106 protein-coding genes, 1 tRNA gene, 1 other RNA gene and 1 pseudogene (1 of these 109 running past the window's edge) are annotated in these 110,723 nt (G+C 66.6%); 63 read left to right on the top strand and 46 right to left on the bottom strand.

What is annotated here, in order from left to right; translation table 11 throughout:
• The 7 genes in view from cpaB to MH112_RS08635 are tightly spaced (at most 9 nt apart) and all read left to right on the top strand, a layout consistent with a single transcriptional unit that may run on beyond the window.
• On the top strand, positions 1–306 hold the end of the coding sequence (gene cpaB / locus MH112_RS08665; RefSeq protein ID WP_296566559.1) for a Flp pilus assembly protein CpaB. 567 nt of this gene lie to the left of the window's left edge; only the last 306 of its 873 coding nucleotides appear in the window; its start codon lies off the left edge, out of view; the stop codon is at positions 304–306.
• The gene (locus MH112_RS08660; RefSeq protein WP_296566557.1) at positions 303–1,865 is read left to right on the top strand and encodes a type II and III secretion system protein family protein; all 1,563 of its coding nucleotides are present in this window, start codon (positions 303–305) and stop codon (positions 1,863–1,865) included. Before cpaB ends, MH112_RS08660 begins: the two co-directional genes overlap by 4 nt.
• An 8-nt stretch (positions 1,866–1,873) precedes the next feature.
• Positions 1,874–2,560, top strand: a complete 687-nt coding sequence (locus MH112_RS08655; protein ID WP_296566554.1) for a CpaD family pilus assembly protein — start codon at positions 1,874–1,876, stop codon at positions 2,558–2,560.
• 7 nt (positions 2,561–2,567) lie between these two features.
• Positions 2,568–4,037, top strand: coding sequence for a CpaE family protein (locus MH112_RS08650; protein ID WP_296566750.1), 1,470 nt, complete (start codon positions 2,568–2,570; stop codon positions 4,035–4,037).
• Between the two features lie 2 nt (positions 4,038–4,039).
• A complete protein-coding gene (locus MH112_RS08645; protein ID WP_296566553.1) occupies positions 4,040–5,593 on the top strand; it encodes a CpaF family protein in 1,554 nt (517 codons plus the stop codon).
• Positions 5,590–6,576, top strand: coding sequence for a type II secretion system F family protein (locus tag MH112_RS08640; RefSeq protein ID WP_296566550.1), 987 nt, complete (start codon positions 5,590–5,592; stop codon positions 6,574–6,576). Before MH112_RS08645 ends, MH112_RS08640 begins: the two co-directional genes overlap by 4 nt.
• 9 nt (positions 6,577–6,585) lie before the next feature.
• Positions 6,586–7,572, top strand: a complete 987-nt coding sequence (locus tag MH112_RS08635) for a type II secretion system F family protein (RefSeq protein ID WP_296566548.1) — start codon at positions 6,586–6,588, stop codon at positions 7,570–7,572.
• Between the two features lie 27 nt (positions 7,573–7,599).
• On the opposite strand, the gene MH112_RS08630 is transcribed toward MH112_RS08635, so the two are convergent.
• The gene (locus MH112_RS08630) at positions 7,600–8,442 is read right to left on the bottom strand and encodes a tetratricopeptide repeat protein (RefSeq protein ID WP_296566545.1); all 843 of its coding nucleotides are present in this window, start codon (positions 8,440–8,442) and stop codon (positions 7,600–7,602) included.
• 87 nt (positions 8,443–8,529) lie between these two features.
• Here MH112_RS08630 and MH112_RS08625 point away from each other — a divergent pair, with 87 nt between their 5' ends.
• Complete coding sequence (locus MH112_RS08625; RefSeq protein ID WP_296566543.1) at positions 8,530–9,906, top strand: leucyl aminopeptidase family protein; 1,377 nt, start codon at positions 8,530–8,532, stop codon at positions 9,904–9,906.
• On the top strand, positions 9,903–10,739 hold the full coding sequence (locus tag MH112_RS08620) for a C40 family peptidase (protein ID WP_296566539.1): 837 nt from the start codon (positions 9,903–9,905) through the stop codon (positions 10,737–10,739). The genes MH112_RS08625 and MH112_RS08620 overlap by 4 nt, the downstream gene beginning before the upstream one ends.
• Positions 10,740–10,818: 79 nt before the next feature.
• On the opposite strand, the gene MH112_RS08615 is transcribed toward MH112_RS08620, so the two are convergent.
• A complete protein-coding gene (locus MH112_RS08615; protein ID WP_296566537.1) occupies positions 10,819–11,478 on the bottom strand; it encodes a cytochrome c family protein in 660 nt (219 codons plus the stop codon).
• A 167-nt stretch (positions 11,479–11,645) separates the two neighbouring features.
• Here MH112_RS08615 and MH112_RS08610 point away from each other — a divergent pair, with 167 nt between their 5' ends.
• From MH112_RS08610 to MH112_RS08600, 3 genes are all read left to right on the top strand, one after another.
• Positions 11,646–12,395, top strand: a complete 750-nt coding sequence (locus tag MH112_RS08610; protein ID WP_296566534.1) for a 3-deoxy-manno-octulosonate cytidylyltransferase — start codon at positions 11,646–11,648, stop codon at positions 12,393–12,395.
• Positions 12,392–13,237, top strand: coding sequence for a prephenate dehydratase (locus tag MH112_RS08605; RefSeq protein ID WP_296566531.1), 846 nt, complete (start codon positions 12,392–12,394; stop codon positions 13,235–13,237). Before MH112_RS08610 ends, MH112_RS08605 begins: the two co-directional genes overlap by 4 nt.
• 87 nt (positions 13,238–13,324) lie before the next feature.
• Positions 13,325–14,389, top strand: a complete 1,065-nt coding sequence (locus tag MH112_RS08600) for an aromatic ring-hydroxylating dioxygenase subunit alpha (protein ID WP_296566529.1) — start codon at positions 13,325–13,327, stop codon at positions 14,387–14,389.
• Here the strand turns inward: MH112_RS08600 and nudC are convergent.
• Positions 14,386–15,321, bottom strand: coding sequence for an NAD(+) diphosphatase (gene nudC, locus MH112_RS08595; protein WP_296566527.1), 936 nt, complete (start codon positions 15,319–15,321; stop codon positions 14,386–14,388). The two genes, MH112_RS08600 and nudC, sit on opposite strands and share 4 nt — an antisense overlap.
• 60 nt (positions 15,322–15,381) lie before the next feature.
• Here nudC and ffs point away from each other — a divergent pair.
• The 6 genes from ffs (at position 15,382) to def (ending at position 20,113) form a co-directional block, all read left to right on the top strand.
• An RNA gene (gene ffs / locus MH112_RS08590) (signal recognition particle sRNA small type) lies at positions 15,382–15,480 on the top strand.
• 20 nt (positions 15,481–15,500) lie between these two features.
• Positions 15,501–17,282, top strand: coding sequence for a DNA polymerase III subunit gamma/tau (locus MH112_RS08585; RefSeq protein ID WP_296566520.1), 1,782 nt, complete (start codon positions 15,501–15,503; stop codon positions 17,280–17,282).
• Between the two features lie 5 nt (positions 17,283–17,287).
• Positions 17,288–17,614: a YbaB/EbfC family nucleoid-associated protein gene (locus MH112_RS08580; protein ID WP_296566518.1), complete on the top strand. Its 327-nt coding sequence runs from the start codon at positions 17,288–17,290 to the stop codon at positions 17,612–17,614.
• Positions 17,615–17,623: 9 nt separating this feature from the next.
• Positions 17,624–18,226, top strand: a complete 603-nt coding sequence (gene recR, locus MH112_RS08575) for a recombination mediator RecR (protein WP_296566517.1) — start codon at positions 17,624–17,626, stop codon at positions 18,224–18,226.
• Positions 18,227–18,268: 42 nt separating this feature from the next.
• The gene (gene rmuC / locus MH112_RS08570) at positions 18,269–19,546 is read left to right on the top strand and encodes a DNA recombination protein RmuC (protein WP_296566512.1); all 1,278 of its coding nucleotides are present in this window, start codon (positions 18,269–18,271) and stop codon (positions 19,544–19,546) included.
• Between the two features lie 57 nt (positions 19,547–19,603).
• Entirely contained in the window at positions 19,604–20,113 is a 510-nt protein-coding gene (def, locus tag MH112_RS08565) for a peptide deformylase (RefSeq protein WP_296566508.1), read from the top strand.
• A gap of 69 nt (positions 20,114–20,182) precedes the next feature.
• Here def and MH112_RS08560 read toward each other — a convergent pair whose 3' ends face one another.
• Positions 20,183–20,449, bottom strand: coding sequence for a hypothetical protein (locus MH112_RS08560; RefSeq protein WP_296566505.1), 267 nt, complete (start codon positions 20,447–20,449; stop codon positions 20,183–20,185).
• A 99-nt stretch (positions 20,450–20,548) separates the two neighbouring features.
• Here MH112_RS08560 and fmt point away from each other — a divergent pair, with 99 nt between their 5' ends.
• Together fmt and truA are read left to right on the top strand one after the other, a co-directional pair.
• Positions 20,549–21,475, top strand: coding sequence for a methionyl-tRNA formyltransferase (gene fmt, locus MH112_RS08555; protein ID WP_296566503.1), 927 nt, complete (start codon positions 20,549–20,551; stop codon positions 21,473–21,475).
• Positions 21,475–22,239, top strand: a complete 765-nt coding sequence (gene truA / locus MH112_RS08550) for a tRNA pseudouridine(38-40) synthase TruA (RefSeq protein WP_296566498.1) — start codon at positions 21,475–21,477, stop codon at positions 22,237–22,239. Before fmt ends, truA begins: the two co-directional genes overlap by 1 nt.
• On the opposite strand, the gene dapE is transcribed toward truA, so the two are convergent.
• The 4 genes from dapE to argB form a co-directional block, all read right to left on the bottom strand.
• On the bottom strand, positions 22,209–23,366 hold the full coding sequence (dapE, locus tag MH112_RS08545; protein WP_296566496.1) for a succinyl-diaminopimelate desuccinylase: 1,158 nt from the start codon (positions 23,364–23,366) through the stop codon (positions 22,209–22,211). The genes truA and dapE overlap by 31 nt on opposite strands.
• Before the next feature lie 62 nt (positions 23,367–23,428).
• On the bottom strand, positions 23,429–24,268 hold the full coding sequence (gene dapD / locus MH112_RS08540) for a 2,3,4,5-tetrahydropyridine-2,6-dicarboxylate N-succinyltransferase (RefSeq protein ID WP_296566493.1): 840 nt from the start codon (positions 24,266–24,268) through the stop codon (positions 23,429–23,431).
• Positions 24,265–24,930: a pyrimidine 5'-nucleotidase gene (locus MH112_RS08535; protein WP_296566492.1), complete on the bottom strand. Its 666-nt coding sequence runs from the start codon at positions 24,928–24,930 to the stop codon at positions 24,265–24,267. Before MH112_RS08535 ends, dapD begins: the two co-directional genes overlap by 4 nt.
• Entirely contained in the window at positions 24,927–25,841 is a 915-nt protein-coding gene (gene argB, locus MH112_RS08530) for an acetylglutamate kinase (RefSeq protein ID WP_296566490.1), read from the bottom strand. The genes MH112_RS08535 and argB overlap by 4 nt, the downstream gene beginning before the upstream one ends.
• Positions 25,842–26,029: 188 nt before the next feature.
• On the opposite strand from argB, the gene MH112_RS08525 reads away from it, so the two are divergent.
• Positions 26,030–27,319 (top strand): amidohydrolase family protein, encoded by a 1,290-nt coding sequence (locus tag MH112_RS08525; protein ID WP_296566487.1) that lies wholly within the window; start codon positions 26,030–26,032, stop codon positions 27,317–27,319.
• Between the two features lie 7 nt (positions 27,320–27,326).
• Here MH112_RS08525 and yihA read toward each other — a convergent pair whose 3' ends face one another.
• From yihA to MH112_RS08480, 9 genes and pseudogenes are all read right to left on the bottom strand, one after another.
• A complete protein-coding gene (gene yihA / locus MH112_RS08520; protein ID WP_296566746.1) occupies positions 27,327–27,929 on the bottom strand; it encodes a ribosome biogenesis GTP-binding protein YihA/YsxC in 603 nt (200 codons plus the stop codon).
• A gap of 47 nt (positions 27,930–27,976) precedes the next feature.
• Positions 27,977–29,779: a membrane protein insertase YidC gene (gene yidC, locus MH112_RS08515; protein ID WP_296566484.1), complete on the bottom strand. Its 1,803-nt coding sequence runs from the start codon at positions 29,777–29,779 to the stop codon at positions 27,977–27,979.
• A pseudogene (rnpA, locus tag MH112_RS08510) lies at positions 29,698–30,191 on the bottom strand (ribonuclease P protein component). Before rnpA ends, yidC begins: the two are co-directional and overlap by 82 nt.
• A gap of 36 nt (positions 30,192–30,227) precedes the next feature.
• Positions 30,228–30,362 carry a 50S ribosomal protein L34 gene (gene rpmH, locus MH112_RS08505; RefSeq protein WP_293317463.1) on the bottom strand — a complete coding sequence of 45 codons (135 nt, stop codon included), beginning with the start codon at positions 30,360–30,362 and terminating at the stop codon, positions 30,228–30,230.
• Between the two features lie 127 nt (positions 30,363–30,489).
• A complete protein-coding gene (locus MH112_RS08500) occupies positions 30,490–31,473 on the bottom strand; it encodes an NADPH:quinone oxidoreductase family protein (protein WP_296566477.1) in 984 nt (327 codons plus the stop codon).
• A gap of 16 nt (positions 31,474–31,489) precedes the next feature.
• The gene (locus tag MH112_RS08495) at positions 31,490–32,116 is read right to left on the bottom strand and encodes a TetR/AcrR family transcriptional regulator (protein WP_296566475.1); all 627 of its coding nucleotides are present in this window, start codon (positions 32,114–32,116) and stop codon (positions 31,490–31,492) included.
• 141 nt (positions 32,117–32,257) lie between these two features.
• Positions 32,258–32,659 carry a hypothetical protein gene (locus tag MH112_RS08490; RefSeq protein WP_296566471.1) on the bottom strand — a complete coding sequence of 134 codons (402 nt, stop codon included), beginning with the start codon at positions 32,657–32,659 and terminating at the stop codon, positions 32,258–32,260.
• 62 nt (positions 32,660–32,721) lie between these two features.
• On the bottom strand, positions 32,722–33,639 hold the full coding sequence (locus MH112_RS08485) for an SDR family oxidoreductase (protein WP_296566468.1): 918 nt from the start codon (positions 33,637–33,639) through the stop codon (positions 32,722–32,724).
• 167 nt (positions 33,640–33,806) lie between these two features.
• The gene (locus MH112_RS08480) at positions 33,807–35,753 is read right to left on the bottom strand and encodes a methyl-accepting chemotaxis protein (protein WP_296566466.1); all 1,947 of its coding nucleotides are present in this window, start codon (positions 35,751–35,753) and stop codon (positions 33,807–33,809) included.
• A 320-nt stretch (positions 35,754–36,073) separates the two neighbouring features.
• Here MH112_RS08480 and MH112_RS08475 point away from each other — a divergent pair, with 320 nt between their 5' ends.
• The 4 genes from MH112_RS08475 to MH112_RS08460 all read left to right on the top strand — a co-directional run bounded on the left by MH112_RS08475 (position 36,074) and on the right by MH112_RS08460 (position 42,444).
• Complete coding sequence (locus tag MH112_RS08475) at positions 36,074–36,343, top strand: hypothetical protein (protein ID WP_296566742.1); 270 nt, start codon at positions 36,074–36,076, stop codon at positions 36,341–36,343.
• A 398-nt stretch (positions 36,344–36,741) separates the two neighbouring features.
• Positions 36,742–38,160, top strand: coding sequence for a TolC family protein (locus MH112_RS08470; protein WP_296566465.1), 1,419 nt, complete (start codon positions 36,742–36,744; stop codon positions 38,158–38,160).
• A 10-nt stretch (positions 38,161–38,170) separates the two neighbouring features.
• Positions 38,171–39,331 (top strand): efflux RND transporter periplasmic adaptor subunit, encoded by a 1,161-nt coding sequence (locus tag MH112_RS08465; protein WP_365786680.1) that lies wholly within the window; start codon positions 38,171–38,173, stop codon positions 39,329–39,331.
• On the top strand, positions 39,328–42,444 hold the full coding sequence (locus MH112_RS08460; RefSeq protein WP_296566463.1) for an efflux RND transporter permease subunit: 3,117 nt from the start codon (positions 39,328–39,330) through the stop codon (positions 42,442–42,444). Before MH112_RS08465 ends, MH112_RS08460 begins: the two co-directional genes overlap by 4 nt.
• On the opposite strand, the gene MH112_RS08455 is transcribed toward MH112_RS08460, so the two are convergent.
• Positions 42,441–43,421 carry a threonine/serine dehydratase gene (locus MH112_RS08455; protein ID WP_296566460.1) on the bottom strand — a complete coding sequence of 327 codons (981 nt, stop codon included), beginning with the start codon at positions 43,419–43,421 and terminating at the stop codon, positions 42,441–42,443. The genes MH112_RS08460 and MH112_RS08455 overlap by 4 nt on opposite strands.
• Positions 43,418–43,831 carry a VOC family protein gene (locus MH112_RS08450; RefSeq protein ID WP_296566459.1) on the bottom strand — a complete coding sequence of 138 codons (414 nt, stop codon included), beginning with the start codon at positions 43,829–43,831 and terminating at the stop codon, positions 43,418–43,420. The genes MH112_RS08455 and MH112_RS08450 overlap by 4 nt, the downstream gene beginning before the upstream one ends.
• Before the next feature lie 111 nt (positions 43,832–43,942).
• On the opposite strand from MH112_RS08450, the gene MH112_RS08445 reads away from it, so the two are divergent.
• The 3 genes from MH112_RS08445 (at position 43,943) to MH112_RS08435 (ending at position 46,836) form a co-directional block, all read left to right on the top strand.
• On the top strand, positions 43,943–44,545 hold the full coding sequence (locus tag MH112_RS08445; protein WP_296566456.1) for an acyloxyacyl hydrolase: 603 nt from the start codon (positions 43,943–43,945) through the stop codon (positions 44,543–44,545).
• Positions 44,546–44,661: 116 nt separating this feature from the next.
• Complete coding sequence (locus MH112_RS08440; RefSeq protein WP_296566453.1) at positions 44,662–45,951, top strand: adenylosuccinate synthase; 1,290 nt, start codon at positions 44,662–44,664, stop codon at positions 45,949–45,951.
• Positions 45,952–46,020: 69 nt separating this feature from the next.
• Complete coding sequence (locus tag MH112_RS08435) at positions 46,021–46,836, top strand: response regulator (RefSeq protein ID WP_296566449.1); 816 nt, start codon at positions 46,021–46,023, stop codon at positions 46,834–46,836.
• A 15-nt stretch (positions 46,837–46,851) separates the two neighbouring features.
• Here the strand turns inward: MH112_RS08435 and MH112_RS08430 are convergent, their stop codons facing one another.
• From MH112_RS08430 to MH112_RS08420, 3 genes are all read right to left on the bottom strand, one after another.
• On the bottom strand, positions 46,852–47,223 hold the full coding sequence (locus tag MH112_RS08430; protein ID WP_296566446.1) for a limonene-1,2-epoxide hydrolase family protein: 372 nt from the start codon (positions 47,221–47,223) through the stop codon (positions 46,852–46,854).
• A 69-nt stretch (positions 47,224–47,292) separates the two neighbouring features.
• Positions 47,293–48,180, bottom strand: a complete 888-nt coding sequence (rpoH, locus tag MH112_RS08425) for an RNA polymerase sigma factor RpoH (protein WP_296566443.1) — start codon at positions 48,178–48,180, stop codon at positions 47,293–47,295.
• 214 nt (positions 48,181–48,394) lie between these two features.
• On the bottom strand, positions 48,395–49,402 hold the full coding sequence (locus MH112_RS08420; RefSeq protein ID WP_296566441.1) for an RluA family pseudouridine synthase: 1,008 nt from the start codon (positions 49,400–49,402) through the stop codon (positions 48,395–48,397).
• 217 nt (positions 49,403–49,619) lie between these two features.
• Between MH112_RS08420 and MH112_RS08415 the strand changes: the two genes are divergently transcribed.
• Positions 49,620–51,296, top strand: a complete 1,677-nt coding sequence (locus MH112_RS08415; protein ID WP_296566439.1) for an alkaline phosphatase D family protein — start codon at positions 49,620–49,622, stop codon at positions 51,294–51,296.
• Positions 51,297–51,379: 83 nt separating this feature from the next.
• Here the strand turns inward: MH112_RS08415 and hisI are convergent, their stop codons facing one another.
• Positions 51,380–51,778: a phosphoribosyl-AMP cyclohydrolase gene (gene hisI / locus MH112_RS08410; protein ID WP_296566436.1), complete on the bottom strand. Its 399-nt coding sequence runs from the start codon at positions 51,776–51,778 to the stop codon at positions 51,380–51,382.
• A 78-nt stretch (positions 51,779–51,856) separates the two neighbouring features.
• Between hisI and MH112_RS08405 the strand changes: the two genes are divergently transcribed.
• Entirely contained in the window at positions 51,857–52,918 is a 1,062-nt protein-coding gene (locus tag MH112_RS08405) for a serine hydrolase domain-containing protein (protein ID WP_296566434.1), read from the top strand.
• Positions 52,919–52,930: 12 nt separating this feature from the next.
• Complete coding sequence (locus MH112_RS08400) at positions 52,931–53,818, top strand: DUF817 domain-containing protein (RefSeq protein WP_296566432.1); 888 nt, start codon at positions 52,931–52,933, stop codon at positions 53,816–53,818.
• 23 nt (positions 53,819–53,841) lie between these two features.
• Here MH112_RS08400 and folE read toward each other — a convergent pair whose 3' ends face one another.
• A complete protein-coding gene (folE, locus tag MH112_RS08395) occupies positions 53,842–54,468 on the bottom strand; it encodes a GTP cyclohydrolase I FolE (RefSeq protein ID WP_296566431.1) in 627 nt (208 codons plus the stop codon).
• A 180-nt stretch (positions 54,469–54,648) separates the two neighbouring features.
• Between folE and cysS the strand changes: the two genes are divergently transcribed.
• Genes cysS through MH112_RS08365 form a run of 6 tightly spaced genes read left to right on the top strand, consistent with a single transcriptional unit; the run spans position 54,649 to position 60,339 of the window.
• Positions 54,649–56,049 (top strand): cysteine--tRNA ligase, encoded by a 1,401-nt coding sequence (cysS, locus tag MH112_RS08390; RefSeq protein WP_296566428.1) that lies wholly within the window; start codon positions 54,649–54,651, stop codon positions 56,047–56,049.
• Positions 56,050–56,085: 36 nt separating this feature from the next.
• A complete protein-coding gene (locus tag MH112_RS08385; protein WP_296566426.1) occupies positions 56,086–56,634 on the top strand; it encodes an SRPBCC domain-containing protein in 549 nt (182 codons plus the stop codon).
• A 17-nt stretch (positions 56,635–56,651) separates the two neighbouring features.
• Positions 56,652–57,101, top strand: coding sequence for an iron-sulfur cluster assembly scaffold protein (locus tag MH112_RS08380; protein WP_296566423.1), 450 nt, complete (start codon positions 56,652–56,654; stop codon positions 57,099–57,101).
• A gap of 54 nt (positions 57,102–57,155) precedes the next feature.
• Positions 57,156–57,428 carry a membrane protein insertion efficiency factor YidD gene (gene yidD, locus MH112_RS08375; RefSeq protein ID WP_296566420.1) on the top strand — a complete coding sequence of 91 codons (273 nt, stop codon included), beginning with the start codon at positions 57,156–57,158 and terminating at the stop codon, positions 57,426–57,428.
• Positions 57,425–59,401, top strand: coding sequence for a threonine--tRNA ligase (thrS, locus tag MH112_RS08370; protein WP_296566417.1), 1,977 nt, complete (start codon positions 57,425–57,427; stop codon positions 59,399–59,401). The genes yidD and thrS overlap by 4 nt, the downstream gene beginning before the upstream one ends.
• A complete protein-coding gene (locus MH112_RS08365) occupies positions 59,401–60,339 on the top strand; it encodes a glycosyltransferase family 2 protein (RefSeq protein WP_296566414.1) in 939 nt (312 codons plus the stop codon). The genes thrS and MH112_RS08365 overlap by 1 nt, the downstream gene beginning before the upstream one ends.
• Here MH112_RS08365 and MH112_RS08360 read toward each other — a convergent pair.
• Positions 60,336–61,244: a hydroxymethylglutaryl-CoA lyase gene (locus MH112_RS08360; protein WP_296566411.1), complete on the bottom strand. Its 909-nt coding sequence runs from the start codon at positions 61,242–61,244 to the stop codon at positions 60,336–60,338. The genes MH112_RS08365 and MH112_RS08360 overlap by 4 nt on opposite strands.
• Positions 61,241–62,938: a glycosyltransferase family 39 protein gene (locus MH112_RS08355; RefSeq protein WP_296566409.1), complete on the bottom strand. Its 1,698-nt coding sequence runs from the start codon at positions 62,936–62,938 to the stop codon at positions 61,241–61,243. Before MH112_RS08355 ends, MH112_RS08360 begins: the two co-directional genes overlap by 4 nt.
• 54 nt (positions 62,939–62,992) lie before the next feature.
• Between MH112_RS08355 and MH112_RS08350 the strand changes: the two genes are divergently transcribed.
• The 3 genes from MH112_RS08350 to MH112_RS08340 all read left to right on the top strand — a co-directional run bounded on the left by MH112_RS08350 (position 62,993) and on the right by MH112_RS08340 (position 64,730).
• Positions 62,993–63,718, top strand: a complete 726-nt coding sequence (locus MH112_RS08350; protein ID WP_296566407.1) for a glycosyltransferase family 2 protein — start codon at positions 62,993–62,995, stop codon at positions 63,716–63,718.
• A gap of 109 nt (positions 63,719–63,827) precedes the next feature.
• Entirely contained in the window at positions 63,828–64,256 is a 429-nt protein-coding gene (locus MH112_RS08345; RefSeq protein ID WP_296566404.1) for a hypothetical protein, read from the top strand.
• A gap of 165 nt (positions 64,257–64,421) precedes the next feature.
• Entirely contained in the window at positions 64,422–64,730 is a 309-nt protein-coding gene (locus MH112_RS08340) for a helix-turn-helix transcriptional regulator (RefSeq protein ID WP_296566392.1), read from the top strand.
• On the opposite strand, the gene MH112_RS08335 is transcribed toward MH112_RS08340, so the two are convergent.
• The 3 genes from MH112_RS08335 to phaR form a co-directional block, all read right to left on the bottom strand.
• On the bottom strand, positions 64,727–65,059 hold the full coding sequence (locus MH112_RS08335; RefSeq protein WP_296566388.1) for a hypothetical protein: 333 nt from the start codon (positions 65,057–65,059) through the stop codon (positions 64,727–64,729). The genes MH112_RS08340 and MH112_RS08335 overlap by 4 nt on opposite strands.
• 86 nt (positions 65,060–65,145) lie before the next feature.
• Positions 65,146–65,484 (bottom strand): hypothetical protein, encoded by a 339-nt coding sequence (locus MH112_RS08330; RefSeq protein WP_296566384.1) that lies wholly within the window; start codon positions 65,482–65,484, stop codon positions 65,146–65,148.
• Between the two features lie 33 nt (positions 65,485–65,517).
• Positions 65,518–66,135, bottom strand: a complete 618-nt coding sequence (phaR, locus tag MH112_RS08325; RefSeq protein ID WP_296566382.1) for a polyhydroxyalkanoate synthesis repressor PhaR — start codon at positions 66,133–66,135, stop codon at positions 65,518–65,520.
• A 171-nt stretch (positions 66,136–66,306) separates the two neighbouring features.
• On the opposite strand from phaR, the gene MH112_RS08320 reads away from it, so the two are divergent.
• The 3 genes from MH112_RS08320 to MH112_RS08310 all read left to right on the top strand — a co-directional run bounded on the left by MH112_RS08320 (position 66,307) and on the right by MH112_RS08310 (position 69,082).
• Entirely contained in the window at positions 66,307–67,482 is a 1,176-nt protein-coding gene (locus tag MH112_RS08320) for an acetyl-CoA C-acetyltransferase (protein WP_296566379.1), read from the top strand.
• A gap of 51 nt (positions 67,483–67,533) precedes the next feature.
• Complete coding sequence (gene phbB, locus MH112_RS08315) at positions 67,534–68,259, top strand: acetoacetyl-CoA reductase (protein ID WP_296566377.1); 726 nt, start codon at positions 67,534–67,536, stop codon at positions 68,257–68,259.
• A gap of 94 nt (positions 68,260–68,353) precedes the next feature.
• Positions 68,354–69,082, top strand: a complete 729-nt coding sequence (locus tag MH112_RS08310; protein WP_296566374.1) for a DUF4908 domain-containing protein — start codon at positions 68,354–68,356, stop codon at positions 69,080–69,082.
• Between the two features lie 9 nt (positions 69,083–69,091).
• Here MH112_RS08310 and gloB read toward each other — a convergent pair whose 3' ends face one another.
• Entirely contained in the window at positions 69,092–69,853 is a 762-nt protein-coding gene (gene gloB, locus MH112_RS08305) for a hydroxyacylglutathione hydrolase (RefSeq protein ID WP_296566372.1), read from the bottom strand.
• An 89-nt stretch (positions 69,854–69,942) separates the two neighbouring features.
• Between gloB and MH112_RS08300 the strand changes: the two genes are divergently transcribed.
• Both MH112_RS08300 and MH112_RS08295 read left to right on the top strand, forming a co-directional pair.
• Positions 69,943–70,716 (top strand): methyltransferase domain-containing protein, encoded by a 774-nt coding sequence (locus tag MH112_RS08300; protein ID WP_296566369.1) that lies wholly within the window; start codon positions 69,943–69,945, stop codon positions 70,714–70,716.
• A 117-nt stretch (positions 70,717–70,833) separates the two neighbouring features.
• Positions 70,834–71,178, top strand: coding sequence for a P-II family nitrogen regulator (locus tag MH112_RS08295; RefSeq protein WP_296566366.1), 345 nt, complete (start codon positions 70,834–70,836; stop codon positions 71,176–71,178).
• A gap of 28 nt (positions 71,179–71,206) precedes the next feature.
• Here the strand turns inward: MH112_RS08295 and MH112_RS08290 are convergent, their stop codons facing one another.
• Genes MH112_RS08290 through MH112_RS08280 form a run of 3 tightly spaced genes read right to left on the bottom strand, consistent with a single transcriptional unit; the run spans position 71,207 to position 73,777 of the window.
• On the bottom strand, positions 71,207–71,938 hold the full coding sequence (locus MH112_RS08290; protein ID WP_296566362.1) for a DUF4336 domain-containing protein: 732 nt from the start codon (positions 71,936–71,938) through the stop codon (positions 71,207–71,209).
• 22 nt (positions 71,939–71,960) lie between these two features.
• Positions 71,961–72,620 (bottom strand): methionine biosynthesis protein MetW, encoded by a 660-nt coding sequence (gene metW / locus MH112_RS08285; RefSeq protein ID WP_296566359.1) that lies wholly within the window; start codon positions 72,618–72,620, stop codon positions 71,961–71,963.
• Entirely contained in the window at positions 72,617–73,777 is a 1,161-nt protein-coding gene (locus tag MH112_RS08280; protein ID WP_296566356.1) for a homoserine O-acetyltransferase, read from the bottom strand. Before MH112_RS08280 ends, metW begins: the two co-directional genes overlap by 4 nt.
• A gap of 94 nt (positions 73,778–73,871) precedes the next feature.
• Between MH112_RS08280 and MH112_RS08275 the strand changes: the two genes are divergently transcribed.
• From MH112_RS08275 to MH112_RS08260, 4 genes are all read left to right on the top strand, one after another.
• Entirely contained in the window at positions 73,872–74,375 is a 504-nt protein-coding gene (locus MH112_RS08275) for a histidine phosphatase family protein (protein WP_296566353.1), read from the top strand.
• Positions 74,372–74,713, top strand: coding sequence for a DUF952 domain-containing protein (locus MH112_RS08270; protein WP_296566350.1), 342 nt, complete (start codon positions 74,372–74,374; stop codon positions 74,711–74,713). Before MH112_RS08275 ends, MH112_RS08270 begins: the two co-directional genes overlap by 4 nt.
• The gene (locus MH112_RS08265; protein ID WP_296566348.1) at positions 74,710–75,756 is read left to right on the top strand and encodes a quinone-dependent dihydroorotate dehydrogenase; all 1,047 of its coding nucleotides are present in this window, start codon (positions 74,710–74,712) and stop codon (positions 75,754–75,756) included. Before MH112_RS08270 ends, MH112_RS08265 begins: the two co-directional genes overlap by 4 nt.
• Positions 75,757–75,829: 73 nt before the next feature.
• Entirely contained in the window at positions 75,830–77,332 is a 1,503-nt protein-coding gene (locus tag MH112_RS08260; protein ID WP_296566345.1) for a HAMP domain-containing sensor histidine kinase, read from the top strand.
• On the opposite strand, the gene ggt is transcribed toward MH112_RS08260, so the two are convergent.
• Positions 77,329–79,104: a gamma-glutamyltransferase gene (gene ggt, locus MH112_RS08255; protein WP_296566343.1), complete on the bottom strand. Its 1,776-nt coding sequence runs from the start codon at positions 79,102–79,104 to the stop codon at positions 77,329–77,331. The two genes, MH112_RS08260 and ggt, sit on opposite strands and share 4 nt — an antisense overlap.
• A 74-nt stretch (positions 79,105–79,178) precedes the next feature.
• Between ggt and MH112_RS08250 the strand changes: the two genes are divergently transcribed.
• On the top strand, positions 79,179–80,207 hold the full coding sequence (locus MH112_RS08250) for a P1 family peptidase (RefSeq protein ID WP_296566341.1): 1,029 nt from the start codon (positions 79,179–79,181) through the stop codon (positions 80,205–80,207).
• A 105-nt stretch (positions 80,208–80,312) separates the two neighbouring features.
• A tRNA-Arg gene (locus tag MH112_RS08245) sits at positions 80,313–80,389 on the top strand.
• A 153-nt stretch (positions 80,390–80,542) separates the two neighbouring features.
• On the opposite strand, the gene MH112_RS08240 is transcribed toward MH112_RS08245, so the two are convergent.
• Complete coding sequence (locus tag MH112_RS08240; protein WP_296566339.1) at positions 80,543–81,649, bottom strand: AI-2E family transporter; 1,107 nt, start codon at positions 81,647–81,649, stop codon at positions 80,543–80,545.
• Positions 81,650–81,854: 205 nt separating this feature from the next.
• Positions 81,855–82,280 carry an Lrp/AsnC family transcriptional regulator gene (locus tag MH112_RS08235; protein WP_296566338.1) on the bottom strand — a complete coding sequence of 142 codons (426 nt, stop codon included), beginning with the start codon at positions 82,278–82,280 and terminating at the stop codon, positions 81,855–81,857.
• 124 nt (positions 82,281–82,404) lie between these two features.
• Here MH112_RS08235 and MH112_RS08230 point away from each other — a divergent pair, with 124 nt between their 5' ends.
• Together MH112_RS08230 and MH112_RS08225 are read left to right on the top strand one after the other, a co-directional pair.
• On the top strand, positions 82,405–83,505 hold the full coding sequence (locus MH112_RS08230; RefSeq protein WP_296566336.1) for a saccharopine dehydrogenase family protein: 1,101 nt from the start codon (positions 82,405–82,407) through the stop codon (positions 83,503–83,505).
• A 13-nt stretch (positions 83,506–83,518) separates the two neighbouring features.
• Positions 83,519–85,042, top strand: a complete 1,524-nt coding sequence (locus MH112_RS08225) for an aldehyde dehydrogenase family protein (RefSeq protein WP_296566334.1) — start codon at positions 83,519–83,521, stop codon at positions 85,040–85,042.
• 21 nt (positions 85,043–85,063) lie between these two features.
• On the opposite strand, the gene MH112_RS08220 is transcribed toward MH112_RS08225, so the two are convergent.
• The 4 genes from MH112_RS08220 to MH112_RS08205 are packed head-to-tail and all read right to left on the bottom strand — an operon-like array spanning position 85,064 to position 90,202.
• Positions 85,064–86,284, bottom strand: a complete 1,221-nt coding sequence (locus tag MH112_RS08220) for a glycosyltransferase family 4 protein (protein ID WP_296566330.1) — start codon at positions 86,282–86,284, stop codon at positions 85,064–85,066.
• Entirely contained in the window at positions 86,281–88,566 is a 2,286-nt protein-coding gene (locus tag MH112_RS08215; RefSeq protein ID WP_296566327.1) for a hypothetical protein, read from the bottom strand. The genes MH112_RS08220 and MH112_RS08215 overlap by 4 nt, the downstream gene beginning before the upstream one ends.
• Before the next feature lie 56 nt (positions 88,567–88,622).
• Positions 88,623–89,372: an ABC transporter ATP-binding protein gene (locus MH112_RS08210; RefSeq protein WP_296566324.1), complete on the bottom strand. Its 750-nt coding sequence runs from the start codon at positions 89,370–89,372 to the stop codon at positions 88,623–88,625.
• The gene (locus MH112_RS08205; protein ID WP_296566322.1) at positions 89,369–90,202 is read right to left on the bottom strand and encodes an ABC transporter permease; all 834 of its coding nucleotides are present in this window, start codon (positions 90,200–90,202) and stop codon (positions 89,369–89,371) included. Before MH112_RS08205 ends, MH112_RS08210 begins: the two co-directional genes overlap by 4 nt.
• Before the next feature lie 236 nt (positions 90,203–90,438).
• On the opposite strand from MH112_RS08205, the gene MH112_RS08200 reads away from it, so the two are divergent.
• A complete protein-coding gene (locus tag MH112_RS08200) occupies positions 90,439–91,545 on the top strand; it encodes a glycosyltransferase family 2 protein (protein WP_296566319.1) in 1,107 nt (368 codons plus the stop codon).
• The gene (locus MH112_RS08195; protein ID WP_296566316.1) at positions 91,542–91,910 is read left to right on the top strand and encodes an EamA family transporter; all 369 of its coding nucleotides are present in this window, start codon (positions 91,542–91,544) and stop codon (positions 91,908–91,910) included. The genes MH112_RS08200 and MH112_RS08195 overlap by 4 nt, the downstream gene beginning before the upstream one ends.
• Here MH112_RS08195 and MH112_RS08190 read toward each other — a convergent pair.
• Together MH112_RS08190 and MH112_RS08185 are read right to left on the bottom strand one after the other, a co-directional pair.
• On the bottom strand, positions 91,885–92,655 hold the full coding sequence (locus tag MH112_RS08190; protein ID WP_296566313.1) for a hypothetical protein: 771 nt from the start codon (positions 92,653–92,655) through the stop codon (positions 91,885–91,887). The genes MH112_RS08195 and MH112_RS08190 overlap by 26 nt on opposite strands.
• 1 nt (position 92,656) lies before the next feature.
• Positions 92,657–93,508, bottom strand: coding sequence for a GNAT family N-acetyltransferase (locus MH112_RS08185; protein ID WP_296566310.1), 852 nt, complete (start codon positions 93,506–93,508; stop codon positions 92,657–92,659).
• Between the two features lie 111 nt (positions 93,509–93,619).
• On the opposite strand from MH112_RS08185, the gene MH112_RS08180 reads away from it, so the two are divergent.
• On the top strand, positions 93,620–95,032 hold the full coding sequence (locus MH112_RS08180) for a hypothetical protein (RefSeq protein WP_296566307.1): 1,413 nt from the start codon (positions 93,620–93,622) through the stop codon (positions 95,030–95,032).
• 17 nt (positions 95,033–95,049) lie between these two features.
• A complete protein-coding gene (locus MH112_RS08175) occupies positions 95,050–95,790 on the top strand; it encodes a hypothetical protein (RefSeq protein ID WP_296566304.1) in 741 nt (246 codons plus the stop codon).
• A 12-nt stretch (positions 95,791–95,802) separates the two neighbouring features.
• Here MH112_RS08175 and MH112_RS08170 read toward each other — a convergent pair whose 3' ends face one another.
• Genes MH112_RS08170 through MH112_RS08160 form a run of 3 tightly spaced genes read right to left on the bottom strand, consistent with a single transcriptional unit; the run spans position 95,803 to position 101,239 of the window.
• Positions 95,803–96,936, bottom strand: coding sequence for a glycosyltransferase family 4 protein (locus MH112_RS08170; protein WP_296566301.1), 1,134 nt, complete (start codon positions 96,934–96,936; stop codon positions 95,803–95,805).
• A complete protein-coding gene (locus MH112_RS08165) occupies positions 96,933–100,124 on the bottom strand; it encodes a glycoside hydrolase family 99-like domain-containing protein (protein WP_296566299.1) in 3,192 nt (1,063 codons plus the stop codon). The genes MH112_RS08170 and MH112_RS08165 overlap by 4 nt, the downstream gene beginning before the upstream one ends.
• Before the next feature lie 23 nt (positions 100,125–100,147).
• Entirely contained in the window at positions 100,148–101,239 is a 1,092-nt protein-coding gene (locus MH112_RS08160; RefSeq protein ID WP_296566296.1) for a hypothetical protein, read from the bottom strand.
• 109 nt (positions 101,240–101,348) lie between these two features.
• On the opposite strand from MH112_RS08160, the gene MH112_RS08155 reads away from it, so the two are divergent.
• Genes MH112_RS08155 through MH112_RS08145 form a run of 3 tightly spaced genes read left to right on the top strand, consistent with a single transcriptional unit; the run spans position 101,349 to position 105,597 of the window.
• Positions 101,349–103,349, top strand: a complete 2,001-nt coding sequence (locus MH112_RS08155) for a hypothetical protein (protein ID WP_296566293.1) — start codon at positions 101,349–101,351, stop codon at positions 103,347–103,349.
• Entirely contained in the window at positions 103,346–104,392 is a 1,047-nt protein-coding gene (locus MH112_RS08150; protein WP_296566292.1) for a hypothetical protein, read from the top strand. Before MH112_RS08155 ends, MH112_RS08150 begins: the two co-directional genes overlap by 4 nt.
• Entirely contained in the window at positions 104,389–105,597 is a 1,209-nt protein-coding gene (locus tag MH112_RS08145; protein WP_296566289.1) for a hypothetical protein, read from the top strand. The genes MH112_RS08150 and MH112_RS08145 overlap by 4 nt, the downstream gene beginning before the upstream one ends.
• Positions 105,598–105,602: 5 nt before the next feature.
• Here MH112_RS08145 and MH112_RS08140 read toward each other — a convergent pair whose 3' ends face one another.
• Complete coding sequence (locus MH112_RS08140) at positions 105,603–106,376, bottom strand: DUF6270 domain-containing protein (protein WP_296566286.1); 774 nt, start codon at positions 106,374–106,376, stop codon at positions 105,603–105,605.
• Between the two features lie 153 nt (positions 106,377–106,529).
• Here MH112_RS08140 and MH112_RS08135 point away from each other — a divergent pair, with 153 nt between their 5' ends.
• The 3 genes from MH112_RS08135 to MH112_RS08125 form a co-directional block, all read left to right on the top strand.
• Positions 106,530–108,257 (top strand): type I secretion system permease/ATPase, encoded by a 1,728-nt coding sequence (locus MH112_RS08135; RefSeq protein ID WP_296566284.1) that lies wholly within the window; start codon positions 106,530–106,532, stop codon positions 108,255–108,257.
• On the top strand, positions 108,254–109,636 hold the full coding sequence (locus MH112_RS08130) for an HlyD family type I secretion periplasmic adaptor subunit (protein WP_296566282.1): 1,383 nt from the start codon (positions 108,254–108,256) through the stop codon (positions 109,634–109,636). The genes MH112_RS08135 and MH112_RS08130 overlap by 4 nt, the downstream gene beginning before the upstream one ends.
• Before the next feature lie 219 nt (positions 109,637–109,855).
• A partial coding sequence (locus MH112_RS08125; protein WP_296566279.1) for a calcium-binding protein occupies positions 109,856–110,723 on the top strand: 868 nt, incomplete at its 3' end.

Genomic DNA, 110,723 nt, shown 5'->3' with positions numbered 1-110,723 from the left:
GAGTCGGAAAGTGGGACCGGCGGTCGAACCACTGAGACCTTGATGCGCAATCTGCGGGTCCTGGCCGTCGATCAGAACACAGAACCGGCCCGCCGCACCAACACCCTGCTCGGGGCGGTCATCACCCTGGAAGCTCCGGCCGCCGATGTGGATGTCCTGGTTCGCGCCAAGGCCGAGGGTGAGATCATCCTGGTTTTGAGACCCTATACCGACCTCGGGGGGCCTGTGGGCCGCGGTGTCACAGCCGAACCTCAGACGGTCCGAATCTTCCGCGATGGCCAAGTGGCCGAGGTGTCCGTCCAATGAGGATCGCCGGCCTGATCATCCTCGCCGTGGCGAGTCTGCTGACAACCGCCGCCCAGGCGCAGAACCTGGCGGGGGGCCCGTCCGAGGCCCGGCCAGGGTCAACCATCCGGGTTGACCTGTCGGGGGGCGGCGCCACTCAGGCCCTGACCCTGCCGCGGGGCAAGTCGGCGATCATCGAACTGCCGGTGGACGCCCGCGACGTCCTGGTCACCAATCCCGAAGTCGCCGACGCTGTGCTGCGGTCCCCCCGGCGGATCTATGTGCTCGGGATGGCGGCCGGCCAGACCGATGCGGTCTTCTTCGACGGTGCCGGTCGACGGATTCTGTCCCTGGACATCCGAGTCGACCAGGATACCGGTGCGGTGGCCCAGACCATCAACCGCCTGCTGCCAGGTGCCCGGGTCCGGGTGGACGCCATGAATAACAGCCTGATCCTCTCCGGCGAGGTCATGAGCCTGTCGGACGCCGACAAGGCCGTGCAGATCGCCCGGGCGGCGGTGGCCGAGCCCGATCAGGTGCTCAACATGTTGTCCATCGCCGGCAAGGACCAGGTGATGCTCAAGGTGCGCATCATTGAGGTGCAGCGCAATGTCATCAAGCAGCTGGGCTTCAATGCCGAGGCCGTACTCAACCAGGTCGGCGAGCCTCAGTATATGTTCCGCAATGCCGCCAGCTATGCGGTCAATGGCGGTCTGGTGGGCGGTCTGACCGGTGGCTACAACCTTGATACCACCCGGCAGCCGATCATGCAGGGCCCCTGCGGCTGGCCCGATCAGCCGGACGCCCTCTGTGATTTCGTCCGCCGCGACGGGGGCAATTCCGATACCGCCACGATCAAGGAAGGTCTCGCCGGAGACCCTGGCCTCAACCAAGCCGAGGCCATGCTCGAGGCGTTCGAGCGGGTCGGTCTGGTCCGCACCCTGGCTGAGCCGAACCTGACGGCGGTCTCGGGCGAGGCGGCCAAGTTCCTGGCCGGCGGTGAGTTCCCGGTGCCGGTGGGCCAGGATGATACCGGCCGCATCACCATCGAATTCAAGCCCTTCGGTGTCGGCCTGGGCTTCACCCCTGTCGTGCTATCGGGGGGGCGCATTTCCCTGAAGATCTCCACCGAGGTCTCTGAGCTGACCAATGAGGGCGCCTTCACCCTGTCCAACGGGGCTGGCGCACCGCAGCTGGTGATCCCGGCCCTGGCGGTCCGCCGGGCCGAGACCATGGTCGAGTTGCCCTCGGGAGGGGCGATGATGATCGCCGGTCTGCTGCGCGAGCAGACCAAGCAGTCGATCGACTCTCTTCCGGGCATGATGAATCTGCCGGTGCTCGGCGGGCTGTTCCGCTCTCGGGACTATCTGATGGGTGAGAGCGAGCTGGTGGTCATCGTGACCCCCTACCTGGTTCAGCCGACCTCCCCAGATCGCCTTCAGACCCCGGCCGATGGCCTGCAAATCGCCAGTGATCCTGAGACCCTGCTGCTGGGCCGACTGAACCGCGCCTATCGGGCCAAGCCCCAGCCCCCCGGTGGCCCGTCCTATCAGGGCCCCTATGGCTATGTGATCGAATGAGCGCCGCCATGAACAATCCCGCGCGCCTAATCCTGCCTCTGGTTCTCATCGCTGGCCTGAGCGCCTGCGCCTCAGCCCCGCCAAGGGAGGGGGCCGTGGCCCAGCCTCGCACGCCATTGGAGCAGTTCCAGGCCCCGGTGACGGCTCAGGCTGATGAGGTTCGGCTGGCCATTCACGCCCAGGGGATATCTGGACCCCAGGCCGACGCCCTGGTCAGCCTGGTCCATGCCTGGCGGGCCCATGATGGCGGCCCTATCCGCCTGCAGTCCCCCGTCGGCGTGGCAGACTCCGGGGCCGCCTATCGCATGGGCGAAAGCGTCCGGGCATTTCTGGTGTCTCAAGGGGTACCCCACACCGACATTCAGCTGCTCGGCTATGAGGCCCAGGGTGCCGCAGGCGCGCCGATGGTGGTGGGCTATGATCGCTATGTGGCCCAGGTGCCGCGCTGCGGCCAGAGCTGGGAGAACCTCACCAGCACCGGCGCCAATCGCACCTCGGCGAATTTCGGCTGTTCAGTGACGGCCAATCTCGCCGCGCAGATCGCCAATCCAGCCGATCTTGTTCGGCCCAGAGATATGGACCCCTCGGACGCAGCGCGTCGCATGGAGGTTCTGGATAACTACCGCCGCGGGGAGCCGACCTCGACCCAGGCCGACGACCAGGCCCGGGGCGCTCTCTCGCAGGCGGTGAGGTAAGGTGCCGATGCGTTCGCAGGGGGGACATGATCCCTTTGACCTGGCCTTTGAGGCCGATGACGACTTTAGCGCGGCCCAGGATGACCCCTGGGGCAAGGCCGGTGACAGCGCCAGCCGTCGGGTGGCGCCCGATCCCTTTGACCTGCCAGATCCGCCGCCGCCTCGGGCCCGGACAGCCCCCGACCCCTATGTTGAGGAACCATTACGGACGCGGGCGGCTGTGAGCCCGCCGGAGGTCAGCCAAGGCCATGACACGATGGCACCGGCCGAAGCCGCCTCTGGTGACTCGAGCCTGCCGCGGATCACCATCCACGCCTTCACCGAACGTTCCCGCACAGCCGACGTGATCGAACACGCCGCCCGGGACCGCCGGATGGAGCGGGCGAGCGTCACCGTCCGTGAAGGCGGCCTGGCCGCCGCCGTCGCCGCCTATCAGAACCAGCCCACCCCGCCCCTGCTGGTGGTGGAGTGCGGGGAGAGCGCCGAGCGGCTGCTTGGCTATCTGGATCAGTTGGCGGAGGTCTGCGATCCGGGCTCGAAGGTGGTGGTAATTGGCGCGGCCAATGATATCGCCCTCTACCGCGAGCTCATGCGCCGGGGCGTCAGCGAGTATCTGGTCCCACCGTTCAAGCCCCTGCAGTTCGTCCGCTCATTGAGTGGCCTGTATGCCGATCCCAGCGCCCCGTTCGTGGGTCGCCAGATTGCGTTCTGCGGTGCCAAGGGCGGGGCGGGCGTCTCGACCATCGCCCACAATGTGGCCTTCGCCATAACCGAGCGGATGGCGGCCAATGCGGTGCTGGTGGACCTGGATCTGCCCTTCGGCACTGCGGGCCTGGATTTCAACCAGGACCCCCTGCAGGGTGTGGCCGACGCGCTGAAGGAGCCAGACCGTCTTGATCCGGTGCTGATGGACCGGATGATGGCCCGCTGCAGCGAGCGCTTGAGCCTGTTCACTGCCCCGGCGACCCTGGACCAGGACTATGACATCTCGCCGGAGGCCTTTGAGGAGGTCACCCAGAAGGTGAGAGCTGCCGCGCCCTTTGTGGTGCTCGACCTGCCCCATGTCTGGACCGCCTGGAAGCGCCGGCTGATTCTCTCGTCAGATGATCTGGTCATTGTCGCCCAGCCTGACCTGGCGTCCCTGCGCAACGCCAAGAACCTGGTCGACCTCGTCCGTCGGGCCAGGCCCAATGACGCCCCCCCGCGACTGGTGCTGAATCAGGTCGGAGTGCCGGGTCGGCCCGAAATCCCCGTCAAGGATTTTGGCGAGGCCCTGAACCTGACGCCAGCCCTGGTCCTGCCCTTCGAGCCCAAGCTGTTTGGCCAGGCGGCCAACAACGGCCAGATGCTGGCCGAGGTGGCACCTCGGTCCAAGACCGCCGAAGCGATCAACGACCTGGCCCAGCAGATCAGCCGCCGGGAGCCTCCGGCAGTCCAGAAGTCCTCATTGCTGGCCAGCCTCCTGCGGCGGAAGTAGCCATGTTCGGAAAGCGCGCCGCCGACGTAGACGAGGCCCCCCCCAAGGCCCCACAGGCTCCCCCTGCGGCGACCACCTATGCGCCGCCCCCTGAAAAGGCCGCCGCGCCCATCGCCACGCGCCCGCAGCGCTCTGAACCGTCAGATGCGCCAGTACCCGCCCGTGGCCGTAGCGATTTGCCTAAGGCCACCGCCCCGGCGGGCGGCCCCAAGGCCACCACCGCCTTTGAACAATTGCAGGCGGCCCAGGGTCCGGCACCCGCCACCCAGGTGGTGCGCGAGCAGTCGGACTACTACCACGCCACCAAGACGACGATCTTCAATGCCCTGATCAACACCATTGATCTGGCGCAGCTGGCCCAGCTGGATCTGAAGGCGGCGGCCGAGGAGATCCGTGACATCGTCGCCGAGCTGGTGGCGATCAAGAACGTCTCCATGTCGATCTCCGAGCAGGAGATGCTGGTTCAGGACATCATCAATGATGTGCTGGGCTACGGCCCCCTGGAGCCTCTGCTGGCCCGGGACGACATCGCCGACATCATGGTCAATGGGGCCTCGCGGGTGTTCATCGAGGTCGGGGGCAAGGTCCAGCTGACCAATGTCCGCTTCCGCGACAATTCCCAGCTGATGAATATCTGTCAGCGGATCGTCAGTCAGGTCGGCCGTCGGGTCGACGAAAGCTCGCCGATCTGTGACGCCCGCCTGCCCGATGGCAGCCGCGTCAATGTGATTGCGCCGCCCCTGGCCCTGGACGGCCCGACCCTGACCATCCGGAAATTCCGGAAAGACAAGCTGACCATGAAGGATCTGGTCAAATATGACTCCATTACCCCTGAGGGGGCCCGGGTTCTGGGGGTCATCGGTGCCTGTCGCTGCAACATCCTGATCTCCGGCGGTACGGGCTCGGGCAAGACCACGCTGCTGAACACCCTGACCGCCTTCATCGATCCCACCGAGCGGGTGGTGACCTGCGAGGACGCCGCTGAACTTCAGCTGCAGCAGCCCCATGTGGTGCGCCTGGAGACCCGCCCGCCCAACCTGGAAGGGCAGGGTCAGATCACCATGCGCGACCTGGTGAAAAACTGCCTGCGGATGCGCCCGGAACGGATCATCGTCGGCGAAGTCCGGGGGCCGGAGGCCTTCGACCTGCTGCAGGCCATGAACACCGGTCACGACGGATCCATGGGCACCTTGCATGCCAACAGCCCCCGAGAAGCGGTAGGCCGTCTGGAATCCATGATCACCATGGGGGGCTATGGCCTGCCGTCGCGGACCATCCGGGAAATGATCGTCGGCTCTATCGACGTGATCATCCAGGCCGCTCGCCTGCGGGACGGCTCACGGCGCATCACCCATGTCACCGAAGTACTCGGCCTGGAGGGCGATGTGATCATCACCCAGGACTTGCTGGTCTATGAGATCACCGGCGAGGACGCCGAGGGCCGGGTGGTCGGTCGCCACCGATCGACGGGCATCGCCAGACCCCGGTTCTGGGATCGGGCTCGATACTATGGCCTTGAGCGCGAGCTCGCTGAGGCCCTGGACGCCGCCGAATGAACCCGACCCTGGCGACTATCCTGGCGGCCGTGCTCGGCTTCCTGGCGATTGCGGGCTTCGGGTTCGCCCTCGCCGGTCCCTCTCCAGGTCAGGCCCGGGCGACCAAACGCACCCAGGCGATTCTGGGACGCGATACCCGAGAGGCCAAGACGCTGCGGGGGGCGGGCGGGGCTCCAGACCAGCGTCGCAAGCAGATCGCCGAGAGCCTGAAGGAGCAGGACCGGCAGCAACGTAAGGCGTCCCTGTCGTTGAAGGCGCGCCTGCAGCAGGCTGGTCTCGCCACCACTGTCCGTACCTTCTGGATCATTAGCGGTGCCCTGGGGGGCGTGGTCTTCCTCGTGACCCTGATGCTCGGCCAGCCTGCGATATTGGGCCTTGGACTCGGCTTCGCGGCGGGCGCTGGCCTGCCCAGGTGGGTGGTCGGCATGCTGGCGGCCCGCCGGATGAAGAAGTTCATCGAGGCGTTTCCTGACGCCATGGACATTATCGTCCGGGGCATCAAATCGGGCCTGCCGGTCAATGACAGCCTGAGGGTCATCGGCATGGAGGCGCCAGAGCCCCTGGCCGCTGAATTCCGCTATCTCACCGAGAACACCGGTATGGGGGTGGCGATCGATCAGGCCATCGACCGGATGTATGAACGCATGCCGGCCCAGGAGGTCCGCTTCTTCGGAATCGTCCTGTCCATCCAGCAGAAGTCCGGCGGCAATCTCGCCGAGGCGCTTGGCAACCTTTCCACGGTGATCCGCGCCCGCAAGCTGATGGGGGAGAAGATCAAGGCCCTTTCAGGTGAGGCGGTCGCCTCGGCCTTCATCATCGGCTCCTTGCCGCCGGCGGTGGTGGTGATGATCAGCCTCATGGCACCCGACTACATGGCCCCGCTGTTCGTCGATCCCCGCGGACATCTCATTCTGGCCGGCGGTGTGTTCCTGATGGGGCTCGGCATCTGGGTCATGCGGCGCATGATCAGCTTCAAGGTCTGAGGCGCGGGCATGGACCTGGCCACCCTTACCGACCCCATGAACATCCTCACCGTCTTGGTGGCGGTGCTTGTCTTTGCCACCCTGGTTACACTGGCGGTGCCCCTCATGCGGACCAACAGGCTGGAGGATCGGCTGAAGTCGGTCTCCAACCGCCGCGAGGAACTGCGTCGCAAGTCCCGCGAGGCGATCAACAAGAGCAAGGGCGGCTCCCTGCGCCAGACCGATGAAGGTCTCTACAAGCGGGTCGTGGAGCAGCTTCAGCTATCGCGCTTGCTGGAAGATCCCAAGGTCGTGGACAAGCTGGCCCAGGCTGGCTTCCGGGGCCCCCGTCCAGTCAGCACCTTCTATTTCTTCAGGTTCGTCCTGCCGTTCGCTTTCGCAGCAGCGGTGGCGTTCTATCTGTTTTTTATCGATGATTTCGGCCTCAGCGGAATGCACCGCTTTGCCGCCACCATGATCGGGCTGACCCTCGGCTATTACGCCCCCAACATCTACATCAGCAACATTGCCCAGAAGCGTCAGGAGTCCATTGTTCTGGCCTTCCCCGACGCCCTGGACCTTCTGCTGATCTGCGTCGAGTCAGGCATGTCCATCGAGGCGGCGATCCAGAAGGTCAGCCAGGAAATCGGCGGCACCTCGATCGAGCTGGCCGAAGAGATGACCCTTCTGACGGCTGAGCTGTCCTATCTGCCCGAGCGTCGTCAGGCCTATGAAGGCCTGTCACGGCGGACCAATCACCCCGGCATCAAGTCTGTGACCACGGCGATGATCCAGGCTGAACGCTATGGCACGCCCCTGGGGTCGGCCCTGCGGGTCATGGCCAAGGAGAACCGCGACCTGCGCCTGGCGGCCGCGGAAAAGAAGGCCGCTCAGCTGCCGGCCAAGCTCACCGTGCCCATGATCGTGTTTTTCCTGCCGGTGCTCTTCCTGGTCATCCTTGGTCCCGCCGTGCTGCGGGTCATGGACATGATGGCGACCGGCAACGGCCCTAGCTGAACCCGCCTAGGCTGTTCTGAAAGCTCTCTACTGGGCTGATCCCACAGAGCTCCACGACCGCCCCGAGCCGCCGCTTGCGCTGCCGGCCTGGCTGGCGCTGCGCAGGTAGGCGAGGTTGTTGGCCACCAGCTGGGGCGGCAAATCCTGGCGCGCCAAGGCCTCAGCCTCAGCCATGCGCCCTTGCAGCCCCAGGATGAGGGCCAGGTTCTGGCGGATCACCGCTCCGGCGCCGGGCAGAGCCGCCGCCTTGCGCAGGAGCCGTTCGGCCTCTTCGGCCTGGCCCCGCGTCGCCTGGAACATGGCCATATTGGAAAGCACAGACGGGTTATCAGGTGCCAGCTGCAGGGCTTGGCGGTGGGCCGCCAGGGCCTGATCATCACGCTGGGCCTGTTCAAACGCCATGGCCAGCAGGAAGGGCGCGCGCCAGTCTCCGGGGGCAAGCGACTGCGCCTGCTGGGCGGGGGCAACACCAAAGAAGCCTTCACCGCGGGCCAGATGGGCTCGGGTCAGTTCGAGCAACACCTCCACATTGTCAGGGGCCAGGACGGCCAATCGCTGGACGGTGGCAGCCGCCTCCGTCGCCTGGCCTAGCGCCCTCAAGGCGCGGGCCAGGCCGAGTCCCGCGTCCAGGTCTGTGGGGTCAAGATTGGCTTCCCGCGCCCAGAAGGCGGCGCGGGCCAGGGGGTCGAGTCCCGCCGCCAGGGCCCGGGCCTCCGGCGTCGCCTTCGGCGAGGCTGCGGCCGGTGGCGGCGGGGGTGGCTCAACCTTGGCCGTCTCTGGCTTGGCCCTGAAGCTGAAGGCCGTGGCGGGCGAAGTGCCGGCGAGGCTGAGTGCGAGGGCGGTTGCGGCGAGGACCGACATGCGACACATGACCAGGGTAGCCTCCTGAGGTTCCGGGTCACTCTGGGCCTGCCGCCTTAAAGGAAGCGTTAAGCATAACCAGAAGGGCCAGTCCCCATGTCCGACCTGATCCTGGACGCCGCCGAGGGCGTCATTGTCCCGGTTTACCTCCTGCGGGAGGCCGACCTTGATGCGGCGCTCGCCGAGCTCGGTGATCAGGGCCGGGGGCTTGCTGCTGTGCAGGACTTCAAGGGCAAGGCCGGGCAGATCCTGCTGGTGCCAGACGGGCGTGGCACCACCGAGCGGGTGCTGTTTGGCCTCGGACAGGGCCGCGCCTCGGCGGTCCGGGCCCTGGCCGCCAAGCTGCCCCGGGGAACCTATGAGATCGTCCGGTGTCCCGACGACATCAGCCCCGATGATGCGGCGCTGGCCTTCGCCCTGGGGAGCTACCGGTTCGACCGCTACAAGAAGAAACCGGACGATCGCCCCCGCCTGTTGGCGAGAACCGCCAATGTCGCCGCCGTGCGGGTCATGGCCCATGCCTGCGCCCTGGCCCGGGACATGATCAACACCCCGCCCAACGACATGGGCCCCCTTCAGATCGAGACCATCGCCCGGGAGATTGCCGAGCAGCATGGGGCGGGGATTACGGTCATTACGGGTGAGGGGCTCCTGGAGGCGAACTATCCGGCCGTCCACGCGGTAGGCCGCGCTGCGGCCCCGGGCCGTGAGCCCCGAATGATCGAACTGACCTGGGGACGGGAGAGCGATCCGCTGGTGGCCATCATCGGCAAGGGCGTGGTGTTCGACACCGGCGGGCTCGACATCAAGCCCTCGGCGGGCATGCGGTTGATGAAGAAGGACATGGGCGGCGCCGCCCACGCCCTGGCGCTGGCCCGGATGGTCATGGCGGCGGGCTTGCCGGTTCGACTGCTGGTCCTGGCCCCCACGGTGGAGAATGCCATTTCCGGGGACGCCATGCGGCCTGGCGACGTGATCGACTCCCGCAAGGGGCTGACCATCGAAGTGGGCAATACCGACGCCGAGGGGCGGCTGATCCTGGCCGACGCCCTGACCCGGGCTGCGGAGTTTTCGCCAGACCTGACCATCGATATGGCCACGCTGACCGGCGCGGCGCGGGTGGCCTTGGGGCCCCAACTGCCCCCCTTCATGACCGACGATGAGGGCCTGGCTGCGGCCCTTTCTGCGGCGGCTGAGGCGGTGGAGGACCCCCTGTGGCGCCTCCCGCTCTGGAAGGGCTATGTCGAAGCCCTCGACAGCGATGTGGCCGATCTGAAGAATGATCCAGACGGCTGGGCCCAGGCCGGGGCGGTGACGGCGGGTCTGTTTCTGCAGCGCTTTGCGCCGGAAGGGGCCTGGGTGCATCTGGACATCTTCGCCTGGAACCCCCGCGCCAAGCCCGGCGTCCCGTCGGGGGGGGAGGTCATGGCGATCCGGGCGTTGTTCCGCCTGTTGCAGGACCGCTACGCATGACCTTGGACCCGCGCCTGACCCTGGCTAGGCCTGATCTCGCGGCAAGCGGGCTTGAGGGTCTTGTGGCTGCCGCCCGCTATGCCCCAACCAAGGCGCGGGCCTGCCGCCTGGCGGCCACCGCGATCCGCACCGCGCCGGCTCAGGAGGCCGAGCAGGCCGACCAGCTTCTGTTCGGAGAAGTCTTCGACGTGCTGGAGGAGGCCCACGGTTTCGCCTGGGGCCAAGCCCGGCGGGATGGCTATGTGGGTTATGTGGCTCTGGAGGCGCTCGGTGAGCCCGCTGCCCCGACCCATCGGGTGCGTGCCCTGCGGACCTATGGTTTTCAGGCACCGAGCATCAAGGCGCCCGCCCTGGGGCCCTTCAGCCTGAACGCCTTGATCGCTGGGGTGGAGACCCAGGGCCGGTTTGTCCGCGATGTTGGCGGCGCGTGGTTTGTACAGGACCATCTGGCCCCCGTGGGTCTGGACTTCGCCCGGGATCCGGCCGCCGTGGCCGAGCGTCACTTGGAAACACCCTATCTTTGGGGGGGGCGTGAAAGCCTTGGGCTCGACTGTTCGGGCCTGGTCATGCAGGCGCTGCTGGCCTGTGGACGCACCTGTCCGCGAGACACCGACCAGCAGGAGCAGGCTTTCGTCCAGGCCGCTGATCCGCAGGCTTTGCGGCGGGGGGACCTGGTGTTCTGGCGCGGGCATGTGGCGATGATGCTGGACGCCCATCAGATCATCCATGCCAATGCCCACCATATGGCGGTCGCTATCGAGCCGTTGAACACGGCGATTGCTCGGATTGAGGCGGGAGGTTCCGGGGAGCCCACCGGTTACCGACGGCCCTGAGCCTCGGGTCCCGTGAGCCAAGGCGCACAAAAAAAGCCCGGCGTGAGCCGGGCTTTTCCGATCGTGGTCGAACCTGGCCTCAGGTCGCCGCGGGGGCAGCAGCGTCTGCCGGCGCCTCGGCCGGGGCTTCGCCTTCGGCGGCGGGGGCGGCTTCACCCTCCGCAGGCGCCTCGGCCTCAGCGGCAGGCGGGGCCGCCGGCGCAGGGGCCGGGAAGGGCAGCGAGCCGCCCATGGAATGCAGATAGGCCACCACGTTGATGAGCTCTTCTTCGCGCTTAAGGCCCACGAAGGTCATCTTGGTGCCGCTGATGTGACGCTGAGGCGCATTCAGGAACGCGCCCATCTCCTCGTGGGTCCACACGGGATTGGCCGCTGCATAATCCTTGAAGGCGTTTGAATAGGCATAGCCGGCGTGGACTGCGGGCGACAAACCGATGATCCCCCAGAGATTGGGGCCCGTGCCATTGGCACCCCCCTGGGCGATCGTATGGCAGCTGATGCACTTGGCGAAGGAGGCCTGCCCTGCCGCCACATCGGCGATGGGCAGCACGGTGCCCCAGTCGATAGGCGCTTCCTCGACCGCAGCGCCGCCCGTGTCTTCGGGAATCGCGATGGCATAGCCCGGGGTCTCGGGGGCATGGGGGGCGAAGACGACAGCGGAGGCTTCACGAAGGCCAACAACCGCCAAACCCGTCGCCAGCACTGCGCCGGCGACCTTGTTGAACGTAAGGTCGCTCATAGTCTTAGAATCGGCCCTTTCTCAGGCCGGTCGTCGAAACCGGCATACGCGCGGGAATCTCCCGCCCCTTATTGCGCCCGCGTCTCTTACACGCTACCGGCGCTCGTGCAACCGGCCAGATGGTCGCTCTCTCTGCAAGCGTCAATGACCACAGGCTCAACGAATTCATGACGCCCATCGTCCTCATCCCCGCCCGTATGGCCGCCACCCGGCTTCCGGGCAAACCCCTGGCCGATATCGAGGGCGTTCCGATGATCGTCCGGGTGCTGCGTCAGGCCCAGGCTGCCGGAATCGGTCCCGTGGCCGTGGCCGCAGGTGATCCCGAAATCGTTGCCGTCGTCGAGGCCGCCGGAGGGCAGGCGGTGCTGACCGATCCGGACCTGCCGTCGGGATCTGACCGCATCCTTCGGGCGTTGGAGACCCTCGACCCGCAAGGGCGTCACGACGTGGTGATCAATCTTCAGGGGGACATTCCTTTTGTCTCGCCCCAGGTGATCGCCGATTGCGCAAACCTGCTGGCCCTGGAGCCCGCCTGCGACATCTCCACCATCGTGGTGGCCGAAAGCGATGTCGCCGAGCGGTCCAACCCCGACATCCCCAAGGCCGTGCTGGCCATGCATCCAGAGGGGCGGCGGGGCCGGGCGCTCTATTTTACCCGCTCTGTGCTCTACGGGGATGGTCCGGTCTGGCTGCACCACGGGGTCTATGGCTATCGCCGCGCGGCCCTGAGCGCCTTTACCGCAGCCCCGCCCTCGCCTCTGGAACAGCGTGAACGGCTGGAACAGCTGCGCGCCCTGGAAATGGGCCTGAGCATTTGGGCCGCCGTGATCGACACAGCGCCCATCTCGGTGGACAACCCCGCCGATCTGGAACGCGCCCGGGCCCACGCCCGGGCCACGACTGAGGGACTTCGATGAGCCAGGGACGTATCGCCTTCCAAGGCGAGCTGGGCGCCAACAGCCACGAGGCCTGCGCCACCTATTTCCCCGGCCATGTTCCCGTGCCGCACGCCACCTTTGACGAGGCCTTCGAGGCCATCAAGACCGGCGACTGCCAGCTGGGCCTGATCCCGGTAGAGAACTCCATCGCCGGCCGGGTGGCTGACGTTCATCACCTGCTGCCCAGCTCTGGCCTGAAGATCATCGGCGAGAAGTTCAAGCCGATCCGTTTCCAGCTGATGGTCAATCCCGGCGTCACCCTGGACCAGGTGAAGACCGTCCAGTCCATGGCCATCGCCATCAGCCAGTGCCGCAGGACGGTCAAACGCCTGGGGCTAAAGGCTGAGACGGTGGGCGATACCGCCGGGGCCGCCCGCATGCTGGCCCAGAACCCCGATCCCACCCGGGCGGCGATCTCGCCGGCCCTGGCCGCTGAGATCTACGGGCTGGAGATTCTGCTGCGCGACATCGAGGACGAGCGGCACAACACCACCCGCTTTCTGGTCATGACGGCGGACCGGGAACCGGAACCGCCAGCCTTTACCAGCCCCTGCATCACCAGTTTCGTGTTCCGGGTCCGCAACCTGCCGGCCGCCCTCTACAAGGCCCTGGGCGGGTTTGCCACAAACGGCGTCAACATGACCAAGCTGGAAAGCTACATGGAGGACGGGGCCTGGACGGCGACCTTCTTCTACGCCGAGGTGGACGGTCGGCCCGAGGACCGGGGCCTGGCGCTCGCCCTTGAGGAACTGCAGTTCTTCTCCGAGCGGTTTGAGATCCTGGGGGTATATCCGGCCGATCCGTTCCGGGCACGGGCCTGAGGGTTGTGCTGATCTGGCCCCTGTGGCCAGACTTTCGCCGGTTGGGGGCGCTGAGGCCGTCTTGTCCCTGACAGCTGAGGGTCCGCCATGTCGCTCGACAACAATCCCTATGCGAAGGTCTCTGACCGCCCGGAGCGCGCCTTCGCCCTCCCAGGCCAGGCCTATGTCGATCAAGCCGTGTTCGCCGCCGAGCAGGCGCAGGTCTTCCAACAGGGCTGGGTGCCGGTTGCGCGGGTCAGCGATGTGGCTGCTCCAGGGGACTATCTCTCAGCGGACCTGTTCGGCGTTCCCCTTGTGGTCACCAATGTTGGCGGTGATCTCCATGTCCTGTCCCGGGTCTGCCGGCATCGGGGTCTGCCGGTGGTGGAGGGGCGAGGGTCCGCCAAGGCCCTGACCTGTCCCTATCACCTGTGGCGCTATGATCTGGACGGACGCCTCGCAGCCGCCCCCGGAATGGAGCGCTCTGCTGTCTTCGATCAGGCGTCCTGCGCCCTGCCGCGCCTGGCCAGTGAGGTCTGGGGCGGCTGGATCTTCGTCAATCTGGATGGTCAGGCTGCGCCCCTGGCACCCCAGCTGGGGGGGCTGGCCGATCGGCTCGAGGCGATTGCGCCCCATCGGTTGGTCACGGCCGATGTGCTGACCTTCGAGTCCCCCTGGAACTGGAAGGTGATGGTCGAGAACTTCCTGGAGTCCTACCACCACATCGGCCCCCATCGGGACACCCTGCAGCGGTCCAACCCCGGCCTGTCCACCTATGAGGGGCTGGGATCTTATCTTTTCACCGTGCTGGAAAATCCCCCCGCCGATGAGGCCCACGGGCCCTTCGTGGTGGCGGCCATCTTCCCGCTGACCCTGATGTTCTTCACCGAGGGCGAGACGCCCCTGGGGGTCTGGTACGAGCTCAGCGACCTGGCCGCTGATCGCTTCACCCTTCGCATCCACCTGCTCGCATCGCCGGATTTCGCGGCTGTCCCCGAATTCGTCGCCCATTATCGTGACCAGGTACGCGCCATCCATCTTGAGGATGTGCCCGCCTGCGAAGGCGTCCAGAAGGGAGTCGCCAGCCCGTTCTATCAGCCGGGGCCGCTGAGCCACCTGGAGCAGTCGCTCTGGCGCTTCCATCGGCACCTTCAGCAGGCGATGACGGCCTAGGCCTTGGTTCCTTCCTCGACCCAGGCCTTGAGCAGCTGGTGGGCGATGGCCAGGGGGCCAGGGGCGAAGACGCCCTCAATCTTGCCGGCCAAGAGGTCGCGGGCCTCATCGCGGGTGAACCAGCGGACCTCCGACAGTTCGGTCTGGTCGGGGGCGGCCTGGTCGTCCTCGACCTCGGCGATCAGGCCGATCATCAGCGAAGACGGATAGGGCCAGGGCTGGGTGGAGTGATAGCGCACGGAGACCGCCTTCAGGGCGGCTTCTTCGGCCAGCTCCCGGGCGCAGGCCTCCTCGATGCTTTCACCCGGCTCCACAAAGCCGGCGAGGGCCGAGAACATGCCCGGCGGCCAGGCCTCCTGGCGACCCATCATGCAGCGGTCCCCCAGGCAGGGCAGCATGATCACCACCGGATCGGTGCGGGGGAAGTGTTCGGCCTTGCAGACCGGGCACTGCCGCTTCCAGCCGGCGTCGACGACGACGCTGGGCTCGCCACAGGCCGCGCAGTGGCGATGGCGCCGGCGCCATTCGAACATCGACTTGGCGGTGGCGGCTATCGCGGCCTCACCTGCCGGCAGGCGCAGGGCCATGGCGCGCAGGTCCTCGAATGACCCCAGTCCCTGAAGCGTGCCCTCGGCGGGGTCGAGGCCACCCTCGATGTCCACGGCGAAGACGGCGGTCTTCTTCCATAGCCCCATGAACAGCAGCCGCTCGATTCCCCCTGCCAGCTCATCGGACATGGTGGCGGGCAGATAGGCCAGCTGGACGCCGCCGCCGGGCGACTTTTCCACCAGTGGCTTACCGTTCCAGAGAACGATGGTCAGGGAGTCGGGCGAGGTCTGCATCTCGCCAAGCCAGGCGGCGTCCCCCCGGCGCTCGCTGGCGCGGTCGAGGGGGTTGCCGGCGAAGGTGTTCTGAAAGGCTGTCAGGGGCATGAATCGGTTTCTATCTGCGCCCGAGCTTGCGCGCACCCCTTTCGATCGCGATATTGGAGTCGGAGATCGGCGACGGGCGCAGTCCTCGCCAACCCGGTCAGGTCCGGAAGGAAGCAGCCGTAACGAGTTTCGCTTCGGGTCGTCGTCCGGTCTCCACCCGCTTCCTCTCATAATCGCCCATGGCCGACGAAGACCTCACGCTCGATTCCGATCTGCCCGAGCGTGATCCGAATACGACGGACATGTTTGGGGACCCTGCGCCGGCTCCACCGCCTGCCGCGGTGGAGAGCGCGGCCTATACCGTCATCGCCCGGAAGTACCGGCCCCGGACCTTCGAGGATCTGTTTGGCCAGGAGGCGATGGTGCGCACCCTGCGCAACGCTTTCGCCTCAGGCCGCATCGCCCACGCCTTCATGCTCACCGGCGTCCGCGGGGTCGGCAAGACCACGACGGCGCGCCTGCTGGCCCGGGCCCTGAACTATGAGACCGACGCCATTCACGCCCCCACCCTGGACCTCTCCCAGGATGGCCGCCATTGCCGGGCCATCGTCGAAGGCCGCCACATGGATGTGCTGGAGCTGGACGCCGCCAGCCGCACAGGCGTGGGCGACATGCGCGAACTGCTGGATGGGGTCCGCTATGCCCCCGTCGAGGCGCGCTACAAGGTCTACATCATCGACGAGGTTCACATGCTCTCGACCGGGGCGTTCAACGCCCTGCTCAAGACGCTGGAGGAGCCGCCGCCCCACGCCAAGTTCATCTTCGCCACCACCGAAATCCGCAAAGTGCCCGTGACCATCCTGTCGCGGACTCAGCGCTTTGACCTGCGCCGGGTCGAGCCCGAGGTGATCGTCAAGAATCTGGAGATGATCTGTGCCGCCGAGGGGGCCCGGGTCGAGGCCGAGGGCCTGACCCTGATCGCAAGGGCGGCCGAGGGCTCCGTGCGGGACGCCCAGTCCATGCTCGACCAGGCCATCGTCCAGGCCGAGTCGGGCCAGACGGTGAGCGCGACCTCAATCCGCGACATGCTGGGCCTGGCCGACCGGGCGCAGACCATCTCCCTGTTCGAGCAGGTCATGAAGGGCGAGGCCGGCCCGGCCATCGAGACCTTCCGCGGGCTCTACGGCTATGGCGCTGATCCGGCCCAGGTCATGGGCGACCTGCTGGAGCACTGCCACTCCGCCTCGGTGGCCAAGGCCGTCGGCCCCCAGGCCCTGATCATGCCCAAGGAGCAGGCTGGACGCCTGACCGCCATCGGCGCCGCCCTGTCGGCCGGAACCTTGTCGCGGGTCTGGCAGATCCTGCTCCGGGCCCATGAGGAGGTGCGCCGCGCCCCTGATCCGGCGGCGGCTGTGGATATGGCTCTGATCCGCCTGGCCTATGCGGCCGACCTGCCTGGCCCTGAAGAGGCATTGAAGAAGCTGCAGGCTGGCGAGCCCCTGCCAGGGGGACCTGGTCCCTCCGCCGGCGGGGGCGGCGGTTCCAGCGGTGGTGCCAGCGCCGTAGCCCGGCAGATGGCCCAGCCTCAGCCCCAGGCCGCCCCAGAGATCACCTTGCGCCGGTTCGAGGACGTCGTCGCGCTGATCGAACAGAAGCGCGACATTTCCCTGCGCCTGGACGTGGAGCGGTTTGTCCGTCCCATCGCCTTCCGCCCGGGTGTCATTGAGTTTGAACCGGCACCGGGCTCGCCCAACACCCTGATCCAGCGTCTGGCGGGACGACTGAAGGAGTGGACCGGCCAGCCCTGGCTGATCGTCGCCCAGGGCGGCGGCGGTGCCGAGAGCCGCTGGGAGCAACAGAAGCGCGAGGAGCGCGAAGCCCGGGAGCGGATTGAGCAGGATCCCTTTATCCGTTCAGTTATGACGGCCTTCCCGGGTGCCGAGATCCTCAGCATCCGCGCCCAGGCCCAACCCGACGTCCAGCCGAGCGGCGAGGACGAGAGCGAAACCGAAGAGGACTAGAGCCCATGAAGGACCTTGGCGCCCTGATGAAGCAGGCCCAGGCCATGCAGCAGAAGTTGGCCGACGCCCAGGCCCGTCTGGCTGAGACCACGGTGGAGGGCACGTCTGGCGGGGGCATGGTCAAGCTGACTCTGCGCGGCTCGGGCGAACTGGCCGGCGTGGTCATGGATGAGAGCCTGCTGGCACCCGGCGAGGGCGAGGTGTTGTCGGATCTGATGGTGGCTGCCCATGCAGACGCCAAGCGCAAGCTCGACGCCATGCAGGCCGATGTTATGCGTGAGGCCGCTGGCCCCCTGGCCGGCATGGGCCTGCCTGGCATGCCTAAGTTCTGATCGCCCCCCTTGGCCGCCTCCTCCGGACCTGAGATCGAGCGGCTGATCACGCTGCTGGCCAAGCTGCCCGGCATGGGGCCGCGTTCGGCCAGGCGTGCGACGCTCGCCCTGCTCAAGCGCCGCGAACAGCTTCTGACGCCCCTGGCCCAGGCCCTGGCCGACGCTGCCGAGCGGGTGAAGACCTGCTCGACCTGCGGGGCCCTGGACACCCGCGATCCCTGCGCCGTCTGTGCCGATCCCGAACGGGAGGCCGGCATGATCTGCGTGGTGGAAGAGGTGGGCGCACTCTGGGCCATGGAGCGGGGCGGCGCCTTCCGTGGGCGCTACCACGTGATGGGCGGCCTGCTTTCAGCCCTCGACGGGGTCGGTCCAGACGCCCTGCGGGTGGGCTCCCTGTTGGCGCGGGCGGGGGCGCCGGAGGTGACCGAGGTGATCCTCGCCCTGCCAGCCACGGTGGATGGCCAGACCACAGCCCACTATCTCGCCGAACGGCTGGCACCCTGTGGCGTGAGCATCACCATGATCGCCCGCGGCGTTCCGGTGGGGGGCGAGCTCGACTGGCTGGACGACGGCACCATCGCCCAGGCCCTGCGGGCGCGCCGCCCGGCCTGAGCCCCCCTGGCCCAAGTCGCCGACTCCGGCTAAGAACGGACCATGAACCTGGATGCTTCCCTGATTGCGGTCGTGGTCTGCGCCGTCGTGGCCCTTGTCGGGTTTGCCTGGGCGATCATGGAGCGCCGCCGCGCCGACCGTCTGCAGGGTGAGTACTGGTCCCTGCGCGACCAGAGCGCCAATGCTGAGGCCGAGCTTCGCAGCTTCAGGGCCCAGTCCGAGGCACAGGCTGAAATCCTGCGCAACCAGGCTGCCCAGTCGGCCAATGTGGTGGCCGAGGCCCTGCTCAAGCGAACCGAGGAAACCTTCCGCAACCGCGAGCAACTGGCCCAGGCCAGGCTTGAGGCGCAGCTGAAGCCTGTGGCCGAAACCCTGGCGAAGTTTCAGGAACAGGTCACGGCGGTGGAAAAGACCCGGGCCGAAGAGACCGGCGGTCTCAAGGCGCAGATCGCCCAGCTCCTGACCGCCTCGACCGCCACCCAGGAAGAGGCGCGCAAACTCTCGGCCGCCCTGCGCCGGGGGGCGGGCGTCCAGGGCCGCTGGGGGGAGCAGACCCTGCGCAATGTGCTGGAGGCCGCGGGCCTGTCGCACCGCTACGACTTCGAAGAACAGGTGGCCACCGACTCCGACGAGGGTCGCCGCCGTCCCGATGTCACCGTGCGTCTGCCTGGGGGCGCCCTGTTTGTCATTGACGCCAAGTGCTCGCTCAATGCCTTCCTCGACGCCCAGGAGGCCACAGACGACGCTGTGCGCGAGGCCTGCTTTGTCCGCCATGCCCAGAGCGTGCGGGCCCATATGCAGAGCCTGTCGGCCAAGGCCTATTGGGATCAGTTTCCCGCCTCGCCGGACTTCGTGGCCATGTTCATTCCCGGCGACAGCTTCCTGGCCGCAGCCCTGGATCGGGCACCGGACCTGATGAGCGAGGCCATGGACCGCCGGGTTCTGGTGGTGACCCCCACCACCCTGTTCGCCCTGTGCAAGGCGGTGGTCTATGGCTGGCGGGTGGAAGAGCAGGCGGCCAACGCCCAGGAGATCTCCAAGCTCGGCCGGGAGCTTTACAAGCGGCTATCGGTCATGGGCGGACATGCTGCCGCCGTGGGCAAAAAGCTGGAAGAGGCGGTCGGAAAATACAACCAGATGGTCGGGTCCCTGGAGAGCCAAGTCCTGACCCAGGCCCGGCGCTTTGAGGACCTTAAGGTCGATCATGAGGGCCGCGACATTCCAGAGCTGACCCCCATTGAGACGGCCGTCCGCCCCCTGGCCAAGCTGGAGGCCGAGGCCCCGCCCCCGCGAATCCGGGCGGTGGGCGACGAGGGCTGATGTCAGGCGCAGCGGGCTGGTCTTGACGCTCGCCAGCCGGCCCCTTACCTCCGGGGAATGGCTATCCGCGAAATCCTGACGGTCCCAAATCCGATCCTGAAACAGGTCTCCCAGCCGGTCGAGGCCGTGGACGACGATCTGCGCGCCCTTATGGATGACATGTTGGAGACCATGTACGACGCGCCGGGCATCGGCCTGGCCGCGATCCAGATCGGTGTGCCCAAGCGGGTCATTGTCATGGACCTGGCTGGCCCAGATCAGCCGCGTGAGCCCCGATATTTCGTCAATCCTGAGATTCTCTGGTCGTCAGACGACACCGCCCCCTATGAGGAGGGCTGCCTGTCGGTTCCAGACATCTATGACGAGGTCGATCGCCCGGCCCAGGTCAAGCTGCGCTACCTCAACTATCAGGGCGATCTGGTGGAGGAGGACGCAGAGGGGCTGTTTGCCGTCTGCATCCAGCACGAGATGGACCACCTGCAGGGGGTGCTGTTCATCGACCATCTGTCGCGCCTGAAGCGCGACCGCGCCGTGGCCAAGGTCAAGAAGCAGATTCGCGCCGCCTGATCCCGGTCAAAGATCCCTGGGGGCGGCCCGCACCGCGAACCGCCCTCGGAGAGTCTCAGACGGGTCTGATCAGTTTTCCGCGTCGCTGGCGGCGTCGCTCAGGTCCTCGCCGGCCTTTTGCATGGCTGCACCGGCCTCCTGGGCCGCGCCCTCCACCATGGCGGCCGCGTCAGAGCCCGCCTCTTCTGCCGCGTCGGCCACGTCAGAGGCGGCCTGTGAGGCTTCAGCGGCTGCATCATCGACATTGGCTTCGACTTCGGCCTGTTCAGCTTCGGTGCAGGCCGCCAGGGCCAGGGCCGCGAGGGCGGCGGCCGTCATGGTCAGGGTCTTGCGCATTGGGGTTTCCTCTTTTCCTGAAGCCGCCAAAGAGCGATGCCGCAACACAGATCACTCCCCCGGCTTTGCGCACCCTACGGGGCGGGGTAAACGGCGTCCATGCGCCTGGCCTTTCTCGGAACCCCTGACTTCGCCGTCGTCGCCCTGGCCCGTCTGGTGGCGGCCGGCCACGATATCGTCTGTGTCTATTCCCAGCCCCCGGCCCCCCGGGGGCGCGGCCAGACTTTGAAGCCCTCTCCGGTCCATGCCTTCGCCCTGGACCATGGCCTGCAGGTTCGCACCCCGGCCTCCATGCGCGACCCTGATGAGATCGCCGCCTTTCGCGCCCTCAACCTCGATGCCGCCTGTGTGGTCGCCTATGGCCAGATACTGACCCGGGACGTGCTGGAGGCCCCGAGGCTCGGTGCCTTTAATCTGCATGGCTCGCTTCTGCCCCGCTGGCGGGGCGCTGCACCCATTCAGCGGGCCGTGATGGCCGGCGACGAGATCACCGGCATCCAGGTGATGCGCATGACCGAAGGTCTCGACGAGGGCCCGGTGCTGGCCACCGCCACGGTCAGGATTGGCCCCCGGGACACCGCTGGGGACATTCACGATCGGCTGGCGGAAGCCGGTGCCGCGCTGTTGGTAGACACCCTGCCGAAGATTGAAGCCGGGGTCGCCGTGGAGGTTCCCCAGGCTGAGGACGGCGTCACCTACGCCAAGAAGATTGGCCCCAAGGCGGCGCGTATCCGCTGGCCGCGGCCAGCCAGCCGCACCGATGGCCAGATCCGTGGCCTGTCACCGTTCCCGGGCGCCTGGTTCGAAGCCCCCAGCGACAAGGGCCCTGTGCGGGTCAAAGTGCTCGCCTGCGTCCGCGAGGAAGGCGTCGGGGGCCCAGGCGAGGTGCTGGACGATCGACTGCTGGTGGCCTGTGGGGAGGGCGCTGTCCGGCTCTTGCGGTTGCAGCGCGAAGGGCGCGGACCTCAGGACGCAGAGGAGTTCCTGCGCGGCTTTCCCCTGCCGGCCGGGACGACGCTCCTCTGATGCCGCGCTACAAGCTCATCGTCGAATATGATGGTCGACCCTATCGAGGCTTTCAGGCCCAGGCCGGACTGGCCTCGGTGCAGGGTGCCATCGAGGCTGCGGTGAAAGGGTTCTGTGGCCAGGATCTGCGGCTGCAGGCGGCTGGGCGCACCGACACCGGCGTCCACGCCATCGGCCAGGTGGTGCATGTGGACCTGGACAAGGCCTGGAAGGCCGAGGTGGTCCGCGACGCCCTCAATGCCCACCTTGTGCCCCAGCCTATCGCCATCCTCTCGGCCGAGCTCATGGAGGATCCCCGCTGGCATGCCCGGTTTTCAGCCACCGAGCGGCATTACATCTATCGCATTCTCAATCGTACGGCGCCGCCCGCCCTCGACTGGGGCCGGGTCTGGCATGTGAAGAAGCCGCTGGACGCTGAGGCCATGCATGCCGCCGCCCAGGTTCTGGTGGGCCATCATGACTTCACCACCTTCCGTGACCTGCAATGCCAGGCCAAATCGCCCATGAAGACCCTGGATGTGGCCCGGGTGTGCCGCGACGGCGAGGCGGTGGTGCTGGAGTTTGCGTCCCGTTCGTTTCTTCACCGACAGGTCCGGTCTATGACCGGCACCCTGGCCGAAGTGGGGCTGGGACGCTGGAGCGCCGCAGATGTGGGCGAGGCGCTGGCGGCGCGGGATCGCCGTGCGTGCGGCCCCGTGGCACCCGCCACCGGCCTCTATCTGGTCGGGGTCAGCTACGCAGCCGCGCCGAACCTGGCGAAATAGCGGGCGATCAGACGCTCATAGACGGCCTGCAGATCGCGAATCTCAGCAACAGGCGCGCGCTCATCGACCGCATGCATGGTCTTGCCGACCAGGCCGAGTTCTACCACCGGGCACAGGGCGCGAATGAAGCGTGCATCAGATGTACCGCCGGTGGTGGATAGCTCCGGATCACGGCCGGCCACGTCACGGACTGCGGCGGCGACCAGATCGGTGAAATCCCCAGGCGCGGTCAGGAAGGCCTCTCCGCTGATGGATGGGGTGACCCGCACGTTGCCGCCAAAGCCCTGACCCTGAGCCTGGGCCACGGCCTCGATCCAGGCGGCGAGGTCGGCGCCCGTATGGGTGGGATTGAAGCGAATGTTCACCCGCGCCCTGGCCTGGGCCGCAATCACATTGGTGGCGGCATTGCCCACATCGACGGTGGTGATCTCCAGATTGGACGGCTGGAAGCCTGTATAGCCCTCATCCAGCACATGGGCGTCCAGGGCGGCCAGGATGCGGACCAGGACCGGCACAGGATTGGCGGCCCTGTGGGGGTAGGCCACGTGCCCCTGGCGGCCCTCCACGAGGATCTCGGCATTGATCGAGCCCCGGCGACCGATCTTGATCATGTCGCCGAAGGTCTCAGCGCTGGTGGGTTCGCCCACCACGCAGTGATCGATGACTTCGCCCTCGGCCATGAGGGCTTCCACGACCTTTTTTGTGCCGTCGTGGGCGATCCCTTCCTCGTCGCCGGTGATCAGGAAGGACAAGGAGCCACGGACCTCCCCGCGGGCCAAGGCGGCGGCGGCGGCGGCGGCGAAGGCGGCCAGGGCGCTCTTCATGTCCACGGCGCCACGGCCGATCAGCACCCCGTCGACGATCTCTGCGGCGAAGGCGTCCTGGCTCCAGGCGTTCGCGTCGCCCACCGGCACCACATCGGTGTGGCCGGCAAAACACAGGTTCGGTCGGGCGCTGCCCCAGCGGGCATAGAGGTTTTCGATCTCACCAAACCGCATGCGGCGGCAGGTGAAGCCGAGCTTGTCGAGTTCGGCCTGCAACACGTCCATGGCCCCAGCGTCGGCGGGGGTCACCGAAGGACGGCGGATAAGGTCCTGGGTCAGGCGGACGGGATCGAGGCTGCTCATAGGTCAGCAGTTAGCCATCGTCGCGCCCTGTCGCAATGGCGTCCTGAGGCCCGCCTGCCCGATCAGTCGCGCAGGAGCTCGTTGACGCTGGTCTTCGACCGGGTTTGAGCGTCCACGGTCTTGACGATCACGGCGCAATAGAGCGACGGGCCGGTCCCGTGGGGATCGGGCAGGGAGCCTGGCACCACCACCGAATAGGCGGGCACCTCGCCGCGATAGGTCTGACCGGTCTTGCGGTCGACAATCTTGGTGGAGGCAGTGATGAAGACCCCCATGGACAGAACCGCGCCCTCGCGGACGATGACGCCCTCGGCCACCTCGGAACGGGCCCCGATGAAGCAGCCGTCCTCGACGATGGTGGGATTGGCCTGGAGGGGCTCCAGGACCCCGCCAATGCCGGCCCCGCCGGAAATGTGCACACCCTTGCCGATCTGGGCGCAGGACCCCACCGTGGCCCAGGTGTCGACCATGGTCCCCTCATCCACATAGGCGCCGATGTTCACGAAGGAGGGCATCAGCACCACATTCTTGCCGACATAGGCGCCGCGACGCACCACGGCGCCGGGGACGGCCCGGAAGCCGGCCTCCTGGAACTGCGGGGCGTCCCAGCCGTCGAACTTGGTCGGCACCTTGTCCCAATAGGGACCTGGGGGGCCGGCGTGCATGACGCTGTTGGGGTTCAGGCGGAAGGACAGCAGGATCGCCTGCTTGGCCCACTGGCGAACTTCCCACTGGCCATCGTCCCCCCGCTCGGCCACCCGCAGGCGGCCCTCATCGAGCAGGCGCAGGGTTTCATCCACTGCCGTGCGCACCGGCCCCTTGGTGGCGGTAGAGATCCCGTCCCGGGCCTCCCAGGCGGCTTCAATCTCGGTCTTCAGATCATCAAAGGTCAGGGCGGTCATGGGCGGGTCTCCCTCAGGCGTGCGGTCGCCAGGAACGGCGCCAGCTTTTCGGTGCGGTGGTGGATGAAGGGCGCAGGGGACGCCGCCGCGTGGGCGCCCACCAGTACAGTGGTCATGCCAAGGTCGGCCGCTGGCGCGAGATTACGCTCGGAATCCTCGAAAAAGGCCGTGGCCTGCGGGGTCATGCCATGGGCGTCCAGCATGGCCGTAAAGGCGCCGGGATCGGGCTTTGGCCGAAAGCCGAAGGACTCGATGTGAAACACATCGTCGAACAGATGATGCAGCCCCAGGTGCGACAGCACCCGCTCGGCATGGATGGCGTCGGCGTTGGTGAAGATCAGTCGGCGCCCCGGCAGGCGTTCCAGCGCTTCCAGCAGGTCGGCGTCGTGGGCCAGGACATGCAGGGACAGGTCGTGGAACAGGGCGTGAAAGTCGGCCGGGTCTACCCCGTGGTCGAGCATCAGCCCACGCAGGGTCAGGCCGTGTTCGGCCAGGTAGCGCTTCTGCAGGGCGTAGGCCTGGTCGGAGGGCAGTCCCGTGACCTTGGCCACAAAGGTCGTCATCCGGGTCTCGACCTCGCCCATGAACCCGGATTCGGCCGGGTAGAGGGTGTTGTCCAGGTCGAACAGCCAGGTGTCGATATGGGTGAGGTCGATGTTCATGCCGAGATCAGAGTGCCGGCACCGTGTTCGGAGAACAGCTCCACCAGCATGGCATGGGGACGCCGGCCGTCCAGGATCACCACGGCCTGCACCCCGGACTCCACCGCATTGATCGCGGTCTCCAGCTTGGGGATCATGCCGCCGGTGGCGACCCCTGAGGCAATGGCTTCCCGGGCTTCAGCGACGTTCATCTGCCGGATCAGCTGACCGTCGACGTCGAGCACGCCCTTCACGTCGGTGAGCAGCAGCATTCGCTTGGCCCGCAGGGCACCGGCCAGGGCCCCGGCCACGGTGTCAGCATTGATGTTATAGGTCTCGCCGTCCTTGGAGACCCCGATGGGGGCGATCACCGGGACATAGTCCTCATCGGCATAGATCAGGGCTTCGATCAGCTTCGGATCAACCTTGGTGGGCTCGCCGACGAAGCCGAGGTCCACGGCCTGCTCGATCTGGCTGTCGGGGTCCTTGCGGGTCCGCACGGCCTTTTCCACCGTGATCAGTCGGGCGTCCTTGCCCGACAGGCCGACCCCGCGGACATCGGCTTCTGCGCCGGCCAGGGTGATCCAGTTGGCGATTTCCTTGTTGATGGCACCTGACAGCACCATTTCGGCCACTTCCATGGTGGCGGAGTCGGTAACCCTCAGACCGTCCACGAAGCTCGACTTCACCCCGGCCTTGTCCAGCATCCGGGAGATCTGCGGTCCGCCCCCGTGCACCACCACCGGGTGCACCCCGAGCATTTTCAGCAGCACCGCATCGGCGGCGAACAGCTTGGCCACCGACTCCTCGCCCATGGCGTGGCCGCCGTATTTGATGACCACGGTTTCGCGGTCGTAATGCTGAATGAAGGGCAGGGCCTCGGCCAGCGTGCGGGCAGTGGCCCAGCCTTCCTCTTCGGGGGTGTCGGTCACGTGTCGGCGGCTCCCTGATCCTGGATCGCCCCGATAGCCGACAGCGGCGACCCTGTCACCCGGTGCCCACCGCTTCAGCGCCCACCAGATCGCCCCGGCAAGGCATGAATCTCGAATCGACGCCGGCCCGCCGCACGCTTATGCCCATCAGAGGGCCAATATGGGCTCGCGAGTCGGGGGACATGACCATGGACAAGAATCGTCTTCGCAACCGCCTCCTGGGTGCCGCGGCGCTCAGCTTCATCGCCTGTGCTGCGCAGGCGCAGACGGTGGTGGTCCGGGCCGCCCACCTGCTCGACCCGGTCACCGGGCGCATGCTGGCTGATCCCGTGGTGGTGATCACGGACGGAAAGGTGGTCCATGTGGGTTCCGGAACCCAGCCCTTGCCGACCCCGCCGGAGGTCGAACAGTTGGACCTGCCTGGGGTGACCCTGTTGCCTGGCCTGATCGACATGCATGTCCACCTGACCTCGAGCCCGGTCTATGGGGGCTACAGCTATCTGCAGTTTTCCGACGCCTTCTGGACGGCTGTGGGCGTCCGTAACGCCAAGGACACCCTGGAGGCCGGCTTCACCACGGTGCGGAACCTGGGCTCGGAATTCTACGGCGATGTCGGTCTGCGCGAGGCGGTCAGCGAGGGCCATATCCCTGGACCCCGGATCGTCTCGGCCGCCTATTCCTTTGGCGCCACAGGCGGCCACTGCGACTCCACCTTCTTCCCGCCGTCCATGGACGAAAAGAGCCCCTACGTGTCTGACGGCCCTGAGGCGGCCCGACGCAATGTGCGGACCCTGCGCAAGTACGGGGCTCAGGTGATCAAGATCTGCGCCACCGGTGGGGTGTTCTCCCGGGGTTCAGAGCCGGGTGCCCAACAGATGGCTATCGATGAGATCAAGGCGGTCACCGAAGCCGCCCAGATGGCCGGTATGAAGGTCGCCGCCCACGCCCATGGGGCACCCGGAATCCGGGCGGCTATTCTGGGGGGCGTCGACACCATCGAGCATGCCAGCCTGGTGGACGATGAGGGTATCCGCCTGGCCCGGGAGCACGGGGTCTGGTTCAGCATGGACATCTACAATACCGAGTACACCCAGTCCGAGGGGCGCAAGAACGGCGTGCTGGAGGACAATCTGCGCAAGGACCGCGACATCGCCGAGATCCAGCGGGAGAACTTCCGCAAGGCCCTCCGGGCCGGGGTGAAGATGGTCTATGGCACCGACGCCGGCGTCTTTCCCCATGGCCAGAACGGCCGCCAGTTCGCGGTCATGGTCAGGTACGGCGCCACCCCATTGCAGGCGATCCAGTCCGCAACGGTGAACGCTGCCGAGGCCCTGGGCCAGGCGGGCCAGGTGGGTGTCGTGGCGCCCGGTGCCTGGGGCGATATGGTGGGGGTGGTTGGCGACCCCCTGGCCGATGTCACCCTGCTGGAGGCCCCAGTGTTCGTGATGAAGGGCGGAGAGACCGTCAAGCGCCCCTGAGCCGGGGTCAGGGGGCGATGGCGCAGGCGGCCGCGATCTCGGCCCTCAGTTCGGCCATGCCGGCGCCGGTTTCCGAAGAGGTAGCCAGCACCCTGGGAAAGGCGGCCGGCCGCTTGGCGATGGCCGCCTCGGTCTGCTGGCGCACCGCCTCGACCGCAGCCGGCCGTAGCTTGTCAGCCTTGGTCAGCACGATCTGGTAGGACACTGCCGCCTTGTCGAAGGCGTCCATGGGCTCGCCGTCGACCTCTTTCAGCCCATGGCGGGCGTCGATCAGCAGATAGGCCCGCTTCAGGTTGGGTCGGCCCCGCAGGTAGTCCCGACCCAGGTTCTGGAATTTCTTGACCTCAGAGCGCGAGGCCCGGGCGAAGCCGTAGCCGGGCAGGTCCACCAGGCGCAGCCGTTCGTCCAGGACAAAGAAGTTGACCTCCCGGGTGCGGCCCGGGGCGTTGGAGGCCCTGGCCAGGTGCTTGTGACCCACCAGGGCGTTGATCAGGGACGACTTGCCCACATTGGAGCGACCGGCAAAGGCCACCTCCGGCAGGTCCGGTGCTGGCAGACCGTCCATGGCGACGGCCCCCATCATGAACTCTGCCTTGCGGGCGAACAGGATCCGGGCCGCCTCCAGGGCGTCTGCGTCGAAAAGGTCGTCGGTGTCGCTCACTCGGCGACCTTCTTGGTCTTGAACCGGGCGATCAGGCTGTCGATCGGGTTATCGACCTGGAATTTCCGCATGATCAGGTACTGCTGGCCGATGGTCAGCACGTTGTTCCAGATCCAGTAGATCAGCAGGCCGGCGGCGAACGGCGCCATGATGAAGGTGAACAAGATCGGCATCAGCTGGAAGATGCGTTGCTGAATGGGGTCGGTGGCCGGCGGGTTCATGGCGGTGGTCAGCCACATGGTGAACCCATAGAGCAGGGGCAGCACCCCCAGGTGCAGCGGCCCGTTCAGGAAGCCACCGATCATCGGGGTCAGGGCCGGATCCCAGGGAATGGCCCCGAACAGGTTGAAGATCGTCGTCGGATCCCGAGCCGAAAGGTCCTCGATCCAGCCATAGAAGGGCGCATGCCGCATCTCGATGGTGACGGTAAGCACCTTATAAAGGGCGTAGAAGACGGGAATCTGCAGCAGCATGGGCAGACAGCCGGTCAGGGGATTGATCTTCTCGGACTTGTAGAGGCCCAGGAGCTCCTGCTGCTGTTTCGCCGGGTCGTCCTTGTATTTGGCGCGCAGTTCCTCGATCTGAGGCTGCACCTTCTTCATCTTGGTCAGGGACTCGTAGCTCTTGTTGGCGAGCGGGAAGAAGACCAGCTTCACCACCACGGTCAGGGCCAGGATCGCCAGGCCCACATTGCCGACGTGCTTGTAGATGAAGTTCAGGAAGTCGAACAGCGGACGGGTCAGGAACCAGAAGTTGCCCCAGTCCACGGCGGAATCGAGCCGGGGGATATTCAGATCACGCTCATAGGCCCGCAGCACGGGAACGGTTTTGGCCCCGGCGAAGAAGCGGGTGGTCTCGCTGATCTGGCGACCTGCGGGAATGGTGCGCGGCTGGCCCACATAGTTGGCTTCGAAAATTTCCACTGGCCCGGCGCGGGTGACGCGGAACTCGCCCTTGAGCTGCTCATCCTGTTCGGGGATCAGGGCCGCGAGCCAGTACTTGTCGGTGATGCCCAGCCAGCCGCCCTTGGAGGTGACCTCGGGGCCCCCCTCCTTGGCCCACTTGTTGTATTTCACCAGGCGCAGCTCCTCGCCTAGCCAGCCGACAGCTCCCTCGTGAACGATCTGGTTTTTGCCCAGGTCGCTGGGGATGCCCTGGCGCTGCACCGAGCCATAGGGGGCGAGCGTCACAGGGCCAGCACCGGTATTGGCCACCGTGTCGGTGATGGTGAACATGTAACGCTCGTCCACCGCGATCTGACGGGTGAAGGTCAGGCCCTGGCCGTTAGCGTAACGCAAGGTGATCGGGGTGGTGGGCGTCAGGGTCTCACCATCCACCAGGGCCCAGCGGGTATCGGGGGTCGGTAGCCCCGGCAGATTGGCGCCGGTCCAGCCGAACTCGGCAAACCAGGCAAACTCCGCCCCCTCGGGGCGCAGAAGCTCCTCTGACTCAGCCCCGCGATCGACGCTGACCTTGTAGTTGTTCAGGAACAGATCATCGATCCGTGCGCCGCGCAGGGCGATGGAGCCGGTCAAGGACGGGGTCGCCACCTGAGCCCGGGCCGTGCTGGCCACCACGGTCTCCCGATCGGCCATCTGGGCAGGCGCACCGGGCAAGGCAGGGTCTCTGCCCACCGCGCCGGCTGCAGGGTCCGCAGGGGCTTCTGCCGCCGCCAGGCGGGCGGCCTCGGCCTGCTGGCGTCTGGCCGCCGGCTCGATCACCAGGAACTGATAGACCACCAGGACGATGATCGCGCTGACCACGAAGAGGATCGTGTTGCGGGTGTTGTCATTTTGCATGGAGTCAGCGCGCTCAGGGCGAAGGAGGGGTTGCGGTCGCAGACGGGCCCGCCTGCCGCTCGCTTTCGGCCGCGAGGCTTATCAGCGCGCTTTTCACATCGTCAAGCAAACGCGGCCAGGCTCGCACCGGCGCGCCGCTTCGGGCGATGAGAACATAGTCGAATCCAGGCTTGGCCAAGGTCGGCAAAAGGGCATGGGCGGCCGCCCGCATGCGCCGCTTGGCGCGGTTGCGAACGACGGCACCGCCGACCTTGCGGGTGGCAGTAAAGCCCACCCGGACCAGCGGGGCTTGGTCTTCACGGTTGCGGGCCTGGACGACCACAGCACCGCGGGCACACGAAAACGCCCGCGCAGCAGCCAGAAAGTCTGGTCGCTTACGCAGGCGTTCGATCTTGATAGGGGCGTCGGTCACGCCGACACCTCAATTTCTACCGCTCAGCTAAGGCCCTTAGGCGCTCAGACGCTTACGGCCCTTGGCGCGGCGGCGCTGAATGACCTTTTGGCCATTCTTGGTGGCCATGCGCGCGCGGTAGCCGTGACGGCGCTTACGCACGAGTCGCGACGGCTGATATGTCCGCTTCACGTTGTTGGCTCCAGGTCAGAAAAACGAGGCGCGGAGATACGCCAACCACCGGGCCCCGTCAACCGCTCCTCGGCCGAAAAGGTCAATCGGGCCTCAATTGGCCGGGGTTGGTCGACGGCGCGAGCCCTCAGAGATCGGGGCGGATGACGGCCTTGCCCACCACCTGGCGCAGGGCCAGGCTGTCGAAGGCGGCCCGCCAGTCAGCCAGGGGATATTCGGCGTGCACCCGGGGGGTAACCGCGCCGGACTCGGCCAGGGCCCAGATCGCCGCCTGGTTCTCGCGGCCCTTGTCGGGGAACTGGCGCCCATACTCGCCGGCGCGGACGCCCATCAGGGAGAAGCCCTTGATCAGCGCCATATTGACCGGCAGCACCGGCAACCGCCCGGACGTGAAGCCAATGGACAAGAGCCGGCCATCAAAGGCGATGCAGCGCACGCTCTCATCGAACACGTCGCCGCCCACAGGGTCATAGATGATGTCGGCGCCCTGGCCGCTGGTGATGGCCTTGACCGCCTCACGGAAGCCGCCGGTGACGTTCACCGTGGCCTCTGGACCATAGTCAGAGGCGACCATGGCCAGCTTCTCGTCGGAGGCCGAGGCGGCGATCACCCGCAGCCCCAGATGTCGGCCCAGATCCACCGCCGCCAGGCCGACGCCGCCGGCCGCCCCATGGACCAGAAGCCACTCACCAGGTTCGGCCCGGGCCCGGCGCACCAGGGAGACATAGGCGGTGAGATAGGCCGTGGCATAGCCCGCCGCCTGACTGAAGGAGAGCCGCTCAGGCTTGCGGCGTAGGCCAGCCGCCGGGGTGATGGCGAAATCCGAAAAGCCGCCGATGCGGGCGCCGCCGACCACGGGCTCGCCGATCTGAAAGCCCTCAACGCCCTCGCCCAGGGCGTCCACTTCGCCGGCGATCTCCATGCCGGGGATGAAGGGCAGGGGCGGCTTGTGCTGATATTCGCCCCGGGTCTGTAGCAGGTCGGGGAAATTGACCGCAGCAGCCCGGACGCGGACCCGGACCTCGCCGGGGCCCGGCGCAGGGGTCACGATCTCTTTGAGGACGCAGCCGCCATAGTCGGCGGCCAGGGCCTCAACCATCAGGGCACGCATCAAGGTCTGAGCCTGATCATTGAGAGGACTGGGCCTTGGGCAGACCCTTCAGGCCAGACAGAATCAGCGCAGTGGAAAAGGCCACGGCACCTTCCACGTCCACGGGCCTGCGCCGGAGCATCTGGTCGCCGACCTCGCGGGCAATGGCGATACAGGCACCGGCCAGATAGTCAGCGTCCGCCGCCGGTGCCCCGCCCCGGGCGATTTCATCGAGGATGGCGGCGCGCACCTCGCTGAACACCGCCTCCATTTCCGGGGTCTGGCCCCGCACCTGCAGATGATCCTCGGCCGGCTGGCGGTCGGCCCACTGCTGGTGCTCGTCGGCGAGAAAGCGGAAATAGGCCATCAGCGCGGCGCGGACAAAGCTGTCGAAGTCGGCGTTCTGGCTGCGCAGGGATTTCAGGATCGGGGCAAACCGCCGGGCCCCATCATCGGCCAGGGCGGCGAACACTTCTTCCTTGGATTTGAAGTAGTTGTAGAAGGTGCCGGCGGCGAGACCTGTCCGTCGGATGATGTCGCGGACGGTGCAGGGCTCATAGCCCATCTCACCGAACACCTCGCGGGCGGCGTCGAGAATGGCGGTCCTGTTCTGAACCTTGGTCTGGGCGCGCTTTCCCACGTTAAGAATGGCGACCTGTGACATGCGACTCCGTACGCGAAACTGACAGGCGTCATTCTAGGCCGAGGTACGCCCTGAAGCCAATGATCTGTGGGTAAGGTTGGCCAGAAGCATCGAAATTGAGCCCGTCGCCACCGATCTGGGCGTTGACCGCTGTCGGCGGTGTCAGGCGGCGGGTCCGGCAGCGCCAGGACCACAGCCCAGCCGGCACTGGCCCCAGACCTGGGCGCACTCGTCCGATCCATCTCCGGCCAGACAGAAGTAATAGCTCTGGGCGCAGGTGGTCCGGCAGGCCAGGGCGTCGGGGACCCTCGGGGTCGACATCAGCACCGGCCCCGCCAGGGGCCTTAGTCCAAGGTCGACCGGGGGTGATACCGCCGGGCTCTCGGCCCCCACCGGTGTTTCGCCAGCGGCCGACCCGGCGACTTGCCGGTTTTCCTCGGCGCCCCGCAGTCCCAGGGCGGCTGCCCCTGGCCGTTCCATGGATAGCCGCGCCTGAGCGCCCGCCACTGCGGGCACGGTAAGGGCTGTCAGCAGGGCTAGGGTGACGGCGAGGGTCGAGCGCATGGCCTGACCTTGGCCTGCAGCCATTAAGGCCTGATTAACCACGTTCCGACGCCCGACGGAGATCAGACTGTCCGTTGCGCGCGGTCCTTGGCGTTGGTGCTCTGGATCGCAACCCTGGCCGCCTGCCATTCCTCATCGCCCCAGGCACGCAGGCGCGAGAAGTTGCCCCCGGTGGCCTGCCAGGCCGCTCCATCAATGGCGATGGTCTGGCCGTTCACATAGGCTGACAGGGGATGCAGCAGATAGACCGCCAGATTGGCCAGCTCGCGCATGTCGCCGACCCGGCCCATGGGATTGCTGCTCATATCCCCATAGGCACTGCCGCTCTCCTCGGCCTGGCTGGGATTGAGCCGGGCGGTCATGCCCTCGGTGGGGAAGGGGCCTGGGGCGATGTTGTTGAAACGGATCCCGTAGGAGCCCCACTCCACCGCCAGCGACTGGCTCATGGCCGCAATGCCGGCCTTGGACATGGCCGAGGGCACGGTGAAGGGGCCACCGTTCCAGATCCAGGTGACGAGGATGGAGACGACGGACGCCTTGCGGCCCTCGGCGATCCAGCGCTTGCCGCACCCCTGAGTGACGAAGAAGGCCCCGCGGAAAACGATGTTGGAAATGGCGTCGAAGCCCCGGGGGGACAGATCCTCCGTCCGGCTGATGAAGTTGCCGGCTGCGTTATTGACCAGGCCGGTAAGCGCCCCGCCATCGGCCCAGATCGTATCGAGCATGGCCTCGATGGCTTCGGGCACGCGGATATCGCAGGCCAGGCCCACGCATTTGCCCCCGTGGGCGGCCATCAGTTCGGCGGCGGTGGCCTCTACCACCCCACCCCGACGCCCACAGATATAGACCTCGGCGCCCAGCATCAGGCAGGCCTCGGCCATCACCTTGCCCAGGCCCGTGCCGCCGCCGGTGATCAGGATGCGTTCGCCGGTCATCAGACCAGGGCGGAACATCAGGTCGTTCATTTCAAGCTGGGCCATCTGCGGTTTCCTCTGTGATCGTTTCTTACGATCCCGCGCGCTGCCGCGACGGAGGTCAAGCCTTGCTGCGCTCGGGGGCAGGAAAGGCAGGCCGGTGGCGGCCAGAACGAAAGAAGCGCGCGGGGGACCGCGCGCTTCAGATTGTCTCGTGAGGCTTTGAGGGGGGCTTAGAACTCCTCCCAGCCCTCCGCATCGGCCTGGGGTTTCATGGCCAGGGCCGTTGCGCCGTAGGTTGCCGGGCGGTGCGCAGGCGGCGCGGCGCGGGGGGCTTGTCTGGCCTGGGCAGGTGCCTGGCGGCTGACGGGGGCGGTCTGGACCGACGACAGCTTGAAGCGCGCCACCAAACGCGACAGTTCGCGGGCCTCATCGGCCAGCACGCGGCTGGCAGCGGTGGACTGCTCGACCATGGCCGCGTTCTGCTGGGTGACGTGATCCATCTCGTTGACGGCCGTGTTCACCTGAGCCAGGCCCAGGGCCTCCTCCTTGGCTGAGGCGGCGATCTCGGTAACCAGGCCATTGATCTCGGCTACCTGGATGACAATGCGCTCCAGAGCCTTGCCGGTTTCGCCCACCAGACCGACCCCTTGGGAGACCTGCTCGGTGGAGGCGCTGATCAGGGCCTTGATCTCCTTGGCGGCTTCGGCCGAGCGCTGAGCCAGGGCGCGAACCTCGGAGGCGACCACAGCGAAGCCGCGACCGGCGTCGCCGGCCCGGGCGGCCTCAACCCCGGCGTTCAGGGCCAAAAGATTGGTCTGGAAAGCGATCTCGTCGATGACGCCAATGATCTGGCTGATCTGGGCCGAGGACTGTTCGATCTGACCCATGGCGGTGACGGCCCGACGCACCACTTCCCCGGAACGCTCGGCATCGGCCCGGGCCGAGGTGACGGCCTCACGGCCCTGCTCAGCGCCCGTGGAGGTTTTCTGGACGGTGGCGGTAATCTCGTCGAGGGCCGCTGCGGTCTCTTCCAGGGTGGCGGCTTGATGTTCGGTCCGGCGGGACAGGTCATCGGCGCCGCTGGAGATCTCGGTAGCGCCTGAATTAATGGACAGGGTGGTCGAGGAGATGGCGCTCATCACCTCCTCCAGCTTGGACACGGCGGCGTTAAAGTCGTCGCGGAGCTTTTGGTACTCCCCCGGGAAGCTCTCCTCGAGGCGATAGGTCAGGTCGCCATCGGCCAGGCGGTCCATAGCCTGCGCCAGGGCGCTCACCACCCTGGACTGCTCCTCGGCCACGGCGGCGGCGGCATCAGCGCTCTGCCGACGGGTTTCTTCGGCGCCCTGCCGGGTCGCTTCCTGCTCCTCGCGCAGGCGCTCCATCTGGATCTGATTGTCGCGGAACACGGTGAGTGAGCGGACGATGGCACCCAGCTCGTCCTTGCGCGCCAGGGCGTCCAGCTTGACCTCGTTGTCACCCCGGGCGAGCCGCTCGGTGGCCCCGGCGATCCGCTGGACAGCGCCGCGCATGGTCAGCACCGACATGAGGGCCAGGGCCCCTGCTGCCAGCAGCGTGACCAAGACTGCAGCGATGGTCATGTTCTGCGACATGCTGGCGCGAGCTTCGCTGGCGGCGGCCCGGGCGTCTGTCGCGTCTTGGGTGGCCTTGACGATGCCCGCCAGATTGACGGTCATCTCCTTGTACTGTTCTTCGAAGGGTGCGGCGAAGCTGGCGGCGGTGGTGAAGTCGACTCCGACCATCGCCATGATGATGTCCAGGGCGTCGCGGGTTTCCTTCAGGTCGGCGATCAGGGTGTCAAAGGCCGCATGCTGCGCAGCAGGTGCGGCGGCCTTGGCGGCTTCTGCCTCAACGGCGATGGCATCCACCTCGACCAGCATGGCCTGCCCGCGGCCCTCAATGGCGCCCACATCGATGCCGGCGGCCTGCTGGGTCAGCAGGTAATAAAGCTCGCCGTGCACATTGTTGATCCGCTCGGAGATCCGCTGGATCTGCAGGCTGTTGGGCATGTCGGTGTGCACGACCTGCCGCAGGGTGTCGGTCTGAGCCCGCTGCATGACGATGGTGCCCATGGCCAGCACTGCCAGCATGACCAAGGCGAAGGCCGGCGCGAAACCGATCTTCACGATCAAAGGTAAATCTACGAGCCGAAACCGCATCTGACGCCCATCCCCCGTGGTCCAGACGTTAAACATCTGGCGCGGCGTATGATGAATCGGAGGTGCTAACAGTTTCTAACCGTGGGTTGCGCTAACAGGCGGCTTCTCTCCTCCGGTTTGCGCGGTTGGCAGTCACTATAGAGATTCAGGGGTTGGAACGGACCGTCTGTCAGGTATCTGGCTATGGTTTATTCCCGTTTACCGATATTTGCGAAGACGAATTAGACAATTTTAACCTGAATCCCTGATGGTCCACTCACTTCCGGTCTAGAAGGAGTGGGTAGGTGAAAAATATCATCGCAGTGGGTGGGGGCGTCCTCATCAGCCTCGTGTTGACGTCAGCAGTTTCGGCGTCGGCGTTTGAACAAAGCATGGCGCGTTGCCTCTCAAAGCACGCCAATATGCGTGATGCAGCGACCGTAATGCTGGAATGCAGTGCTGACAGCGGTAAGCTTTCAGACTGCAAGGTGCTGCAGGACAGCGCAGCAGGTAAGGGTTTTGACAAGGCGGCGCTCTGCGTGGCCGAAGCTCTACCTATGGGTTCCAAGACGGGCCAGGTGAAGGTTCCGATGCGGTTCCCCGGCAGCTGAGCAGCTTCGAGAATTCTAATTCTTGACGATTTGACGCCCTCGAGGTCCGCCTCGGGGGCGTCTTTCGTTCATCAGTAGCCCATGGGCCCTAGTGATCCCAACCTAGACCCTCAGAACAGTGGGCCCCGGTCAAATCTATCCCGCGACCTATTGACGCAGGTAGATGGGCGGGGTGGTGTCCAGAGGTCTGGGGCAGATGGGCGGCGACGGACCCGCGCAAGGTCGCCTTAAGGGGCACCCTGGTCCGCAGAATCCTTTATGATGGGGGTCGGGAATATATCGTCCCTGCAATCACGGTGTTGCACACCTGTGGTCTGGGAACCCTCGCAGCCAGGGTCGGAAATCACCAGCTGCGCTATGATACTCCATGATTCGCGGCGAGGCCCGCCAGGACTGCCATGCGTCTGTCGACTTCGCTCGCCCTTCTTGCCGCCCTTTCCCTGAGCGCCTGCGCGACGCCGCGCGAGGCCAGCATCACCCTGCCGGCGGCCTATCCGGAGTCAGGTCCAGCCCAGGCCCAGCCGCTGGACCAGTGGTGGCTGGCGTTCAACGACCCGGCGCTCACCGCCTTGGTGACCGAGGCCCTGACACTGAGTCCTGACGCCCAGAGTGCCGAGGCGCGGCTTCGGGAGGCGCGGCTGATGGCCACCAGCGCCCTGACCACCTTTCTGCCTCAAGGTCAGCTGACGGGGTCGGGGCGGCGCACTGAGACCGAACAGGTCGACGGCCAGGTGATCAATATTCCGGGCTTTGCCAATTCCGGGACGAGCGAGGCCTATCAGGCCAACTTCAATGTCAGCTGGGAACTGGACCTTTTCGGTCGGTTTTTCGCCGTCCGTCGGGCTGCCCAGGGGGACTCCGCTGCAGCGCGATTCGCCTATGAGGGTGCCCGGGCGAGCTTGGCGGCCAGTGTGGCCGATGCCTATTTCCAGGCCCGTGGTCTGGCCCTGCAGCTGGGAGACGCCCGGGAGAGCGCCCGCATACAGCGATCGCTCTCTGATCTTGCCGAACGTCGGGTGAGCCTGGGGCTCGCTGCCCGGTCTGAGGCCGATCGGGTGGCGGGTGAGCTGGCCCAGACGGAGAGCCAGGTTGAGAGCCTGGAGGCTGAGCTCCAGGCCCAGCAGCGCACCTTGCTTGTGCTGGTCGGACGGGGGACCGCCCCCTTGGACGGCGCAGCCACACCGCCCCTTGGCGCCTCATTGCCGCCCGTTCCTGCAGCTGTGCCCGGCGAGATTCTTGCCCGGCGTCCGGATGTCCGCGAGGCGGAGGCCCGGGTGCGGTCGGCGGCGGGTCGCCTGACCTTTGCCCAGCTGGCCTTCTTCCCAACCTTTACCTTGACGCCGGGCCTTGGCCTGTCGCGCAGCGAGCAGCCAGGGTTCTCGGCCACAACCGAGAGCTGGAGCATCGGCGCGGCGGTGTCCCAGCCTGTGCTGAATATTCCTCGGCTGCTGTTGGACCTCAAGGCACAGGACGCCCGGACCGAACAGGCGGTGATCGCCTATGAGAAGGTCGTTCAGACCGCCTATGCCGAGGCTGAGAGTGCACTGACGCGCCTGGCCGCCGACCGCCGCCGGGTCGACCTGCTGACAGATGGTGAGGCCCGCGCTGAGCGGGCCTACGAGTCCGCCCGTCTCGGCTATGGCGCGGGGCTTACCGATTTGAACACCGCCTTGGGCGCTGAACAGGCTTGGCGCGCGACTCGCTCCCAGCTGACCAGCGCAGAGGTTCAGGCCCAGCGGCGGGCAGTACAGGCCTATAAGGCCCTGGGCGGCGGTTGGCCGTCCCAGGCGCTCCCTCCGAAAACCCAAGCCCGCTGAGGCTGACGGCATGATGCAGATGCAAAACCTTTCCACGCCCCGTCGCCGCATTCCGATCCTGGCCCTGATGTTGGCGGGCATGGTTGGTCTGGCTGCCTGTAGCGAAGAGGCGACGCCGGAAACCGCCGAGCAACAGGCCCGCGCGGTCTCCGTCGTTCCGGTGGGGTCCCAGCCCATCACAGGATCGGTGTCGGCGTCTGGTCCTTTGGTTCCCCGGGAGGAGGCCGCTGTCAGCGCTGAGATCAGCGGCTTCCGGGTGGCCCGTGTTCTGGTTGAGCCTGGCGCCTATGTGCGGCGGGGGCAGACCCTGGCGGTGCTCGATGGCGCGCTGCTTCAGTCCCAGCTTCAACAGCAGGAGGCTGCCCTGGCCCAGGCTGAGGTTCTGGCCAAGCAGGCCGAGAGCCAGGCGGCGCGGGTTGACGGTCTGGAGAACCAGGGCGTCCTGTCGAACGAGCAGATCGAACAACGTCAGTTCCAGGCTCAAAGCGCCCGGGCTCAGGCCCGCGCTCAGGCGGCCGGCCTTGCCGATCTGCGGGCCCGTCAGGCGCGCCTGTCGGTGACCGCGCCGGTCTCCGGTCTGGTGCTGGCCCGGAACGTTCGCCCTGGCGATCAATCGGGGGTCGGAAGCACACCCTGGTTCGTAATCGCGCGGGACGGTCTGATTGAACTTCAGGCTGAGGTTTCTGAGCCTGATCTGGCCAGGATTCGGAGTGGCCAGTCGGTTCAGGTCGCCCTGCAAAATGGCGAGACTGTGCTGGGTCAGGTCCGGCTGCTCAGCCCACAGGTGGATGCTCGAACTCAGTTGGGCAGAGTCTGGATCAGCCTGCCCAAGGGCTCAGGCATTCGGGCCGGCGGCTTCGCCAGCGCCGCCTTCCAGGGCGGTGGCGCATCATCCCTCACGGTGCCGGAGACCGCCGTTCGTTATGATGGCGACGGTGCCAGCGTGATGGTGGTCGGACAGGACAATCGCGTAAAGCGCGTGGCGGTGAGCACCGGTGCCCGCGGCGGCGGTCTGGTGGAGCTGGTGCGCGGCCCTGCCGCCGGGGCGCTGGTGGTCGAAAGTGCCGGCTCCTTCCTGCTTGAGGGCGACCTTATCCGACCGGTCCGCGCCTCTGCGGCCGGGACGACAGCTGCCGCGACCCCCAGCACCAAGACCGAGCCCGCGAAATGAGTTCGCACCAGCCCATGGGGCTCTCCACCTGGGCCATTCGGAATCCGGTTCCGGTGGCGGTGCTGTTTATCGCCCTGACCCTGGCCGGGCTGCTGTCCTACGGCAATCTGCCGGTCAAACTGTTCCCCAATGTCCAGTTTCCTGCCGTTTCCGTCACCGTAACCCAGAGCGGTGCGGCGCCGGGGGAAATGGAGACCCAGATTACCCGCCCGATTGAGGACGCCCTGGCGGGCATCCCCAACGTCAAGAACATTTACTCCACTGTGACCCAGGGGGTCTCGGTCACCAGTGTTGAATTCGAGCTGGGCGAAGACCTGCAGAAGGCCACGGACGACGTTCGATCACGCATCGACCAGACCCGGGCCGTGCTGCCTCGGGAGATCGACGAACCCACTGTCCAGCGGATCGAACTCGATTCCCAGCCGATCATGACCTACGCGGTTGCCGCGCCGAACATGTCTGATGTGGAGCTCTCCTGGTTCGTGGATGACACCCTGGGCCGGGCTGTCCAGGCCAAGGACGGGGTAGCCCAGGTGGCTCGGGTCGGCGGCGTCACCCGCGAGATCAATGTGGTGCTCGATCCTGACCGTCTTGCCGCCCGAGGGCTGACGGCGGTTCAGGTGAACAACGCCCTTCGCGCCTTCGACCTTGACGCCCCCGGTGGTCGGGTCGCCATCGGCGGCCAGGAGCAGAACCTGCGGGTCCTCGGCGCGGTCAATAGCGTCGAGGCGCTTCGGCAGCTCACGATACCCACGGGCCAGGGGGGCTATGTCCGCCTGTCCGACATTGCCGATGTGGGGGATGGGGCCTCCGAGCCCCGGGGCTTTGCCCGTTTGAATGGCCAGCCCGTGGTGGGCTTCATGGTCATGAAGACGCGGGATTCCAGCGATGTGGCCGTCGAAGACGGCGTGCTGGAGGCTTTGGCCGAGCTGGAAAGTCAGCATGAAGGCGTGTCCTTCACCAAGATCTTCTCGTCGGTGGACGAAACCCGGGCCAGCTTCCGGGCGACACAGACGGTGCTCATAGAGGGCATGCTGCTCGCCGCCCTGGTGGTCTTTATCTTCCTGCGAAACTGGCGCTCGACGGCCATCGCCGCCGTGGCCATGCCCCTGTCACTGATCCCGACCTTCTTTGTCATGGACCTGCTGGGGTTCTCCCTCAACATCGTGACCCTGCTGGGTCTCACCCTGGTGATCGGCATCCTGGTGGATGACGCCATCGTTGAGGTGGAGAATATCGAAAAGCGGATCGTCGGGGGCATGCGGCCCTTCCAGGCGGCCCTTGAGGGCGCTGACGCCATTGGCCTAGCCGTTGTCGCCACCACCGCCTCGATCGTGGTGGTCTTCACCCCGGTCTCCTTCATGGGCGGCATGGCCGGCCAGTTTTTCCGGGAGTTCGGCATCACTGTCTCGGTGGCCGTGATCTTCTCCCTGCTGGTGGCGCGGTTGCTCACCCCGCTGATGGCCGCCTATCTGCTGAAGCCCGTCTCCGAGCCGCATCCGCGCAAGCCCTTCAAGGGGCTCTACCGCGACACCCTGGAATGGGCGCTGGATCACCGGATTCTGGCCTGCATCGCCGGGGGCGTGCTGTTTGTGGCGTCTCTGGCCCTGATTCCCCTGCTGCCCAAGGGCTTCCAGCCGGCGGGTGACCCTGACTATCTCTATGTGAACGTCCAGGGCCCCCCCGGGGCGACCGCCGAGCACATGGAAGGCGTCGTCCGCGACATTACCCAGACCTTTGCGGCGCGGCCTGAGGTCACCAACATCTTCGCGCAGATCGGTTCAACCGTGGCCACCCAGGGCCCTGGCGGCGGCGGCGGCGGGGGTAGCGATCTTCGGAGTGGCACGGTGACCGTGCTGCTGAACGAAGACCGCGATCTGACGGGCGCGGAAATGCGCCGTGAGATGCGCGAAGCCCTGCGCGAGATCCCCGATGCCCGTGTGACGTTCCTCGACGGCCAGGGCCAGGCGGGGATTCAGATCGTCCTGACCAGCTCTAACCCCGACGCCCTGCGGGGCGCGGCATTGGAGCTTGAGCGGCAGATGCGCGAACTGCCGGAAATCGCTGAGCCCCGCCCCTCAGTACCCCCCACCGGTCCTGAGTTGATCATTCGGCCCCGCCCGGCCGAGGCCGCCCGTCTTGGGGTCAGCGCCGAGCAGATCGCCACCGTGGCTCGGGTGGCCACGGTCGGTGACATCGACGCCAATGTGGCCAAGATGACCATTTCCGAGCGGCGCCTGCCGATCCGTCTGCGCCTGCCTGTTGAGGCCAGAACCGACCTCGAGGCCATCCGCGCCCTGCGGATTCCCACCGCCACAGGGGGCGTGACCACCCTAGGTGCCGTGGCTGATGTAGAATTCCAGGCTGGTCCTGCCCGGATTGAACGCCTGAACCGCAGCCGCCAGCTCACCGTCCAGGCCGAGCTGAACGGGGTGGAGCTCGGCGACGCCAATCAGAAGGTTCAGGCCCTGCCGATCATGCAGAACCTGCCAGAAGGGGTCGCCCCGGCCGAGACCGGTGAGCTTGAAGCGATGCAGGAGCTGTTCGGGGCCATGGGCCTCGCCATCTTCGCCGGGGTCTCCATGATCTTTGCGGTGCTGGTCTTGCTGTTCCGCAGCTTCTTCAAGCCCCTGGTCATCCTGTCGGCCCTGCCTCTGGCGGTGGGCGGCGCGTTCCTGGGTCTCCTGGCCTTCCAACTGTCCCTGTCGATCCCTTCCATGATCGGCTTCCTGATGCTCCTGGGGCTGGCGGCGAAGAATTCCATCCTGCTGGTGGAGTACGCCATCGAACGCGAGCGGGAAGGGATGCCCCAGCGCGAGGCGCTCATTGACGCCTGTCGTGAGCGGGCCAGGCCCATCGTCATGACCACGGTGGCCATGGCGGCCGGCATGCTGCCCACTGCGCTCGCCCTGGAAAAGGGAGCCGAGTTCCGTCAGCCCATGGCTGTTGCCGTGATCGGTGGCCTGATCACCTCGACCATCCTGTCGCTGGTTCTGGTGCCGGTGGTCTATGAGTTCGTCGATGACTTTGAGCGCTGGCTGAAGCCCCGTCTGGGACGCCTGATCACCCCCCGCGAAGCGCCCGGTCCTGCAGTCCCTGAGGACAGGCTCTAGATTTCGTGACGCAGGACCTGGGCGAACTGCTCTGGATCGACATTGCCGCCGGACAGGACCAGGGCCATGACCTTGCGGCCGGTCACGTCGATCTTCCCCGCCAGCAGGGCGGCCAGGGCGGCTACGCCGCCGGGCTCAACCACCAGCTTGAGGGTCGAAAATCCGTAGCGCATGGCGTCGGTCACCTCGCGGTCGCTGACCAAGGCCACATCGCTGACGGTCTGTTGCAGGATCGGGAAGGTCAGGACCCCAGGGAACGGTGATTCCAGGGAATCGCAGAGCGACCGCCCCGTCGGCTTGAGCACCAGGCGTTCGCCGGCCTGGAGCGAGCGGCGGGTATCGTCAAACCCTTCTGGCTCCACCCCCACCATGGCGGTGTCTGGGCTCAGCCCCTTGATGGCCGTGGCAAGGCCCGCCAGCAACCCACCCCCGCTGATCGGGGCGGCGACCAGGTCCAGCTCAACGCCGAGCGCCCGGGCTTGGGCGACCATCTCCAGACCCACCGTGCCCTGGCCCGCCATGATGTGCAGATCATCAAAGGCCGGCACGACAACCGACCCCCGCTGACTTGCAATCTCCGCAGCGATCGCCTCCCGACTGTCGGTCAGGCGGTCATAAAAGCGCACTTCGGCACCATAACCCTGCGTGGCGGCGACCTTCACCGCCGGAGCGTCCCGGGGCATGACGATGAGGGCGGAGATCCCCAAGAGGCGAGCCGCCAGGGCCACGCCCTGGGCGTGGTTGCCCGACGAAAAGGCCACAACGCCTCGGGCCCGTTCATCCGGCGTCAGCTGGACCAGACGGTTGTAGGCACCGCGAAACTTGAAGGCACCTACTCGCTGTAGGGTCTCGGCCTTCAACAGCACCCTGAGGCCCATCCGATCATTGAGGGCTTCAAACTCGAGCAAGGGGGTCTCAAAGGCCTGACCCTTCAGGCGCTCGGCTCCCGCCTCGATGTCCGCAAGGCTCAAACTCACTTGGCGAAGACCATGGCGTCGTCGGCGAAGGCCTTGAATTCCAGGGCGTTTCCAGAGGGATCAAGGAAGAACAGGGTCGCCTGCTCCCCGGGCTGTCCCTTGAAGCGGACCTGTGGGGCGATAATGAACTTGGTCCCCGCCGCCGTGAGCCGATCGGCCAGGTCCTGCCAGGCCTCCAGGGTCAGGATCACCCCGAAATGGCGGACTGGGACGTCCTCGCCGTCCACGGCGCTGGTTTGCCGGTGGCCAACTTCGTCAGGGGCCAGATGGGCGACGATCTGATGGCCGTAGAAGTCGAAATCGATCCATTCGGGACTGGACCGTCCCTCCGGGCAGCCCAGCAGTTCGCCATAGAAGGCGCGGGCTTCGGCAAGGTCGGCGACGGGAAAGGCAAGGTGAAAACGGGGCATGGTCATGAAATCTGATTAGCCCGGGTTCAGGTCAGGCGCGATGGTTTTAAGCTCGGCTTGGCCGTGCTTTTGTGTCACCGACCCATAGCGGCAGGTTGGGGGCGAATCACCATGCGGAACTTTGCAGCGGCCACAGGCCTAGCCTTCGCCCTGGCGGGAACAGCGGCCCCGTCAGCCCAGGCCGCCGAACTGGTGGTTGGCGCTTTCGCCCATGATGTCACCTTTATTGGCGAGGCGATCGGCTCCGGTGCGCCCGGCCGTGAGGAGGGGATCGACCTGCACCTGGGGGTGCGCAGTGAGCCGATCGGCTACCTGTTTGGCAAACCCCAGCTGCACGCCTTTGTGTCGCTCAACAGCGAAAACACCAGCAACTTCGTCGCTGCGGGCCTGTCCTGGCCGATCAGCGTGACCGAACGTCTATACGTCCGGCCTGGGCTTGGTCTGGCCTATACGGACGGAGAGGCGGGATTGCCGGCGGTGAACGCGCCGGGGCTGACGCCCATTGAGATTGCCCGCCGACTGGAGCTCTATAACAGCCGGATCGACTTCGGGTCACAGATCCTGTTCCAACCTGAACTCTCGGTTGGCTACACCCTGACCAGAAGCCTGTCGGCCGAACTGTCCTGGGTGCACATCTCCAACGCCCAGATTTTCCACCAGGGAAAGAACCAGGGCCTTGACGCGGCCGGCGTGCGCCTGATTTACAGCTTCTGACCGGCACCGGCCCAAGGGGCGACTGAGGGCCGGTTCCACAATCGATCACATCCTCCCGCCGAGCCCTGTCGAAGGGCGGGAAGGATCCGCCCGGCAGGCGGAAGGATCGTATCTCAATGGCCAATGTGACGGTGATCGGTGCCCAGTGGGGCGACGAGGGCAAGGGCAAGGTCATCGACTGGCTGGCCAACCGCGCCGACGTGGTGGTGCGCTTCCAGGGTGGCAACAATGCCGGCCATACCATCGTGGTCGGGGAAAAGACCTACAAGCTCTCCCTGCTCCCCTCCGGCGTCATCCAGGGTAAGCTGTCGATCATCGGCAACGGGGTCGTGGTCGATCCCTGGTCCCTCCTGGACGAGATCACCCGCGCCCAGGGTCAGGGCCTGGGCATCAATCCGGACAACCTGATCCTGGCCGAGAACGCCACCCTGGTCCTTCCCCTGCACCGCGACCTGGATGGGGCGCGGGAAGCCCGGGCCGGAGCGGGTAAGATCGGCACCACAGGCCGGGGCATCGGTCCAGCCTATGAGGACAAGGTCGGTCGCCGGGCCATCCGCTTCGCTGACCTGGCCGATCCCGAGGCTTTGGAGGTGAAGATCGAACGTCTGCTGGCCCACCACGGTGCCCTGCGGATCGGGCTGGGCCTGCCGGAAGCTCGCCCGGAAGAGATTCTCGCGCAGCTGAAAGAGCTGGCTCCCCGGATCCTGCCCTATGTGAAACCGGCCTGGCGAATCCTGGGCGAGGCCATCAAGGCCGGACAGCGGGTGCTGTTCGAAGGGGCCCAGGCCACCCTGCTCGATGTCGACCATGGCACCTACCCCTATGTGACCTCCTCCAACACGGTGGCTGGTCAGGCCGCGGCGGGGGCCGGCGTCGGCCCGACGGCGGGCGGCTATGTCCTGGGCATCGTCAAGGCCTACACCACTCGGGTCGGCGAGGGGCCGTTCCCCACCGAGCTGAACGACGAGACCGGCCGACGTCTCGGGGAACGGGGCCATGAGTTCGGCACCGTGACTGGCCGGCCCCGGCGGTGCGGATGGTTCGATGCGGTGCTGGTGAGACAGTCCATCGCCGTCGGCGGAATCCAGGGTGTCGTCTTGACCAAGCTCGACATCCTCGACGGGTTTGAGACCCTGAAGGTCTGCGTGGGCTACCGATTGGCCGGCAGGACCGTGGACTATCTTCCGGCCGGTCTGCGGGATCAGGCGGCACTGGAGCCGATCTATGAGGAAATGGAAGGCTGGAGCGAAAGCACCCGGGGTGCGCGGTCGTGGAAGGATCTGCCAGCCAACGCGATCAAGTATGTCCGGCGGATCGAGGAGCTCATCGGCGCGCCAGCTGTGCTGTTGTCCACCAGCCCTGACCGGGACGACATCGTCATGATGTTGGACCCCTTCCAGGGCTGAACAAGGCTGCGGCGTAAGGCCTTGTTTACACGCTGATGGCACCTTCCCCGTATTGGGGACCTGGCATCCGTGTTCAATGACGACCGCAAGATGATTGATCGGATGGCGCCCGCGTTGCAGCGGGTGCTGATCATCGATCCGTCTTCGGCCGGGTCTCGGATGCTGGCCGACCTGATGCGCAGCCTCACCCATTGCCAGGTTTGGGTTGCCCCTTCGGCCGGAAGAGCCATGGAAGTGATCAAGGGGGTCGACCCGCAGATCATCTTCATTGAGCACGCCGACCGCGGCGGGGTCGATGGCATCGAGTTCACCCGGCGCCTGCGCCGCAGTGAGGCCAGTTGTCGCCAGGCACCCGTGATCATGATCCTGACCCAGCCCACCTCGGCGTCGGTCATCGGGGCCCGCGACGCGGGTGTGCACGAGTTTCTGCGCAAGCCGTTCACCACAGGTGACCTGCTCAAGCGTCTGGCGGCTGTCGCCTTGAAGCCCAGGGATTGGGTGGAAGCGGTGAGCTATGTGGGCCCCGACCGTCGGCGGTTCAATTCCGGTGACTATCAGGGCACTTTGCGGCGACGGTCCGACGCCCGGGCGACCCCAGAACGCGGTCGCATCGTCCAGGCCGTGAAGATCCTGAAGTCTGCAGCCGGTGCCCTGGAGAGCGATCCTGTCCAGGCGCTCCGGGCCATGAAAGCCCAGGGGGCTGACCTTCAGTCTGTGGCGGTCAAGACTGGGAACATGAAGCTGGCTGCTGCGGCGGCGGACTTCCATCGGTACCTGGGCACCGTGGTGGACCCCCGGCGTCTCGACCCGGCTCAGGTGGCCTATCATGTGGCTGCCTTGGCAACCTTCGCGCCGGAAGACACCGCCCAGAAGCGGGTCGCCTGACCTGGTCTGTTGCGCCTATTTCAGGGCCTTCAGATAGGTCGACAGGTCGAAATAGTCCCGCCAGACCTTGATCTGGCCCTCCGACATTTCAAATACCCCGCAGCAGGGCAGATCCACGGGCTTTCCGCCAATGATGGTCCGGTCAATCCGTTCAGCGATCACCTTGTCGCCGTCGGCCATCAGGGTCAGGATCTCCCAGTCGGTGGATGACCAGTCCCTGATAAAGGCGGCAATGAACTGACCGATAGCCGCCCGCCCCTGGACAGGGCCGGTCGGCATGTTGTGATAGACGCCGTCCTCACAAAAGAACGCTGCCAGTTCCACAGGATCTCGGCGCGACCATGCGGCGATGAAGGCTGTGATAATCTCGGCATGGTCGTGGGCCATGAACGCTTCCCCTTGATGACTTAGGTTTCGGGGGAAGGTCCACGGCCCGAGCGCTGAGGGCAAGTCCGATCAGACGTTGACCAGATTCCGGTCTTCGGCGGCGGTCTGCATGGTCTTCTGCAGCTTTTCGAAGGCCCTGACTTCGATCTGCCGAACCCGCTCGCGGCTGACGCCATATTGGCCCGCCAGTTCTTCGAGCGTTGTCGGATCGTCTTTCAGGCGCCGCTCGGTGAGAATATGGCGTTCCCGATCGCTCAGTTCGGCCATGGCCTCCTGCAGCAGACCCATGCGCAGGCCGCGTTCCTCGTTGTCGGCGACCACCGTCTCCTGGCTGGGCGCAGAGTCATCGGCCAGCCAGTCCTGCCATTCGCTCTCGGAGTCCGAGCGCAGGGGCGCGTTCAGCGAGGCGTCCGGGCCCGACAGGCGGCGGTTCATGGAAATGACCTCTTCGTCCAGAACGCCCAGCTTGGTGGCGATCTGGCGGACCTGGTCGGGATGCATGTCGCCTTCTTCAAAGGCGCTGATCTGGCTCTTGGCCTTGCGCAGGTTGAAAAACAGCTTCTTCTGCGCCGCCGTGGTCCCCATCTTCACCAGCGACCAGGATCGCAGGATGTATTCCTGGATCGAGGCGCGAATCCACCACATGGCATAGGTGGCCAGGCGGAAGCCGCGGTCGGGATCAAACTTCTTGACCGCCTGCATCAGGCCGACATTGCCCTCGGAGACCACCTCTCCGATCGGCAGGCCATAGCCGCGATAACCCATGGCGATCTTGGCCACCAGCCGCAGATGGCTGGTCACCAGGCGGTGGGCGGCCTCGGGGTCCTCGTGCTCCTGCCAGCGTTTGGCGAGCATGAACTCCTCATCCTTGGCCAGCATGGGAAACTTGCGGATGTCGCTGAGGTACCGGCTCAGGCCGCCTTCCGGCGACATGACGGCGAGCGATTGCACGGCCATGACTATCCCCTCTCGATGTGGACTGCCGGGCCGCCGCGCGGGTGCGCGCAGGTCCCCCCGTCCCCTTGGCCTGTCAGATAGGTGCTCAGACCTTGGAGGGGAAGGCCGCCGGGGAGGGCGACCGGAAAGTCCCACTTGTGAACTCGGGTATTTGTAGCCTGCGATCTGGGCGGGAGCAAGGCGAGTTGATCCCAAACCCTTGTGGCGTCTGGCCTCAAAGGTCGTTCAGCAGAACTTCCAGCTTGGCCATGTCCTCTGGCAAAGGCGCCTCGAAGCGCAGGGGCTCGCCTGTGATGGGATGGATGAATCCCAGGACGGCGGCATGCAGGGCCTGCCGTGTCAGCCCCGCCTGCGCCATGGCCGCCCGTACTGCGGGCGCAGGACTGCCCGACCCATAGACCCCGTCGCCCAGACAGGGTGCGCCTTTGGAAGCCATGTGGACACGGATCTGGTGGGTTCGCCCGGTTTCTAGCCGACAGCGCACCCGGGCTGCCGTCGGGCGGTCGGCGGGACCAAAGAGGTCGGTGGTCTCATAATGTGTGATGGCCTCGCGTCCCCCGGAGCGAAGCACGGCCATCTTCTTGCGATCATGGGCCGAGCGGCCCAACAGGCTTTGCACCGTCCCCTTGCGCGGCTTTGGCGCACCCCGGGTCAGGGCCACATAGGCTCGATCGATGTCGTGATGAAAGAACAGGGCTGACAGGCCTTGGTGAGCGGCGTCGGTCTTGGCGCAGACCAGGACGCCTGAGGTGTCCTTGTCGATCCGGTGAACGATGCCGGGCCGGGCGACCCCGCCGATCCCCGACAGGCTCGCCCCACAATGGTGCAGCAGGGCGTTGACCAGGGTGCGGTCGGGTGAGCCTGGGGCCGGGTGCACCGCCATGCCCGGAGGCTTGTCCACCACGATCAGGTGATTGTCCTCGAACAGAACCCGCAAGGCGATCGCCTGCGGTTCAGGGTCGGCAGCCAGCACCGGGGGGACCAGGATGGCATAGGGCCCCGCCTGGGCCTTGGCCGACCCATCCCGAACGACCTCGCCGTCGCGGGTTACAGCCCCAGCGCCCAGCAGAGCCTGGATCCTGGCCCGGGACAGGTGTTCGGCAAGGCTTGCCAGGGTCTTGTCCAGGCGATCTCCGGCGGCCTCTGGGGGCACTTGGAGGATCAGGAGGTCACCCTCTTCGTCTACCTCGGAGGGCGGCATGGTGAGAGGGTCAGCGCCCATGTCCGCCTGTGATGTCCTGCGCCGCGCCTTTGCGTGGTCGAATCGAATAGGTGGTGATCATCTATCAGCCGAGGGTGAACGCGCGCCGAACTATGGGGCCGGCGGGGCAAAAAGTGACGGCCGCATCGCCCTCCCACGCCAAAGCCATCATGCTTCTGTCGCAGAATAGCCTTTTATTGCACGCGCGCGACGACGGCGCGAGTTTGGGACAGTCAGAATGAAGATCGATCGACGCCGGGCCCTGGCCCTTCTGGGAATTGGCGCAGCCGCGCCGCTGACCGCCCGCGCCCAGTCGCCCTATGCCGGGCCGGTGGCCTTCGAGCACGGTGTTGCCTCTGGCGATCCCCTGGCCAATGCCGTGGTGCTTTGGACCCGGATCTCGCCGAAGGCCGAAGGGGCCGGGCCGATCAGCTTTTCATGGCGGCTGAACCCCGTCGATCGCCGGGCGGGGGGTGCCAAGTCCGGGACTGGCGTCACGGGCCCCGACCGTGACTATACGGTCAAGGTCGACGTTACCGGTCTGGATCCGGCCCGGGCCTATACCTTTGAATTTGAAGCCAACGGCGTCACCTCTCCCATGGGGCAGACCCGCACCTCGCCGGTGGGCCCCGTCGAGGACGTGGTCCTCGCCGTGGCCTCCTGCTCGCTGTATCCCAATGGCTATTTCAACGCCTATCGGGCCATTGCCGACCTGCCCCGGGTCGATGCCGTGGTTCATCTCGGCGACTATATCTACGAGTATGGCGGTGAGGGCTCGTACGGCATGGACTCCGCCGTCGCCCAGGAGCGGGCATCGGTGCCCGCCCACGAGATCGTCAGCCTCGCCGACTACCGGCAGCGCCATGCGCAGTACAAGTCTGACCCCGATCTCCAGGCCGCCCACGCCCGGGCCCCGTGGATCGTCACCTGGGACGACCACGAAACAACCAACAACTCCTGGACCGGCGGCGCTGAGAATCATCAGCCTGAGACCGAAGGGGACTGGAACCTTCGTAAGGCGGTTGCTCTGAAAGCCTATTTCGAATGGATGCCGATCCGTGACCCGGCTCCAGGCGTCAGTCTCGATGCGATCAACCGGACCTTCCATTTCGGGGACCTGGTCACCCTGATCATGCTGGAAACCCGGCTCAACGCCCGCGACGTACAACTCGATTACGCCAAGGACCTGACGATCACCAATGATCGCCCGGACATCGAGGCCTTCGTCCAGAAGCTCAACGATCCTGGCCGTCGGATGATGAGCGCCGCCCAGGAGGCCTGGCTGGCCGGCGAGCTGTCAGCATCGGTCAAGTCCGGCCGCACCTGGCAGGTGCTCGGCAATGCGGTGGTTATGGGCCGGCTGAAGATGCCCAGCGCCAAGGCCTCCCTCGGGGAGGCTGAATATACGAGGATCCTGGCTACCCTGCCGACGCCAATCGCAGGCTTCATCAATCGCATGGAGACCATGTCGCCCTTCGGCCTGCCCTATGGCCTGGACATGTGGGATGGCTATCCGGTGGCGCGGGAGCGGCTCTACGACACGATCGCTGCTGCCCAGGCCCGCACCATTGTGGTGTCTGGCGACAGCCACGCCTTCTGGGCCAATGAGCTGTCCGACGACGAAGGCGTGCTGCGGGCCGTGGAGTTCGGCACGACGGGGGTCACCAGTCCGGGGATCGGCGACTATGTGAAGACGCTACCTGCCGGTCAGCTGTTCGCCGATGCCTCATCTGAGGTGATTTACTCTGATCACGACGCCAAGGGCTTCATCCTTCTCACCCTCACCCCGGACACCGCCAAGGGCGAACTGGTCAAGGTCTCCACCATCGTCTCCCGGGAGTTTGAAGCCAAGGTGAGCAAGACCTTTGTGACCACGGCCCAGGCGACCGGCGTGTCACCGCTCAAGGCGGTCTAGGGCCTTAAGTTGCGTCCAGGAGGGCGGCCCGGTTTAGAGCAAATGTCGCTCCGATAGGTGTGTCACGCTTATCGGAGAAGGCTCTAGTCGGGCCGCTCCACCAGCCGCCCGTCCTCGACCACCCGGTAAAAGCAGGACCGGAAGCCCACATGGCAGGCGCCGCCGTCGCCCTGGGGCAGGACCTTGAGCCAGACGCAATCCTGATCGCAGTCGATGCGGGTCTCCACCACCTGCTGCACCTGACCGCTGGTCTCGCCCTTGAGCCAGAGCGCATTGCGCGAGCGGCTGAAATAGTGCGCCTGCCCGGTGGAAAGGGTCAGGGCCAGGGCCTCGGCATTCATCCAGGCAAACATCAGCACCTCGCCGGTCTGCGCATGGGTAGCGACCGCCGCGATCAGGCCAGTGGCGTCAAAGCGCGGAGCGAGGGCGGTGCCGCGCTCCAGGTCATGTTTGTCGGAAGCGATGGGAAATTGGACGGACATGGGCAAACTATAGCCTTCCTTCCCGGCCAGGGGGAGGCTTCGCGGCGCAGCTTGCGCCAGCCTTGGAGATGAACCGCCATGAGCCTCAGCCGTCGCGCGCTGCTATCGACCCTCGCCCTGGCTGCGCCCACGCCGGCCTTCGCCCAATGGCCCTTTGGCCTGGGGCGGCGGACCCCGAGGGGCCAGGAGGGGCGGGCGGACTATGCAGGCCTGCCCTTACGCCAACAGTTCGGCGACTGGCAGTTCGACCAGATCCGCGCCGCCGTCTCCACCCGTCTTCAACCGGTGATCCGCGACGGGCTTGAGGCCCGCTTTGTCCAAAGCCTGATGGATTTGCCCGGCGTAGAGGCCGCCATGGCCGCGGTGGCTGAACCCGGCGGGGCGGTCTGGACCCACACCTGGACCCGCGAGCCCGGCAGACCGCCAACCCGCTTTGCCTGGGACGGCCTGCTTGAGACCTATACGGCCACCGCCGTGCTGCAGTTGGCGCAGGCGGGGGAATTGGGCCTGGACGCCACGATCGATCGCTGGGCACCCGACCTGCCCAATGCCCGTTGGATCACGCTTGAAGACCTGATGGCGAACACCAGCGGTCTCCCAGACGTTGCACTGGCCACCGCCGCCGGCTTGCCACCGACCTTTGCCCCCGGCGCAGCCTGGGGCGCCTCGGAGGCCAACCCGGCGCTGCTCCGTCAGGTCCTCGAGGCGACTGACCAGACCCCATGGGCGCAAGCCTTGTCCCGACGGATCGCGCAACGGCGTGACCTTGTGGAGACGGACTTTGGCACCGCCGATGGGGGGGTCTGGGCTTCGGCGCTGGATGTCGTGCGGTTCTGGCGGGACCTGTTGGGCGACCGCCTGCATGGACAGGACATCACCCGGCGGCGGTTCTACCGGCTTCACCCGACCGGCACGGTGCCCGGCGACTATGCTGGCCTGGGGGTTCGGGTCCGCGACCTGGCCGCCGAGGGGCCTTCGCCCGCCGACACTTGGCTATTCTATGAGGGCGCGGCCCCTGACGCGCCGGCCATGGTGGCCTATTCGATGGCCCGCAGGGCTACCGTGGCGGTGGTCCTGCGAGGGACCGGCGCGGCGGACCCGGTGGCGCGCAGCCTGCTGAACGTCCTGCCCTCTACCTGAACCCTCGACGGCATGAATCTCAAGGATCAGATCAAGGCCAGGGTCATGGCCCTGGACGCCCGGGCCCGACCCTGGGCGGCGAGCTCCCGGTGGCATGCCCGGGCCTATGAGTTTCTGCTGTTTGGGCTGAAGCAGGCGTGGGCCTGTCTGTTTGCCGGGACGATGCTGGCTCTGCTGGTGGCCACCAGCTTCTGGTGGCCCGAGGGGGCGGCCCTGGCCCGCTACGACTTTCTGTTCGTCTCAGCCGTGCTGTTGCAGGTTCTCCTGCTGGTCACGGGCCTGGAGCGGCCCCGGGAGGCCCTGGTCATCGCGATCTTTCATGTCGTCGGCACGGCCATGGAGGTCTTCAAGACCACGCAGGGCTCCTGGACCTATCCGGAGGAGAGCCTGTTGCGCATTGGCGAGGTGCCGTTGTTCTCCGGCTTCATGTACGCCTGTGTCGGCTCCTTCATGGCCCGCATCATTCGGCTCATGGATATCCGGTTTGCGAACTATCCTCCGGTCTGGGCACCCTGGGTCCTGGCGGTGCTCGCCTATGCCAACTTCTTCACCCACCACTATGGGCCCGACATCCGTTGGGGGTTGTTCGCCTTTTCGGCGGTGATCTTTGGACGCACCTTTGTGGTCTATCGTCCCGATCAAAAGGACCGCCGGATGCCCCTCTTGCTGGCGGCGATCCTGACCGCCTTCTTCATCTGGATCGCGGAGAACCTGGGGACCTATGCCTCAGCCTGGGTCTATCCCGACCAGACCGACGGATGGGCACCGGTCTCCCTGGCCAAGATGGGCTCCTGGTACCTGTTGATGATGCTCAGCTTTGTCCTGGTGACCCTGGTCCATCCGCCGGAGCGGCTCGGCGCGGCGGTGGACAGGCCCACAGGGGACCGAGCCGCCGCCTGAAGCCCACCGCAGCCTGCCGGCCCTTAGCCCTTGTTGGCGAAGTCCAGGAACCGCTGGCGCAGACTGGCGTCGGTCTTGAAGACCCCAGTGAACTGGGTGGTGATGGTGCTCACATGGCGATGGTGCACGCCCCGCGTGGTCATGCACTGGTGCTGGGCGTCAATCAGGACGGCCACGCCCGCCGGGCGCAGGCTGTCGGTGATGGCGTCGGCGATCTGCTGGGTCATGGTCTCCTGGGTCTGGAGGCGCTTGGCGAAGATCTCCACCACTCGCACCAGCTTGGAGATGCCCACCACGCGATTGGTGGGCATGTAGGCCACATAGGCCTTGCCCAGGAAGGGGGCCATGTGATGCTCGCAGTGGCTCTCCACCTCGATTTCCCGGAGCATGACGATGTCGTCATAGCCCTGGACGTCCTCAAAGGTCCGCGACAGCTCCTTGGCCGGATCGGCACCATAGCCCTCGAACCAGTCGGCATAGGCGTCCACCACCCGCTTGGGCGTATCGATCACGCCCTCCCGGCGCGGGTCGTCACCGGCCCAGGCGATCAGGGTGCGAACCGCCGCCATGGCCTCTTCACGGGTCGGGCGGGCGAGGGGTTCCAGACCAGCTGGACCGTCCAGCTTCGCGTCGCGGGTGGGAGCGTCCATGGCTGATAAGGCTTTCTCTGTTCCTGAAGCGCGCTGACCGAGGGACCTTGGATGTGGCGCGCGGCAAACACCTGCGACGGACGCCAAAGCGCAGATGCGCCCCCTGTCTTCCGCCCCGGGCGGCCTATATATGGTGGCCAAACCCGAACGGGCAACCGTTCCCCAGCGTCAGTATGGTCAATGCCCCTCAGCCTCTATGACACCATGGCCCGCGAGAAGCGGCCCTTCGTCCCCGTCGATCCTCAGCGGGTGACGATGTATGTCTGCGGGCCGACGGTCTACAATTACGCTCACATCGGCAATGCCAGGCCTGTGGTGGTGTTCGACGTGCTGTTCCGCCTGCTGCGCCACACCTATGGCGAAGGAGCTGTGCTCTACGCTGCAAACGTCACCGACGTGGACGACAAGATCAACGCCAAGGCCCTGGCCGAGGGCGTGCCGATCGATGTCATCACCGATCGTTATCTGGGGATCTACAACCGCGACATGGCCACCCTCGGTGCCCTTCCGCCGACCTTCCAGCCCCGGGCCACCCAGACCATGGACGCGATCATCGCCATGATCGGTGTTCTGATCGACAAGGGCGCAGCCTATGCCGCCGAGGGCCATGTGCTGTTCAGCACGGGGGCCTATCCCGACTATGGCCAGCTCTCGGGCCGCAGTCTGGAGGATATGATCGCCGGCGCCCGGGTCGATGTGGCCCCCTATAAGCGCAACCCCGCCGACTTCGTGCTCTGGAAGCCTTCCAAGCCCGGCGAACCCATGTGGGACAGTCCCTGGGGCCAGGGCCGGCCCGGCTGGCACATCGAGTGCTCGGCCATGATCGAGCAGACCCTGGGCCTGCCCATCGACATTCATGGCGGCGGCAACGACCTGATCTTCCCCCACCATGAGAACGAGCTGGCCCAAGGGGTTTGCGCTGCCCATGGCTGCGAGGCCGGCCATGGCCAGGACTATGCCCGCTACTGGATGCACAACGGCTTCCTGAACTTTGGGGCCGAGAAGATGTCCAAGAGCCTGGGCAATGTGGTGCTGGTGCATGATCTGGTGAAGCAGACTCCGGGCGAGGCCGTCCGCTGGGCGCTGCTGGTGGGCCACTACCGCGCGCCACAGGAGTGGTCGGGGGATCTACTCGAGCAGTCGCGCAAGTCCCTGGACCGGTTGTATGGTGCCCTTCGGCGGGCTGCCGACCTCGCGCCTGGCCCCTGCGAGCCTGCGCCGCGCTTCCTCGCCGCCCTGGAAGACGACCTGAATACCGCCCAGGCCATGGCGGAGCTGTTCGTCCTGGCCTCGGTTCTGGAGACCGGCGATGAGGCGGCCCGGGTCAAGGCCAAGGGCGAGCTGCTGGCGTCAGGGGCACTGCTGGGGTTCCTCCAGGCCGACCCCGAAGTCTGGTTCCAGGGCGACGCCGATCCGCAGCTGAAGGCCCGGGTGGAGGCCCTGATCGCTAATCGGATCGCGGCGCGCACCGCCAAGGACTGGTCACGGGCCGATGCGATCCGTGATGAGTTGAACGCGCTGAATGTGGTGGTGATGGACTCCGCAGACGGGGCAACCTGGCGTCTGAAGGAACCCAGCTGAGATGGGCGGTCCGCATCCTTCCGGAGATTTGAGCTGATGATGGGCTTAAACAAAAGCGCCAATCCCCTGGCCGCCAGCCAGCTGACTCCATCCTTCCTGCCGAGCCTTGGCCGGGGCAAGGGGCCCTCTGGCCCCAAGGGCTTGAAGCTCGAGCACCGGATCGGTGTCCAGGCGCCGCCAGAGGTCCTGTGGGACCTGATCGCCGATCTTGGCACCTGGCCCGAGTGGAATCCCATCTACAGCCAGGCCTCCGGCGTGCTTTCCATCGGCGCGCCGCTTGAGCTCACACTGGCTCTGCCGGATTTGCCGCCCCGGTTTATCGAGCCGGTGGTGGTGGACTGGGTGCCCCATGAGCAATTGCTCTGGCGCACCAGCGTGGCCAGCGGCCTGGGGGCTGCCATTCGGTTCATTGAGATCGACCAGGTGGCAGATAACGCCTGCATTTTCTCCAATGGCGAGCTCTTTCAAGGCCTGCTGGGTCCTGCGGCGGCCCGGCGGGTGCAGCGGCCCTTGAAGAAAGGCTTCGCCGCCATGGGCGAGGCCTTGAAGGTCCGTGCCGAAGCCGCGTGGCGCGCGCAGTCATGAACCCCTAGATCTATCCCATGATCGACGACCTCTATTCCGCGCGTCTGCTCAAGCTGGCGGCCAATATGCCCCGGGCCGGCCGACTGTCTGCGCCGGACGGCAGCTCGGAAAAGGTCGCCAAGCTGTGCGGTAGCCGGGTAGTGGTTGATGTGGTCCTGGACGGCGACCAGGTGATCGACTTTGCCCAGGATGTGAAGGCCTGCGCCCTGGGTCAGGCCGCTGCCGCCGTGCTGGGAACCCATGTGGTCGGCGCAAGCCTGGCCGAGATCGAGATGGCCAGGGATGGCTTCCGTGCTATGTTGAAGGACGGCGCAGACGCGCCGGTTGGACGTTTTTCGGATCTCTCCATGCTCGCGCCGGTGAAGGACTATCCTGCCCGCCACGCCTCGACCCTTTTGGCGTTTGAGGCGACGGTCGACGCTGTCCAGAAGGCCCTGGCGCGAACTAGCCCCGCCGGCGCGGCTTGATTTGACCGCCCCCGCAACGTAATCGCTGCGAGCATTCGCAAGCCTGCGGCCGGCATGACCCCCTACGAAACCTGCGTCAGAGGCGCTCATCGCGCTTACAAGCTGACGCTGTCCCCCCTGATCGGACGCCACTGTCGCTTTTTGCCGACCTGTTCGGACTATGCGGCGCAGGCCCTGATCGATCACGGCCCCTGGCGCGGCTCCTGGCTTGCGGCGCGGCGGCTGTGCCGATGCAACCCCTGGGGCGGTTCGGGCTATGATCCGCCGCCTCCGCCGCCGGGCCGCTCCGATGAGCCGCCGGCGCGCAAATGGACGTGTGACACATGATCGAGCTCATTTTCCCCGACGGTTCCAAGCGGCCTTTCGAGGCGGGCATGACGGGCCGCCAGATCGCGGCGGGCATCTCCAAGTCTCTGGAGAAGAAGGCCGTGCTGGTGAAGCTGGAGGGACAGCTGCTGGACCTGGAGCGCCCGCTGCACGCTGGCGGGGCCTTCCAGATTCTCACGCGGGATGATCCTGAGGTTCTGGAGACCATCCGCCATGACGCCGCCCATGTGCTGGCCGAGGCGGTGCAGGAGCTGTTCCCCGGCACGCAGGTGACCATCGGCCCGTCCATCGAGGACGGCTTCTATTACGACTTCGCCCGGGACGAGCCTTTCAGCCTCGATGACTTCGCGGCGATCGAGGCCAAGATGCGCGAGATCGTTGAGCGCGATGAACCGATCCGCCGGGAGGTCTGGGACCGCAACCAGGCGATCGAGCATTTCCGCGGGATCGGCGAGGCCTATAAGGCCGAGATCATCGAGGACCTGCCTGAATCTGAGGAGATCAGCGTCTATTGGCAGGGTGCCTGGAAGGACCTCTGCCTGGGTCCGCACCTGCCCTCCACCAAACATGTGGGCAAGGCCTTCAAGCTGACCAAGCTGGCGGGCGCCTATTGGCGGGGGGATCACCGCAATGCCCAGCTGCAGCGCATCTATGGCACGGCCTGGGCTAGTGAGGCCGATCTTGCCGCCTATCTGGAACGGGTGGAGGAGGCCGAGCGCCGGGATCACCGCAAGATCGGCCGGGCCATGGACCTCTTCCATATCCAGGAAGAGGGCAAGGGCATGGTCTTCTGGCACGCCAAGGGCTGGACCCTCTACCGGACCGTGGAGGAATATATCCGCCGGCGTCTGACCAAGGACGGCTACGAAGAGGTCAAGACCCCGCAGATTCTGGACCGCTCCCTCTGGGAGGCCTCAGGCCACTGGGAGAAGTTCGGCGCCAATATGTTTGTCTGTGAGACCGCCGAGGGCGAGAGCCTGGCCGTCAAGCCGATGAACTGCCCCGGCCACGTCCAGATTTTCAATGTGGGCCAGAAGTCCTATCGAGACCTGCCCCTGCGCATGGCCGAGTTCGGTGCCTGCCACCGCTACGAACCATCTGGTGCGCTGCACGGGATCATGCGGGTGCGCGGCTTCACCCAGGACGATGCCCACATCTTCTGTCGGGAAGACCAGGTCGAGGAGGAGACCAAGCGGTTCGTGCGCCTGCTGAACTCCGCCTATGCCGATTTCGGCCTGGAGCTGCATTCGGTGAAGCTCGCGCTTCGCCCAGACCTGCGGGCTGGCACCGACGAGGTCTGGGATATTGCCGAGAGCAAGCTGGAGCGGGCCGCCCGTCAGGCGGTGAACATGGGGGTCGAGCATCTTCCGGGGGAAGGGGCCTTCTATGGTCCGAAGCTGGAATTCCACCTGCGCGACGCCATTGGCCGGACCTGGCAGTGCGGCACCCTGCAGCTGGACTTCGTTCTACCAGATCGCCTGGACGCCGAATACGTGGCCGAGGATGGCTCCAAGCAGCGACCGGTGATGCTGCACCGGGCGATCGCCGGTTCGATGGAGCGTTTCATCGGCATGCTGATTGAGAACTATGCCGGTGCCTTCCCGCTCTGGCTCGCGCCCACCCAGATTGTGGTGGCGACGATCACCTCGGACGCCGATGACTTCGCCCGGGCGGCAGCGGCCAAGTTCAAGGCTGCGGGCCTGCGGGTTGAAACCGACCTGCGCAATGAGAAGATCAATTACAAGATCCGCGAGCACAGCCTGACCAAGACCCCGGTGATTGCCGTGATCGGTCGTCGGGAAGCTGAAGAGGGCAAGGTCGCCCTTCGGCGACTAGGCTCCCAGGGCCAGGAGATCCTTACCCTCGACGAGGCGGTCTTGCGACTTGCCACCGAGGCGCTTCCGCCCGATGTTGAGCGGGAAGCTCGGGACGAGGCGGATTCGTGGGGGTCCGCCGAGGCCGTGGAGGCTTGATGAACGATATCCGCACATCGTTTGTGGCGGTCGAAGCCGTCGCGTCGCCGAATGATGTCGCGCCCCGCGCGCGCCTGTCTGTGATCATGGTTGTCTATATGACCGGGGAGGCCCTCGCTCAGAGCCTGGCCTGTGTCCTGGCCGATCACGAGGTCAGCGAGTTTATCGTGGTCGATAACGGGTCAGACCCCGATGAGACCGCAATTCTCGATGACCTAGCCAAGCGTCATGCGCGACTGCGGCTGGTCCGCGGCCAGGGCAATGTCGGTTTCGCCCGCGGTGCCAATCTCGGTGCCCGCACAGCCACCGGTGATGTGCTGATCTTCCTCAACCCCGACGCCTTCCTGCAGCCGGGGGGCGCCCAGGCCCTGGCCAAGGCGGTTCTGGAGGGCGATCCCCTGCGTCTGGTGGGCGGCAGAGTCTTGAACGCAGATCGTACCGAACAGCGGGGGGCCCGCCGCGGAGAGATCACCCCTCTGGCCGCGCTCCTGTCCCTCAGCGGGCTCACCCGCCGGACCCCGGCCTTGCGGCGCTATGAAGTCCATTGGGAAAATGAGGCCGCGCCGGACGCCCTTTGTCCGGTGCCGACCATTTCCGGTGCCTTCTTCGCCATCCGCCGCACCGGCTATCTCAGTCTCGGTGGTTTCGACGAGGGCTATTTCCTGCACGTGGAGGACATCGACCTCTGCTGGCGGGTGCGTGAGGCCGGCGGCCAGGTGATGTTCCATCCCAAGGCTGAGGTGGTTCATCTGGGCCATACGAGCCGGGCCAGCCCTTTGCGGGTTGAACTTTACAAGGGTCTCGGCCTCGCTCGCTATTTCCGCAAACGGGCCCATGGCCTGGGCGAGGCGATTGCGGCCTGGCTGCTCTGGCCCCTGGTGGTCGGCGCGGCGGTGGTCCGGCCGCTCCTGTGGCGGCTAACTGGACGGGTGGCCTAGGCACCAATCTTCGGAAATCCGCCCGCCCGGCTGACCGAGGCGGCCGGGGGCTTGCCGAGCTGGGCTGAGACCCACCGGGCGGTCTCGATCAGGACGTCCAGGTCATAGCCGGTCTCGAACCCGGCCCGCTCCAGCATGTAGACCAAGTCTTCGGTGCCGATATTCCCGGTGGCGTCCGGGGCAAACGGGCAACCGCCTAAGCCGCCGCAACTGGCGTCCAGAACATCCACTCCAGCGTCCACGGCGGCAAACGCATTGGCCAATCCGGTATTGCGGGTGTCATGGAAATGCACCCGCAGGGTTGCGGCTGGCGCAGCGGCGCGAACGGCTGAAATCCGTTCACGGACGGTCCAAGGGTCGGCAACGCCGATCGTATCAGCCAGGGCGATCTCCCTGACCCCAAGCTCAGCCGCCGCCTTGGCCAGGGCGACCACCTGGGCGGTACTGACCTCCCCGTCAAAGGGACAGCCAAAGGCCACGGACAGGGTCATCGAAAGGGTCGGCCTGCCGTCAATCTTCTGGCGCTCGACAATGGTGGCCAGCGTGTCCATCTGCTCTGCCGTGGTGGCACCCTGGTTACGGATCCCGAACCCGTCTGTGGCGCAGACCACCACATTGGCCTCCGCGCAGGCCGCAGCCACGGCGCGATCCCAGCCCCTGGCATTCAGCACAAGTCCGATGGGGGAGAAGCCTGTTTCTGCCGGCAGGGCAGCCATGATTTCCTCGGCACCGGCCATCTGCGGAACCCGGTGCGGATTGACGAAGGAGACGGTCTCGATGCGTCGGGCGCCTGCGGCCCGCAGGCGGGTGATGAACTCAACCTTCTGGTCGGTGGACAGCAGCACCTTCTCGTTCTGCAGCCCGTCCCTGGGCCCGACCTCGACGATCTCCAGTCTTCGACTCACGGCCGTATCTCCCGCATCCCTGGCGCGTCTGGGCGAGGGGCGTCATTGACATAGATTCGCAGGCTGACAGGCCGGCCCTTGGAATAGTTCAGACCCTCAACCTGGCGGACCATGCGCACCCTGAGTCCCCGGGCGTCCAGGGCGGCCCGAAAGGCCGTCTCCTGTGCAGACTCCACCACAGCCGGGCGGAAGGTGGCGATGGCTTGGGCCGCGTCAGCGGCATCTCCCAGATGGGTAGGGGTGCCCAGGGCGAAAACGAGGCTCGGCTCCGCGTAGCCCGCGACAGCCACCGGTGACGCCGCCATGCCCTGGCGGGGCAGCAGGCGCTCAGACTCCAGGATCGTCGCCACCCGGTCCGAAGACCAAAGGGGCGCAAGGCCTGGGGCCAGGCCTGCGGCCAGCGCGCCGTGGCCCAGGATCGCCAGGACCATGGCCGTGATGATGGCGCTGTGCGGTGCCTGATTGAACAGCATGAAGCCCCCGATCAGACCTGCTGCTGCCAGCAGCCCCCCTGCGGCGGCGGCGGCGGTCACATCGGCGCCGGCCCCAAACCGCGACAGCAGGACAAAGCAGATGCCCGCCAGGATGAGGCCTGCCAGCGCCCCAAGCCCTGCGCCTGCCATCCGCGCCCTTGGGCCGAGCGGATCCCGCAAGGCTGCCGCCGCCAGCCAGGCCAGGGCACCGTAGAGGGGCAGGGGGTAGTGAACGAGCTTTGTGGGGGTCAGCTCGAAGACGATCCAGGCCGGAATCAGCCAGCAGAGGGCAAAGCGCACCCCCGGCTCATGCCGTCTCGTCCAGCCCACCACCAGCGCAGCAGGGATCAGCAGGGTCATGGGAAAGGCCATCAGGCCAAGGCCCAGCAGATGATAGCCCGGCAGACCGCCATGGGTCTCGTGCCCCCCTGTCAGCTTGGGGGCCAGGTCGCCCATGATCGCGGTGCTCCAGAACGCCCCGTCAGTGGCTACCGTCACCGCCCAGGCCCAGGGCCCCACCACCGCCAGCAGGACGATCGGCCCCCAGCTGAGACCCAGGCCTTTCAGCCAGTCGATCCGCCGTTCCGAGGCGATCAGCGCCAGGGCTGTGAGGCCGACCACCATCGGTCCCACGGGACCCTTGACCAGAAGCGCCCCCGACAGGCCAAGCCAGAACAGAAGCCGGGTGCGCCATCCGATCTCGGGGCCGTCGCGGGCTGACCCATAGATTCTGGCGAGCGCGGCCATGGCCAGGACGATCATCCCGCACAGGACGGCATCAGTTTTGGCGATGAAGGCTTCGGTGGACAGGAGCAGAGTCGAGCCCAGCAGCGCTCCGGCCATCAGGCCGGCCGGCGCACCAAAGAACGCCGCTGCGCCCCAGGCGCAGGCCGCTGCGGCCAGCATGGCCCCCAGAAGCGAAGGCAGGCGGTAGGCCCAGATCTCCCGGTCCTCCACCGCCGAGGTGGCTGTAACGCTCAGGGCCTGCAGCCAGTGGATCCCCACCGGTTTCTTGAAGCGCGGCTCGTCCTGGAACCGGATGACCACGAAGTCGCCGGTTTCCAGCATCTGGGCGGTGGCCTGGGCGAATCGCGACTCATCACGATCCAGGGGCGGCATGGCGAAAACCCCGGGCAGGCCCGCGATCAGGGCCAGGAGGGCGGCGAAGACCGGGCCCCGCCAGCCCTGGCTCGCCCACTGAAGACTGGACTGAAAGGTCATGGGCAAGGTGATAGCACGATCTTTCGCAGGCCGAGTTTTCCGCTATTGAGGGGGATGCTCCCAACTCCTGACATTTCCGTGGTCGTCCCTGTCTTTGACGAGGAAGGCGCTGCGCCGGCCCTGGCCCGGGAGATTGCTACGGCTTTTGCGAGCCGTCAGGTGGAGATCATCTTTGTCGATGACGCTAGCCGGGACGGGACATTGTCGGTTCTGAGCGCGCTCAAGGCTGAGCTGCCACAGCTGCGAATTCTGAAGCATCGGCGTAATTCCGGCCAGAGCCGCGCCATCCGCACAGGGGTCATGGCCGCCCGGGCGCCGGTGATCGTCACCCTGGACGGGGACGGCCAAAACGATCCAGCCGATGGTCCAGCCCTGGTCGACGCCCTGGCTGCTGGAGGTCCTGACCTGGCCATGGTCGGCGGGGAGCGGACCAAGCGCCAGGACAGCCAAGCCAAGAAGATCGCCTCTCGCCTGGGCAATGGGGTGCGCAAGCGCCTGTTGGGCGATACGGCCAATGACACCGGCTGTGGGCTCAAGGCCTTCCGGCGACATGCCTTCCTCGAACTGCCCTATTTCGATCATATCCACCGCTACCTCCCAGCTCTGATGCTGCGGGAAGGCTATCAGGTGGCTTTCCAGCCAGTTGGGCACAGGCATCGGCAGACCGGGGCCTCGAAATACACCAACCTCGGCCGGCTTTGGGCCTCGGCCTCGGACCTGCTCGGTGTGATCTGGCTGCAGAGCCGCTCCCGCCACCCTGAGGGGGTGGACGAAGTCTAGGCCAGGGGCCTTTGGGCTTACCCAGGACGACGGACGCTTCCCGCAGCTTGGCCCAAGGGGTTAAGGTTGAAGCCGACCTTTCAGGTCCATGGGGGGAGAACCATTGCGCATGTTCGCCGCATTTCCGCTGCTGGCCCTGCCAGTGCTGGTCTACAATCTCGTCGCCCTGACTATGGACGGCGGCTTCACGGCGGTGGACGCCCATGCCCGAATGACCGAGGGCCTGTTCACCATCCGCATGGCGTCGAATGTGGACTGGCCAGTGACGCTGGGGGACCTGTTCCTGGCCTCGGCCCTGGTGGTGCTGTTCATCGAGCTCTTGAAGTCCACCACCAGCCGCCGGGTGGCGATCGTCAATCACGCCCTGTCGATGATCCTGTTTGTGGTCTGCCTGATCCAGTTTCTGCTGGCGCCGGCGTTCGCCACCTCGACCTTCTTCCTGATTACCCTGATGGTGGTGCTCGACGTGCTGGCAGGCTTCATCGTCACCATCGTCGCCGCCCGCCGGGACATCGATTTCTCCGGCAACGACGCCTGAGTGAAATTGCGTCTCAGGTCAGGGCGGTGAAGATCAGGGTCACCAGGGTGATGTCGAAAACGCGGGTGGCCAGGGCCAGCATGGGACGCAGAACCTTGAGAGACGCACAAAGGGTTAGCCTCGGTTAAGCAAGACCGGCGCCAGTTCGGAGGTTTGTGAGAGTCTGTGGCCCTGTTTTTCGATGCCCAGTGGTTTGACGCCCAATTGGCGCAACGCGGCCTGTCCCGCCGGGTGCTGGCGGCCGCTGCGGGCATGAGCGAGGCCGACCTCGCCCTGGCCTATAAGGACCAGAGAGAACTTTCCGCCGACGAGGTAGGCAGTTTTGCCGAAGTTCTGGGTGTTAGCCCGGCCGAAATCGCCCGGCAGGCGGGCATCTCCACCCCTGTCCCTGGCGGGGGACCCGAGGCCCGGCTTGCGGCGCTGGAACGACGGGTGGCTGCGCTTGAGGCCGAGATCGCGCGGTTTAAGGCTTAGATCTCTGTGCGGGTCAGGCCGCCCTTGCGCGCCCGGCGATCGGCCCGGCCGGAGAATTCGGTCTGGGTATAGGCGCTGCGGGCAGCGTTCAGGGTCGGCGGCCCGCCGCGCAGGCCACGCTTCTGTTCGCCTTCGCTCATGACATGGGCCGTGAAAATGGCCGGGCCGCCGGCGGTGATGGTCGGCGCGGGCTGGTCGGGAAGGGTCTGGGACACCGGAACCGGCAGGTTCCGATGTTCCTGCGGGGCGCTCGCATGGACTCGATCGGTCTGCCGCCGCAGCCGGCGCAGGCGGGCGACCTGACGGATGGGATCGACGGACGAGGTCACGGGCGCGCGCTCCTTCTCGGGTCAGGGCGGAACACCCTGACGCGGCTATCCTTAAGGAACGCAAAAAGGGTGCCGCGTTTTCTGACCTAAGCCGAGAGGCTATCGTGGGCCGCCTTCACCGGCGATCGGAGCTCATCGCTGGGAATCTGCTCCATAGACTTGAAGTTGAAGCAGGACTTGCCCTGCATCCGCGCCCGGAGCTCCGGGCTCAGTCCCTGCAGCAATTCTGGCCTTGTGTAGACCGGGAACAAGTGGACGGCGACGTAGCTGGCCTTGGCCTGAACGGCGGCAAACAGCTGTGGCTTGGCCGAGGATAACCGCTCCTCCAGATAGAGGTGGGTCGGCGTGTCGATCTTGATCTCGTGGTGCGCAGCATAGGGGCGTAGCAGCGCCGCAAGCTGATCGAAGACGGCCTCGCGGCTCATGCCCCCTCCCGGTTGATCACGCCTTTGCCGCGCCTAGTCCTTTGACGCCAGCTTGTTGATCTGGGCCTGCATGGCGGCCAGCTGATCCTGGAGAGCCTTCAGGGTCTCGTCGGGCGCGCCTGGAGCTTCAGTGGCGGACTCAGGTCGCGGCGTGGTCTCCTCGCCCTTGCCTGGCGCATAGGCAAACGGGGTGAACATCTTCATCGCCCGGTCGAACATGGCCAGGTTCTGGCGGATCTGGTCGTCATAGGCGCCCAGGGGCGTGGCCTGGCCGATCTGGGTGAACTGGCTGCGCATCCGCTCCTGCTGCTGGGCGAAGGTGGCCAGGGACAGCTCCAGATAGCTCGGCAGGAAGGCCTCCATGGAATTGCCATAGAAGCCGATCAGCTGGCGCAGGAACTGGATGGGCAGCAGGCTCTGACCCTGGCTCTCTTCCTCGAAGATGATCTGGGTCAGCACCGTGCGGGTGATGTCGTCATTGGTCTTGGCGTCATAGACCACGAAGTCGACGCCCTGCTTCACCATATCGGCCAGGTGCTCCAGGGTGACGTAGGAGCTTGAGGCGGTGTTGTAGAGCCGGCGGTTCGCATACTTCTTGATGATGACGCGATCGCCACCGCCCTTCTTGCCGGTGTCCTTCGTCTCGGCCATAGCGAATCCTCTCGTCTTTTCCGTGCGCAGCGTCCGCTACAGCCGGTCTTTGCGGCGCAGTATCGCGGATGCGAGGGAAATCGCAAATCCTGCGCGGGTCTGCGGTCAGTCTTGCCCAATCCATCCATCCCCCTGATAGATAGCCAGGCAATGCCAGGGAGATGGGGTTCTATGACCGAAGTGGTAATCGTCGCGGCCGCCCGCACGCCGGTAGGCTCGTTCAATGGGGCGCTCTCCAGCCTGCCCGCCCATGAGCTTGGCCGCGTGGCCATTACCGCCGCCATCGCGCGCGCCGGCCTTTCGCCGGCCGATATCGATGAGGTGATCCTGGGCCAGGTGCTGCAGGCTGGCGCTGGCCAGGGGCCGGCCCGTCAGGCCGCGATGGCCGCAGGCATTCCCGCCGCCGCGCCCGCCTGGAGCCTCAATCAGCTCTGTGGCTCTGGCCTGCGCGCCGTGGCCCTCGCCGCCCAGCAGGTGGCCGAAGGGTCTGCAAAGATTGTCGTCGCCGGCGGTCAGGAGAGCATGAGCCAGGCGCCCCACGCCGCCCACCTGCGTTCGGGTCAGAAGATGGGCGACTTGGCCTTTGTCGACACCATGATCAAGGATGGCCTCTGGGACGCTTTCCACGGCTATCACATGGGCCAGACTGCGGAGAACATCGCCGCCCGCTGGCAGATCACTCGGTCTGACCAGGACGATTTCGCCGTCGCCTCGCAGAATCGCGCCGAGGCCGCCCAGAAGGCCGGCAAGTTCACGGGCGAGATCGCGCCGGTCACCATCAAGGGCCGCAAGGGCGACACCGTCGTCGACCAGGACGAATACATCCGCCATGGGGCCACCCTCGACAGCGTGTCTGGCCTGCGTCCGGCCTTCACCAAGGACGGCTCGGTCACGGCGGCCAATGCCTCGGGCCTGAACGACGGGGCCGCAGCCCTGGTGGTCATGAGCGCCGATGAGGCCAAGGCCCGGGGCCTGACCCCGCTCGCCCGTATCGCCTCCTGGGCCAATGCCGGGGTCGAGCCAGAGATCATGGGCACCGGCCCGATCCCTGCCAGCCGCAAGGCTCTGGAACGCGCCGGCTGGAGCGTGGCTGACCTGGACCTCGTGGAATCCAATGAGGCCTTTGCCGCCCAGTCCATCTGCGTGGTGCGCGAGCTGGGCCTCGATCCAGCCAAGGTCAATGTGAACGGCGGGGCCATCGCCATTGGTCACCCCATCGGCGCCTCAGGCGCGCGCATCCTGACCACCCTGCTGCATGAGATGCAGCGCTCGGGCGCGTCCAAGGGTCTGGCGACCCTGTGCGTCGGCGGCGGTATGGGCGTGGCCATGTGCGTCGAAAAAGTTTGAGCTAGGGGGCGTTCAAGCCCCCAGCGACATTGGGAACAGGGGAGGCAAGCTATGGCCAGAGTGGCATTCGTCACCGGAGGCACCCGGGGTATCGGCCGGGCGATCAGTCAACGCCTGAAGAGCGACGGTTTCCTGGTCGCCGCTGGCTATTCCGGCAATGAGGCTGCGGCCGAGGCCTGCGCCCGCGAGCTCGACATCATGGTGGTGAAGGGCAATGTGGGCGTCTTCGCCGACTGTCAGGCCGCCGTGGCCAAGGTGGCCGCTGAGCTTGGACCGGTGGATGTGCTGGTCAACAATGCCGGCATCACCCGGGACGGCTTCTTCCACAAGATGGACTCCGAGCAGTGGTCCGACGTCATCCGGGTTAATATGGACTCCCTGTTCAACATGACCCGTCAGGTGATCGAGGGCATGCGTGAGCGCGGCTGGGGCCGGATCATCAACATCTCCTCCATCAACGGCCAGAAGGGCCAGGTGGGCCAGACCAACTACTCTGCCGCGAAGGCTGGCATGATCGGCTTTTCCAAGGCCCTGGCTCTGGAGAATGCCCGCAAGGGGGTGACGGTGAACTGCATCGCCCCAGGCTATATCGACACCGAGATGGTCACCGCCGTGCCGGAAGAGGTGCTGAAGGGCATCATCAGCCAGATTCCCGTCGGCCGCCTGGGCCGTGGCGAGGAGATCGCCGACATGGTGGCCTTCCTGGCTGGGGAACATGCCGGCTATGTGACCGGCTCCACCCTGTCGCTGAACGGCGGCCAGTACATGGCGGGCTGAATCCGGGTCTCGTCTCAAAAGCGCCCCAGTCCCCAGGCTTTTATGTTCGCCTATGATGAGCGCTAGACCCATGCTGTCCTTGAGGCTCCTTGCTGTGGCGACGCTTGTCGCGGCGGGGATGACGGCGTCTGTCCCCGCAGCGGCTGCGCCCGGCTCCTTGCGCGAGGGGCTGTTTGGCGAAGGCCGTAATGACAGCCGGCGGGCCCCTGCGCCCCCCGTGGCACGCTACGTGGTGGAAGATGGCGGCGGTTTCATCCTCGACCGGTCGACGGCCAGGCCTATGGTCAAGTTCGAGGACAGCGCCGAGGTCTGGGTGCTTCAGTCTCAGCCGGCACCCCGGGGCGACATCATCTACAAGAACGACCTTGGTGAGCCGGTCCTGCGGGCAACACGGCTGGGGGGACTGACCGTCTTCACTCGGCAGCGCCCCTCCGGGGCGGCGGCTGCCCTGGTGGGGGGCTCCAACCCCCTGCGCCTGCCGATCCTGGGGCCAGAGGCATTGCTGCAGCGACTTGCCCAGGCCAGCGCCCGGGCCAGTCGCGCGGCCAGACGGCTGATCCCCTTCGAGGCTGATGCGTCCCCGGAAACAGCGCCCCTGGTGGCCGACGCCGCCATGGTTGCGGCCGAAGCTGTGGTGCGGCTGGCCACTGATCCGGCCGGCCGTCAGGTGCTGAGCGGGGTCGATAAGGTGACCCTTGTGGAAGGGGGCCGTCCGGGCGCCAGCCTGCGTGGCGGGGTGATGCTGATCACCATCTCCCCGGAGGACGGCCTGGCCGGACGGCCGTCATCCGAGCGGATCTTGGCCGCGGCTGGGATCCGCTGAGCACTCAGCTCAGCCCTTGAAGCTGTCCTTGGCGGCCCGGACCGCAGCAAAGGCCTCAAAGTCGGGCACCCCGGAGAGCCCAAGGCCAGGTGCCAGCAGGGGCGCACGGAGAAACGGGTTGGTCTGACGCTCCAGACCTATGGTCGTCGGCACGGTGGCCTCGCCCCGACTGCGGGCTTCGAAAACTGCCTGGGCCCGGGCGGCCACGGTCGGATCATTGTCCACCGACAGGGCGAAACGCGCATTGGACGCGGTATATTCATGCGCGCAATAGACCGTGGTTGCGTCGGGCAGGGCGGCCAGCTTCTGCAGGCTTGACCACATCTGCGCCGGCTGACCCTCGAACATCCGCCCGCAGCCCAGGGCAAACAGGGTGTCGCCCACAAAGGCCACGGCGTTTCCGGCGTCGTAATAGGCGATGTGCCCCAGGGTATGGCCGCCCACCTCCAGCACCGAGAACTGCGTTTCGCCCAGGGCCACCACATCCCCATCGACCACCTCCCGGTCCAGGGGGGCGATCTTGCGCACCTCTGCAGGTCCCACGATCTGGGCCCCGGTGGCGGCCTGGATTTCGGCATTGCCGCCGGCATGGTCGGGGTGCCAGTGGGTGTTGAGGATAAGCGCCAGGGTCCAGCCGGTCTTCTCCAGCTCGGCGAGGATGGCCGCGGCGTCCGGGGTGTCGATGGTGGCGGCCAGGCCTGAGGCCTCGTCCTGAATCAGGAAGCCGTAATTGTCCGACAGGCAGGGAAACTGGTGAACCCGCAGGGCCATGGCGCGCCTCATCTTGCTCGGGCGGCGGGACAAGGCCGCCGCCACCGCTCTAGGATGGATGTAGAGCCACATCCTAACGTCCAGGACCCATGCGTCGAGACATCCTTGATCTGCGCGCCTTCTACGCTTCTGAACTTGGGCGGACCGCCCGGGCGATGATCGGCCGCAAGCTGACCGAGGCCTGGGGGGATGCGGCGGGCCTGGATGTTCTCGGCCTGGGCTATCCGACCCCCTATCTCGGGCCGTTCCGCGACAAGGCCCGTCGGGTCATCGCCGCCATGCCAGCGCAACAGGGCGTGGAAATCTGGCCGCTGGCCAGCGGGGGTCTGGCCAGTCTGGTCCACGAGGAAGCCCTGCCCTTTCAGAACGCCCTGTTTGACCGGATCGTGGTCATGCACGCCCTGGAAGAAAGCCCCGACCCGCTCGCCCTGTTGCGGGAAGTCTGGCGGGTGATGGCCCCGTCCGGGCGGGTGATCGTGGCGGTTGCCTCCCGGGATGGCCTTTGGGCTAACGCTGAGAGTACCCCGTTTGGGCACGGTCGCCCCTACAGCCGCCGCCAGCTGGCGCAGCTGATCGGCGAGGCGGAGTTTGAGCCGGTGGGCTATACCCGCGCCCTCTATGTCCCGCCGGTGACCTGGCTGACCAGCCAGGCTGAAACCTTTGAACAGGCGGGCTCTCGCCTCTGGCCGCGGTTCTCCGGGGTGGTGCTGATCGAGGCCGTGAAACAGACCTATGCGATCAAGGCCAGGCCCCAGCGGGTCAGATCGCGCGCAGTACGACCGGTGCTGTCCCCGGCTCCGGCCACTCGAAAATCTGCGGGTCTAAAACCCGCCCCGGGTCCTGTGGTTTCCAAAGGTGCCTAAGGCAAAGGCGCCAAGGGCTGGAACCTCTTCAGGACCCTTGGAGCCGGGCCCGGAACGTCTTAGCTTGATGGTCCGACGGCCTGGCATCTCGCCGGCCCCCAGCGGAGACCCGTCGCCATGAAGATGATCGTCGCGGTCATCAAGCCCAGCCGCCTTGATGCGGTGCTCGAAGCCGTCACAGAGGCCGGGGCCTCGGGACTCACTGTCACTGAAGTGCGTGGCTATGGCCGCCAACGGGGCAAGACCGAGGTCTATCGAGGGGCGGAGTACGAGGTGAAGCTCCTGCCCAAGGTGAAGCTCGAGATCGCCGTGCCCGCTGATATCGCCGATGCGGTCATTGAGGCTGTGGCCCGCACCGCAAACACGGGCAAGATCGGCGACGGGAAGGTCTTCGTGCTCGACCTGGAGCAGGCCCTTCGCATCCGCACGGGCGACCGGGACGCTGCCGCCATCGCCGGGTAGGTCCGCCGGAGGGTTCAATCCTGACGGATTAGGCCAGGTTTCGGAAGGCCCGTCGCAGCTCTGCGGTGCCCTTTTGATCGTACCATCGACCATGGGCCAGGATCACCCGCTCGGGATCCCAAGCGATGATGGTTTCCACCACATCTCGGAGATGGCCGGGGCGTAGGCGGAAACTGGCGGCCATGTCCCGCGGCATGCGGCCGTCGGGATCACAGACTCTGCCAAGCCGCAGCAGGGGGTGACTCCACCATGGCATCTTCTCACGCTCAAAATTCTCAATGAGGTCTGTCAGCACCAGGGTTCGGCTGGCAAGGTGATGGAACACCACCTCCCGATGATACCCTGAATCCGCCAACTTCTGGTCGATTTGGCCAGACCAGCCCGCCGGAGGCGCATCTCGGAGCTCATGATCAATGTGGAGCCGAATGCCCCGGCTGGCAGCCCGCGCCACAGTGCCAGGACTGGCCCAGGTCACCGCCTCAGGGAATCTCGCCTGCCAGGCTGGCACCCAGGCATAGTGAATCCAGTTCGGTGCCACCAGGTGCCGTACCGGCCCAAGCGCAGCGACGGCGTCGGCGAGGCCGGCCTCGTCGGCGATAGGCGAGTGCACCCACAAGCCGCCGTCATCCAGGCGAATGACAGTCATCCGTGTGGGAAAAGGCAGGCCGTAAAACCGGATCCAGCCCCCGTCTACAACCCACACATCAGGGGCGACAGGCTTTAGGGTGTGCAGTGGTTCGTATCCGGTCTTTCGGTCCATCTCATGCCCACCGGAATCAAGACTAATCGAACAGATCGCCCCGCGCCGGTCGCTCGGCCAACGGCGCGCGGGGTCGTTCGCGGGTCAAAAGGAAGAGTGCAGTCTCGGCCCGCCAGTTTTCGATGGGGCGGGAGGGGTCGATGCTGCGAGCCGGCTGGTCGGGGCTGACCGCGGCACAGGCTTCGATCCGCAGGCCAAGCTCGTCGCACAGCGTGGTGAAGTCCCGCAGGGTGCACAGATGAATGTTTGGGGTCGACCACCACGGGTCGGGCAGGGCCTTGGTCTCGGGCATCCGGCCCTGGGTTAAGAGCGCCCAGCGCATCCGCCAGTGACCAAAGTTCGGCACCGACACCAGAGCCCGGTCGGCAATCCGCATCATCTCGATCAGCACATGGCGCGGCTCGCGCATCTGCTGCAGGGTCTTTGACAGGATGGCGTAGTCGAAGGCCTGGGTCGGGAAGTGATCAAGGTCCCGGTCGCCGTCGCCCTGGACGGCGGCGATTCCCTTGGCCAGGCAGGCGGCCACGCCGCTGGGGCTGATCTCCAGCCCCTGGCCATCGACACCCTTTTCCTGGGTCAGCAGTTCCAGAAGCTCGCCTTCGCCGCAGCCGACATCAAGCACCCGGGTGTTGGGCCGCACCAGGCGCAGGATCTCCTTGAAGTCCTCCCGCAACCTGTTCACGCCAAGCCCCCACGGAGCGCCTGAGATTCAAAGAAGCCCCGCAGGGCCGAGTGCAGCACCGGCTCGTCGAGGAAGATGGCGTCGTGGCCCTTATCGGTTTCGATCTCGACAAAACTGGCCCGGCAGCCGGCGGCATTCAGAGCACGGACGATATCCCGGCTCTCGCCGGTGGAATAGAGCCAGTCCGAGGAAAAGGAGAGCACGCAGAACCGTACATCCCGGGCCGATCGGAAGGCGTTGGCCAGCACGCCGCCATGGCTGGCCGCCAGATCGAAATAGTCGAGCGCCCGGGTGATGTAGAGATAGGAGTTGGCGTCGAACCGGTCGACAAAGGAGGCACCCTGGTGGCGGAGATAGCTCTCCACCTGGAAGTCCGGCGCATCAAACCCCCAGGACAGGCCGTCCCGTTGGAGTTCGCGGCCGAACTTCCGCTGCAGAGCGGCCTCCGACAGATAGGTGATGTGGGCGGCCATGCGGGCCACGGCCAGGCCTTTCTCGGGGCGCACCCCATGGGCCTCATAGGCGCCCCCGCGCCAGTCGGGATCGGCCATGATCGCCTGGCGCCCGACCTCGTGGAAGGCGATGTTCTGGGCCGAATGCCGGGCGGCTGCGGCGATGCAGACCGCCGACCGTAGACGGTGGGGATAGTCTGCCGCCCATTGCAGCACCTGCATCCCGCCCATGGACCCGCCGACGGCGGCGAACAGGGTCTCGATCCCAAGGGCGTCCAGCAGCATGGCCTGGGCGCGGACCATGTCGGCGATGGTGATCACCGGGAAGGTCAGCCCATAGGGTTTGCCCGTGGCCGGATCGATCGAGGAGGGCCCGGTGGACCCCATGCAGCCGCCGATCACATTGGTGCAGATGATGAAATAACGGTCCGGGTCCAGGGGCAGGCCTGGCCCGATCACCCGGTTCCACCAGCCGGGTTTGCCGGTGATGGGATGCACTGATGCCGCATGCTGATCCCCGGTCAGGGCGTGGCAGACGAGCACGGCGTTAGAACGATCAGCGTTCAGCCGCCCATAGGTCTTGTAGGCAATCTCCAGAGGCGCCAGCGTGGCCCCAGATTCAAGGCGCAAGGGGGCGTCGGCCGGCAGGCGCAGCGTTCCGCCGTGGGTTTCGATGGCCGGGCTCTCTATGACCGTCTGGCTCATGTCGCCTTGGACCGCCAAGCTCTGCGACTGTCAACCGCTTCGCGTCCTGGCGAGGTCGCGCTATGGGTTTCGGCTCTGGGGCTATGGAGTGGGAATGGAGCGTCTGATCCTCTTGAGGCACGGCAAGGCCGAGCGCGAGTCACTGAGCGGCGACGATTTCGCAAGGCGCCTGACGCCTCGGGGGGTCAAGGACGCCCGGACAGCGGGGGAACGGCTGACAGATATGGGATTTGCCCCGGATCTTGCCCTGGTTTCCACCGCAGCCCGCACCCGGGAGACCTGGGAGGCGCTCAAGGGTGCCTGTCCGACCTGCGTGATGCAATTCTATGACGACCTCTATCACGCCGAGGCTCAGACCGTCCTGGACCGGGTGCGCGAGGCTGCTGCCAGCGCAAAGGTGCTCATGGTCATCGGCCACAATCCCGGTCTGCACGAACTGGTGCTTCGTCTGCTGATCGAGGGCGGTGCCTCTGCTGATCTCTTGCGGGCCGCCCAGGGACGGTTTCCGACCTCAGCCGCCGCCGTTTTCCTGTTCGATGGTCAGACGCGCCCGGTCTATGACGCCCTGATGATGCCCCCCCGTGGAGGATATGATTGACCCTGGTCTATAAGATCCTGCCCCGCGCCGACTGGACGGCGGCTCAAGCCGTGGGTGTCTTTGCAGGTGCCGCCATCGACCTTGAGGACGGCTACATCCATTTTTCCACCGCTGCCCAGGCGCAGGAAACCGCCCGGCGACACTTTGCCGGTCAGTCGGATCTGTTGGTCCTTGAGGTGAATGGGGCGGCCCTTGGGGAGGCCCTGGTCTGGGAGGTGTCCCGGGGAGGACAACTGTTCCCCCACCTCTATGGGGTTCTGGATGTGTCTCTGGTGCGCGCCGTCTACGAGGCGCCCCTTGGGGCAGATGGGACCCCGGTGCTGGAGGGACTGGCATGAGCCTTGTCCATGATATCGCCGCCAGCGCCCTGCGCCAGTTGGACCCCGAGGACGCCCACGGCCTGACCATACGCGCTCTCCAGGCCGGGCTTGGCCCTCGACCCGCCGGCCCGGACGATCCGATCCTGGCCATCAATTTTGCGGGCCTCGACCTGCCCAACTGCCTTGGCCTGGCCGCCGGGTTCGACAAGAACGCCCAGGTCTATCGCCCCATGCTGGCCGCGGGATTTGGCTTTGTGGAATGCGGTACCGTCACGCCCCTGCCCCAGGCGGGCAATCCGAGGCCGCGCCTGTTCCGCCTGACCGCCGATCAGGCGGTGATCAACCGCATGGGGTTCAACAATGCGGGTCTCGACGCCTTCGCCCAACGCCTGGCCCGTCGAAAGGGGGGCGTCGTCGGGGCCAATATCGGGGCCAATAAGGAGTCTGAGGACCGTATTGGCGACTATGTGGTGGGCCTCCAGCGCCTGTGGGGGCTCGCCTCCTATTTCACCATCAACATTTCGTCCCCCAACACGCCGGGCCTCCGGGCCCTGCAGACCCGCGAGGCCCTGGAGGAACTGCTAGGTCGACTGATCGAGGCCCGCGACGCCCTGCCGCCCGAGGGCAAGGTCCCGATGTTCCTCAAGGTGGCGCCGGATCTGGAGGCAGCCGAGATCGAGGCCATCAGTGATGTGGTGGCGGCCGCTGGGCTCGACGCCGTGATCGTCTCCAACACCACCATTTCGCGCCCGCCCCTGCAGTCCGATCATGCTGGCGAGACCGGTGGACTGTCGGGGGCGCCGCTCATGGCCCTTTCCACCCAGACCCTGCGCCTGTTTCACCAGGCCGCCCGGGGTCGCTTTCCCCTGGCCGGGGCGGGCGGCGTCAGGTCTGGGGCGGATGCCTATGCAAAGATTCGCGCCGGTGCCTGTGTGGTTCAGCTCTATTCGGCCCTGGTGTTTTCCGGGCCGGGCCTGGTGGTGAAGATCAAGTCTGACCTGGCCGCCCGCCTGAGGGCCGATGGGTTTGCCTCCACCGCTGAGGCCGTGGCGACGGCCTGATCCCCACCTGATCCGAGCAGGCCGCACAAACAGCCGCGTTGCCGAAAGGCCGAAGGTGCATTAACGGACAGGCATGGTGGAGCCCTCCTCGCCACCGCAGCCCTCGGGACCCCCCAGGCGCGGCTTCTTCTGGCCGGGCGGCCTTTCTGCTCGCCTGCTCATCCTCACCAGTCTGTTCGTCCTGTTTGGCGGCGCTTTGATCGTGCCGCCGACCCTGGCCGCCTTTGAGGAGCAGTGGCTTCTGGACCGGGTTCGGGCCGCCGAACTGGCCTCCTTGGCCGCCGAGGTCGCCCCTGATGTGGTGGTCAGCGAACAGCTGTCCTCGGACCTTCTGGAGGTGGCGGGGGTCGAGTGGGTGGCCATCCAGAGCGATGGCGTGCGCCGGTTGGTCCTGAGGGGCTCCAATATGAGCCGCGCCCCCTATCTGGTGGATCTCCGGGACCAGGCCGTGGCCTCCTGGCTGGCAGCCCCTTTCCAGACCATGTTCGGGGGCGAGGGGCGCATGGTCCGGGTGGTGGCCGAGCCGCGGTTCCGTGATGCGGAGTTCATCGAGATCGTCGCCCCCGACGCCGAGCTGAAACAGGAGCTGACGGCCTATCTCTGGCGGCTGATCGCGGTCACCGCCTTTGTCTCGGCCATGGCCGGGGGACTGGTCTATCTGTCCCTCAACCTGTTCCTGGTCCGGCCCATGCAGCGGATCACCCGGGGGATGGAGCTGTTTCGGGCCGACCCCGATGACCCCCGGGCCACCGTCAAGCTCTCAGGGCGACGGGATGAGATCGGTCGGGCCGAGGTGGAGTTGGCCCTGATGCAGGGGGACCTGCGGGCCGCCCTCAATGCCCGCGCCCGCCTGGCCGCGCTGGGCGAGGCCGTGGCCAAGATCAATCACGACCTGCGCAATATGCTGACCAGCGCCCAGATCGCCTCAGAGCGGTTGGCGGCGTCGGCCGATCCTGATGTCGGCCGGGCCCTGCCGCGTCTGGAGCGGGCCCTGGACCGGGCGGTGAAGCTCGCCTCGCACGTGCTGACCTATGGCAAGACCCAGGAGGCACCGCCCGAGGCGCGGCCCCTGGCCGTGGCCGAGGCCGTGGCCATGGCCGCCGAGGAGGCACGCCTGGCCGAGGATGGGGTGCGACTGGTCTCCGACCTTGGCGATGGCGACCAGATTCTGGCCGACCCGGACCAGTTGCACCGAATTCTGGTCAATCTGATGCGCAATGCCCGCGAAGCGATCGAGCAGCAGCCCGATCGTGCCCGCGGGATCATCACGGTCAGCCTGAGCCAGGCCGAAGGGGAGAGCCGCCTGCGTCTGGCTGATGATGGTCCTGGCATCCCGAGCCGGGTGCGCGAGCACCTGTTCCAGCCCTTCAGCGGGTCTGGCCGAACCGATGGGGCCGGCCTTGGCTTGGCCATCGCCCGGGAGCTGGCTCACGGGCATGGGGGCGACCTGACCCTGGTCGAGACCGGCTCCGAGGGCTCAGTCTTTGAACTGCGCCTGCCCGGTGTGCCGGCGGCGATCACCCCAGCCTTGACACCCAAGCGATCGCGCCGGGCCGCGCCGGTGAAGCGGAGCTAGAAGCCCCGCGCCACGCCCTCCCGGCGGGGATCGGCGCCCCCTTCCAGCCCGTTGGGGGTCACGCGCACCCCGTGCAGGCCAGAGCCCTCTCCGCCGACGGCGGTAAAGACCACGCCCCGGGCGGCCAGACCTTCCACCAGTTCGGGGGAGAACTTGTCACCCTCGGCGGCATAGGCTGTGCCCCGGGCGATCAGATTGGGCAGGGCGAGCGCGTCCTGGACCGGTAGATTCCAGTCCAGCATGCCTACCAGGGCCTTCAGATTATAGGCCAGGATCGAGGTGCCGCCGGGCGAGCCAACGGCGGCCACCATCTGGCCGTCCGCGTCGAGCACGATGGCCGGGGCCATGGAAGACCGGGGCCGCTTGCCGCCGGCGACGGCGTTGGCCGCCGGCGCGCCATCGGTGTTCACCGGCGCAAAGGCGAAGTCCGTCAGCTGGTTGTTGAGGAAGAAGCCCCCGACCATCCGACCCGAGCCGAAGATGCTCTCCACCGTCGTGGTCATGGAGACCGTATTGCCCTTTCCGTCCACCACCACAAAGTGCGACGTGCCCGACACTTCCCGGGTGGTGTCCGGTGCCCGAACCCCTGCGCCCTTGGGGGTCCCAGGACCCGGCGGCGGGCCGGCCGTGGGGCCGATCAGGGCGGAGCGGGCGGCCAGATAGGTCTTGTCCAGCAGGCCTTCGGTGGGCACGTCGACGAAATCGGGGTCGCCCATATAGCGGTCGCGGTCGGCATACATCAGCCGGCTGGCCTGGCTGAACAGGTACCAGCCCTGGGCGGTGTTGGGATGGGCGTTGATGTCGGTGTGCTCAAGGATGCCCAGCCCCACCAGCACCGCAGGTCCCCCCGAGGGTGCCGGGGGGGTGCAGACCACATAGATACGATAGGGCCGGCAGAGGGCCTCTGACTTCTGAGGGGTATAGCTGGCCAGATCTTCCAGGGTCATGGCCCCGGGCAGGTCGCCTTCGCGCACCCGCGCCACAATGGCTTCGGCAATCTCCCCCCGCAGCAGGGCGTCGGGCCCCTCGGCGGCGATCTTGCGCATGGTAGCGGCATAGGCCGGGTTTTTCAGCAGGTCGCCGGCCTGATGGCGGGTACCATCCGGCTTGGTGAAATAGGCCACCGTGTCGGGTGCCCGGCTCTGGGGAAAGCGGCTGACGATCATCTCGGCCAGGCGAGGGCTGACGATGAAACCGTCATCGGCCAGGCGCTCAGCCGATCCGAACAGGTCTGCCCAGGCCAGGCGACCATGGTCGGCATGGGCCATGTGCAGCATGGCCACCGCCCCCGGCGCACCGGTGGAGCGGCCGCTCAGCAACACCTGGACAAAGGGCAGGGGCTTGCCCTCGGCGTTCAGGAACATGTCCGGGGTGGCTGCTGCCGGGGCCTTCTCCCGGCCATTATAGGCGCTGACCTGACCGGTCTTGGCGTCGTAATGGACCAGAAACGCCCCCCCGCCGATGCCGGAACTCTGGGGTTCCACCAGGCCCAGCACCGCCTGGACCGCCACCGCTGCGTCCACCGCCGAGCCGCCGGCCCGCAGCACCTCCAGACCGGCCTCCACCGCCAGGGGATGAGCGGCGGCCACCATGACCTGGCCTTCCGTCGCCGGGGCGGCCCGCACCTGGGCGCTGGGGCCCTCGCCCCCTTGGGTCAGGGGGGCGCAGGCAACGGCCAGCAAGAGCAGGGCCGGGGCGACCAATTGGGCGAGGCGGGCGGGGAAAGGCGACAGGGGCAAGGACACGGCGCTCCGGGGACTGGCAAAACTCATGGACGCACCTTAGCGGTCACGGCGTGGACAACAACCGTCTGGCTGTGTCACCCACCCTTTAGGGAGGCCCCGCCATGAGTTCACTGATCGCCCGACCCGGCGCCCGCAACCTGATCACCGACGTGCCAGGGATTCATGTGGGTCAGGCCCATGACGCCAAGGCCCGCACCGGGGTCACGGTCATCCTGCCCCATGACCGGGCCGTGGCCGCCTGCGACGTCCGCGGCGGCGGGCCTGGCACCCGGGAGACTGACGCCCTGGAGCCGCACAATCTGGTGGAGGCCATCGACGCCGTGGTGCTGTCAGGGGGCTCGGTCTACGGGCTCGCCGCCCCTGACGGGGTGACCGCCTGGCTGGGGGCCCAGGGCCGGGGCTATGGGCTGGTGGCTGACCCCCGGGTGCCCCCCTCGCCGGTGATCCCCTCGGCCATCCTGTTTGATCTGGCCAATGGCGGCGACAAGGCCTGGGGGGAGGCACCTCCCTACCGGGCGCTCGGGCGGCAGGCGGCCCTGGCGGCGGCGGAGACCTTTGACCTCGGGACTGCCGGGGCGGGGTATGGTGCCATGGCCGGCCAGCTCAAGGGCGGCACCGGCTCGGCCTCGGCGGTCACCGCCGACGGCTTCACCGTGGGTGCTGTGGTGGCGGTCAACAGCTTCGGTTCGGTGGTGGCCCCGGGGGGACGGACCTTCTGGGCCGCACCGTTTGAGATGGAGGCGGAGTTCGGCGGCCTTGGCCCCTTGGGCCTCACCGGCGCCGGTGACGACTGGGGCCTGGCCAAGGCCGAGCCCCTGGCGCGGACCAACACCACCATCGCCTGCGTGGCCACCGACGCGGTGCTGACACCAGCCCAGGCCCGCCGGGTGGCGGTGATGGCCCAGGACGGCCTGGCCCGGGCCATCCGCCCGGTCCACGCCCCCTTCGACGGAGACGTGGTCTTTGCCCTCTCCACGGCCGTTCAGCCCCTCGGCGACCGCCCGGATTTCAAGATCGCCCGCCTGGGTGCCCTGGCCGCCGACGTGCTGGCCCGCGCCGTGGCCCGCGGGGTCTATGCCGCGACCCCCTGGCCCGACGCCCCGGTGCGCTGCTGGCGGGACCTCACCTGAGCGGCTTGAGCGACCCCCACAGGCCATTTCGCAATTCACCCATTCGCCGGCTTGAACTTTCCCAAAAGGCCGACTAGGTTCCGCGCCCTTGCCGTAAGGCATTGCGCGCCCGTAGCTCAGCTGGATAGAGCATCAGACTACGAATCTGAGGGTCGGACGTTCGAATCGTTCCGGGCGCGCCATTTTCTCCAGGAAAATCAGCCTTGATCTCTGCGGCATTGGCCAGGGCCGGCCAGTCAGGGACGCGATGATGGACGTGGCTCATAGAGCGCGGCGCGTCTCGATCTAGCACTCACTCCTTGGGATTCTGCGACCTAGGGCTCCCAACCCTCGGCCTACTCCCCCGGCACCGTGGCCGGTTCGCCCAGGGTGTTGCGGATGTAGAGGATCTTCACCATCACGAAGAGCACCACCAGCAGGGGGGCGGCGAAGATCACGCCCAGGGGGCCAAACAGCACCCCAAAGCCCAGGACCGAGAACAGGGTCAGGGCCGGCGGCAAGTCCACCGCCTTCCGCTGGATCAGCGGGTAGGTCAGGTTGCTCTCCACCTGCTGGACGATGATGTAGACGAGGATGGTCCACACCACCATCATCGGCCCGGCCTGCAGGGCCAGCATCACCGCTGGGATTACTGAGACGATCGGCCCTACAATGGGCACGAAGGCGGCCAGGGCGGCGAACAGGCCGAGCGCGACTGGCGAGGGCAGGCCGATCAGCGAGACCCCGATCCCGGTGAGGATGCCGACAATGGTCATGGACAGGAACTGGCCCAGCAGCCAGCGCCGCAGGACATTGCCGCTGACATTCATGGCGTGGCGGACCGGCTCTCGGGGGCCGGAGGGGATCAGGCTGAGCACCCCGTCCCGGGCGGCCCGGGGGCTGATGGCCAGATAGATGCCGGCGAAGATCACCACCACCAGATTGGTCACCGCCCCGGCGGCGGTCATCGCAAACCCGCCCACCTGACCAAGGATGCTCTGGATGGGGCCTGCGGCGCTGCGGGCCGACTCGAAATCGAGGCTCTGCAGCTGGGTGGTGATCTCTGCGGCTAGGGGCAGGTGGGCGAGTCTGGCCTGAAACTCCTCCTGCGACTGGGGCAGGCTCAGGATCAGATCTTCGATCTGCTCGGTGATGGTGGCACCAAACAGCCAGCCGGCCCCGGTCAGCAGGGTGACGATGATCAGACCTGCCCCGAGCAGCGACAGTCCCTCTGGCAGGGGGGTGAGGCGGTGGATCGGGTCGGCAAGGCTGCGCAGCAGCACCGCCACCAGCACCGCGCCAAACACCAGCAGCATCACGTCCAGCAGCTTCCACGCCACCACCAGCACCAGGCCCACCCCCACCAGGAAAAGGACCCGGCGGACGAAGGAGGCGCTCAAGGCGGCGGCCGAGGCGCGATTGGTCTTCTCCGACGGGGCGGGGGGCGATTCAGTGTCAGTCACGGTCAGGACCCGTCCTTGGGAGATGCCAGCGCCCCCGGCGCACCGGGGCATCGCTGGGGTGTAGCCGCACATGGATCAAGACGCCAGAAAGCCGGGCGTTCCCATGTTCGACGATGCAAGCTCTGCCGTTCAGATGGCGAGTCTGGTCTGCTCGCTGATCCAGGCGCGCATTCGGCTCTGCGCCGGGCTGGCGACCGGAAGCATCCTACCGATCAAACTTGGTGGACAGCACGATGGAGGAGTTGGTCCGCTCCACCCCGGACAGGGCACCGATCTCGTCAATCAGGGCGTCCATGGCCGCTACATCGGCGGCGAAGATCATGGCGATCAGATCAAACGCCCCGCTCACCGACTGCAGGCGCCGCACCCCGGGCATCCTGCGCATGGCTGCGGCCACCACCCCGGCGGACTTGGGCTGCACGGTCAGCATGACAAAGGCGTGGATCTGGCTCTGCTCATAGGCTGCCGATGTGCGCACCGCATAGCCAGCGATGATGCCTCGCCGCTCCAGCCGGGCGATGCGGCTCTGAACGGTGGTTCTCGACAGACCCAGGCTACGGGCCAGCTCCGCCACCGGGGCGCGGGCATTCTCCTGCAGGCGGGCCAGAAGGTGCTGATCCAGGTCGTCCATGTCAGATCACCCGTCAATAATGGCATATCGACGAAAATGTTGCTCAAATCCGCCGAAATGACAATTGAGATCGACGTGACCATCTCCGATCCTGTGGCCTGCCACACCGTTCAGGGGAAACATCATGCGCAAGATCGCCGTTGTGGGCGCTGGGAAGATCGGGTCGACCGTCGCCGACATGCTGCGCGCCTCAGGCGCCTATCAGGTGGCCCTGCTCGACCGGGACCCGGCCCGCCTGGGACCGGTGTCGGCCGGAGAGGGCATTGAGCGGATCTGCGTCGATGTGGGTGATCCTGCCGCCCTGGCCGGTGCCCTCGAGGGGGCCTTTGCTGTAATCAGTGCGGCCCCCTATCAGTTGACGGTCCCCATCGCCCGTGCGGTGAAGTCGGTCGGCGCGCATTACCTCGACCTCACTGAGGATGTGGCCGCCACCCGGGAGGTCCGCGCCCTGGCGAAGGACGCTGACACCGCCTTCATCCCCCAATGCGGCCTGGCACCGGGCTTCATCTCCATCGTCGCCAGCGACCTTGCCCAGAGGTTCGATGACCTGCACGAAGTGCGGCTGCGGGTCGGTGCCCTGCCGCGCTATCCCACCAATGGCCTGAACTACAATCTGACCTGGAGCACCGAAGGGGTCATCAACGAATACTGCGAGCCCTGCGAGGCCATCGTCCAGGGCCGCCACCAGGAGGTTGCCGCTCTGGAGGGGCTGGAAGAATTCGCCCTCGACGGTGTGACCTATGAGGCCTTCAACACCTCAGGTGGCCTGGGCAGTCTGTGCGAGACCCTGGCCGGCAAGGTGCGCAATCTCAACTATCGGACCATCCGCTATCCGGGCCATGCGGCGATCATGCGCACCCTGTTGGATGATCTGGGCCTGCGCCACCGCCGGGACCTGTTGAAGGACATTCTGGAGCATGCGGTGCCCGCCACCCTGCAGGACGTGGTCATCGTCTTCGTCACGGTCAGCGGCATGAAGGACGGGGCGCTCATGCAGGAAACCTATCTCAACAAGATCTATGCCCAGCCCGTGGCTGGAACCCTGAAGAGCGCCATTCAGATCACCACGGCGGCCTCGATCTGCGCCGTCGCCGACATGCTGGCCACCGGCGACCTGCCCACCCGGGGCTTTGTGCGCCAGGAGGACATTCCCCTGGACCGGTTCCTCGCCAACCGTTTCGGCCGCTGGTACGCCGGTGCCGACCAAGCCCTGCGCACGGCCTGAAAGCAGCCTTCCCATGACCCTGAAGCCCGCCCCTGCCCAAGACGCCGCCGATGATGTCGCCGCCACCCTGACCCGTCTGGGGGTGGATCCCGCCCTTTGGCGGCAGGGCGAGCGCACCGTCACCTCTCCAGTGACTGGCGAGGCGGTGGGCCAGGTGCGCGACACGGCCCCGGCTGATGTCCAGGCGGCCATTGCCGCGGCCCATGAGGCCTTTCTCGTCTGGCGTCAGGTTCCCGCCCCCCGCCGCGGCGAACTGGTCCGCCTGCTGGGCGAGGAACTGCGGGTCGCCAAGGCCGATCTTGGCCGCCTGGTGACCCTGGAGGCCGGCAAGGTGATCTCCGAGGGGCTCGGCGAGGTCCAGGAGATGATCGACATCTGCGACTATGCCGTCGGTCTTTCCCGCCAGCTGTTTGGCCTGACCATCGCCACCGAGCGTCCTGCCCACCGGATGATGGAGACCTGGCATCCCCTGGGCGTGGTCGGGGTGATCAGCGCCTTCAACTTCCCGGTGGCGGTATGGTCCTGGAATGCGGCCCTGGCCCTGGTCTGCGGCGATCCCGTCGTCTGGAAGCCCTCTGAGAAGACCCCCCTGACCGCCCTGGCGGTTCAGGCCGCCTTTGACCGCGCCGCCGCTCGGTTCGGGGATGCGCCGGCCGGCCTGTCCCAGGTGCTGATCGGCGGCGTTGAGGTGGGCGAGGCCCTGGTGAGCGATCCCCGGCTGCCCCTGGTCTCGGCCACCGGCTCCACCGCCATGGGCCGGGCCGTGGCCCCAAGGCTGGCCGAGCGTTTTGCCCGGGCGCTTCTGGAGCTTGGGGGCAATAACGCCGCCATTATCGCGCCCACCGCCGATCTCGACCTGGCCCTGCGCGGGGTGGCCTTCGCCGCCATGGGCACGGCGGGCCAGAGGTGCACCACCCTGCGCCGGCTGTTCGTCCACGAGAGCCTCTATGACCGCTTCGTCCCCCGGCTGAAGGCGGCCTATGACACGGTGAGCGTCGGCGATCCCCGGGCCGAGGGGGTGCTGGTGGGGCCGCTCGTTGATGACGAGGCCTATGCCGCCATGGCCCGCGCCCTGGAGGAGGCCCGCGTCCAGGGGGGGCAGGTGCACGGGGGACAGCGTCTGGAGGGCCCCGGCGTCTATGTCCGGCCAGCCCTGGTGGAAATGACCAGCCAAAGCCCCGTCATGCTGCGGGAGACCTTCGCCCCGATCCTCTATGTGACACGCTACCGCGACTTGGGCGAGGCCATCGCCGCCCAGAACGCCGCCCCCCAGGGGCTGTCCTCGGCCATCTTCACCAATGATCTGCGCGAGGCCGAGCAGTTCATCTCCGCCTGGGGGTCGGACTGCGGGATCGCCAATGTGAACATCGGCCCGTCAGGGGCGGAGATCGGCGGCGCTTTCGGGGGTGAAATGGAAACCGGCGGCGGGCGGGAGGCGGGGTCTGACTCCTGGAAGACCTATATGCGCCGGGCCACCAACACCGTGAATTTTGGGGCGAGCCTGCCCCTGGCCCAGGGCGTTCAGTTCGATCTCTAGCGCCCTCAGGCGCTTTTCCGATCAGCGTCCCTGCACGGCCCGCATGGCCGCAGCCTTCACCGCGTCCGGCAAGGTGGTGAACCAGGCCTGAGGCGACAGGCGTTCAGCCACCCGGCGTTTGCCGGCTGCGGCAAGCTGCGCCCGACGGTCCGGATCAGTCCGCAGGGCGCGCAAGGCGGCGGCCGCCTCGCCAATATCGGGGTCGGCCCAGGTCTGGCCGGCATAGATGCCTTGGGTGTCCTCAACCGGCGCCCGGCCGGCGGCGATCATCACCGCCACCTCGGCGTCCAGGAAGTCGGTCACGCCCGACCAGTTGGTGGCCACCACCGGCGTGCCCAGGGCCAGGGCCTCGGCCGGGGTGAGGCCAAAGCCCTCGGCCCGGTGGAGCGAGATCAGCACGTCGGCGCCGGCAATCAGACCCTTCACCTGCTCATAGGGCCAGGCGGCGTCGATCACCTCCACATTGGCCGGGGCGGCCCTGCGCAAGGCCTCCAGGGCCTTGGGGAACCGCGCGCCGTTCTGGGTCTTGATCACCAGCTGTGCGGTCGGATCTTCCCCAAACGCCCGAATGAAGGCCTCCAGGGCACCATAGGGGTTCTTTCGGGCGACCGAGGAGTTGAAGTCAAACAGGGTCACGGCCTGAAACGCCGCCGTTCGGGGCAAGGGCTGAACGCCCTCATAGTCCTCCAGGAACAGCGGGTGCGGCACCACCCGGACCGGCGCGCGGGCGCCCGCCAGGGCCTGGCCGACATAGGTGCTGGGAACCCAGACCTCGTCCACCAGGGCTGCGTCCTTCAGCCAGGCTGCAGGTGCCTGCGGAAGCTCCCAGGCCCAATAGCCGTAGCGAGGTCCGATCAGTCGGGCGGCCCCCATCTGCCCCAGGGTGGCCAGCAGTTCGGGGGGATTGAGATGGAAGATCCAGGCGCTGGCCGGGGTCGGCGCAGGCCCCTTGGCCTCCCAGGTCAAGGCTGCGCCCGTGGCGTCGACCTCTTCCACCGGCGTCCCCAGGGCGGCGAAGGCCCTGGCCGCCAGCCGTGCTGAGGCGGCGATCCCGTTGGAGCCGGAGAAATAGCCGACAATCCGCAAGGGCCCACCAGCTGCCCCATCGGCACCGTGAGCGCGTCGCGCCTGCCGGCGGACATGAGCCGTCAGTAGCGGCGAAATCAGCGGTTGGGCTGCCGTGCGCAGGCCCTCTGGTGCCAGGCCTCGCCAGGACCGGCGCAGACCGCTCACCAGGCTCATCGGACCATAAGCCCGGCGAGCTGGGCCTGAAGAGGCATGTCTTCAGAGAGGATGGTGACGGGCCTGGGGCGGGCCTTCTGGGCCGGCGCGTCGCTCCACACCTCATCGACAAAGCCCCAGGCGGGATGACTGTCGTCGAGCTCGGCCAGGGTCGCACCGCTCCAGACCCCAGCAGCCCGACCCCAGCTGACCCCCTGGGCAAAGAGAATCTGCGCGTCGGCGGCGATAAAGCCCGGGCAGGAGCCGAAGATCACCGTATCCACCTCGGTCTGCCCCACCGGCGCCCCGTCGGGCCGTCGCAGACGCCCAGAGCCCGCCTCGCAAATCAAGACGCCGCTGGGCCAATCGGCCATGGCCGGAGTTAGGGTTCTCACCACCACGATGGCGGCTGCCCGGCTCAGGCTGGCCCGGCGACTGGGGGTCCGCGCCCCGCGCACGCTCAGCCGCGCAAGCCGAAAAGCCAGGCTGTGGGTCAAGGCGTCCGGCAGGCCGGCCAGCTCGATGTCATACTCCCGCAGGCCGCCGCCGATCAGCCAGCGCAGATAGGCCAGCCGTCCTGTGGCGGTGTGCAGTTCAAACAACCGCTGGAGGTCCGGACGGCTGTCCCAGATCCGCAGCAGCACTCGGGGGAACGGATAGGGGCTCGACAGGCTGCTCACCAGCCGGTCACCGTCTCCCCGGATCGCCCGGCGCAGCACCTCGGGCCAACCGCCCCGCACCGCCACCCCATACCCGGCCGAGATCTGCAGCTTCAGGGGCGAGGTTTCCCCATGGTGGGCGCAGGCGAACCGGGCGGCTTCCAGCAGGGGGGCGATCTCCTGGCTGAGGTCCAAGAGGCTGGGGCCATCCAGCAGGCGGGGGCAAAACCGGCCCGCCACGGCTTCGGGGCCCAGAAGCCAGGCCAGCAGGGCCTCAGGCGGGCCCGCACTGAAACGCTCGCGCAGGTCGCCCCGCCCAGCGATCATGCCGGCTGCTGCCCTCGGCAGGACCCCGTCCGCGGGGGCTGAAATCCAGTCACCTATCGCAGCCGCCGGCCCGCTCCAGGGGGCGTCGGCCTGCGGCCAGGGGCCTGCGCGCCGGGTTCCCGCCCGCCAGGTCTGCCCCAGCGCCTGGCTGGCGGCGATGGCGGCCGCATGGCTTTCTGGCCGGGCTGCAAACCAGGCATGGAACCCCAGGCGACCCTCCAGGGTCTGCCGGGAGAAGCCCGCTGCCGCGCGGGGGTCATCGCGCCAGACCTGGTCCATCTCCCGGCTCACATCGGGCAGCCCCTCAACTGCCGCCAGGGGTTCTGGGGCGTCCATCCACGCCTCGACCTCCGGGGTCAGGCCGCCGTCGAAGCCCGTCCCGGCCTGGGCCGCCCGCAGGGCGGCGCGGCGCATGGCCGAGCTCACCGGCCGACCCGATGGAAAGGCACCATAGGCGTAGGGAATACGGCTGGCCTGGGCATGGCCCTGGTCCAACAGGGCCTTGGCATAGTCCGCCAGCAGCCGGGCGAGGGGCGACTCCGGCGCCACCCCGATCCGGTCCTGATGCTTGCTCAGTACCTCCGGCCGATGGGGATCAAAGCCGGAGAAGTGGAAGAACCCCAAGGGCTCGCCATTGACCTGCCAACCCTTGGGGCCATGGGCCAGGGTGCGGCCCTCCAGATTCCAGTAGGCGATGTCGAGACCCGGATCGCGCAGAATGGCTAGGTCGCTGACCATCCCCGGTGCCAGATCCATCCACTTCTGGTCGGTGAACAGGCCATGGGCGAAGTCCACCCGGCAGTCGAAGCGACACTTTTCGGCCCACCAGTCCATCAGGGCGAAGATCTCGCCGCTGCGCTGGGCAGCCAGGAATCCCAGATTATAAGCGCCTGAGGTCAGGATCGTGTGGTCGTTGGGGCTCGCCGTCCCCGACAGCGGTCGGGTCAGGTGGGGGATCAGCACCAGGGGTGCCTCATCCAGCGCCTTCCGCACCTGGGCTAGGGGAGCGTAGACGAAGATATCGGGGTCCAGATAGGTGACCGAGGTCACCCCAGGCTCGGCCAGCAGACGGCGGAAGGCGTGGGGCTTGATGGCGGTGTTCAGCTCAAGCGCGTCATAATAGACGCTCATGGGTCCGATCGGCGCGCCGGTGTCGGTCGCCGCAATCACCCGGGCCAGGGGCTCCAGATCAGGAATTGGGCCATCGGCGGCGATCACCACCCGGGCGGCATCCGGCTCGGCCACAGCCAGGCTGCGCATGAGCACACAGGCCTGGGCGGCATAGTTCCGCGATACGATGGTGAAGATGACGTCCAAGGGCCCGCTCCCGACGGCTGTGCCTGTCTAACAGCGGGCTGAGCCGCCCGGCAATGTCAGGCGGCGGCGAGAAGTTCGTCCAGGCGGCGGATATCCTTGACCTCGGACGCCACCCCGCTCTCCAGCCGCATGACCTTGTTGCAGTAAAGCCGCAGCAGGCCCGCATCATGGGACGACAGCACCAGGATGCCGGCCCGTTCCACCAGGTTGAGCAGTCGCCGGTGGGCCAGCTTCTGGAAGTCGGCGTCACCCACCGAAATCCACTCGTCCATCAAGAGCACGTCGGCCTCCACCGCCGTGGCCACCGCAAAGGCCAGCCTGGCCTGCATGCCAGCCGAATAGGTCTTCATCGGCATGGCCAGGAAGGGACCCAGGCCGCTGAACTCGGCGATCTCGTCCATCTTGTCCTCGATCTCCTTGGAGGACATGCCGGCGATGCGGCCCCGCAGGCGGATATTGTCGACCCCCGTGGCGGAGGGGTCGATGCCCAGGGACAGATCGAGCAGGGCGGCAATCCGGCCCCGCACCTCGATCTGGCCCTCGTCGGGCTCATAGGCGCCCGACAGGGCCCGCAGCAGGGTGGTCTTGCCCGATCCGTTGTGGCCGATCAGCCCCAGCCGGTCGCCGGCCCGCAGGTTCAGGTTCAGGTGCGACAGGGCCGTGACCTCGGTGGCACCCGTCTGAGAGGACCCCAGGCGCCCGCCTACCGTCACCCGGGCCAGGTTCTTCTTCAGCGACTTGGCGTCGACCCCATAGACCGGGAAGCGCAGGGTCAGGTCGGTGACCTTGATGGAGACATCGGTCATAGGAAGTGGACGATCCGGCGGCGGGTGATGGCGAAGACCGAGAAGGTGAGTGCCCATCCCAGCACGGCCATGATGGCCAGGACGACGTAAGAGAGTCCGTCCGCCTCTTGACCCAGCAAGGGCGCGCGGATGGTGGTCAGCATATGATAAAATGGGTTCAGCGTCAGGAAAGCATGACGATCGGGAAATGCGTCGGGCTTCCAGAACACCGGCGTCATGAAGATGGCGAACTGCATCACCGACATGACGAACTGCGGAATGTCCCGGAACCGGGCTGAAGCGATGGCCACCAGCATGCTAATCCAGGCCAGGTTGACCACCGTCAGCAGTAGTCCGCCGATGGCCGGCAGCACGTCCATGACCCGCCAAAGCCCGAACACCACGATCACAGCGATGATGATCACCGCATGGTGGGCTAGGTTGATCAGATTGCGCAGCACCGTGCGCCAGATGAAGGTGAACATCGGCAGGGAGGTCTGGCTCAGCATGCTGGACGCCTGCACGAAGGTGTCGCACCCCTCGTTGATCGTCCCGGACATCAGGCCGAAAAAGACGATGCCCATGGCCACATAGGGCATGAACTCGGCCACCGAGATCCCGAACAGTTTGGCGTAGAGCAGGCCAATCCCCAGGACCATCAGGCCCATGGAGATGGTGATCCAGAAGGGTCCGAGGATGGAGCCGCGATAGCGCGACACCACGTCGTGCCAGGCCAGGGACCAGGCCAGCCCCCGGCGATGATAGGACGTAACCAGGTCCCTCAAAGCCATGCTGAACTCGAACAGCGTGCCTCGCCGTCCCGTCCGCAGCATGTGTTGGCTGGTTTCCATGGGGTCTCCCGAAGCGAGCGCCGCTGGTATCAGGTGCAATTTTGCGGCGCAAGCATGGCACCGGGTCTGCGACTTGGCCGCAGGCATGCCCCATGTTAGCCCACGGCGAGCGCGCGTTCCGTAATGGTGGAACCAGCCTTACGGTGAACGTGCGCTCAAACCGATGAAACTAGGCCATGATTCAACGTCCAGACGATTCCGTCGGATTGTGTCACGCCCTAGGGAGGCTGCGCCATATGTCGTCAATGGATCAGTTTGCGCGGCCCCACTATGTGCCGCCACAGGACCTGCGCAACCTGGAGCCCGCCCTGGAAGGGGCCGGGATCTGGCTGGTCATCCCCTGTTTCAAGGTCACCGACCACATCCTGCGGGTGATTGCCCGCGCGCCGGCCTGGGTGGAGGGCATTGTCTGCGTCGACGACGCCTGTCCCGATGGGTCTGGCGACCTCATCGAGGCCCAATGTACTGATCCCCGGGTGCGGGTGCTGCGCCTGGACGTCAATCAGGGCGTCGGCGGTGCCACCCTCTCAGGCTATCAGGAGGCTGCCCGCCTCGGGGGGCGGATCCTGGTCAAGGTCGACGGCGACGACCAGATGGATCTCAGCTATCTGCCCCAGCTGGTCACCCCGATCCTGTTGGGGGAGGCCGATTACGCCAAGGGCAATCGCTTTTCTTCAGTCAGCCACCTCCAGGCGATGCCGGGCCTGCGCATCTTTGGCAATGCCGGCCTGAGCTTCCTGGCTAAGCTCTCCACCGGCTACTGGAACGTGTTTGATCCCACCAACGGCTTCACCGCCATCGAGGCCAGTGTCGCGGCCCTGGTGGCCCAGAAGCCCGTGGCCCGCCGCTTCTTCTTCGAGACCGACCTGCTCTACCATCTGGGGACCCTGCGCGCGGTGGTCCGCGATGTGCCCATCCCCGCCCGTTATGGGGATGAGGTGAGCAATCTGAAGATCAGCCAGGTGATCGGCCCCTTTGCCGGCCGCCATCTGCGCAACTTCATCCGCCGGGTCCTGGGGCAGTATCTGGTCCGCGACTTCAATGTCGCCACCCTGGAGCTGATCTTCGGGACCCTGTTCTTGGGGTTCGGGGCGCTCTACGCCCTGAATTGGATGGCCGTGCGCGATCCCGGTCAGGCGGCCTCGGCCGGGGTGGTCATGACCGCCGCCCTGCCGGTGATCATCGGCGTCCAGCTGCTGCTTCAGGCCATGAACTTCGATGTGGTCAATGTGCCGGTCCGGCCGATCCACCCCTATCTGCGCACCCTGGCGCGGATCGAGGCCCAGGCCTTGGCCGATGGTGAGACCAGCGGCGGGGCGACGTCGGAAGAGTCCCAGTCATGATGGCCCTGCGCGACACGCTCCTGTGTCTGGTGTTCGCTGCGGCCCTGCCGCTCGGCCAGATCATGTTCAAGTGGGCGGCAATCTATAATGAGCGGTTGGACGGCCCGCTGGTCCTGCGTCTGGTGAAGAACCTGCCGCTCATCGGTGCCTTCTCCTGGTACGGGCTGACCGCGCTTCTGTGGTTCTACATCCTCACCCGGGTGCCCCTGTCCCAGGCCTATATCTTCTCGATTTTGGGCTCGGCCCTGGTGCCGCTCCTGGCCTGGATGCTGTTCAAGGAGCCCATGTCCTGGCGCTTCGCCCTGGGCTACGCCCTGATGCTGGCCGGCTTCATCGTGGTCATGCAGGCGCAGGGGCGGACCTGAGCACCGGCGGGGTCACCGCCGCCACTGCGGCCGCCACCGCCCCATAGCTCACCCCAAACCGACGCTCGTAAAGCAGATCGCCGTCGTGGGGCCGCTGGAACAGGCGGGCTGGATCAAGCCTTTGAACGCCATAGCCCCGCCGCAGCAGAAAGCCCGCGAACATGGACGGCCACAGGCCCAGCCAGCTGCTCGCCTGGGACGGGTAGCACCTGACCAAGAGCGCCCACTGCAGCCATTCCGCCGGGCTGAGCCTGAGCCGGCGCACGGGGCCGTTCTCCGGAATAGGCGCACAGGCCTGGAAGGGCAGGGTGCCCAGACCGCGCCGATTATAGAGGCTGAACTGTTCAATCGGGGTGCCCCGCTCGGCGGCCAGGGTCGCCGCCAGGGCCGCGCAGGCATCATGGTCGGGATGCCCACCCTCCCAGGCCGCGATCACGATCTGATCGATCTGCGCCACAGTCGCCAGCCGGCGGCGAAGGGCCTCCAGGCAGGCCGGCATATGCAGATGCACCTGACCATCCCAGGCACCGGTTCCCGACGCGGCGTAGTCGGCGCTGGAAGGTGGCAGGCCAAGGGCCAAGAGGAAGCTCCGCACCTCACCAAGCCGGCGGGCGGCCAGGTCTTCCCCCCGGTTCTCTGCCACATAGAGGAAGATCTGTTCGCGGCCCGCCGCCCTCGCCTCAAGGATCAGGGGCAGGGCCGCGTACTCATCGTCGCAATGGGCCAGGATGTAGACGACCGCCATCTCAGTAGGGATCGAAGTCGAGGAAGCTGATCACCGTGGATCTTGAGTCCAGGCTGCGGGGCGCCCGGCCGCTCAAGGGTCGATAGATCAGGTTCAGGGGCGAGGGGCGGAAGCGATCGGGCAGGGGAAGGAACCCAAGCCGTCCAAGGGGTATGCGCGGATCAAGCCCCAGGAACAGGTTCAGTCCCAGGCCTGGCGGTGCCGTGCCCGGCGCCTCAGGGCCTTCCACAAAGCCAGCACAGCGCACGCCTGGCAGATGGGTATCGGCATAGACGGTAGTGAGCGTTCCCCGCCGCGCGGTCCTGTAGGCCGTCGCCGGATTGGCCAGCCGCCAGCCCAGGGACGTCTCGTCCCAGAGTCCACAAAACTGCAGGTCGGTCGGGGCGAACTGGCGTGGCAGGCGGGCCAGCAGCCCGGCCTCCAGCCGGCCCACATGCTGGAACCCCAGCCGGCCCAGGAAGCCAGGTGTGCTCTGGGCATTGGCGACCCCGATCACGAAGTCATGGCCAAGTTCAGCCGCCTGCTCATAGGTGCGCCGGGCCAGCCGGGTGAACAGGCCCTGGCCCTGGAAGTCGGGGTGGGTGGCGGTATTGAGGGAGAGCAGCCCCTGGAGGATCTGGCCCTCAACCTTGGCCCTCAGTGGGCAGGTGACATAGTGGGCGGCCAGGGTGTCGCCGGACCAGGCGTCCGCCCCGACCACGTGTCCGGCCGGATTGTCCCGATAACGCCAGGCGATTGCCCCAGGGGTGAACTTCGGCGCGGCACCGAAGACCGCCGACAATAGCCCTGCATAGGTGCTGAGCGCCTCGGGCGCCGTCTGCGAGGCCTTGATTTCCAGGGAGGCGGTGTTCATCGCGGCCAACTGATCACGAATGGAGGCTCTCGCCAAGAAACCGCGATTGGCCCTTTGCGCTGAGGCGACCTGGCCTTACCAGAGGACGACCAGGGGGCGAGTTCGACGGCGATGATAACCTTCCCAAGGCCTGTATTCCGAGGACAGGGCTTTCCAGGCCCGTCGTTCACCGCCAGCCAAGCCCTGGGGGCCGTGCTGCTCACGGGCTATGTGCTGATGCTGGCGCTCAACCTGCCAGGGCATCTGTCCTACGACTCCCTGGCTCAACTGCATGAAGGCCGGATGCAGGTCCGGGAGACCTGGGGTCCAGCCCTCTATGCCTGGATCCTTGGCACGTTCGATTCGGTGTCTCCGGGGACCGGGCTTTATGTGGCCGCCAGCGGATTTTTGGTCACTGGCAGCCTGTTGTCCTTCCGCCAGCTTCGGCGGCATGTGTCCTGGGCCTCTGTCGTCCTTGCCGCCCTGATGGTGCTGACCCCCACCCTGCTGATCTATCAGGGTGTGGTCTGGAAGGATGTCCTGTTTGCCAACCTGGCCCTGGCCGGCTTTGCCTGCCTGGCCCAGGCCGCCCGGGTCTGGGATGGCCCCCGCCGGCCCTGGTGGGTTCTCATCGGCGCGCTCCTGGCCTTCGCCGCCGCCGCCCAGGTCCGCCAGAATGGTCTGGTGGCACCCGTATTCGGGGCCATGGCCCTGGCCTGGATCGCCTATGGTCGGGGCTGGCGCTCCAGCCTCGCCTGGGGACTTGGTGGACTAGCGGCCACCCTGGCGGTCTCCATGGCCATGGGTGCCCTGTCGCAGCCGCCGCAGGCAGGCCCCGACCAGGCCAGCGCCCGTGGCGTCCGCATTGTCGCACACTATGACATCATCGGCTCGGTTGCCGCCAAGCCGACCCTCCCCCTGGACGTGATCCGTGCCCACGATCCGGCCGCCGAACAGCAGATCCGCTACCGGGCGACCGCCCTCTACACCCCCGAACGGGTCGATTATCTCGGCCAGGATGACCAGATCGGCCTGGCGCTCTGGGGCCTGCCCAATGAGGTGGTGTTCGAGCAATGGGGTACGGTGCTTACCCAGCATCCCGACGCCTATATCAGCCATCGCTGGGAGGTGTTCCGCTGGGTGTTCGCCACCCCGAAGATCGATTCCTGTCTGCCGGTCTATGTGGGGGTGGCGGGACCCGAGACCCTGACCACGGCCCTCGGCATTGCGCCCCTCATGGAGCCCTCGGATCAGGCGCTCTACAACTACAGCACCTGGTTCCTGGACACCCCGCTGTTTTCTCACGTGTTCTTCGCCCTGATCGCCCTGGTATGCGCCGGTGTGCTCCTGTGGCGGCGGGAAGCGGCCGACATCATCATCGCCGCCATGCTGCTCTCGGCCCTGGCCTTCACCGCCAGCTTCGCCCTGATCTCCATCGCCTGCGACTACCGCTACCTCTATTATCTCGACCTGGCGGCCATGGCGGGGCTCCTCTACCTGGCCCTCGACCTGCCCTATGGCCGCCTGCGTCGGCGACCGCGCTGAACCCTGGGACATCGCCCATGAGACCCTGCGTCCCCCTGCTTCGCCTCCTGCCGGGGCTCCTCCTGTGCGCGGTCCTTCTGTCGGCCTGCGACAATCCCCGCCCCCGGGAGCCGCAGGTCAACCCGCGGCCCCAGCCGGCCGATGAACTGGCTCTACCGCCGGCCGCCCGCTCGGCGGCAGAGGCTGTGGAGCGGCCTGGCCCCTATGCCTGGGATGCCGACGCTCAGGCCTTCACCTTCCAGGGCCAGCGGCTCCGGGCGGGCCGGCTCTGGACCTTTGAGGGGTCCACAGATGGATTCGTCATGTCCGGCGGCGAGGTGGCACCCGCCGAGACCGTCGGTCTTCGCCTGGCCGCCCGGGCCTTTGACCCGGCCTTGCGGAGCCCCAGCGGCCTGGCCCTGGACGGGGCGCAGTTCAACCATGTTCTGGTCCGGGTCACCCGCCTGGCCCCGGCCTCTGACTGGGACGGGGCGCTGCATTATGTCACCGCCGCTCACCCCGAGGCTGCCGCCTACATGGCCAAGCCCTTCCAGGGGGAGACGCCAAAGGTCAATGAGACGGTGATCATGGCCTACGATATGCGCAGCCCTACAAAGGGCGGGGACGACTGGGTCTCGTCCCTCATCGAAAGCATTCGCCTGGATTTCGATGACGCGGCCGGGGGTGAGTTCCTGATCCACCAGATCGCCATCACCGAACCGCCTGGGCGGCCGTCACCCGTCAGCGCACCAGCCCCGGTCCTGCGCCCGGCCACCTGAGGCCGATCAGGCTCAGCGGGTGCGCAGGGCCTCCACGGCCTCCAGCCCTACGACCTTGGGATTGAGCTCGACGCGGATGCGGCGGCGGGCCCGCTCGGCCATGGCCCGGGACTCGGCTGGGCGGTCCATCACCTGCTCGATCAACCGACTGGCCTGGTCGACGTCCGGTTCAGCCCAGTGCTGGCCCTCGGGGAACAGATACTCCCCGGCCTGCACCGGGACCAGACGGTGATCCACCAGTAGAGCGGTGTCGGCGTCCATGAAGTCCATGTTGCCTGACCAGCCGGTGGCCACCACCGGGGTTCCCAGGGCCATGGCCTCAGCCAGGCCGCGGCCGAACCCCTCGGCCCGGTGCAGGGAGACAAACACGTCGACATTGCGGAACAGGTTCTTGACCTCGTTGTCCGACATCTCCTGGGTGATGGTCTGCACCCGGCCGTTCAGCCGGGCGATGCGCGCCTCCAGGGCCTTCCGCTCAGGGCTGTCAGGGTTGCCGCCCTTGTACTTGATCAGGGCATGCAGGGGCGCTTGAGGGCGACGACTCACCAGCTGTTCAAAGGCGTCGAGGACCGCAAAGGGGTTCTTGCGCGCCGCATACGAAGAGAAGTCGAAGGCGAACATCACCACGAAGGCGTGCTCAGGGATGTTGAACCATCGCCGCCCCAGAAAGGTGGAGAGCTTCATGTCCACGGCCAGGGGAATCCGGCTCACCTGGCGGCCTGTGGCCCGGGCAATGGCGTCCTGGACAAACCCCGTCGGGGCCCAGATCCCGTCAAAGCGGGCCAGTTTCTCCACCCAGGGCTGGGGATAGTCCGGCAATTCCCAGGCCGGGAAGATGATGTTGTGCGCCCGGGCGAAATCGGCCTCATCCAGCCGGGCGCAGACCTCGTCCACCTCATTGGCATTGATGCAGAACAGGTTCACCGACCGCGACAGCCTGCGGGTCACGTCAGGGCCATAGACCCGTTCCAGGTCGAGATCGCGGCCGCGGTCCAGGCCGTAGACATCCAGAAGTCCAGGCTTCAGGCCGGCCGCCCGCAGGGCCCGGACGGTGGAGCGCAGGTGTTCGCCCATGCCGATGGGGGCAAACGGATGACCTACCACCACCAGGTCCTCCAGCTCACCTTGCGGGGCTGGCGCGCTCATGGGCGGGGTTCCAGCAGATCTGCCTCAGCAGCGTTTTTCAGGGCTTCCAGCCAGCCATGGCCGAACCGGACGTCCGGCTCCAGATGCGCGCCCTCGGCCCACTCGTTCCAGGCGTTGATGAAGACGATCTGTTCCTCGCCGAAATTCTGGCGGCGGGTCTCGGCCAGCATGGCGGCCGTCCAGGCTTGAAACGCGCCGGGGCTGGCGTGATGGAAGACATAGGCGTTGTCCTGGCGCCTTGCGGTGTTGTCCCAAGACGGCGCGACCCCACGAAACCGGGTGTGGCCCGGGGTGGGTGCCTTGAGGAAATGCCGCACCAGCTCCCGGTAGTCGCTGACCACGCCTTTGAAGTCGCGGTTCTGCAGCGGCCCGGGCAGGCTGATGGGCTGGGCTGCCCCCATAGGCGGGAACTCGATGGCCGCGTCAAAGCCAAGCGCCGCCGGGTCGGGGTAGGTTCCGGCCACGTCAAAGGTCTCCACGAACGCCAGATAGATTTCTCCAAGGCCCAGGGTCCGGGCGGTCTCGCGCCAGGCCTTGGACCAGGCCGCCGCATCGGGCAGCAGGCCGGGGCGATAGATCACCAGCAGGGGCCGTCCATCGATGCGGATGTAGTTTGGCCTGGCCATCAGTGGGGCCATGTCCGTGATCAGCGCCACAGCGTCCTCCGGGGCGTAGGTCTGGGCCAGCAGCACGTCCTGCTCCTGGCCATCCCAGGTCCTCGTCCAGTTCTCGTTGGCCCAGCAGACGCAGAAGGGGAAGTCTGGTCCGTCTTCGTCCATCAGGTGGTTGAGGGGGGTCTCCAGCACCCGGCGTCCGCCTGAGAACCAGTAATAGTAAAAGCAGAACCCCCCGAGGCCGTAGCGCGCGGCCAGGGCGGCTTGGCGCTTCAGGGCGGCAGGATCTGACAGGTCGTAGAACCCGAGATCGGCCGGAAGGTGTGGCTGATAATGCCCCCGGTAGCTGGGCAGGGCCCGGGTGACGTTGGTCCACTCGGTGAACCCGGCCCCCCACCAGCGGTCATTCTCCGGGATGGCGTGGAACTGCGGCAGGTGGAAGGCGATGGTGCGGACCTGATTCAGGCTGTCCAATCGGTGGGCCCAGCGCTTGACGAAGCGCTGCTGATTGCGGGTCGCCAGCCGCAGCTTATAGCCGGCATCGATGGAATTGGCCGTGATGCTCAGGTGGTGGATGATCTCCGAGCGGGGCTCATAGATGATCTTCGCGCCCCGTTCCCGCAGGCGGAAACACAGGTCGGCGTCCTCGCAATAGGCCGGCGCGAAGGCCAGATCGAATCCTTCCAGCGCCTCGAAGTCCCTCCGCCGCACGGCCAGGCAGGCGCCTGAGGCGTAGTCCACCTCCCGCCGTACATTCCAGCGGGGCAGGTCGGGATCCTGGAACAGGCCGATCATTTCGCTGGACCCGTCGGGATTGATCCGGGCACCAGCCTCTTGCAACCGCCCGTCGGGAAACAACATTTTGGGCGCGACCGCCCCCACCGAAGGCTCGTCCAGGGTCTCCAGGAGGGGCGCAAGCCAGCCCGGCCTGACCTGCACATCATTGTTCAGGAAGATCAGGGCCTCGCCCCGAGCCGCGCTGGCGGCCCGATTACAGGTGCGAATAAACCCCATATTCTCGACGTTTTTGACGACTTTCAGCCCCATTATCGACGGTAGCACCGCGGCGGTTTCGTCGGTGGAGGCGTCGTCGATGACCAGGGTCTCAGCATCCTCCAGCCCCCCGGCCAGGGCCAGGGCCTCCAGGCACTCCAGGGTGAAGCGCAGGTTGTTGAAGGCCGGGATGATGATGGTCACCCGGGGCTGGGCGGGGTCCGGTAGTTTGATCCGCCGTGCAGCCGCAGCCAGGTCGCCGGTGATCGAGACCATCTTTGGCGGGGTGGGGCTAAAGCCTTCGATGCGCTCAGCCTGGATCCTGTTCCAGGTCCTGGCCAGGTCCTCATAGGCCTGCAGGTCATAGGCGGCGGGGTCCCGCTGGCGGCTGGAGGTCCGCAGCTGTTCAAAGAGGGCCGCAGCCCCCTGCACCCCAGAGCCGGGCAGGGGGGCGGGCTTGGCCCCGGCGTTCTGGGCCCAGTGTTCCAGGCTGCTGCAGTTGGCGTCAGCGGCGTCGGGATGGGCCAAAAGATAGGCCGCCTCGTCGAAGTCCGCCGCCGGCCACAGGCCCTGGAAGGCCCCGCGGGTGACATAGTCGCTCAAGGGGTCGAGGTCCCCGCGCTCCCCGGTCCCTTCTTGCTGCAGATAGTAGGCGGTGTCGAAGTGCGGGCCGGGGTCCCGGTGCTCCCGGGCCCCGAACCGGACAAAGTGGGCCAGCGGATTGAAACCCGGGATTTGCAGGTCGCGGTAGCGCTCGGCGTACCAGCTCCCGTCGAACAGGGGATGGGGATCGCGGCCCAGTGCGGCGCCACCGGTCACATAGTCCAGCAGGGGCGCTATCCCGGCGGCCGCCACCTCGGGATGGCGCTGAAGATACCAGTCATTGGCAAACAGCGGATGGGGATCAAGGCCCTGACGCCAGCCCTCGCGCAGATAATGGCTGAGGGGATCTTCGCCGCTGTCAGCCACCGCCTGGCACTGAGCCACATAGTGGCGGACATCAAACAAGGGATGGGGATCAAAGCCCTCGGCCGCACCGACAAGCAGATAGTGCTGCAGGACGCTAAGGCCGCTGGCCTCCACCGCCGCCCCGTGGCGCAGGCGATAGTCGGCGACATGGACCAGCGGGTGGGGATCAAGACCCGAAGCGTCGCCCAGGGTCAGGTAGTGGGCCAGGGGCGCCCAGCGCGAGCCGGCCAGCTCCGGTGCCCTGGCCAGATAGGCACCCTGATCGAACAGGGCCCGAGGCAGGGCCCCTTCATTGGGTCCAGCCTGAACATAGTCCCGCAGGCTTCGCGTCAGGCCAGGCTCACCGCCGAGACCGGAAAGGGTGTCTGGCCGCCAGACCCCCGACATGGAAATCAGCAGGGCTCGCCCGGGCCACTTCCCTCGGGCCAGGGTCTTGGCAAGACGTTGGGCCAGGCGAGGCAAAACCAGGGCGCTGCCCTGGCGCGCACGGGTCTCCCGAAACTGCCGCCAGCGCTCCGTCGCTGCCGCTGTGGCCACCAGATGGCCTTTGAGCCGCCGGGCAAGAAGCTCGGCGGCCTGATCGCTCGGCGAGGAAGGACTAGGGTCTGACACGGCGATCCGTCGCTAAGCGGGTTTCAGCTTTCGCCCAGGGTATGGTCGAGGAGCGCGTCCAGGGCTGAATCAAGCTGGCGCTGTACTTCGGCCTGAGCGGCGTAGGTGCTCTGCAGGGCCTCAAGTCTCGCCTCCAGGTCCTGGACTCTGGCCCGTTCAAAGCCGGCCAGTTGGCGGGCCTCAAGCAGTTCAGCCCGCGCCGCAGCAAGGTCTGAGGTCACGGGGGAAACAAACACCCCCATGGTCTGTTGCAGCTTCATGAGGGCTTTGGCGGCGGCGGCAAGGTCTTCCGGGGGCCTGGGCTGGTCGGCCGCAGCGGCCACGAACCAGTCAAAAACCTGGGCGGCCAGGGGACCGACCCCAGGGATCCTCGCCAGATCCTCGGCGGCCTCATTGTGCCGAAGCTCCTGGGTCAGGAATCGGTCAATGGCCTTGGCCGCCTGGGGTGTGAGGGCCGGGAGAGGGGCACCATGGGCGACTTCGATCCTCGAAACCTGCCCGCGCCAGTCCGCAAGCAGAGCGTCATAGGCGACAAAGGCCCGGGGCAGATCGCGGCTATAGGCTTCGGCTCCCAGCATGTAGGCCACCCAGACCAGCAGAGACTTTTCCACCGGGAATCCGTCCCGCCGGGCCAGGGAGCCGGCCACCGCCAGTGGGTGGCGCACCGGAATGACGGCCCGAACCGGCAGGCCCAGATCATGGAGCACCGCCCGCCAAAGGGGGCCAAGCACGCTGACCCGAGGGTCTTTCATCAACGGATGCCGTGCCCCGGCGAATTCCTCGTCGAACAGGTCAGTGGCGCGGGTGATCCAACGCTTTTCTTCCCGGGGCTCCAGGGCCCGATAGGGAAAGGCGAAGGGATCATCCCAGGCACTGCCGCCCGCGCGCAGCCGCTGATCGTTGAACACCGCAATACGCCAGGGTTCGAAGTAACCTTTGGCGTTATGCTCATCCCCCGGCATCACGTTCTCAGGCAGGTTGGCCCCGGACAGCGCCAGCACCTGGGTGATCGCTGAGGTGCCGGACCGGTGCATGCCGAGCACGAAATAGGCCGCCCGGCTCAAATCGGAGCTGGCGTCCTTAAGGTCCTCAGGCTGGCGGTCGGCGCGGGTCACACTAGGTGCTCTATGACCGCACGCGCCGCGCGGCAAGACGCGAACGCTGCGGTTGATCCCTTCGGCCATCTGTTGCACACAACCCTCCGGCCTCGACAGGGAGCCCCGCATGGCCGTCATGGTCGCCAAAGACCCGACCTTCGTACTGGTCAGCACAGCTCTCGATCCGGATTTTTACCGGCGCGCTTATCCCGATGTGGCCGCCGCCGGAGCCGATCCCTTTGCCCACTATGCTGAGGTCGGCTGGCGCGAAGGCCGCGATCCTGCCCCGTGGTTTTCCAGCGCCGCCTATCTGGAAGACCACCCGGATGTGGCGGCCTCGGGGGACAACCCCCTGGCGCATTTTCTGCTGATTGGCGCTGAGCGGGGCGCCAAGGTCCGCCCGTCGCCCCTGGCCGCTGTACATGCGCCCCTGGCCGCTACGCCGTCGCCCTGGACCTACATCCCGGCCCCGCGGACTCCGGTGCCTTCTGCAGTGGCGGTCGCTGTGGAGACGGACGCCGGGGAGACGGCGGAGGCGGCTCCGGCCGGAGCCGACCAGGCCGCCTACGCCCTGGTTGCTGACGCCATTGATCGCCGATTTTATCTGGCTGAGAACCCCGACGTCGCGTCCAGAGGGGTCGATCCGGTGGTCCACTTCATGGAGTCCGGCTGGCGCGAAGGCCGTGATCCTGCGCCATGGTTTTCGGTTTCGGACTATCTGGAGCTCAATCCAGACGTGGCGGCCTCGTCCATCCCACCGTTTGTGCACTATCTGCAGGCCGGTCGGCAGGAAGGGCGTCTGCCGCGGCTGGAGCTCGGTTTTCGCTATCGCATTCTTGCGGCCCTGCAGCCCCTTGAGGCGCGGGTCGAGGCGGCGGAGGTCTATGACACGCTGACGACGCCAGGGGCTATCGACGATCTCTCGGCCTTGCTTGCGGACTCCCGATCGGGCCTGCGGGACCTGCATCTGACCTTCAGTCATGACGACTATTCCACCAATCTCGGCGGGGTGCAGCTCTGCCTTCAGCGGGAAGATGCCGCCGCCGCCGCCAGCGGACGCGACCACCTGCACATCTATCCAGTCGACTCCCGGCCGCTGCTTCGCCGTCCCGGCCATGGGGAGCCGGTAGGTCTGGTCTGGAATGGCGTCCCTGTGGGCGTGTTCAGCGTCGCCACCCTGGTGGAGGGCCTGGAAACGCACCTGGCCGATGTAGCGTCTGGGCGGCGAAGTCTGGCGATCCACAGTCTGCTGGGGCACAGCGTCAGCGATGTTCTGGCCATCGTCCGAGCGGCTGGGATGAGCGCCGGCTGGTTCTGGGTGCACGACTTCGCCAGTGTCTGCGCCAGCTATCACCTGTTGCGAAATGACGTGGCCGACTGCGGGGCGCCGCCGGTGGGCAGTCCGGCCTGCGGGATCTGCGTCTATGGGGGACACCGGCAGTTTCACCTGGACGAGCACGCCAGGCTGTTTGCTGCCCTGGACCTGTCGGTGGCCGCCCCCAGCCAGGCCGCCCTGGACACCTGGCGCCGGGGCTCGGGCCTTTCGGCCCGCCAGATGATTGTCGCGCCCCTGGCGACCCTGGTGCCGCGCAGCTCATCGGCCAAGCCCGCCGAGACCGCGACAAGACCGTTCCGTCTGGCCTTTCCGGGCCTGCCCAGCCCCCTGAAGGGTTGGCCTGTATTCCGCGACCTCGTGCTGCGGTTCGCGGAGGACCCGAGATACGAGTTCCTGCACCTGGCCCGCGATCCGGCCGCAGGTCTGCCTCTGGCCTTCCATTCGGTGACGGTGACGCCGGAAAACCCTAAGGCCATGCAGGCGCAGCTGGAGGATCTGCAGGTGGATGCGGTCATGGTCTGGTCCCTGTGCCGGGAGACCTTTTCCTTCACCACCCATGAGGCCGCCGCCGCCGGCGCGGCCATCCTCACCGGTCCCGACAGCGGCAATGTGGCCGCCTTTGTCCAGGCCACCGGGCTTGGGGAAGTCATCGCCGATGAGGCCGCCTTGTTTGAGCTCTTTGACAGCGGTGAGATCCTGCGGCTGTCCCGCGCTCAGCGGAAGCCAGCCTTGGCCGAGCTGGTCCATAGTCGCCTGACCATCGACCTGCTCGACGGGGAGGCTGCCCGATGAAGGTGCTCTGCTATTCGAGCTTCACCTTCTCCTATCTGAATCGGGCGCGGGTGCTCTATGCGACCCTGCGGCGCTTTCATCCGGACTGGGAGCTGGTGGCGCTGATCACGGATGAGCCGCCGGCCGGCTTTGTCTTTGATCGGGCCAACGAACCCTTCGACCGGGTGGTCTATGCCCAGGACCTGGGGATCGAGAACTTCCGCAACTGGCTGTTCCGCCATGATGTGGTCGAGGTCTGTACAGCGGTGAAGGGGCCCTTCATCCATCAGGCCTGCACCCAGGCCGACATCGCCATCTATCTGGATCCCGACACCGCCCTGCTGGCCCCGCTGGACCCGCTGATCGAGATGCTGGGCGAGCACCAGATCCTGCTGACTCCGCATCTGATCGATCCCAACACCGAGCGCACCGCCATCCTCGACAATGACCTGTCGGCGTCGCGCACCGGCATCTTCAATCTGGGCTTCGTGGCCATCCGCACCTCAGGGGAGGGCGCGCGGTTCGCCAAGTGGTGGAACGACCGGCTGCTGGAATATTGCTACGACGATATGCCCAAGGGCCTGTTTGTGGATCAGCGCTGGTGCGACCACGTTCCGGCCCTGTTCGATGGGGTCAAGGTGGTGCGCGACCCGGGCTACAATGTCGCCAGCTGGAACCTCTCCCAGCGCAAGGTGACCATCGGCAAGGATGGGGCGATCCGCGTCAATGGCGCGCCCTTGCGATTCTGGCATTTCACCAAGCTGGGACCCACGGGCGATCTGATGACCAAGAAGTACGCCGGCGACAACTTCGAGGTCTATGAGATCTGGAACTGGTACAAGCGCCAGGTGGCGGCGGCGACCGACCCTGCCATCCCCGGCCGTTACTGGGCCTATGGTGCCTATGCCGACGGGACGCCCATCGAAAAGGCCCATAGGGTCCAGTGGCGCGATAGCCCGGACCTGCAGGCGCACTTCGAGGACCCCTTTGCCGCCGGCCCCGGCAGCTATCTGGAGTGGCTGGCCGCCCAGGGCCTGGCCACGCCGGCAGGAGCCGCCGCATGACCCCATCTGCCCCTGACGCGGTGGAAGCCCCGCACCCCCTGCTGGCCAAGACCCAACGTCTGGCCGACAAGCTCAAGCGGCTGGACGCCGCCCTGCTCGACGCAGAGACCGAAACGACCCTGACCCGCTCGCGCCTGACCTTGGCGCTATGGCGCGCCCTGGCCGGACGGGCCCTGGCCGAGCAGAGGCTGCGGGAGGACCGGGTCGCCCTGCACCGGCGTTCAGCCGTGCGCTGTCCCCGGCGGCACAACCGGCTGTCCAAGGCCATCGACAAGGTTCTACTTCGGCTGGGCACCCGAGGCCGGGCCAGGGTGGTGCTGAGATCTGGGCTTTGGATCAGTCCGGGCGGACATCCTGCGGTGTCACCGCTCACGGAAATCAACGCCTATATCGCCCAAGGCTCGGGACCCGATGCCGTTTCGGCCGTTCTTGTGGATCACGACTACTATCGGGCCATGAACCCTGATGTAGCGGGGGGTGCCGCTGCAGCCCTGTTGCACTATGTCGCCAATGGGTCACGGGAAGGCCGGGCACCGCATCCGTTGTTCGATGCCGCGCTCTACACCGCGCGCCATGGGGCTGAACTCCTGGCCTGCGGTCTTGGTCCCCTTGAGCACTACATTCGTGTCGGTGCCGCCGAGGGCTACGCCCCCCATCCCCTGTTCGACGCCGATTGGTATGTGGCCCAGGATCCTGAGTTGGCGGCCAGCGGGGCCAATCCTCTTGTCCACTATCTGACCATCGGCTGGCGGGTCGGGCTCAGCCCCCATCCGCTGTTTGCCGCAGACTATTACCTAGCCCAGTCGCCCCAGGCTGAGGGGCCGCCCCTGGTCCACTATCTGACCCAGGGCTGGCGGCAGGGGCTTAAGCCCCACCCGCTGTTTGATCCGGCCTGGTATCTGAGCCAGGATCCGGGGATCGCTGCCGCCGACCTGGAGCCCTTGACGCACTTTGTTCTCGAAGGGGCAGCCCGCGGGCTCGAGGCGAGCGGTTGGTTTTCTGGCGCGGCCCACCGTCAGGCCCGTGGGGCGGGTCTGGCCGAGGGGGCCAATCCCCTGGTGGACTATCTCACTGGTGGTGCCTGGTTGGCTGATGTTGCCCAGCCCGGCTTCGCGCCGGCCGCCTATCTGGCCGCCCATCCTGATCTGGCCGAAAGCGGCCTGACGCCCCTGGAGCACTGGGCGCGGCGCAGCCAGGGTCTCTGAGCGATTTAAGTGCAGCCCAGCTCTGTCAGGGCGCTGTGAATCTCGTCGTAATAGGCCGGCACATAGTGAAAGGGGCTGAGGCCCCACCGGTGAGCGGGATCGGCGATCTGGCTCTCGGGTCTGGCCCGCACCACCCGGGCGCCGGGGATCATCTCCAGGAAGTGCGCCTCATAACGGGCCAGCATGGCGTTGTGGGCCTCCAGGTCAGCCGGACGGCCGTCCCATATGTGAGGTTGGCCCTGTAGGAGCTGCACGCCCCCTGAGGACCTCGCCTGATGATCGGCCCACCGCGCCGAATGCAGGATGATCTGCGCCTCGCGCAGGATGGTCACCTGCAACAGGCCCGCCAATTGGGCAACCGCCTCACGCCAGAGCCGGTCACAGGCGCCCGACAGGCGCGGGATGGCTGTGGGACCAGCCAGGGCGGCTTGGGCCAGATAGCCGCCGCTTTCCAGTTCCCAGCTGTGGGTGATCAGAGCGCCTGAGGCCAGCCGCAGCAGGTCGAACCGCTCATCAATAAAGTCGAAGATCAGGTGGCTAGGGCGATGGGCCATCACCTGGGCCAGACCCGTCTTCTGCAGGTCGGCCTCCACGGCCATGTGCTGGTATCTGGTCAGGCCGGCCGGGGGGTCGGCTTGAGGGACATAGCCGGCGGCGGGGGGCGACAGCAGGCTCGCCAGGCTGGTGCGGGAAACATAGAGCAGGTCCTTGGGCGCGGCCTCGCGCAGGGGCCACAGGTCCCGGGTGATGCAGCTTCCAATCACAGCGATCCTGGCCATGAATCCTTCCCTGGGCCGGTTTCAACCCTGGCCTTAGCATGTTCCCCGCATAAGGGCGGCGCCATTGACTCCCCTGGCGAGCCTCGTCATGTCTCGCGGCCTCAATCGCCCTGGGATCCACGGGCGACCAGGCTCCGACGGACGCTCTTGCGCATGAAGATCCTCAATCCGTTTGCGTCCCTGCCCGACAACCTGCTGACGCGGGCCCTGAAGGATGGGGCCACGCCCCTGGCCTTTGCCGCCGGTTTTAGCCTGATCAGCAACCTGCTCTATCTTGCCCTGCCGCTCTACACCTTCCAGATCTATGGGCGGGTGCTGGCCAGCTACAGCTATTCCACTCTGGTGGTGCTGACGATTGGCGCCCTGCTGGTGTTCGTCATTTCCAGCGTGATCGACGAACTGCGCACCCGGGTGCTGATCAATTATGGCATCGCCCTGGACCAAAAGGTGTCCAGCCATGTGTTCGCCGCCATTTTCGAGGCGGAAACCCGAGGACGGGGACATGGGAGTGCCCAGCCCCTGCGAGACCTCGACAGCTTCCGGCAACTGCTGACCGGGGCGGTCTTCGGGGCGGTATTCGATCTGCCCTGGATGCCGATCTTTATCGGTATTCTGTTCATCATCGATCCGGCCGTGGGGGTCATCACCCTGATCGGGGCCATTGTGCTGTTTGGCCTCGCCATGTTGCAAGATCGCCTGTCGCGGCCCCCGCTGCAGGAGGCCAATGAGGCGGCCATCAAGGGCTATGCCTTTACCGACGCGGCCCTGCGCAATGGTGAGGTGGTCCGCGCCATGGGCATGCTCCAGGCCATTGGTGCCCGGTGGACGGCCTTTCGCGTCCTGTCCATCGAGCGAGGCGCCTGGGCCTCGCAACGGGCCAGCGTGTTCGGGAACCTGACCAAGTTCACCCGCATGTTCATCCAGATCCTGGTGATCGGGGTCGGGGCCTATCTGGTGCTGAACGGCACCATTGGTCCGGCCATGCTGTTTGCCAACATGATCCTGGCCAGCCGCGCCCTGCAGCCCATCGAGAAACTGGTCGGTGCCTGGGACGGCATCGTCAATGGCGGTCGGGCCTATGACCGGCTGAACCAGGCTCTGGAGGGCTACAAGCCGGCCGCGGCCACCACCACCCTGCCGCGCCCCCTGGGCCAGCTCAGCATCGAGGGGGTCAACTTCGCTCCCCCAGGCGCTGAGCGCTACGTCCTCCAGGGGCTGAACTTCAAGATTGAGCCCGGCGAGATGCTGGGGATCATCGGGCCGTCTGGGGCCGGCAAGTCGACCCTGGCCCGGCTGTTGGTCGGGGTGTGGCGGCCGAATAACGGCCATGTCCGTCTGGATGGCGCAGATGTGTTCTCCTGGAACCGGGCGGAGTTTGGTCGCCATGTGGGCTATCTGCCCCAGGACACCGAGCTGTTCGCCGGCACGCTGAGGGACAATATTGCGCGCTTCCTGCCTGACATCACCGATGAGCAGGTGGTCACCGCCGCCACCCTGGCCGATGTGCACAGCCTGATTTTGCGCCTGCCCAAGGGGTATGAGACCGAGTTGACCGATGGGGGCTATATGCTTTCGGCGGGGCAGCGCCAGCGGGTGGGTCTGGCCCGGGCCCTGCTGGCCGATCCGCGCCTGCTCGTGCTCGATGAGCCCAATGCCAGCCTTGACGCCGAGGGCGAGGACGCCCTCATGCGGGTCATCGACCTGCTGAAAGCCCGGGGCACGACCATCGTGGTCGTCTCCCACAAGCCCAACATCCTTCGCTCGGCCGACAAGATGCTGGTGCTGCGCGAGGGACGTATGGAGCTGTTTGGCCCCAAGGACGCCGTCATGGCCCGCTTCGCCCAGTCCACCCCCCCGCGGCCCGTCGAGGCCGGCCAATGAGATTCGACCTGGAGCCGATCAAGCGCATCCTGGGGCCTGTAGCGCCGGTCGACCCGCGCTTTGACGTGTCCGAGCCTGGTCCCGACAAGGCCCTGGACAAGCGCATGTGGCGGCCGATCCTCATCGGCTGCGTCGTGGTCGGCGTCTTTGTGTTTGGCGCCTTGATCTGGGCGGGCTTCACCCAGATCTCCTCGGCCACCTCGGCCCCGGCCGAAATGCGCGTCGAGGCCAGCCGCAAGACCTTGCGCCACCGGGAGGGCGGGGTGGTCTCCGAAATTCTGGTCCGTGAGGGCCAGCGGGTCACCGCCAACCAGCCGCTGCTGCGGTTTGATTCCGTCCAGGCCGCAGCCGCCGTTGACGTGCTGCAGAGCCAGCACGACGCCCTGTTGGCCCAGAGCGCGCGGTTTTCCGCCGAATCGGTGGGTGCCCGCACCCTGGTCCTGCCCGTAGAGCTCACCGCGCGGATGGCCGATCCCCGGGTGGGGGGGGTGATTCGGGATCAGCAACTGCTGTTCAACTCCCGCCTGCAGTTCTTCCTCAGCCAGGAGGGCGTGCTGGGCCAGCGGATGGACCAGCTGGCCACCCAGGTGGTCGGGGTTCAGGCGCAGCTGGATTCCATCGATGAACAGATCGGTTTCACCCGCGAGGAACTGGCCGGCTACCAGACCCTCTATGAGAAGGGCTACGCCCCCAAAACCCTGATCCTGCGCTATGAGCGCAGCCTGGCGGAACTGGGCGGACGTCGCGGCGCTCTGACCTCGGAGATTAACCGTCTTCGCCAGGCGCAAGGGGAGGCGCGCATGCAGCTGACCACCCTGCGCAACCAGCGAATCAGTGAGGCGGCCGAGGGCCTGCGCCAGATGCAGACTCAGCTGTCGGACGTCGGTCCCCGCCTGACGGCGGCCCAACAGGTGCTGGCTAGAACCACGGTGACCTCGCCGGTGGACGGCTATGTGCTGAACCTGACCCAGTTCACCGTCGGCGGCGTTGTGACGCCCGGCGAGCTCCTGATGGATGTGGTGCCTGCCGACGCCCCGCTGATCGTCCACGCCCGGGTTTCGCCCAATGACATCGACAGCGTCACCGTGGGCCAGGACGCCCGGGTATCGCTGACCGCCTTTGCCCAGAAGGCCCCGCCCCTGGAGGCGAAGGTCACCAGCATCTCCGCCGACCGGCTGGTGGATAGCCAGACGGGCCTTGCCTATTTCCTGGCCGAGCTGCGGATTGACCCTGCGGACCTGGCCAAACTGCCGGAGGGGGCGACCCTGACGCCCGGCATGCCGGGCCAGGCGATGATCGTCACCGGGCGCCGGTCGATCCTCAGCTATCTGGTCGGTCCGATCACCGACACCTTCGATGGGGCGCTGCGGGAGGACTAGGGCGGTATCAGGGCGGTCCCCGACCTGGGGGCTGCAAGCTTGGCCTTGGGCCTTTTTCGTATTGCGTATCGATCCGGCATCCGATACCTCTTGGCCGGGCTCGTTTTAACCTTCGCCACGTCCATGTGTAATGGCGCGGAGAGGGACCGCCAGGACCGCTCCATCCGAGGATGGTGGCCAGGCGTTCTGGGGTCCACGTGACACTGACTGGAGAGAAGAATGGCTGACTTTCAATTTGACACGATCACGGACGCGCAGGCCCTAGCCTACAACTCCGCGGCCGACTCCCTGGCGTTCGCGCCGGGCACCAGCGCTGCCAACATCACCGTCCTGTTCATTCCGGCCGCGGGCGCTGACCCGGCCCGGGTGAGCCTGACCGTGAACGGCGTGACCAAGGTCTTCGGCACCACCGCCGGCGGCACCGGGATCCTCGGTGAGGTTTTGACCACCACCACGGGTTCGCAGCTCTATGTCGGCACCGCCGGCGGCGACACCCAGGCGGGCACTACCGCCGCGGACGGCATGTACGGCAACGCCGGCGACGACAGCCTGACGGCTGGCGAAGGCGCCAACTTCGTGCAGGGCAACGCCGGTAACGACCAGATCACCGCTGGTTCCTCGGCCGACATCCTGTACGGCGGCCAGGGCAACGACACCATCACTGCTGGTGGCGGCAACAACTTCGTCCAGGGCAACCTGGGCAACGACTCCATCCTCGGCGGCGGCGCTTCCAACGCTGCTGAAACCCTCCTGGGCGGCGCTGGCAACGACACCATCACCGGTGGCGCTGGCTCCGACTTCATCAACGGCAACCTGGGTGACGACGTCATCCTGGGCGGCGCTGGCAACGACACCGTCCTGGGTGAAGCCGGCAACGACAACATCGGTGCTGAAGCCGGCAACGACTCGGTCGATGGCGGCGAAGGCAACGACACCCTCGACGGCGGTGACGGCAACGACACCATTTGGGGTGGCGCTGGCGCTGACGTCCTCACCGGCGGCAACAACAACGACTCCCTGCAGGGCAATGCCGGCACCGACACCCTCACGGGCGGCGCGGGTAATGACTCCATGTACGGCGGTCAGG

Origin of the sequence: Phenylobacterium sp. (assembly GCF_022402485.1) — a bacterium.
Taxonomy (GTDB): domain Bacteria; phylum Pseudomonadota; class Alphaproteobacteria; order Caulobacterales; family Caulobacteraceae; genus Phenylobacterium.
This window is presented reverse-complemented; position numbering and strand designations above follow the sequence as displayed.

Excerpts from the sequence above, each read along its gene's own strand:
- MH112_RS08420 (WP_296566441.1), bottom strand. The coding sequence starts at position 49,402 with ATGGGCGCTGACCCTCTCACCATGCCGCCCTCCGAGGTAGACGAAGAG.
- MH112_RS08430 (WP_296566446.1), bottom strand. The coding sequence starts at position 47,223 with ATGGCCCACGACCATGCCGAGATTATCACAGCCTTCATCGCCGCATGG.
- MH112_RS08350 (WP_296566407.1), top strand. The coding sequence starts at position 62,993 with ATGCTCCCAACTCCTGACATTTCCGTGGTCGTCCCTGTCTTTGACGAG.
- MH112_RS08365 (WP_296566414.1), top strand. The coding sequence starts at position 59,401 with ATGAACGATATCCGCACATCGTTTGTGGCGGTCGAAGCCGTCGCGTCG.
- MH112_RS08615 (WP_296566537.1), bottom strand. The coding sequence starts at position 11,478 with ATGAGCGACCTTACGTTCAACAAGGTCGCCGGCGCAGTGCTGGCGACG.
- MH112_RS08190 (WP_296566313.1), bottom strand. The coding sequence starts at position 92,655 with ATGGCGGTCGTCTACATCCTGGCCCATTGCGACGATGAGTACGCGGCC.
- MH112_RS08385 (WP_296566426.1), top strand. The coding sequence starts at position 56,086 with ATGATGGGCTTAAACAAAAGCGCCAATCCCCTGGCCGCCAGCCAGCTG.
- MH112_RS08465 (WP_365786680.1), top strand. The coding sequence starts at position 38,171 with ATGATGCAGATGCAAAACCTTTCCACGCCCCGTCGCCGCATTCCGATC.
- MH112_RS08200 (WP_296566319.1), top strand. The coding sequence starts at position 90,439 with ATGTCGTCAATGGATCAGTTTGCGCGGCCCCACTATGTGCCGCCACAG.
- MH112_RS08625 (WP_296566543.1), top strand. The coding sequence starts at position 8,530 with ATGTCCGACCTGATCCTGGACGCCGCCGAGGGCGTCATTGTCCCGGTT.
- MH112_RS08640 (WP_296566550.1), top strand. The coding sequence starts at position 5,590 with ATGAACCCGACCCTGGCGACTATCCTGGCGGCCGTGCTCGGCTTCCTG.
- MH112_RS08230 (WP_296566336.1), top strand. The coding sequence starts at position 82,405 with ATGCGCAAGATCGCCGTTGTGGGCGCTGGGAAGATCGGGTCGACCGTC.
- MH112_RS08585 (WP_296566520.1), top strand. The coding sequence starts at position 15,501 with ATGGCCGACGAAGACCTCACGCTCGATTCCGATCTGCCCGAGCGTGAT.
- MH112_RS08445 (WP_296566456.1), top strand. The coding sequence starts at position 43,943 with ATGCGGAACTTTGCAGCGGCCACAGGCCTAGCCTTCGCCCTGGCGGGA.
- def (WP_296566508.1), top strand. The coding sequence starts at position 19,604 with ATGGCTATCCGCGAAATCCTGACGGTCCCAAATCCGATCCTGAAACAG.
- MH112_RS08220 (WP_296566330.1), bottom strand. The coding sequence starts at position 86,284 with ATGAGCCTGGTGAGCGGTCTGCGCCGGTCCTGGCGAGGCCTGGCACCA.
- MH112_RS08235 (WP_296566338.1), bottom strand. The coding sequence starts at position 82,280 with ATGGACGACCTGGATCAGCACCTTCTGGCCCGCCTGCAGGAGAATGCC.
- yidD (WP_296566420.1), top strand. The coding sequence starts at position 57,156 with ATGACCCCCTACGAAACCTGCGTCAGAGGCGCTCATCGCGCTTACAAG.
- MH112_RS08560 (WP_296566505.1), bottom strand. The coding sequence starts at position 20,449 with ATGCGCAAGACCCTGACCATGACGGCCGCCGCCCTCGCGGCCCTGGCC.
- dapD (WP_296566493.1), bottom strand. The coding sequence starts at position 24,268 with ATGACCGCCCTGACCTTTGATGATCTGAAGACCGAGATTGAAGCCGCC.
- nudC (WP_296566527.1), bottom strand. The coding sequence starts at position 15,321 with ATGCCCCTGACAGCCTTTCAGAACACCTTCGCCGGCAACCCCCTCGAC.
- MH112_RS08415 (WP_296566439.1), top strand. The coding sequence starts at position 49,620 with ATGAAGATCGATCGACGCCGGGCCCTGGCCCTTCTGGGAATTGGCGCA.
- MH112_RS08355 (WP_296566409.1), bottom strand. The coding sequence starts at position 62,938 with ATGACCTTTCAGTCCAGTCTTCAGTGGGCGAGCCAGGGCTGGCGGGGC.
- MH112_RS08535 (WP_296566492.1), bottom strand. The coding sequence starts at position 24,930 with ATGAACATCGACCTCACCCATATCGACACCTGGCTGTTCGACCTGGAC.
- MH112_RS08175 (WP_296566304.1), top strand. The coding sequence starts at position 95,050 with ATGAGACCCTGCGTCCCCCTGCTTCGCCTCCTGCCGGGGCTCCTCCTG.
- MH112_RS08495 (WP_296566475.1), bottom strand. The coding sequence starts at position 32,116 with ATGTCACAGGTCGCCATTCTTAACGTGGGAAAGCGCGCCCAGACCAAG.
- MH112_RS08630 (WP_296566545.1), bottom strand. The coding sequence starts at position 8,442 with ATGTGTCGCATGTCGGTCCTCGCCGCAACCGCCCTCGCACTCAGCCTC.
- MH112_RS08345 (WP_296566404.1), top strand. The coding sequence starts at position 63,828 with ATGTTCGCCGCATTTCCGCTGCTGGCCCTGCCAGTGCTGGTCTACAAT.
- ggt (WP_296566343.1), bottom strand. The coding sequence starts at position 79,104 with ATGAGTTTTGCCAGTCCCCGGAGCGCCGTGTCCTTGCCCCTGTCGCCT.
- yidC (WP_296566484.1), bottom strand. The coding sequence starts at position 29,779 with ATGCAAAATGACAACACCCGCAACACGATCCTCTTCGTGGTCAGCGCG.
- MH112_RS08155 (WP_296566293.1), top strand. The coding sequence starts at position 101,349 with ATGGCCGTCATGGTCGCCAAAGACCCGACCTTCGTACTGGTCAGCACA.
- thrS (WP_296566417.1), top strand. The coding sequence starts at position 57,425 with ATGATCGAGCTCATTTTCCCCGACGGTTCCAAGCGGCCTTTCGAGGCG.
- cysS (WP_296566428.1), top strand. The coding sequence starts at position 54,649 with ATGCCCCTCAGCCTCTATGACACCATGGCCCGCGAGAAGCGGCCCTTC.
- MH112_RS08660 (WP_296566557.1), top strand. The coding sequence starts at position 303 with ATGAGGATCGCCGGCCTGATCATCCTCGCCGTGGCGAGTCTGCTGACA.
- MH112_RS08170 (WP_296566301.1), bottom strand. The coding sequence starts at position 96,936 with ATGAGCGCGCCAGCCCCGCAAGGTGAGCTGGAGGACCTGGTGGTGGTA.
- MH112_RS08525 (WP_296566487.1), top strand. The coding sequence starts at position 26,030 with ATGGACAAGAATCGTCTTCGCAACCGCCTCCTGGGTGCCGCGGCGCTC.
- hisI (WP_296566436.1), bottom strand. The coding sequence starts at position 51,778 with ATGTCCGTCCAATTTCCCATCGCTTCCGACAAACATGACCTGGAGCGC.
- MH112_RS08150 (WP_296566292.1), top strand. The coding sequence starts at position 103,346 with ATGAAGGTGCTCTGCTATTCGAGCTTCACCTTCTCCTATCTGAATCGG.
- MH112_RS08600 (WP_296566529.1), top strand. The coding sequence starts at position 13,325 with ATGTCGCTCGACAACAATCCCTATGCGAAGGTCTCTGACCGCCCGGAG.
- MH112_RS08210 (WP_296566324.1), bottom strand. The coding sequence starts at position 89,372 with ATGACCGATGTCTCCATCAAGGTCACCGACCTGACCCTGCGCTTCCCG.
- dapE (WP_296566496.1), bottom strand. The coding sequence starts at position 23,366 with ATGAGCAGCCTCGATCCCGTCCGCCTGACCCAGGACCTTATCCGCCGT.
- MH112_RS08500 (WP_296566477.1), bottom strand. The coding sequence starts at position 31,473 with ATGCGTGCCCTGATGGTTGAGGCCCTGGCCGCCGACTATGGCGGCTGC.
- MH112_RS08205 (WP_296566322.1), bottom strand. The coding sequence starts at position 90,202 with ATGGAAACCAGCCAACACATGCTGCGGACGGGACGGCGAGGCACGCTG.
- MH112_RS08300 (WP_296566369.1), top strand. The coding sequence starts at position 69,943 with ATGCGTCGAGACATCCTTGATCTGCGCGCCTTCTACGCTTCTGAACTT.
- folE (WP_296566431.1), bottom strand. The coding sequence starts at position 54,468 with ATGGACGCTCCCACCCGCGACGCGAAGCTGGACGGTCCAGCTGGTCTG.
- MH112_RS08610 (WP_296566534.1), top strand. The coding sequence starts at position 11,646 with ATGACGCCCATCGTCCTCATCCCCGCCCGTATGGCCGCCACCCGGCTT.
- MH112_RS08400 (WP_296566432.1), top strand. The coding sequence starts at position 52,931 with ATGAATCTCAAGGATCAGATCAAGGCCAGGGTCATGGCCCTGGACGCC.
- MH112_RS08280 (WP_296566356.1), bottom strand. The coding sequence starts at position 73,777 with ATGAGCCAGACGGTCATAGAGAGCCCGGCCATCGAAACCCACGGCGGA.
- MH112_RS08260 (WP_296566345.1), top strand. The coding sequence starts at position 75,830 with ATGGTGGAGCCCTCCTCGCCACCGCAGCCCTCGGGACCCCCCAGGCGC.
- phbB (WP_296566377.1), top strand. The coding sequence starts at position 67,534 with ATGGCCAGAGTGGCATTCGTCACCGGAGGCACCCGGGGTATCGGCCGG.
- MH112_RS08185 (WP_296566310.1), bottom strand. The coding sequence starts at position 93,508 with ATGAACACCGCCTCCCTGGAAATCAAGGCCTCGCAGACGGCGCCCGAG.
- MH112_RS08135 (WP_296566284.1), top strand. The coding sequence starts at position 106,530 with ATGAAGATCCTCAATCCGTTTGCGTCCCTGCCCGACAACCTGCTGACG.
- MH112_RS08405 (WP_296566434.1), top strand. The coding sequence starts at position 51,857 with ATGAGCCTCAGCCGTCGCGCGCTGCTATCGACCCTCGCCCTGGCTGCG.
- MH112_RS08180 (WP_296566307.1), top strand. The coding sequence starts at position 93,620 with ATGATAACCTTCCCAAGGCCTGTATTCCGAGGACAGGGCTTTCCAGGC.
- truA (WP_296566498.1), top strand. The coding sequence starts at position 21,475 with ATGCCGCGCTACAAGCTCATCGTCGAATATGATGGTCGACCCTATCGA.
- MH112_RS08470 (WP_296566465.1), top strand. The coding sequence starts at position 36,742 with ATGCGTCTGTCGACTTCGCTCGCCCTTCTTGCCGCCCTTTCCCTGAGC.
- MH112_RS08655 (WP_296566554.1), top strand. The coding sequence starts at position 1,874 with ATGAACAATCCCGCGCGCCTAATCCTGCCTCTGGTTCTCATCGCTGGC.
- MH112_RS08480 (WP_296566466.1), bottom strand. The coding sequence starts at position 35,753 with ATGCGGTTTCGGCTCGTAGATTTACCTTTGATCGTGAAGATCGGTTTC.
- MH112_RS08490 (WP_296566471.1), bottom strand. The coding sequence starts at position 32,659 with ATGCGCTCGACCCTCGCCGTCACCCTAGCCCTGCTGACAGCCCTTACC.
- phaR (WP_296566382.1), bottom strand. The coding sequence starts at position 66,135 with ATGGCCGAGACGAAGGACACCGGCAAGAAGGGCGGTGGCGATCGCGTC.
- MH112_RS08380 (WP_296566423.1), top strand. The coding sequence starts at position 56,652 with ATGATCGACGACCTCTATTCCGCGCGTCTGCTCAAGCTGGCGGCCAAT.
- MH112_RS08605 (WP_296566531.1), top strand. The coding sequence starts at position 12,392 with ATGAGCCAGGGACGTATCGCCTTCCAAGGCGAGCTGGGCGCCAACAGC.
- MH112_RS08275 (WP_296566353.1), top strand. The coding sequence starts at position 73,872 with ATGGAGCGTCTGATCCTCTTGAGGCACGGCAAGGCCGAGCGCGAGTCA.
- MH112_RS08580 (WP_296566518.1), top strand. The coding sequence starts at position 17,288 with ATGAAGGACCTTGGCGCCCTGATGAAGCAGGCCCAGGCCATGCAGCAG.
- MH112_RS08130 (WP_296566282.1), top strand. The coding sequence starts at position 108,254 with ATGAGATTCGACCTGGAGCCGATCAAGCGCATCCTGGGGCCTGTAGCG.
- MH112_RS08645 (WP_296566553.1), top strand. The coding sequence starts at position 4,040 with ATGTTCGGAAAGCGCGCCGCCGACGTAGACGAGGCCCCCCCCAAGGCC.
- MH112_RS08635 (WP_296566548.1), top strand. The coding sequence starts at position 6,586 with ATGGACCTGGCCACCCTTACCGACCCCATGAACATCCTCACCGTCTTG.
- MH112_RS08330 (WP_296566384.1), bottom strand. The coding sequence starts at position 65,484 with ATGAGCCGCGAGGCCGTCTTCGATCAGCTTGCGGCGCTGCTACGCCCC.
- rpoH (WP_296566443.1), bottom strand. The coding sequence starts at position 48,180 with ATGGCCGTGCAATCGCTCGCCGTCATGTCGCCGGAAGGCGGCCTGAGC.
- MH112_RS08250 (WP_296566341.1), top strand. The coding sequence starts at position 79,179 with ATGAGTTCACTGATCGCCCGACCCGGCGCCCGCAACCTGATCACCGAC.
- MH112_RS08295 (WP_296566366.1), top strand. The coding sequence starts at position 70,834 with ATGAAGATGATCGTCGCGGTCATCAAGCCCAGCCGCCTTGATGCGGTG.
- MH112_RS08290 (WP_296566362.1), bottom strand. The coding sequence starts at position 71,938 with ATGGACCGAAAGACCGGATACGAACCACTGCACACCCTAAAGCCTGTC.
- fmt (WP_296566503.1), top strand. The coding sequence starts at position 20,549 with ATGCGCCTGGCCTTTCTCGGAACCCCTGACTTCGCCGTCGTCGCCCTG.
- MH112_RS08140 (WP_296566286.1), bottom strand. The coding sequence starts at position 106,376 with ATGGCCAGGATCGCTGTGATTGGAAGCTGCATCACCCGGGACCTGTGG.
- MH112_RS08485 (WP_296566468.1), bottom strand. The coding sequence starts at position 33,639 with ATGGCCCAGCTTGAAATGAACGACCTGATGTTCCGCCCTGGTCTGATG.
- rmuC (WP_296566512.1), top strand. The coding sequence starts at position 18,269 with ATGAACCTGGATGCTTCCCTGATTGCGGTCGTGGTCTGCGCCGTCGTG.
- MH112_RS08195 (WP_296566316.1), top strand. The coding sequence starts at position 91,542 with ATGATGGCCCTGCGCGACACGCTCCTGTGTCTGGTGTTCGCTGCGGCC.
- gloB (WP_296566372.1), bottom strand. The coding sequence starts at position 69,853 with ATGGCCCTGCGGGTTCACCAGTTTCCCTGCCTGTCGGACAATTACGGC.
- MH112_RS08620 (WP_296566539.1), top strand. The coding sequence starts at position 9,903 with ATGACCTTGGACCCGCGCCTGACCCTGGCTAGGCCTGATCTCGCGGCA.
- MH112_RS08440 (WP_296566453.1), top strand. The coding sequence starts at position 44,662 with ATGGCCAATGTGACGGTGATCGGTGCCCAGTGGGGCGACGAGGGCAAG.
- MH112_RS08320 (WP_296566379.1), top strand. The coding sequence starts at position 66,307 with ATGACCGAAGTGGTAATCGTCGCGGCCGCCCGCACGCCGGTAGGCTCG.
- MH112_RS08265 (WP_296566348.1), top strand. The coding sequence starts at position 74,710 with ATGAGCCTTGTCCATGATATCGCCGCCAGCGCCCTGCGCCAGTTGGAC.
- MH112_RS08650 (WP_296566750.1), top strand. The coding sequence starts at position 2,568 with ATGCGTTCGCAGGGGGGACATGATCCCTTTGACCTGGCCTTTGAGGCC.
- MH112_RS08460 (WP_296566463.1), top strand. The coding sequence starts at position 39,328 with ATGAGTTCGCACCAGCCCATGGGGCTCTCCACCTGGGCCATTCGGAAT.
- MH112_RS08145 (WP_296566289.1), top strand. The coding sequence starts at position 104,389 with ATGACCCCATCTGCCCCTGACGCGGTGGAAGCCCCGCACCCCCTGCTG.
- MH112_RS08450 (WP_296566459.1), bottom strand. The coding sequence starts at position 43,831 with ATGCCCCGTTTTCACCTTGCCTTTCCCGTCGCCGACCTTGCCGAAGCC.
- MH112_RS08225 (WP_296566334.1), top strand. The coding sequence starts at position 83,519 with ATGACCCTGAAGCCCGCCCCTGCCCAAGACGCCGCCGATGATGTCGCC.